The following is a 112,569-nucleotide window of genomic DNA, read 5'->3' on the forward strand; positions in this document are numbered from 1 at the left end:
TCAAGCAACTGTTCGGGCTTATCGAAGAACGGTAGCGGTCATACGCCGAATGCTCATTAACGGGCTTTCAGGCCCATGATGGTTATCAGGCTGCATGACCGCCGTCCGTGAGCAGAAAGATACAAGATGGTCACCCCCACCCTACACGCGGGTTACGCTGTAGGGTGTTTTCTTTTCTGGAGAGGCCATCATGCAGGATGTGACGCTGGTTGGAATCGATCTGGGCAAGCACTCCTTTCACCTTCACGGCCAGGACCGGCACGGCCAGGCCGTGTTTCGCAAGAAGGTGGGGCGCAAGCAGCTGATTGAGTTTTTCGCCGCGTTTCACGCCTGCACGGTGGTCATGGAGGCGTGCGCTGGCGCCCATCACCTGGCCCGCAAGCTAGCGGGCTTCGGGCATCAGGTCAAACTGATCTCGCCGCAGTTCGTGCGGCCGTTCGTCAAGGGTAACAAGAATGACTTCGTGGACGCCGAAGCGATCTGCGAGGCCGCGTCGCGCCCGGCCATGCGGTTCGTTACTCCGAAGACTGAATCGCAGCAAATGCTCTCGGCACTGCACCGTGTGCGCGATTCGTTGATTCGTGACCGCACGAAGGCCGTTAACCAAATCCACGGCTTTCTACTTGAGTTCGGCATCAGCCTGCCGGTCGGGCAATCCGTCATCAAGCGACTGCCGGCCGTGCTGGCCGAGCACACGCTGCCGCCGCGCCTGATCGAGATCCTCGAGCGCCTGCATGCGCACTTCAAGTACCTCAGTGAGGAGATCGCCGAGATCGACAAGGAGATGGCGCGCCAGCTCGCCGACGACGATCTCGGCCAGCGCTTGCTGACGATCCCCGGCGTGGGTCCGATCACGGCGAGCGTGCTCTCCGCCGAAATGGGGGACGGCAAGCAATACGGCTGCAGCCGCGACTTTGCCGCGTCGATCGGACTGGTGCCGCGCCAATACAGCACGGGCGGCAGGGCGAACCTGCTGGGCATCAGCAAGAGGGGTGACAAGAACATCCGGCGCCTGTTGGTGCAGTGCGCCCGCGTCTACATGCAGCAGCTCCATCGGCAGAGTGGCCGGCTCGCCGAGTGGGTGCGCGCCATGCTCACGCGCCGACACTCGAACGTCGTGGCCTGCGCGCTGGCGAACAAGCTGGCGCGCACCGCCTGGGCACTGGCGACTCGCCACGGCACGTTCGATGCGCGACCGGGCCTCAACGCGCCGGCCTGAGCGCCCGATCCCCAACCACGCTTTACCGCAGTCCCCCACCTGGTTTTGCGACCGCTGAACTTTGATGACGTGAACGGCATACCGGCCTGACGGACAACCTGTTAAAAAAATCGGCTCTCGAAGCCGCGGCGGTTTTAAGGACCATCAGGCGCGACTCTCATCGTGGCGCGGGGAGTGATCCCCACAACGACGCCGGATAGATTTAGGCAAGCCAACCACAACGTCAACGATCAAGGTTGCAAAAACGGGGGTGACCATAGATTTTTTTTGTCCTTATTTTTCGATGGCGCTCTGGGAGGCGGCAGCGAACGCGGGCGGCGTGGGGAAGTACACGCCCGCGCGCTGTGCCGCATTGGCGATGTGCGCCTCGATCGCCTCGCCGGCCGCCGCCGAGTCGCGCGCCTTCAGCGCCGCCACGATCAGGCCGTGTTCGCGATGCGTGGAGAGCACGCGCTCGCGCCGGTAGAACGGCATGCGCTGGCTCTCTTTCATGATGTCGGCGCTGCTGCGCAGGATCGATTCGATCGCCGCATTGCCCGCGAGATTGACGATACGCATGTGGAACTCGAAGTCGAGCTGCGCGGCTTCGTCGAGTTCGTCGCAGGCGAGGGCGCTGTGCAGCGCCTCGGTGTTCGCTTCGAGCCACGCCACGTCGGCGTCGCCGATGGCGAGCGCCGCCATGCGCGCGGCGAAGCCTTCGAGCGCGTAGCGCATCTGGTAGGTGTCGGGCAGCGACGACTGATCGGCGAAACGCCACGGGTGAGCGTTGGTGGCCTGCGCGCTCGTCACATACACACCCTTGCCCGCGCGGATCGACAGCATGCCGAGCGCTTCGAGCGTCGAGAGCGCTTCGCGCAACGACGCGCGGCTGATCGCCAGTTCCTCGGAAAGCTGCCGCTGCGCGGGCAGCAGGCTGCCGACCGGATACAGGCCGCCCTCGATCCGTTCGCGGATCGTGGCGATGGCGGCGTCGGTGACGGTGTGCGGAACGTTCTTCATCGGATGGCGCGGGCAGCTTTCGCGTGGTCTGACCGGTATTGTAGTCCCGTCCGGAGCGCCCGCATGGTGCATCGCGTCAACGCCCGTGCGCCGTGGGACAAGGCGTGGCGCTCCGGCCCGCAAACTGGTCAGACCGCGCAAGGGTAAACACCGCGCTTGCCAACCTTGACTCCGGTATATCGGCTTCCTACTATCCGCCATAACAGTGCTGGTCAGACCAGTCAGAACAGTTGCTTGCTCCACCCCTGCTCAGTAGGAGACAGTCGTGACGAAGTTCTTCAATTCGCTGTTTGGCCGCGTAGTGATCGCCCTCGTACTAGGCATCGTCGTAGGCGCGGTGTTTCCGCATTTCGCTCAATCGCTGCGCCCGTTCGGCGACGGCTTTCTCAAGCTCATCAAGATGGTGATCGGGCCGATCGTGTTCTGTGTGGTCGTAAGCGGCATGGCGCACGCGGGCGACCTGAAGAAGGTGGGCCGCGTCGGCCTGAAGTCGGTGGTGTACTTCGAGGCGATGACCACCGTCGCACTCGTGATCGGCGCCGTGCTCGCGTATGTCACGCGTCCGGGCGCGGGCATGAACGTCGATCTGCACTCGCTCGATGCGGCCTCGCTAGCGACCTACACGGAGCACGCCAGGAGCCTGAAGGACACCGCGGGCTTCCTGCTGAAGATCATTCCCGACACCGCCTTCGACGCCTTCGCGAAGGGCGACATCCTGCAAATCCTCGTTTTCTCGGTGTTGTTCGGCAGCGCGCTCTCGCTGCTCGGCCCGAAGGCGCAGCGTGTGAACAGCCTCATCGACGAACTCTCGCAGGTTTTCTTCCGCGTGATGGGCTTCATCATCAAGCTCGCGCCGCTCGGCGTGCTCGGCGCGATCGCGTTCACGACCGGCACCTACGGCGTCGCTTCGCTCAAGCAACTCGGGCTGCTCGTGATCGTGTTCTACGCGAGTTGCGTCGTGTTCGTTGCGGTCGTGCTCGGCATTGTCATGCGGCTGGCGGGCTTCAACGTGTTCAAGCTGATCCGCTACCTGCGCGAAGAACTCTCGATCGTGCTCGGCACCGCTTCGTCCGACGCCGTGCTGCCGCAGATCATGCGCAAGCTCGAATGGATGGGCGTGAAGGATTCCACGGTGGGTCTCGTTATCCCGACGGGCTACTCGTTCAATCTCGACGGCTTTTCGATCTACCTCACGCTCGCCGTGATCTTCATCGCGCAGGCAACCAACACGCCGCTCTCGATGCACGACCTCATCGTGGTCGTGCTGGTGTCGCTCATTACCTCGAAGGGCGCGCACGGCATTCCCGGCTCGGCGATCGTGATTCTCGCCGCCACGCTCTCCGCCATTCCCGCGATTCCCGTGCTCGGCCTCGTGCTGATCCTGCCGGTGGACTGGTTCGTCGGCATCGCTCGCGCGCTCACCAACCTGATCGGCAACTGCGTCGCGACGGTGGTGGTCGCAGTGTGGGAGCACGACATCGACAAGGCGCGCGCCTGGCGTGTGCTGAACCTCGACGAAGGCTTTCTCTACGTGCCGGCAGGCGACAGCGACGCAGATACGGCGCTTGGCGAAAACGGTGCGCTCGGCGGCAAGCACGCGCACGCCTGACCATCACTCGGCATTCGTTTTCCTTCGATCAACTGAACAACCCAAGCGAACGACACCATCATGGCCATTCCGACTCTCGACCCCAATGCCCCCGCCTTCACGCGCCGCTACATGAACCTCGCCGATCCGCGTCTGGGCGCCCGCGCGCTCCACGCGAGCGACGAGTTCTTCGCGCCGAAGGAGCGCATGCTCGATCCGCAGCCCGCGGTCTTCATCCCCGGCAAGTACGACGACCACGGCAAGTGGATGGACGGCTGGGAAACGCGCCGCAAGCGCACGACGGGCCACGACTTCTGCATCGTGCGCCTCGCGCGCCCGGGCGTGATTTACGGCCTCGATCTCGACACGAGCCACTTCACGGGCAACTTCCCGCCGGCGGCTTCGATCGAGGCGTGCTACGCGCAGTTGGGCGACGACGAAACCCCCAGTGACAACGCCGACTGGCAGACCATCGTCCCGGCGACGAGCTTGCAGGGCAACCAGCACCACTACGTCGAAGTGAGCGATACGCGCGCGTTCACGCATTTGCGCGTGAATCTCTATCCCGACGGCGGCCTCGCGCGTCTGCGCGTGTACGGTCAGCCCCGGCGCGACTGGAACACGGTGGAGCGCGGCAGCCTCATCGATCTCGCGGCGATCGAAAACGGCGCTTATCTGGTCGCGGCCAACAACCAGCACTTCGGGCTCGCTTCCACGATCCTGATGCCCGGCCGCGGCGTGAACATGGGCGACGGCTGGGAAACGCGCCGCCGCCGGGAGCCGGGCAACGACTGGGCGATCGTGGCGCTCGCGCGGCCCGGCATCATCCGCAAGGTCGAAGTGGACACGGCGCACTTCAAGGGCAACTACCCGGACCGCTGCTCGCTGCAGGCGGCGACCGTGACGGGCGGTACCGACGACTCGCTCGTCACCCAGGCGATGTTCTGGCCGGAACTGCTCGCCGAGCAGAAGCTCGAAATGGACAAGCAGCACGTGTTCGAGAGCAGGATCGCGGCGCTCGGCCCGGTCACGCACGTGCGTTTCAACATCTTCCCGGACGGCGGCGTCTCGCGCCTGCGCTTGTGGGGCGAACCGGCTTAAGCGAGGAGCCGCGATGCAGATCCTGCACATGGAACCCTTGACGCGACAGGCGTTCGCGCCGTTCGGCGACGTCATCGAACTCGAAGGCGCGCGCCATTTTCCGATCAACGGCGGCACGACCGAGCGCTTTCACGATCTCGCCGCCATCGACGTGAACGAGGCGGGCGGCCGGCCCATCGTCAGCGTGTTTCGCGCCCAGCCGCGTACGTGGCCCGTCGAGATTGCGATGATGGAGCGACATCCGCTAGGCAGTCAGGCGTTCGTGCCGCTCGGCGAAGCGGGCTACGCGGTGGTGGTCGCGCCCGCGGGCGAGTTCGATCCGGCCGGCTTGCGGGCGTTCTGGGCCGGGCGCGGGCAGGGCGTCAACTACGCCAAAGGCGTCTGGCATCACCCGTTGCTCGCGTTCGGGCGCGTGAGTGACTTCGTCGTGATCGATCGCGGCGGCACGCAGCCGAACTGCGACGAGATCGCGCTCGCGCGGCCTTGGCGGCTCGCGCAAGCCGACACGGCACTCGTGCCCGCCTGAGGTCCGACCCGTTTTTCGCAAATACCGGCTCCCCAAACGAAAACGCCACGGCAGATCTGCCGTGGCGTTTCCTTTTCTGCAGCCCGCAAGCCGCAAGCGGCGGTCAGTGCTTGCGGTGCGGGCAGTTTTCCTTCGTGCATGCGCCGTAGAGCGCGAGGGCGTGCTCCTGGAGCTTGAAGCCGCGCTCCGTGGCGATCATTTGCTGGCGCTTTTCGATTTCGGGGTCGAAGAATTCTTCAACGATGCCGCAGTCGAGGCACACGAGGTGGTCGTGGTGACTACCCTCGTTCAGCTCGAACACCGCCTTGCCCGATTCGAAGTTGCTGCGCGTGAGCAACCCGGCCTGCTCGAACTGGGTGAGGACCCGGTAGACCGTGGCGAGGCCGATGTCGAGCTCCTCGTTCAACAGGTTCCGGTAGACGTCTTCGGCGGTCAGATGGCGCACGGGGCTGTGCTGAAAAATCTCCAGGATCTTGAGGCGAGGCAGCGTCGCCTTGAGGCCGATGTTCTTGAGATCGGTTGGATTGGTCATGACGATAAGTCCCTGGAGTACAATGCTAGGTTGTTATGTTAATGCGTTTTTGCCGTTCCGGGCATTTTCGCCAGAACTTCGAACGATCTTCTACAGAATACGCGCGGCTTCGCGAAAAGCCCGCACGGTGAGGGAAATGATTCCAGAATTCACAACGATCGGCCGGCGCATGCACGGCGGCCGCCTGGCGTGCACCCTGCTGGCTGCGGCCGCGTTCGCGGCGCTCGCCGGCTGTAAAACATACGACAGCGTGACGCAGCGCGTCGCCCAGAGCATTACGCCTTACCGCATTACCATCGTGCAAGGCAATTTTGTCTCGGCGGAAGCCGCGGCGCAGATGAAGGTGGGCATGTCGCGCGCCGAGGTCAAGCAGCTGCTCGGCACGCCGCTCCTCACCGACATGTTCCATGCGAATCGCTGGGACTACATCTTCTATTTCAAGCGCGGCTCGACCGCCGTGGTCCAGCAGCGTGACTTCGTCGTGCTGTTCGAAGGCGACCGCGTAGCGAGCTGGTCGGGTGGCGAAGACCTGCCCTCGAACCTCGAACTGCTCGCCGAAATCGACGGCGACCGCACCGGCAAGAAGGCCGTCGCGGCCGCGCCGGCCTCGGGCGCTTCGGCGCCGGTGGCGGCTGCAGCAGGCGCCACCGGGCAGGCTTCGAGCGCGACCGGCCCGACGGTTGGCGACACGGCGCGCACGCCGTCGTCCGAACTCGGCACCGCGACCAACGCACTGCCGCAGGACGCCAACGCACAGGCGGCCGCCGCCGCGAACCGCGCCACGGAAGCCGTGCAAACCCCGTCGGGCTTCACGCCGTCGGTGCGCGCGGGCAATCCGCAGTCGTCGGCGCTGCCGCAGAACGTCGGCACGATGCCCTCGCAGGTTCAGCTGCATCGTCAGCCGCAGCCGCAAATCCAGGGCGTGCCGCCGAGCAACCCGGTTGGCCCGACCGCCGGCGCGCAAGGCACAGGCGATACCAATGCGGCGCCGTCAGGCCCCGCACGGGATTCGTCGCTCGCCGCGCCACCCACGGTGCCGGCCTCGGGGGCTGCTGCGGCTCCGAGCAACTGACCCGGCTGACCCAGCCGGTAACACAAGCAGGGCGTGGTGCGCGAGGCGCGCCACGCCTCGATCCGGCGGCCGGGGTGTCACCACCACCGGCCGCCGCGTTTTTTGGCGGCGGCGCTGCGTGGCGCCTGGTAGCACCCGGCACCGCGGCCCGCGACACAATGGCAGGAAGACTCATGAAAATCGCAATCGCCGGGGCATCGGGCCGCATGGGCCGCATGCTCATCGAAACCGTCCTGAATTCGCCCGACGTCACGCTCTCGGGCGCGCTCGTGCGCAAGGGCTCGGCCGCCGTCGGCCAGGACGCCGGCGCGTTCCTCGGCAAGGACACCGGCGTGCGCATCACCGACGACATCGAGCAGGTCTTCGCGCAAAGCGACTGCCTGATCGACTTCACGCGCCCCGAAGGCACCCTCGTGCACCTCGAGGCGGCGCAGCGCCACGGCGTGAAGATGGTGATCGGCACGACCGGCTTCGACGCCCAGCAAAAGGCGCAGCTCGGCGCGGCCGCGCAGAAGATCGGCGTCGTGTTCGCGGCCAACATGAGCGTGGGCGTGAACGTCACGCTCAAGCTGCTCGAATATGCGGCGCGCTTTTTCGAGACCGGCTACGACATCGAGATCATCGAGGCGCACCATCGCCACAAGGTCGATGCGCCCTCGGGCACCGCGCTTGCGATGGGCGAGGCCGTGGCGCACGCACTCGGCCGCAATCTCGACGAATGCGCCGTCTATGGCCGCGAAGGCGTGACGGGCGAGCGCGACCCCTCGACGATCGGGTTTTCGGCGATTCGCGGCGGCGATATCGTCGGCGATCATACGGTACTGTTCGCGGGCATTGGCGAGCGCATCGAGATTACGCACAAGTCCTCGAGCCGCCTGTCCTATGCGCAGGGCAGCGTGCGCGCCGCGCGCTTTCTGCAGGACAAGGCCCATGGCCTGTACGATATGCAGGACGTGCTCGGCCTGCGCTGAGCGTTTCCCCTACGGTCCGGCGCCTGCGCCGGACCGACAGTGAGCGAGGTCCGATGGCAGCGAGTTCCGGAGTCATTCACTATCTGCAGACGGGCGACGCGGTCACCCACGCGGTTGCGTGGGTATTGCTCGCCATGTCGGTCGCGAGCTGGTGTTTCCTCATCATCAAGAGCTGGATCCTGCTGCGCGCGAAGCGCCAGGGGCCACGCGCCATTGCGCGCTTCTGGCAGGCGCGCACGCTCGCGGACGGCGTTGCCGCCATGCGTCCGGTCGACCGCGAGCGCGTGTTTCTGCCGCTGGCTCAGGCGGCGCTCGCCGCCGAGGAAGCCGACGCGCCCGGCGTGATGCTCGCGCGCGTGGATCGCGGCGAGCGCGTCCTGCGGGCGCTGCGCGGCGCGCTGCAGGCGTCGCAGCGGCGCCTCGAATTCGGCCAGGTCCTGCTCGCCTCGGTGGGCAGCACGGCGCCGTTCGTCGGTCTGCTCGGCACCGTCTGGGGCATCTACCACGCGCTCGGCAGCATTGCCGCGAGCGGCCAGGCGATGATCGAGAACGTGGCCGGCCCGGTGGGCGAGGCGCTCATCATGACGGCCTTCGGTCTCGTCGTCGCGATTCCTGCGGTGCTCGCCTACAACGTGCTGGGTCGCCTCGTGCGCCAGCTCTGCGACGATCTCGACGGCTTCGCCCACGATCTGCACGCCTATGCCTGTGCGCCCGAAGGCGCGCCGCTGCGCCGCGAAGGTGCGCACGGCGCGATGCGCGAAGGCGCGCGCGCCGAGTCGTAGGAGGCAACGCGTATGGCATTCGGCGGACTCGAAAAGAAGCGCGATACGGCACCGATGTCGGAAATCAACATGACGCCGCTCATCGACGTCATGCTCGTGCTGCTCGTCATCTTCATCATCACGGCGCCGCTCTTCTCACACGCGATCCGGCTCGATTTGCCGAAGGTCGCCGCCGAGCCCGCGCAGCAAACGGCGCAGACCGTCACGCTTTCCATCGACGCCGCCGGCAAGCTCTACTGGAACGCCCAGCCCATCACGCTGGACGAACTGCGCGCGCGCTTCACGGTAGCGGGCAAAGAGCCCGAGTCGCAGCAGCCCGAGCTGCAACTGCGCGCCGCGCGCGAGACGCGCTACGACGTGATCGCGCAGGTGATGGGTGCCGCGCAGCAGGCCGGTCTCACGCGCTTAGGCTTCGTGACCGAGCCGCCCGCCGGCGCTCACTGAAGACGCCACTGCGCACGCCGCTGAGCGCGCGCCAGTCAACGGTATAATCAACGTTTCCTTTAAAAACGGGCCCAGCGAAACCGCCGCAATCTGCCGGTATCGTGAACGGCCGGCCCGGTGCATCCGGCACCGAAACGGCCCGTTTCCAGCGTTCACCATCCACACCATGCTCGAAAAATACGTTCCCTCCGACGTCGAATCCGCCGCGCAAGGCGAATGGCGCGCCACCGACGCTTACCGGACGGCCGAGAAGACCGACAAGCCCAAGTTCTACTGCGTCTCGATGCTGCCGTATCCGTCGGGCAAGCTGCACATGGGCCACGTGCGGAACTACACGATCAACGACGTGATGTACCGTTACCTGCGCATGAACGGCTACAACACGTTGATGCCGATGGGCTGGGACGCGTTCGGCATGCCCGCCGAAAACGCCGCGATGGCCAACAGCGTGCCGCCGGCCAGGTGGACGTACGACAACATCGAATACATGAAGGGCCAGATGCAGTCGATGGGTCTCGCCATCGACTGGTCGCGTGAAATCGCCACCTGCAAGCCCGACTACTACAAGTGGAACCAGTGGTTCTTCCTGAAGATGCTCGAGAAGGGCATCGCCTACAAGAAGACCGGCACGGTGAACTGGGACCCGGTCGATCAGACCGTGCTCGCCAACGAGCAGGTGATCGACGGGCGTGGCTGGCGCTCGGGCGCGCTGGTGGAAAAGCGCGAAATCCCGATGTACTACCTGCGCATCACGCAGTACGCCGACGAACTGCTGAACGACCTCGACGGCCTCGGCTGGCCCGAGCGCGTGAAGATCATGCAGCAGAACTGGATCGGCAAGAGCTTCGGTGTGAACTTCGGCTTCCCGTACGAGCTGGATGGCGAGAAGAAGCTGCTGCGTGTGTTCACCACGCGCGCCGACACGATCATGGGCGTGACCTTTGCGGCGATCGCGGCCGAGCATCCGCTCGCCACGCGTCTCGCGCAAGGCAAGCCGGAGTTGCAGGCGTTCATCGACGAATGCAAGCGCGGCGGCGTGGCGGAAGCCGACGTCGCGACGATGGAAAAGAAGGGCGTGCCCACGGGCTTTACCGTGACGCACCCGCTCACGCACGAGCAGGTGCCGGTGTGGATCGGCAACTACGTGCTGATGAGCTATGGCGAAGGCGCCGTGATGGGCGTGCCGGGCCACGACGAGCGCGATTTCGCGTTCGCGCAGAAGTACAACCTGCCGATCAAGCAGGTCATCGCCGCAGAAGGCGAGACCTACTCGCTCGACGGCTGGCAGGAATGGTACGGCGACAAGGAACGCGCCGTTTGCGTGAACAGCGGCAAATACGATGGCCTCGCCTACACGGCGGCCGTGGACGCCGTCGCGGCCGACCTCAAGGCGCTCGACCTCGGCGACAAGCAGGTCACGTGGCGCCTGCGCGACTGGGGCATTTCGCGCCAGCGCTACTGGGGCACGCCGATCCCGATCATCCACTGCCCGAGCTGCGGCGACGTGCCGGTGCCCGAAAAGGACCTGCCGGTCGTGCTGCCGGAAGACCTCGTGCCGGACGGCACGGGCAACCCGCTCGCGAAGTCGGAAGCCTTCCTGAACTGCAAGTGTCCGACCTGCGGCGCCGACGCGAAGCGCGAAACCGACACGATGGACACCTTCGTCGACTCGTCGTGGTACTTCTACCGCTACGCTGCGCCGGATGCCGTGAACATGGTCGACGAGCGCACCGACTACTGGATGCCGATGGACCAGTACATCGGCGGCATCGAGCACGCGATTCTTCACCTCTTGTACTCGCGCTTCTGGGCGAAGGTCTCGCGCGACCTCGGCCTCGTGAAGTTCGGCGAGCCGGCGAAGAACCTGCTCACGCAGGGCATGGTGCTCAACGAAACGTTCTATCGCGAAGACGCTGCGGGCAAGAAGACCTGGTACAACCCGGCCGACGTGACCGTCACGCACGACGACAAGGGCCGCCCGATCGGCGCGACGCTCAACAGCGACGGCCAGGCCGTGGTGCTGGGCGGCGTGGAGAAGATGTCGAAGTCGAAGAACAACGGCGTCGACCCGCAGGTGCTGATCGACCAGTACGGCGCAGACACGGCGCGTCTGTTCACGATGTTCGCGGCGCCCCCCGAGCAGCAGCTCGAATGGTCGGGCGCGGGCGTGGAAGGCGCGAGCCGCTTCCTGCGCCGCGTGTGGGCCTTTGGCCACGCGAACGCCGAAGCGATCCAGTCGCGTGCCTCGTTCGACGCGGCGGCGCTCACGGACGTCGAAAAGGCGCTGCGCCGCGAAGTCTATAGCGTGCTCAAGCAGGCCGACTTCGACTATCAGCGCCTGCAGTACAACACCGTCGTATCGGCGGCGATGAAGATGCTCAACGCCATCGACGGCGCCAAGGGTGCGGGTGCGGGCGTGCAGCGCGAAACGTTCGGCGTGCTGCTGCGCGTGCTGTACCCGGTCGTGCCGCACATCGCCTTCGAACTCTGGAAGGCGCTCGGCTACGGCGATGAATACGGCACGCTGCTCGATGCACCGTGGCCGAAGGTCGACGAAAAGGCGCTGGAGCAGGCCGAAATCGAACTCGTGCTGCAGGTGAACGGCAAGGTGCGCGGCGCCGTGACGGTGGCCAAGGACGCACCGAAGGACGCGATCGAGGCGGCTGCACTTGCGCACGAGATGTTCGTCAAGTTCGCGGAAGGCCGTGCACCGAAGAAGATCATCGTCGTGCCGGGCCGCCTCGTGAACGTCGTGGTCTAACGAGGCAAACCAAGGCCATGTGAGCGGCGTCGCACGTGAAGCACCGCGCGGCGCCGCTCAGCCGACACTGGCGACTCTGTCGCGAACCCAGGGAGTCCATGTGATTCGCAGATCGTTTCTCAGGTTGTTCCCGCTCGTGGCGGGCAGCGCGCTGGCCCTCTCAGCGTGCGGCTTCCAGCTGCGCGGCGAGGAGAACTTCGCCTTCAAGCGCCTCGCGGTCGTCGGCGCGCCGCCGCCGCTCGTCGGGCGCCTCTCGCGTATGGTCGAAGGCGGCAGCGACTCGGTGGTGGTCGACTCGGTGGCCAACGCCGACGCCGTGCTGCACATATCCGAAGGGCGCAGCTTCAGCACGCTCACGCTCAATTCACTCGGCGCAGTCGTGGAATATCAGGTCAACTATTCGCTGAACTATACGCTGACGAGACCGGATGGCAGCGTGCTGATCCAGCCGAGCGCCATTTCGCTGAATCGCGCGATGACGTACAGCGATCAGTTCTCGACCGCCAAGACGCAGGAAGCCGATCTGCTATTCACCGACATGCAGAACGACGCCGTCGACCAGCTCATGCGGCGCCTCGCCGTACTGAAATCGATCAACCCGACGCCCGATCAGGTCGTGCCGGGTGTCGCGCCGCGCGCACCGCTGCCGCCGCCGCCGCTGTAATGCGCGCGGTTTCCATCTACTGAGCGACCTTCGACCGAGCGCCATGCAACTGCGACCCGACGCACTCGAACCGCACCTCGCGCGAGGGCTGGCCGGCCTGTACGTCGTCTATGGCGACGAACACCTGCTCGCCCAGGAGGCGTGCGACCGCATCCGCGCGGCTGCGCGCGCGGCGGGCTTCACCGACCGCTCGGTGTTCACCGTCGAGCGCGGCTTCGACTGGAGCTCGCTGCTCGGCGCGAGCCAGTCGATGTCGCTATTTGGCGACCGCCAGCTGGTGGAGTTGCGTATTCCGTCGGGCAAGCCCGGCAAGGAAGGCGCGGACGCGCTCAAGACGCTCGCCGCTGCCTCGAATCCCGACGTGCTGATGCTCGTCACGCTGCCGCGCCTAGACGCCGCCACGCAGAAGTCTGCATGGTTCACGGCGCTGGCTGATAGCGGCGTCGCGCTGAAGATCGATCCCGTCGAGCGCACGGCACTGCCGAACTGGATCGGCCAGCGTCTGGCGCTGCAAGGCCAGCGCGTGGCGCCAGGCGAGGACGGCCGGCGCGCGCTGCAATTCGTGGCAGAGCGTGTGGAGGGCAACCTGCTGGCGGCGCATCAGGAAATTCAGAAGCTTGGGCTGCTTTATCCGCAAGGCGTGCTGAGCTTCGAGCAGATTCACGACGCCGTGCTCAACGTCGCGCGCTACGACGTATTCAAGCTCAACGAAGCGATGCTCACAGGCGACGTTGGCCGGCTCGCGCGCATGCTCGACGGGCTGCAGGGCGAAGGCGAGGCGTCGGTGCTGGTGCTGTGGGCCGTGGTCGAGGAAATCCGCACGCTGTTGCGCATCAAGCGCGGCGTGGCGGCGGGCAAGCCGCTCGCCATGCTGCTGCGCGAGAACCGCGTGTGGGGGCCGCGCGAGCGGCTCATCGGGCCGGCGCTGTCGCGGTTGAGCGAAGCGACGCTGGAGCGCGGACTCGCGCTCGCGGCGCGCCTCGACCGCCAGGTCAAGGGGCTTTCGGGTCAATCGCGCGCGGACTGGCGCAATGCGCTGCCGCCCGATGCCTGGGACGGCCTTTTCGAACTCGCCATGACCGTGGCCGCGCCACGCGAAGGCGCACCGCAGGCGCGCGCCGCTGCCGGTGCGCGCGCCGCTGGAGCGCCACCACGCGCGCAGCCGGGTGCTCAGCCAGCTGGCCCAGCCGCGGCAGCGGCCGCGGCCCGACCGCGCGCCGCAGGGCCGTCGCGCCGTCCGGGATAAAGCGTTCCGCGCTTGCCTGAACCGGCGCGTCGGCGCCTGCCTCATGCCGCGCCGCGCGGCCGGTGCACTTGCCGGGCCGCCCGGCCACGTCCAGCAAACCTTGGCGGCTGGCCTTAAAATCGGCCTGAACCGCTTTGAATCGAACCGCGCCTGGGCAGCTCATCTGACTGCGCCTCACGCGCCGCATGACGAAAGACACTATGGATATCGACCAGTACATGACCGACCTCGGCCGCCGCGCCCGCAACGCTTCGCGCGCGATGGCACGAGCCACGACGGCCGCGAAGAACGCGGCGCTCGAAGCGGTGGCGCAAGCCATCGAGCGCGACGCGCAGCAGTTGAAGGATGCGAACGCACGCGACCTCGCACGTGCGAAGGAAAAGCGCCACGACGCGGCGTTCATCGACCGTCTCACGCTGTCGGACAAGGCGCTCAAGACGATGGTGGAAGGCCTGCGCCAGGTGATGGCGCTGCCCGACCCGATCGGCGAAATCAGCAACCTCAAGTTCCGCCCGAGCGGCATTCAGGTGGGGCAGATGCGCGTGCCGCTGGGCGTGATCGGCATCATCTACGAATCGCGGCCGAACGTGACGATCGACGCTGCCGCGTTGTGCCTGAAGTCGGGCAACGCGACGATTCTGCGCGGCGGCTCCGAGGCGCTCGAATGCAATACGGCGCTTGCGAAGCTGATCGGCGAAGGGCTGGCTGCGGCGGGATTGCCACAGGATGCGGTGCAAGTGGTCGAGACTGCCGACCGCGCGGCCGTGGGCAAGCTCATCACGATGACGGAATTCGTGGACGTGATCGTTCCGCGCGGCGGCAAGAGCCTGATCGAGCGCCTGATGGCAGAGGCGCGCGTGCCGATGATCAAGCACCTGGACGGCATCTGCCATGTGTACGTGGACGACCGCGCCGATCTCGCGAAGGCGCTGACCGTGTGCGACAACGCCAAGACGCACCGCTACGGCACCTGCAACACGATGGAGACGCTGCTCGTGGCGCGCGGCATTGCGCACGACGTGCTGCCGCCGCTTGGCCGCCTGTATCGCGAGAAGGAAGTCGAACTGCGCGTGGATGCTGCGGCGCGCGCGATTCTCGCCGACGCGGGCGTAGGTCCGCTCGTGGACGCGATCGAAGAGGACTGGCGTACCGAGTATCTTGCGCCGGTGCTGGCGGTGAAGGTGGTCGACACGCTCGACGACGCGATCGAGCACATCAACGCCTACGGCTCGCACCACACCGACGCGATCGTTACCGAAGACCACGACCGCGCCATGCGCTTTCTGCGCGAAGTCGACTCGGCGAGCGTGATGGTGAACGCCTCGACGCGCTTCGCCGACGGCTTCGAGTTCGGCCTCGGTGCGGAGATCGGCATTTCGAACGACAAGCTGCATGCGCGCGGCCCGGTCGGCCTGGAAGGGCTGACCTCGTTGAAGTACGTCGTGCTCGGCCACGGCGAAGGCCGTCAATAGTCACGCATCGCACGGGGCGGCGCACGGCGTAGCGCCCCGCCTCGTTGCAAATTCGCTCACAAAGAAGAAAAAATAATGTCGATGCTTTGGGTCAAGACGTTTCACATCGTGCTGATCGCCTCGTGGTTCGCGGGCCTGTTCTACCTGCCGCGCATCTTCGTGAATCTCGCGATGGAAACCGAGCCTGCGGCCGTCAAGCGCCTGCTCATCATGGCGCGCAAGCTCTACCGCTTCATGACGATGATCGCCGTGCCCGCGCTGCTATGCGGACTGTGGCTGTGGCTCGTGGTGGGCATTGGCCGCGGCCAGGGCTGGATCCACGCGAAAGTGGGCGTGGTGTTGCTGCTCATCGTCTATCACGCGTACTGCGGACGTTTGCTCAAGACCTTCGAGCGCGGCGAAAACCGCCGCTCCGACAAGTGGTATCGCATGTTCAACGAGCTTCCCGTGCTCGGCATGCTGGCTGCGGTGGCGCTGGCTGTCATCAAGCCGTTCTGAATCACTGACGCACTTACGCCGCCACCGCGGCGCGTAATTCAGCTTTTTCCCGCGCGCGGGCGCCGTCAGATAGCGCCCGCTGTCTCGCGGCGCATGCGGGCCGCTACGACACGCCAGCTGTACGCCTGCTTCACGAGCACGTCAGTGAAGCGATACTCGATCGCCTCCAGGCCTGCCGCAGGTGTGTAACCGTTGATGCCGCTCGCCACGGCGATATTGTCGAGCATCTGCAAACCCGCGTCGCTCAGTACGTGCGCCCCCGGTATCCGATAAATCTCGGCGGATAGCCTGAAGTTTAATATTTATTGAAAAGTACCTGACAATTGCGGATGCAATTGGGATTGATTTGTAGGATTTCTTAAAAGCCGTAGGAGATTTTTTTCGTATAAAGACAAGGGCTGTTTTTCTGTAATTCGATTCCGTGTAATTGGCGAAAATAAATGGAAATTTCCTGCTGCCTCTGCTGTTCTTATCTCGACCTTTGAGAACATTGCTGACCCCTGCGAACTGTCGCTATTGCCTTTTCTGATTGTGTGCCTCGGCCCTTTTTCATCGACCTTTTCGCTTTAAGAGTTCTCTTATTCTCCCTGTGACTTCGAATTCGTAAAGTTGCTCCTGTAATCGCATATTGGTCCGATAAATCTGTAGGGAATCCCTCAGTTGTCGGAATTATCGAGCCATGGCGTGTTCGACGCAGATGGTTGGCTTTAATGGGCCAGATGATTTTCTTTATAGAAGGAAATTGCCGACAGATTGCCGCGCGCATCGGGTTGTGACGCCTGCGGATATCACTCGGTCGGTACTCCCTCGATTCACCAGGGCCAGGAATGAACAGGACATACAAATCAGTCTGGAACGAGATCACAAGAACTTGGGTTGCAGCGGCGGAAAACGCAAAAGGCAAGCGCAAGGGCAAGGGCAACGTGAAGGCGATGGTGATTGCCGTCGCGGTGCTGGGCGTGGCCAGTCAGGCGCACGCCTAAGTCGCCGGCGGGAGTGGCAACACTGCCCCGAACGACAGTGGCATTGACTCGAACCTTGCGATTGGCTCGAACGCCTATGCGGCTGACACATCAAGTACGTATCGGCACAGCCAACTTCCAGGGCTATCAAGCAGTGGCGCTCAGCGCATCGGCGCGCATCACACAGAACCTCAAGGTGAAAGTGGGCGGCGGTTATGCATCGGCAGGCGGTGCCACGGTCGGCGGCGGTATGTCGTACCAGTGGTAAGCGTCTGAGGCTCAATCGGTTGCGGTGTGGGCCGAAATGCAAAGCGGACTCCCGAGGGAGTCCGCTTTTTTGTTGGGCGCCTTCTGGTCCGCCGTTAGCCAATCGGGTCCAGCCTTCTTCGCGCGATGATTTCCTTCGCATCTGCGAGTTTCTCAGCCAGCTCCGGACCGCGCTGCAGCGCCACCCCCACCGCGAGTATGTCGCCGATCGCGAGATGCGAAGTCCGCGACGTCATCGGGGAGAAGACGTCGGTGTCTTCGTCGACATTCGCGTGCAGGCCGACGCTCGCCAGGCGCGCGAGCGGCGACGTGCCATGCGTGATGGCGATTACCTTTGCGCCGCGATCGAGCGCCGTGCGCGCGGCATCCACGATGTCGCGCGTGCGCCCCGTGTTCGAGATCGCCACCACGACATCGCCGGGGCCGAGCAGCGCCGCCGACATCAGAAACGTTTGTGGGTCCGAATACGCGACGCTAGGCATGCCAAGGCGAAAGAATTTGTGCTGCATGTCCTGTGCAGCGATGCCCGAGCCACCCGCACCATAGAACTCGATACGCGCCGCGTGCGCGAGCAGGCCAATCGCCGCGGCGAGCGAGTCCGTCGAGAGATTGTTGCGCACCTGCAGGAGCGCGCCAATGGTGCGGTCGAGCACCTTGGCCGCGACGCCCGGTACCGGCTCGTCCGGGCTCACATCGCGGTAGACGGCCGGATGTTCTGAGGGCAGATCCGCGGCAACGGCCTGCGCGAGGCGAATCTTGAACTCCCGGAATCCGGAAAATCCCAACGCATGGCAAAACCGCGCGATGGTCGGCTGGCTCACGCCTGCGCGCTCGGCAACCTCGGTCATCGACAGATCGAGCACCTCGCGAGGCGCCTGAATCACGTAATCGGCGAGCTTGCGCTCCGAAGGGCGCAATTGCTCGCGCATGGCTTTCACCTGGGACAGCAGCATCAGGAAACTCGCACTATGCTGAAAGATCCGTGGACTATAACGGATCGGACGTTATGTACAAAAACTACAGGATCGACGTTTGCTCCTTTTCAGTTCCTGCGCGCATCAACGCGCAAGGCCTGTAAATAATGAGACTAGGCGGTCGTTTACCGTCGCGCTCCCAGGGTCTTACCGGGATTGTCGTCGTGTAGTTTTTCTACTAACATCGCGCCATCGCTGTCTGGTGCGCCCACGGGCGCGCCTGATCTGGCCCCGAGCGTCCCCGCCGTGACAAGAAGGAAGGAGATTCGATGGTTTCCCTGCATTCTCAATTGATGAAGGTCACGCAGCGCGTGATCGAGCGCAGCAAGCCCACGCGCGAGGCCTATCTGGCGCGCATCGCGGCGGCTCAGGACCGGTTCCCGGCGCGCGGCGCGCTCTCATGCGCGAATCTTGCCCACGGTTTCGCCGGCCTCGAGGGGCGCGACAAGATCTCGATCAAGTCGATTCGCGAGCCCAATATCGGCATCGTCTCGGCATACAACGAGATGCTCTCGGCTCACGCGCCTTACAAGGATTTCCCCGACATCATCAAGAAGGCGGCCCGCGAAGGCGGCGGCGTCGCGCAGTTCGCGGGCGGCGTGCCGGCGATGTGCGATGGCGTCACGCAAGGCAACGCCGGCATGGAGCTGTCGCTCTTTTCGCGTGAAGTGATCGCGATGAGCACGGCCGTCGCGCTCACGCACAACATGTTCGATGCGGCGCTGTGCCTGGGCGTGTGCGACAAGATCGTCCCGGGCCTCCTGATCGGCGCGCTGCAATTCGGCCACCTGCCGACCATTTTCGTGCCCGCCGGCCCGATGACGAGCGGCATCACGAACGACGACAAGGCCAAGGTGCGCCAGCAGTTCGCCACGGGCCAGTGCGACCGCGCGGCGCTGCTCGAATCGGAGGCCGCCGCGTATCACGGCCACGGCACCTGCACGTTCTACGGCACGGCCAACAGCAACCAGATGCTCATGGAGATCATGGGCCTGCATCTGCCGGGTTCGGCCTTCATCCATCCGCATACGCCGTTGCGCGACGAACTCACCGCTGCGGCGGCGCGCCGCGTGCTCGAGCTCACCGTCGAGCGCGGCCACTACACGCCGATCGGCCACGTGGTCGACGAGAAGGCCGTGATCAACGGCATCGTCGCGCTGATGGCGACGGGCGGCTCGACCAACCACACGCTGCACCTCGTGGCGATGGCGCGGGCGGCGGGCATCATCATCGACTGGAACGACTTCGACGTGCTGTCGGACGCCGTGCCGCTGCTCGCGCGTGTCTATCCGAACGGCAAGGCCGACGTGAACCATTTCCACGCGGCGGGCGGCATCGCCTTCCTCGTGCGCGAACTGCTCGACGGCGGGTTGCTGCACGAAGACGTGAATACCGTCGCGGGTCGTGGGCTGCGTCACTACACCGAGGAGCCGAAGCTCATCGACGGCAAGCTCACCTGGGTGCCGGCGGTCGAGAAGAGCGCCGACGAGACCGTGCTGCGTCCGCTGCCGACGCCGTTCCAGCCGGACGGTGGCCTGCGCCTGATGCAGGGGCGTCTGGGCCGCGGCGTCATCAAGGTTTCCGCGGTCGCGCCGGAGCGCCGCAAGGTGCGTGCGCCCGCCATCGTGTTCGATTCGCAGGAAGCCGTGCAGGAAGCGTTCGACCGCGGTGAACTCGAGCGCGATTTCGTGGCCGTCGTGCGCTTCCAGGGCGCGCGCGCGAATGGCATGCCGGAGCTGCACCGCCTCACGCCGTTGCTCGGCGTGCTGCAGGACAAGGGCTTTCACGTGGCGCTCGTGACTGACGGACGCATGTCGGGCGCGTCGGGCAAGGTGCCCGCAGTCATCCACGTTTCGCCGGAAACGCTGCTGCACGGCCCGATCGGCAAGGTGCGCGATGGCGATACGATCGTGATCGACGCGGTGGAGGGCGTGCTCGACATCGAAGTCGATGCTGCCGAGTGGGACGCCCGTCCGGTCGCGCAGCCCGCGCATCAGGAACTCAATGAAGTGGGCTTTGGCCGCGAGCTGTTCGGCGTGTTCCGCGCCACCGCCGCGCCGGCGGAGCTGGGCGCCACGGTGTTCGGTCCGCTCGTGGGCGAGCAGGCCGCGCCCGCACCGGCTGTTGCAACCGTGCATGCGCCGGCCCACGCCGCGAACTCAATTCATCATCAAGGAGCCTGAACATGGCAAATCGCACAGTCGCCGACATCGTTCGCCTCGGTCCCGTCATCCCGGTGCTCGCGTTCGATACGCCGGAGCAGGGCGAGCACGTTTCCCGCGCGCTCCATGCGGGCGGCGTGAAGGTGCTCGAAATCACGCTGCGCACGAAGGCCGGCCTCGAAGCGATCGAGCGCGCCGCGAAGATCGCGCCGGACATCGTCGTGGGCGTGGGTACGATCACGAAGCCTGAGCACTGCGCGCTCGCGAAGCAGGCCGGCGCACAGTTTGGCGTTTCGCCGGGCCTCACGCGCGAGATCCATCAGGCTTCGCTCGACGCGGGCCTGCCGCTGCTGCCGGGCGTGATGACGCCGACCGATATCATCGTCGCGATGGAACTGGGCTACGAGATCGTCAAGTTCTTCCCGGCGGTTCCGGCCGGTGGCCTGAACATGCTGCAGGCCTTCCACGGCCCGTTCCCGACGCTGAAGTTCTGCCCGACGGGCGGTATCAGCGCCGAATCCGCGCCGACCTTCCTCGCGTTGCCCAACGTGGTCTGCGTGGGCGGTTCGTGGCTCACGCCGAAGGCCGCCATCGCCGCGCAGAACTGGGACGAAGTCACGCGCCTTGCGCACGCCGCGAGCGAGCTGTCGCGTCCGGTGCGCTAAAAGAACGCGTCTCTTTGATGCGCTGACGCGCGCCGCATGCTGCGGCGCAACGAAGACCGGAATGCCGCGCCCCTTGGGTACGAGAGGCGTGCAACGAGCCGCGCAAACGGCGCCTTTCAGGCGCGCGCTTTGCGCGGCTCGCGTGTCTTTCAAGCACGCTGCACCAAAAGTCGTTATAAGCTCTACAATCCCCGGCCCGGCGACGGCCGGCTTTTGTCCCGCGCGCGCCGCTGCGGCGCTCATCCGTCGCCGCACAGGGCAAAAGGACTTCGAACAACTACCTGGAGAGGAGCCTCATGGGAGTGGCCCACGGCAGCATGCTGCTGATTTACGCGCTCGTCGCGATCGCCGCGCTGATCCTGCTGATCACGCGCTTCAAGGTTTATCCGTTTCTCGTCCTGATCATCGTTTCGCTGCTGCTCGGCCTCGCCGTCGGCATGCCGATGGATCAGATCGTCAAGTCGTTCGAAACCGGCAACGGCAACACGCTCGGCCACATCGCCATCGTGGTGGGCCTTGGCACGATGCTCGGCAAGATGATGGCGGAGTCGGGCGGCGCCGAGCGCGTTGCCACGACGCTCATTCGCTGGTTCGGCGAGAAGAACATTCACTGGGCCATGATGGTCGTTGCGATCATCGTCGGCCTGCCGGTGTTCTTCGAAGTCGGCTTCGTGCTGCTCATTCCGATTGCGTTCAACGTCGCCAAGCGCACGGGCAAGTCGCTGCTGCTGATCGGCCTGCCGATGGTGGCGGGCCTTTCGGTCGTGCACGGGCTGATTCCACCGCACCCGGCCGCACTTCTCGCCGTGCAGGCGTATCACGCCGACATCGGCAAGACCATCGCTTACGGCCTGATGGTGGGCGTGCCCACGGCGATCATCGCCGGGCCGCTTTTCGCGCTCTTCATTCACCGCTACATCAAGCTGCCCGAGAGCAATCCGCTTTCCGAGCAGTTCGTGAGCAAGGCCGACCCCAAGCCCGATAGCGAGCTGCCGGGCTTCGGCGTCACGCTCTTCACGATCCTGCTGCCCGTGATCCTCATGCTGATCGGCAGCTGGGCCGATCTCGTGTTCGAGCCGAAAACGTTGCCGAACAACTTGTTGCACTTTATCGGCACCTCGGACGTCGCGCTGCTGATCGCCGTGCTGGTAAGCTTCTGGACCTTCGGCGCGCAACGCGGCTTCACGCGCGAGCAGATCCAGAAGTTCTGCGGCGACTGTCTCGCGCCGATCGCGGGCATCACGCTGATCGTGGGCGCGGGCGGCGGCTTTGGCCGCGTGCTGATGGACAGCGGCGTGTCGAAGCAGATCGTCGAGCTGGCGCAGAACGAACATCTGTCGCCGCTGCTGCTCGGCTGGCTCGTCGCCGCGCTGATCCGTCTCGCCACGGGCTCGGCCACGGTCGCCATGACCACGGCCTGCGGCATCGTCGCGCCGATCGCGTCGGCCAGCGCCATGACCGTGAAGCCGGAGCTGCTCGTGCTCGCCACGGGCTCGGGCTCGCTGATCTTCTCGCACGTCAACGACGGCGGATTCTGGCTGATCAAGGAGTATTTCGGCATGAGCGTCGTGCAGACGTTCAAGACATGGTCACTACTGGAGACCATTATTTCGCTGCTGGGCCTCGGGCTTACCTTCGCCCTCGCAGCGGTGGTGTAACGCGCAACTATGTTGCATGGGACCGGAGTCAGCGCTAAAGCGCTCACTCCGTTCGACAGGAGCAGTAAATGATTTTGATAGCGATGGGCGTGTCGGGCGCAGGCAAGACACGCATCGGCGAATTGCTCGCCGAGCGCCTCAAGTGCACCTTCACCGACGGCGACGCCTTCCACAGCGAAGCCAACAAGAAGAAGATGCACGACGGCATTCCCCTCACCGACGACGACCGCTGGCCGTGGCTGCGTACGATTCGCGCGGCGATCGAGGAGAAGCAGCGCGCCCACGAAACGGCCGTGTTCACCTGCTCGTCGCTCAAGCGCTCGTATCGCGACGTCCTGCGCGGCAACGACCATGACGTGTGCTTCGTCTACCTGAAGGGCTCGTTCGAAGTGCTGCACGAGCGCCTCGCTTCGCGTACCGGACACTTCTTCGACCCGTCGCTGCTGCAAAGCCAGCTCGACACGCTCGAAGAGCCGGGCGCGGACGAGGCGATCGAGGTCAGCATCGAGCTCACGCCCGAGCAGATCGTCGACGAGGTGATGAAGCAGATGCAAACGCGCGGCAATCAGGCATCCTGATCTCGCGGCTATGTACGATCACGCGATCGTGCGGCGGTAAACGAAAAAGCGCTCGATTCGATCGAGCGCTTTTTTTATGGCCTTGCGATGTCGCGATTACGAAATGCGCTTCGCCAGTTCCGCCGCCTTGCCGACGTACGACGCAGGCGTCATCTCCAGCAGACGCTTCTTCGCGTCCTCAGGAATCGCCAGACCGTTCACGAACGTCTGCAGCGCTTCGCGCGTAATGCCCTTGCCGCGCGTGAGTTCCTTCAACTGCTCGTATGGGTTCTCGATGCCGTAGCGGCGCATGACCGTCTGCACCGGCTCGGCCAGCACTTCCCACGTGGCGTCGAGGTCGTCGTTCAGGCGCTGCGGGTTCACTTCGAGCTTGTCCAGACCGCGGATCAGCGCGTCGTACGCGAGCAGCGAATAGCCGAGTGCGACGCCGATGTTGCGCAGCACCGTCGAGTCGGTGAGGTCGCGCTGCCAGCGCGAGACGGGCAGCTTGTCGGCGAGGTGGCGCAGCGTGGCGTTCGCGAGGCCGAGGTTGCCTTCCGAGTTTTCGAAGTCGATCGGGTTGACCTTGTGCGGCATGGTCGACGAGCCGATTTCGCCGGCCTTCGTCTTCTGCTTGAAGTAGCCGAGCGAGATATAGCCCCAGACGTCGCGGTCGAGGTCGAGCAGGATCGTGTTCGCGCGCGCGACGGCGTCGAACAGTTCCGCCATGTAGTCGTGCGGCTCGATCTGGATCGTGTACGGGTTGAACGTGAGCTTCAGGCGCTGCTCGACGACTTCCTTCGAGAAGGCTTCCCAGTCGAATTCCGGATACGCCGAGAGATGCGCGTTGAAGTTGCCGACCGCGCCATTCATCTTGCCGAGCAGTTCGACCTTCTCGATGCGCTGGATCGCACGCGCGAGACGCGCCGCGACGTTGGCGATTTCCTTGCCGAGCGTCGTGGGACTGGCCGGCTGGCCGTGCGTGCGCGAGAGCATCGGCTGCTCGGCGTGCGTGTGCGCGAGCGCGACGAGACGCTGATGCACAGAGCGCAGCGCCGGCAGGATCACGTGCTCGCGTGCGCCCGCGAGCATCAGGCCGTGCGACGTGTTGTTGATGTCTTCCGAGGTGCAGGCGAAGTGGATGAATTCGCTTGCGCGCTCCAGTTCCGGCTGACCCTTCACCGACTCCTTGAGCCAGTACTCAACGGCCTTCACGTCGTGGTTCGTCACGCGCTCGATGTCCTTGATGCGCGCGGCGTCGTGCGCCGTGAAGTTTTCGGCGAGCTTGAGCAGGAATTGCTCCGAGGCTGCCGAAAAGCGCGGCACTTCCGCGAAACCGGCCTGCGAGAGCGCGATCAGCCAGTGGATTTCCACGGTCACGCGGTTGCGCATGAACGCGGCTTCCGAGAGCCAGTCGCGCAGCGCTTCGGTTTTCGAGGCGTAGCGGCCGTCGAGCGGGGAGAGCGCGTTGAGCGCGAAGAGGGTATCGGGACGAGTGTCGGACATGATGGGGACGTAACGTGGCGCGTTACGCTCAGTTGGCAGTCGGTTGCAGTCGGATTCGAGACCGCGGGAACCCGAGATTTTATCACCTTGCCGACAGTGGCCGAGGCCGACGCTGTCAGCAACGGCAAAGCGCCGGCCTGGGACGCACCCCGAGGGATTCAGTCGTATCGGCCTGTTAACGAGATGGCACGTTTTGAGACGGATATAGAGTGCCCTCACGTCAAAAGTTTGCGCTTAATCAAATACCTGCCGCCATGACTCCCGATGCTCCCATTCTCGCTACCGGCCAGGCCGCTGACCTGGTCGAAGCCGGTCTGGCTTGCCACCGCGTGGGCCGGATCGACGACGCCCACCTTACTATCAGTCCGCGCTCGCGGCGCACCCCGAAGATCCCGGCGCACTGCGCTATCTGGGCGTGATCGCGCTAGGCCACGACCAACTGCAGGAAGCCGCCGCGCTGATGGATCGCGCGCTCGCGCGGAAGCCTGACAGCGCCGAATATCTGGCCAACCGTGGCGTGGTCGCGCACCTCGCCGGCGCACTCGGCAAGCCCGTTTGGGTGCTGCTCGCCGCGCAGCCCGACTGGCGCTGGGGCAAGGATCGCGCCGATTCGGTCTGGTATCCGTCGGCGCGCGTGTTTCGCCAGTCCACGCTCGGCGACTGGCGCGGCGTGGTCGCCGAACTGGAAGCCGCGCTTTCCGGGGCTTCCCGCTAAGGCGCCCGGCCGGCGCGCCGCGCGAAATTCGCCTGCGGGCGCCCAGGCGTGAGCTCGCGGGCCTAGAATGCGGACTTCTCATCCGCTCGCTGGCCCCGCATGGAACTCAAATGGCTCGAAGACTTCGTTTCGCTCGCGGAGACGCATAGTTTCAGTCGCTCGGCCGAACTGCGCCACGTGACGCAGCCGGCTTTCTCGCGCCGCATCCAGGCGCTCGAAGCGTGGCTTGGCACCGAGTTGATCGATCGTTCGGTTTATCCAACGCGCCTCACGGCTGCGGGCCAGGTCTTCTACGAGCAGGCGCTCGCGATGCTTTCGCAGTTTCACGAGGCGCGCACCCTGTTGCGCGGCCACACGGCCACGCCCGCGGCGACGATCGAGTTCGCGGTGCCGCACACGCTTTCGCTCACGTACTTTCCGCGCTGGCTGCAGCGCATCGAGGCGAAGCTCGGCCGCATCCACACGCGCCTGCGCGCGCTGAACGTGCACGACGCCGTGCTGTCACTCGTGGAAGGCGGCTGCGACCTCGTGATGGGCTATCACCACCCGAGCCACCCCGTCACGCTCGACCCCGCGCGCTACGACACGCTGACGCTCGGCATCGAGTCGATCAGCCCGTACTCGGCGCCGCAGCGCGCGGGGCGTGCGCGTTACACGCTGCCCGGCACGCCCGATGCGCCCGCACCGTATCTCTCCTATACGCCGAACGCGTATCTCGGCCGCATGACCGAGGTGATCGTTGCCAACGCACCGGCGCGGCTCTATCTGGACCGCGTGTACGAAACGGACATGGCGGAAGGTCTCAAGGCGATGACGCTGGCGGGTCACGGCATCGCCTTCTTGCCGCACAGCGCGGTGGAAGACGCCGTGGCCCAGGGCGAACTGATCCGCCTCGACCGCGGCACGCGCGGCGTGCCGGAGGGCCAGTTCACGCTCGACATGGAGATCCGCCTCTATCGCGACAAGCTCGCGACGCAGGGCGACGATGCGCGCCAGGCGCTCGTGCGCGAACTGTGGGAGGCGGTCAGCGAGGAACTTGCGCAGGGCAGGCGCTGACGAAGCGCAAGCTGCACACACAACAGCCAGGCAAACAGTCAGGCTATTTCAGTCTGTAAGGCCTCAACACTAGCCGCGCGACACGTTTTTTCGACTTCGGGGATGTTATGCACGAAAAGCATAACGGGATGATCAAACGGCATTGGATTTCACGTGGGCGTTTTCTGACAATGGCACCACTTGTTCGATCGGAGCGTTCATGTCATCCCAACTGCAGTCGGTTCCTTCCTATCTCCACGCCGACGATCTCGGCCCCTGGGGCAACTATCTTCGTCAGGTCGACCGCGTGGCGCCGTATCTCGGCTCGCTCTCGCGCTGGCTCGAAACGCTCAAGCGTCCGAAGCGTATCCTGATCGTCGACTGCCCCATCGAACTCGATAACGGCACCGTCGCGCACTTCGAAGGCTATCGTGTCCAGCACAACGTTTCGCGTGGTCCCGGCAAGGGCGGCGTGCGTTATCACCAGGACGTTACGCTCTCCGAAGTAATGGCGCTGTCCGCGTGGATGTCGGTGAAGAACGCTGCAGTGAACGTGCCGTACGGCGGCGCGAAGGGCGGTATCCGCGTCGATCCGCGCACGCTGTCGCGTGGCGAGCTCGAGCGCGTGACGCGTCGCTACACCAGCGAAATCGGCATCATCATCGGACCGAACACCGACATTCCTGCGCCGGACGTCAACACGAACGAGCAGATCATGGCGTGGATGATGGACACCTACTCGATGAACCAGGGCCAGACGGCCACGGGCGTCGTGACGGGCAAGCCCATCTCGCTCGGCGGCTCGCTCGGCCGCCGCGAAGCCACCGGCCGCGGCGTGTTCGTGGTCGGCTGCGAGGCCGCACGCCGCACGGGTCTTTCGATCGACGGCGCACGCATTGCCGTGCAGGGCTTCGGCAACGTGGGCGGCATTGCCGCGCGCCTGTTCCAGGAAGCCGGCTCGAAGATCGTCGCAGTGCAGGACCATACCGGCTCGCTCTACAACTCGAGCGGCATGAGCGCGGAAGCGCTGCTCGAGCACGTCGCCAAGACGGGCGGCGTGGCAGGCTTCTCAGGCGCTGAAGTCATGGCGAACGACGAATTCTGGACCGTCGAAACCGACATTCTCATTCCGGCCGCGCTGGAAAACCAGATCACCGAGAAGAACGCGGGCAAGATCCGCACGAAGATCATCGTGGAAGGTGCGAACGGCCCGACCACGACGGCAGCCGACGACATCCTGCACGACAAGGGCGTGCTCGTGATCCCCGACGTGGTGGCGAACGCAGGCGGCGTGACCGTTTCGTACTTCGAGTGGGTGCAGGACTTCTCGAGCTTCTTCTGGACCGAGCACGAAATTAACGAACGTCTCGAACGCGTGATGCGCGAAGCCTTCACGGCCGTGTGGCAAGTGTCGAGCGAGCAGAAGGTCTCGATGCGTACCGCGGCGTTCATCGTGGCATGTAAGCGCATCCTGATGGCGCGCGAAATGCGCGGTTTGTATCCCTGATCGCACCCGGTCGGCAGGCGTCGCGACGCTGCACGCGGCGCCAGGCAAGGCGCGCAGCGAAGTGACGAATCCGTGACTGCACCGTGACAGGTTTTTGCGCTGCACATCAAGGCGCATAGAAGGCGGACGTCCTCCACAAGGGGGCGTCCGCTTTCGCACATTCAGGCGTTGCGCCAGGGTCACTCTTGATGCTTTCAAAAAAATTACTTTGATAAACTGGCGGCGGTTCTTGTACCGGAGAAAACAATGCAAATGAAAAAGACCGCCGCACTGCTCGCACTCCTTGGTTGCGTCGCCACCAGCGCTTTCGCGCAGGACGCGGGCACGCTCAAGAAGATCAAGGACACGGGCGTCATCTCGCTGGGGCACCGCGAGTCGTCCATTCCTTTTTCGTACTACGACGACAAGCAGAATGTGATCGGCTACTCGCAAGACTACGCGATGAAGATCGTCGAGGCCGTCAAGCAGAAGCTGAACATGCCTAACCTGAAGGTCAAGATGGTGCCCATCACGTCGCAGAACCGTATTCCGCTCGTGCAGAACGGCACGGTGGACATCGAATGCGGCTCGACCACGAACAATGCCGAACGTCAGCAGCAGGCCGCGTTCTCGAACACGATCTTCGTGATCGGCACGCGCCTCATGACAAAGAAGGATTCGGGCGTCAAGGACTTCGCCGACCTCAAGGGCAAGACCGTCGTGACGACGGCGGGCACGACGTCCGAGCGCCTGCTGCGCAAGATGAACCAGGACAAGAGCATGGGTATGAACATCATCAGCGCGAAGGACCACGGCGAGTCGTTCATGACGCTCTCCACGGGCCGCGCAGTGGCGTTCATGATGGACGACGCGCTGCTCGCGGGCGAGCGCGCCAAGTCGAACAATCCGGGCGACTTCGTGATCGTCGGCCAGCCGCAGTCGCGTGAAGCGTACGGCTGCATGATGCGCAAGAACGACCCCGAGTTCAAGAAGGTCGCCGACGACGCCATCGCCAAGGTCCAGACCTCGGGTGAAGGCGAAACGATCTACAAGAAGTGGTTCGAGTCGCCGATCCCGCCGAAGGGTCTCAACCTGAACTTCCCGATGAGCGAGGACATGAAAGCGCTGTTCAAGAACCCGAACGACAAGGCGATCGATTAACACGGCCCCGGCCGTTCGACCCGCATTTAGCGTTTAGCACGGAACGGAAGAAGCGCCGCTTCTTCCGTTCTTTTTCTTGGAGTCTCTTGATGTCCTATCACTGGAACTGGGGCATTCTGCTCAGCCCGGTCTCGACGGGCGAACCCACCACGTACCTCGGCTGGATCCTCTCCGGCCTCTGGGTGACGGTCTCGGTGTCGCTGTGCGCGTGGGTGATCGCGCTCATCGTCGGGTCGTTCTTCGGCGTGCTGCGCACGGTGCCGAACAGGTTTCTCGCGGGCGTCGGCACAGTTTATGTGGCGATCTTCCGCAATATTCCGCTTATCGCGCAGTTCTTCATCTGGTACTTCGTGCTGCCGGAAATCGTGCCGCAATCGATAGGCAATGCGTTCAAGCAATCGCCGCCGGGCGTGCAGTTCTTCTCGGCGTCGGTCGTGTGTCTCGGGCTCTTTACCGCGGCGCGTGTATGCGAACAGGTGCGCTCGGGCATCAACGCGCTGCCGCGCGGCCAGCGCGCAGCCGGCCTCGCCATGGGCTTCACGCAGTGGCAGACGTACCGCTATGTGCTGCTGCCGGTGGCGTACCGCATCATCGTGCCGCCGCTCACCTCGGAGTTCCTCAACATCTTCAAGAACTCGGCGGTCGCCTCGACGATCGGCCTGCTCGATTTGTCGGCCCAGGCGCGTCAGCTCGTCGACTACACGGCGCAGACCTATGAGTCGTTCATCGCCGTCACGCTCGCTTATGTGCTCATCAACCTCGTCGTCATGACGCTCATGCGCTGGGTCGAGGCGAAGTCGCGTCTGCCCGGCTACATCGGAGGCAAGTGATGCATCATTTCGACTGGAGCGGCATTCCGGGCGCGCTGCCCACGCTGTGGACAGGCGCGATCATCACGTTCAAGATCACGCTGTGCGCGATCGTGGTCGGCATTCTCTGGGGCACGCTGCTCGCGCTCATGCGGCTTTCCAGCGTGAAGCCGCTCGAATGGTTCGCCAAGGGCTACGTCACGGTCTTCCGCTCGATCCCGCTCGTGATGGTCCTGCTGTGGTTCTTCCTGATCGTGCCGCAGGTGCTGCAAAACGTGCTGGGCCTGTCGCCCGACATCGACATTCGCCTCGCGTCCGCGATGATCGCGTTCTCGCTGTTCGAGGCCGCGTATTATTCGGAGATCATTCGTGCGGGCATTCAGGCGGTGCCGCGCGGGCAGGTGAACGCTGCATTCGCGCTCGGCATGCGCTACGGCCGGGCCATGCAATACGTAGTGCTGCCGCAGGCGTTCCGCGCGATGGTGCCGCTGTTGCTTACGCAGGCCATCGTGCTGTTTCAGGACACCTCGCTCGTGTACGTGATCAGCCTCGCCGACTTCTTCCGCACATCCACCAATATCGGCGACCGTGACGGGACGATGGTCGAGATGGTACTGTTCGCGGGCGCGTGTTATTTCGTGATTTGCGTGATCGCGTCGAGCCTCGTGAAAGGTCTTCAGAAAAAGGTCGCAAGATGATTTCAATTAAGAACGTTTCGAAGTGGTACGGCCAGTTCCAGGTGCTGACCGACTGCACGACGGAAGTGAAGAAGGGCGAGGTGGTGGTGGTGTGCGGGCCCTCGGGCTCGGGCAAGTCCACGCTCATCAAGACCGTCAACGGGCTCGAACCGTTCCAGCAGGGCGAGATTCTCGTGAACGGCGAGTCGGTGGGCGACAAACGCACCAACCTCTCGAAGCTGCGCTCGAAGGTGGGCATGGTGTTTCAGCACTTCGAGCTGTTCCCGCATCTGTCGATTACCGAGAATCTCACGCTCGCGCAGATCAAGGTGCTCGGCCGCGGCAAGGACGAGGCCACGCAAAAGGGCCTGAAACTGCTCGACCGCGTGGGCCTGCGTGCGCATGCCGACAAGTTCCCGGGTCAGCTCTCGGGCGGCCAGCAGCAGCGCGTGGCGATTGCACGCGCGTTGTCGATGGACCCCATCGCCATGCTGTTCGACGAGCCAACTTCGGCGCTCGACCCCGAGATGATCAACGAGGTGCTCGACGTGATGGTGGAGCTGGCCCAGGAAGGCATGACCATGATGTGCGTGACGCACGAAATGGGCTTTGCGAAGAAGGTCGCGCACCGCGTGATCTTCATGGACAAGGGCGCCATCGTCGAGGACGACCAGAAGGAAGCCTTCTTTGCGAGCCCGAAATCGGATCGTGCGAAGGACTTTCTGGCGAAGATCCTGCACTGAGGCTTCGTACGCTTCGAAAAAAAGCCGCGCTCGATGAGGCGCGGCTTTTTTGTTTTCGGCGTCGCCCGGCTTACTCGCCCCAGGTCTGCAGTGCGTCCACCGCTTCCGGGTCGATCTCGCGCGGCTGCCCGGCGCACGGTGCGCTGGCCGACGCGTCGAGCGACGGGTTGGCGAGCTTGTCGAGGACCGTTTGCGGCACCGGCACGCTTGTCCTGGCGATCACGTCGCCGTGCTGGAACATCAGCAGGTCGCCGGGAGCGAAGCGCGTCCAGACCTCGTTGTCGGTGAGCGGCGCGGTGGCGATCACGGCCACGCGGTCCTCGGGCGTCGTGTACTTGGCGAAGTCGATGGAGACATCGGCATCGACGAGATGGGCCGTCGAAAACGGCCAGCGTCGCACGAGATAGTAGAGATGCGTCGAGCAATGCGCGAACAGCGCCTGGCCGTTCGACATCAGGAAGTTGAAGACGCCGAACTGCGTGACCTCGCGCGTGAGCGACTCCAGCGCGGCGAACAGCTCGGCGAGCGGCGGCTGCGCACCGGGGAACGCCTTGCGCAAGCCTTGTAGCAGCAGGCAGAACGCGCGCTCGCTATCGGTCGTGCCAACCGGCTGGTAGACGCCCGACATCACCGGATTGAAGTCCTGAAGGTCGCCGTTGTGCGCGAAGATCCAGTGCCGGCCCCACAGCTCGCGCTGGAACGGATGACTGTTTTCGAGCGCGCAGTTGCCCTGCGTGGCCTTGCGGATGTGGGCGATGGTGTTGCGCGACTTGATGGGGTAGTGCTTGACCATCTCGGCGATCGGCGAACGTGCCGAGGCCTCGTTGTCGATGAAGAGGCGGCAGGCCTTGTCCTCGAAGAACGCGATACCCCAGCCGTCGGCGTGGTGATCGGTGGCGCCGCCGCGCGCCGCGAATCCTGTGAAGGAGAACGTGACGTCCGTCGGCGCGGCGCAATTCATTCCGAGAAGTTGGCACATGGTGCTGATGGTGCGTAATGCGACTGGGACGGCTGAGGCGGCGGCTGCAGTGGTAGGCGGGACCCGCCGTCGACCCGTTACAATGATGATTTTCCAAGCATATCACCGGCCTGCGGGTCGCCAATACGAAATTTGTCGGATGCATTGCAGGCCTGCATAGAAGGGCGCGTGCCGGGGGCGATGCAGCGCGGATTGTCGTGTGTACGCGACGGTGCGGGCAATGCACAGGTTGGATCGGCATCGATCGTCGCCGCGTTTTTCCCCGTGATATGCCCGGAATTTCCGGCAGCCTGAGCGCGTTTCAAGCGAACTTGCCGCCGTTCATTCATACCGCTGTCGGTTCACTACCGCGCCTGACTCTTGCCATGAACGCCTCTTCCCCCTCGACTCTCACGCTCGCCCGCCCCGACGACTGGCACCTGCACGTGCGCGACGGCGCAATGCTCGCGGCCGTGCTGCCGCATACGGCGCGCCAGTTCGGCCGCGCGATCATCATGCCGAACCTCAAGCCGCCGGTCACGACGACCGAGCAGGCCACCGCCTACCGCGAGCGCATTCTCGCGGCGCTGCCGGCGGGCTCGACGTTCGAGCCGCTGATGACGCTCTATCTCACCGACAACACGCCGCCCGAGGAAATCCGCCGCGCGAAGGCGAGCGGCTTCGTGCACGGCGTGAAGCTGTACCCGGCGGGCGCGACGACGAATTCGGACGCCGGCGTGACCGACATCCGCAAGTGTGCGAAGACGCTCGAGGCCATGCAGGAAGTGGGCATGCCGCTGCTCGTGCACGGTGAAGTGACGAGCGCCGACATCGACCTGTTCGACCGCGAGAAGGTCTTCATCGACCGCGTGATGATTCCGACGCGCCGCGATTTTCCGGGTCTCAAGGTGGTGTTCGAGCACATCACGACGAAGGACGCCGTCGACTACATCCGCGCCGATCATGCCGCGCCCGGTCTACTCGGCGCGACGATCACCGCGCATCATCTGCTCTACAACCGCAACGCGATCTTCCAGGGCGGCATTCGTCCGCATTACTATTGCCTGCCCGTGCTCAAGCGCGAGACGCATCGCGTGGCGCTCGTGGACGCGGCGACCTCGGGCGATCATCGCTTCTTCCTCGGCACCGACAGCGCGCCGCACCCGAAGGGCCTGAAAGAGCACGCGTGCGGCTGCGCGGGCTGCTACACGGCGCTGCACGCGCTCGAGCTGTACGCCGAAGCGTTCGACAATGCGGGCGCGCTCGACAAGCTCGAGGGCTTCGCGAGCTTTTACGGCGCGGACTTCTACGGCCTGCCGCGCGCGACCGAAACGGTCACGCTGCGTCGCGAGAGCTGGACGCTGCCCGCCGAAGTCGAGGCGGGCGGCACGCCCGTCGTGCCGCTGCGCGGCGGCGAGACGATCGGCTGGAAACTCGCTTGAACGAGGCGGGGCCAGGTGTGGCTGCGGGCGCAACGATTGGCCCGGCCGGCGCAGTCGATGCGCCCGCACCGATGCCCGCGCGCGCGCCTCGCCGGGCCATGCCGCTGGGCAGTTTCACCGACATCGACTGGGCCCGCCCGTGGTTCGCGCAACACGAAACGCGCGGCCGGCGCTGGCAGCAGGCCGCGCTGGCGGGATACGCGGCGTACCTGGATGCGCTGAACGCCGATGCGCTGGCCGCCGTCCAAATCACGGGCCGCGGCCGGCCGCTGCGCTTCATCGCCCAGGACGACCTGCCCGAAGGCTCGGCCTATGAGGCGCATATCGCGGCGACGGGCTGCGTGCCGACGCGTCACAACCTCCACGACTTCTTCAACGCGCTCGCCTGGTTCGCGTTCCCGCGCATCAAGGCGACGCTGAACGCGCGCCAGGCCGCGGCGATCGACGTGCTGGGCGTGGGCCCCACGCGCGGCGGCGTGCGCGACGCGCTCACGCTGTTCGACGAGAACGCGGTGCTCTTTGCCTCATCGGATGCGCCGCTGGTCGCGGCGTTGCGCGGCTTCGACTGGCGCACGCTGTTCGTGGCGCAGCGCGCTGGCTGGGAAGCGGCTTTCGGGGAGACGATCGGCGCGGCGCGCTGCGAAGTCCGCGTATTCGGCCATGCGCTGCTCGAAAAGATGATCTCGCCTTATGCGGCGTGCACGGCGCACGCCTGGGTGGTCGAGGTGCCGCAAGCGTATTTCACGTGGCCGCGCGCGCAACGCGACGCGTATCTGGACGAGACAGTGAGCGTCTCGCTCGCCGCCGATGCCACGCATGAGGCGCTCAATGGGCGCAGCTTTGCGCCGCTGCCGGTGCTCGGCATTCCGGGCTGGTGGGCGCAAAACGAGCACCCGTCGTTCTACGACGACACCACAGTCTTTCGCGCCGGCCGCCGGACTCGCTAAATGCCAGGCAGGCGGCAATCGATCCGGCCCCCGGCGCGGCGCGCCAGCCCGTGCTAATATCGCGCCTCGCAAAGCAGGCCAGGCAGTCGCGGCTCCGAGGCTTCGGCCAAAGAGGCGAGGAAAGTCCGGACTCCACAGGGCAGGGTGATGGCTAACGGCCATCCGTGGCGACACGCGGAACAGGGCAACAGAGAACAGACCGCCGATGGCCCGATTTCGGTCGGGATCAGGTAAGGGTGAAACGGTGCGGTAAGAGCGCACCGCGTCTGCGGTGACGTAGACGGCACGGTAACCTCCACCCGGAGCAATTCCAAGTAGGCAGGCGCGCATCTTCGGGATGCAGGATGGGGCCCCCATTCCGTCTGCGGGTAGGAAGCTTGAGCGCGTCAGCAATGGCGCGCCTAGAGGAATGGCTGCCACGCGCGGCGCGTCTTCGGACGCGGCGTGTGCACAGAATCCGGCTTATCGGCCTGCTTTGCAGCCTCATTCATGCAAAAAGCCGGCGCGGTTCTTCGCAGAACCGCGCCGGCTTTTTCTTTTGCCGCCGATTTTTGCCGCCGATATCAAGCCGCGACGATCTCGAACGTATGCGTGATCTCGGCAGTCTTGCCGATCATGATCGACGCCGAGCAGTACTTGTCGTGCGAGAGGTTGATCGCGCGCTCCACGGTGGCCGGGTTCAGGTTCTTGCCGGTCACGGTGAAGTGGAAGTGGATTTTCGTGAAGACCTTGGGGTCTTCGCTCGCGCGCTCGGCCTTGAGCGTCACGCTGCAGCCGCTCACTTCCTGGCGGCTCTTCTTGAGGATCAGCACCACGTCGTAGGCCGTGCAGCCGCCCGTGCCGAGCAGGACCATTTCCATCGGCCGCGGCGCGAGGTTGTGGCCGCCGCCTTCCGGTGCGCCGTCCATGTTGACGAGATGGCCGCTGCCCGTTTCGGCTGCGAACGCCATGCCGTCCTGACCCATCCAGCTAACTTTGCATTCCATATGCGTATGCCCCTGCGCGGTTTCTTGATTCAGACGGCATTGTAGCCCGCCCCTTACTGGTATGTCCGGGGGGCACGGCGGCGCGCGCCTTATGCCACCTGCTTGAATGTTGCGTCGCGACATCCTATCGACAAGGCGGATTTCCCTGACGCAATTAGGGGTTTCGCTCTAGCTGCCCTGCATGCTTTTCGCGGGCTGGATTTTCAACCCACTGATTTTTAAGAAATTCTCTTCCGGTACGTCGTTTCGATTGTATTTCACATTGTGGTGTTAGATTTCGCAATGCAAATGTCCTTGCGCCGCACAAGGGCCGTCCGTATAATTCGTCTCATTGGTTGTCGTGCTTCACGACACCTCAGCATGTCTCCTCCACCCTCCTCAAAAGAGTGGATTAAGCCCGAACAAACGCGTTCGGGCTTTTTTTCGTCTGCCGCCTCGGCTTGTCCCGTCAGTAACGCGCCGCAAGCAATTTTTTGACTCGCGACTGAATTTCCCTTTATAATCGTAGGTTCTCCGCATCCATGTCCGCGCGGAGACGGGGAAACTCGAACCAGGGAGAGCCTGCGCCGACGTCAACGAGCGTCACCATATAAGCAGGACCAAAACAGGGCACAGCATTTTTTTTGGATCGATCATGAAGACTTTTTCCGCCAAGGCACATGAAGTGCAGCGCGAATGGTACGTGATTGACGCGACGGATAAGGTTCTCGGCCGTGTCGCCAGCGAAGTGGCACGCCGTCTTCGCGGCAAGCACAAGCCTGAGTTCACCCCGCACGTCGACACTGGTGATTTCATCATCATCATCAACGCCGGCAAGCTGAAGGTCACGGGCAACAAGACCACCGACAAGAAGTACTACCGTCACTCGGGTTACCCGGGCGGTATCTACGAAACGACGTTCGGCAAGATGCAGGAACGCTTCCCGGGCCGCGCGCTCGAGAAGGCCGTCAAGGGCATGCTGCCGAAGGGCCCGCTCGGCTACGCGATGATCAAGAAGCTGAAGGTCTACGCTGACGCAACGCACCCGCATTCGGCGCAACAGCCGAAGGCGCTCGAGATCTAAGGGGAGCCCACATGATCGGTAACTGGAATTACGGTACGGGCCGCCGCAAGAGCGCCGTCGCTCGTGTCTTCATCAAGTCGGGCAAGGGCGAAATCGTCGTCAACGGCAAGCCCATCGCTGACTACTTCTCGCGCGAAACGTCGCTGATGATCGTGCGTCAACCGCTGGAACTCACGAACCACGGCACGACGTTCGACATCAAGGTGAACGTGACGGGCGGCGGCGAAACCGGCCAGGCCGGCGCAGTTCGCCACGGCATCACGCGCGCGCTGATGGACTACGACGCAACGCTCAAGCCGGCACTGTCGCAAGCTGGCTTCGTGACCCGTGACGCACGTGAAGTGGAACGTAAGAAGGTCGGTTTCCACAAGGCACGTCGCCGCAAGCAGTTCTCGAAGCGTTAATTTCGTATTGGCGCTTTGCGCCTGCGCCCCTCGCGGGGTGCAGCGCAGCTGCAAAAGCCGTCCGCGCTTCGTGCGCCGGGCGGCTTTTTCGTTTGTTTTTCGTTTTCGTCGGCGCGCCGAACGTGTGGCGCGCAAGCTGCGACAAGCTGGAGAAACCCCTTGATTTCGTGGGCTTAAGCACGATATCGGGAAGAGCCCTACAATAGCGGCTAGAAGCTTTTTTGGAGAGTTCGAATGAGCGCTGTCACTGAAACTACCGCGACCGAAATGCCCGGTCCCTTCGTTTTCACCGAAGCAGCGGCTGACAAGGTCAAGCAACTGATCGACGAGGAAGGCAACCCGGAGCTGAAGCTGCGCGTATTCGTGCAGGGCGGCGGCTGCTCGGGCTTCCAGTACGGATTCACGTTTGACGAAACGGTCAACGAAGACGACACCGTGATGAACCGCAACGGCGTCCAGCTTCTGATCGACTCGATGAGCTATCAGTACCTCGTCGGCGCCGAGATCGACTACAAGGACGATCTGAACGGCGCGCAGTTCGTCATCAAGAACCCGAACGCGACCACCACGTGCGGTTGCGGCTCGTCGTTCTCGGTCTGATCGATTTGCTGTAATAAGAAACGGGGCTTCGGCCCCGTTTCTTATTGGTGCGCGCCTGCTTAGCGCGGATAAATCGCACCCAGCACGCGCTCGCCGGCAGCCCCGGTTACGGCCGCGAGATTGCCAGGTTCGCGTGCCACGCAGCGCATGGCGAGCCACGCGAAGGCGAGCGGCTCCACCTGATGCGGCGGGACGCCGAGCGCTTCGGTGGTCGTGACCGGTACGCCCGCCACACCGCCCGTTTCAAGCGCCTTTTGCAGCGCGGCCATCAATGCGGCATTGCGCGCGCCGCCGCCGCAGACATACACGGCACGGCAATCGCTTGCGTGACGCTCGATCTCGCGTGCCACGCTCACGGCGGTCAGGGCGACTAGCGTGGCCTGCACGTCGGCGGGTGTGAGCGATTCGAAGCCCTTGAGCTTGTCGTCGAGCCACTGGGCGTTGAAAAGATCGCGACCGGTGCTCTTGGGCGGCTGCTGTTCGAAGAACGGTTCGTCCAGCAGGGCATTCAGAAGCGGCTGATGCAGATTGCCGCTCGCGGCGAACTTGCCGTTCTCGTCATAGGGCTTGCCAAGGTGCCGTTCGGCCCAGAGGTCGAGCAGAGCGTTGGCCGGGCCGCAGTCGAAGCCACGCACGGCGCCCGTCGACGAGAGCACCGTGATGTTGCTGATGCCGCCGAGGTTGCAGACCACGCGCGTTTCCTCCTGCGAACCGAACAGCGTCGCGTGGAACGCGGGCACGAGCGGTGCACCCTGGCCGCCCGAGGCGACGTCGCGGCTGCGGAAGTCGGCGATCACGTCGATATGCGTGAGTTCCGCAAGCAGCGCCGGGTTCTGGATCTGCACGGTGTAGCCTTTCTCCGGCCGATGCCGCACGGTCTGGCCGTGCGCGCCGATCGCGCGCACCGCGGCGGGAGGCACGGTACTTCCGCGCAGCAACTCGTGGCAGCACACCGCATAGCGGGCAGCCAGCGCGTTGCCGGCGAGCGCTTCGCGTTCGATCTCGTTCTCGCCGGGCTGCTGCAACGAAAAGAGCGCCTCGCGCAGCCCCTGTGCGAAGCCGACGAACGCCCCGGCCAGTACCACTGGCCGCTGGCCCGCCTCGAAGCGCACGGCAATGCCGTCCACGCCATCCATGCTCGTGCCCGACATCAGGCCGAAATACACGCCGTCGGCGGCGTGTGCGCTCTCGTTTCGTGCGTCGCGTGGCGCCACGTTGTCCTCCTTTATCAATGCAATTCAGTGCCCTGCGAGGCAATTATCGGCGTAATGCCTCTCGAGCGTAAGCCGAACGGCTGACTGCGCACCGGCGAGGGCGAGTCTGGCACCCAATTCCCGTTCCGAGGGCGGTGCAGCCTGGCTTCGCGCGCACAAACCGCAAACCTCGGCCCGGCGAGTCGAATCACGTAAAATTGCGGCCTAGACCCAGACTTAACGACAGAACCGATCGAAGCATGAGCAACGAGTCCACCTCCAGCAACGGCGCCAGCACCGGCGCAAAAGACGCCTTTCCGGTCACCGACGAAGTCCGTCACGCGCTCGCCGTCACGAAGCGCGGCGTGGACGAACTGCTGATCGAAGAAGAATTCGAGCAGAAGCTCGCCCGCAGCGCGGCCACCGGCAAGCCGCTGCGCATCAAGCTCGGCCTCGACCCGACCGCGCCCGACATCCACATCGGCCATACGGTCGTGCTCAACAAGATGCGCCAGCTGCAGGATCTCGGCCACAACGTGATCTTTCTGATCGGCGACTTCACTTCCCTCATCGGCGACCCGTCGGGCCGCAACGCCACGCGCCCGCCGCTCACACGCGAGCAGATCGAATCGAACGCGAAGACGTATTTCGAGCAGGCCGCGCTCGTGCTCGACCGCGAAAAGACCGAAATTCGCTACAACAGCGAATGGTCGATGCCGCTCGGCGCCGACGGCATGATCAAGCTGGCATCGCGCTACACGGTGGCGCGTATTCTCGAGCGCGAGGACTTCACCAGGCGCTTCCAGAGCGGCGTGCCCATTTCGATCCACGAATTCCTGTATCCGCTCATGCAGGGCTACGACTCGGTCGCGCTCAATGCAGACCTCGAGCTCGGCGGCACGGACCAGAAGTTCAACCTGCTCGTTGGCCGCGAACTGCAGAAGCAGTACGGCCAGGAGCAGCAGTGCATTCTCACGATGCCGCTGCTCGAAGGCCTCGACGGCGTCGAGAAGATGTCGAAGTCGAAGAACAACTACATTGGCATCAGCGAGAAGCCCAACGACATGTTCGGCAAGCTCATGAGCATTTCCGACGTGCTGATGTGGCGTTACTTCACGCTGCTCTCGTTCCGTCCGATGGACGAAATCGAAGGGTTCAAGCGCGAAATCGAAGCGGGCCGCAACCCGCGCGACTTCAAGGTGCTGCTCGCGCAGGAAATCGTCGCGCGCTTTCACTCGCAGGCCGACGCCGAGCGCGCGCTCGAAGACTTCAACCATCGCGCCAAGGGCGGCGTGCCGGACGACATTCCGTCGATCACGCTCGCGGGCGCGCCCCTCGCCATCGGCCAGTTGCTCAAGCAGGCGGGGCTCGTGCCGTCCACGAGCGAAGCGCTGCGCAACATCGAGCAGGGTGGCGTGAAGATCGACGGCGCCACCGTCTCCGACAAGGGCCTCAAGGTCGAAGCGGGCGAGTTCGTCGTGCAGGTGGGCAAGCGCCGCTTTGCGCGCGTGACGCTTACGGCATGATTGCGCTGATCCAGCGCGTGCGCCGCGCCGAAGTGCGCGTGGCGGACGGCGGCAGCGAGCGCGTGACCGGCGCGATCGGCCAGGGGCTGCTCGCGCTGGTTTGCGCCGAGCGCGGCGACACCGATTCCAACGCCGACAAGCTGCTCGCGAAGCTGCTCGGCTACCGCGTGTTCAGCGACGCGGCGGGCAAGATGAACCTGAGCGTGCAGAATATCGACGGCAACGGCACCGCAGGCGGCCTGCTGCTCGTCTCGCAGTTCACGCTGGCGGCCGACACAAACAGCGGTCTGCGCCCGAGCTTCACGCCGGCGGCGCCGCCTGAAGAGGGGCGGCGCCTGTTCGATTATTTCGTTGCCGCCGCGCGCGAGAAGCATACGAGCGTCGAGACGGGCGAGTTCGGCGCCGACATGCAGGTGTCGCTCGTCAACGACGGCCCCGTCACGTTCTGGCTGCAAGTGCGCAACTGAACCATGCGCTTTTGACTATGAACACGGAAATCCTCTTTATCCGCCACGGCGAAACGGACTGGAACCGCATCAAGCGCATCCAGGGCCATATTGACATTCCGCTCGCGGAAAGCGGCCTCACGCAGGCGCAACAACTCGGCGTCCGGCTCGCGAACGAAGTGCAATCGGGTGCTCGGCTCGACGCAATCTGGTCGAGCGATTTGTTGCGTGCGCAACAGACGGCGCAGCCCATTGCCGAAGCCCTGGGTCTGCCGATTCAACTCACCGAAGGGCTGCGCGAGCGCAACTATGGCGCGTTTCAGGGCCACGACAGCGACGAAATCGCCGAGCGCTTTCCGGACGAGTACGCGCACTGGCAAACGCGTGACCCAGGCTTTGCGCCGCCAGAAGGCGAGTCGCAGCGCGAGTTCTACCACCGTGTGCTGCACGCGCTCGAGCCGATCCTGGCCAGGCACCCGGGCGGCCGTATTGCGTGTGTCGCGCACGGCGGCGTGCTCGACTGCGTGTACCGCTTCGCGAACGGCCTCGCACTGGACGCGCCGCGCGCGTGGCCGCTCCTCAACACGAGCGTCAACGTCGTCGATTTCGAACGCGGCGAGTACGTGACGCAGGCGCGCGTCGTCGCTTGGGGCGACGTGGTGCATCTGGGCGGCGTCAGTGCCGACGACGGCTTCAAGCGCACGCCCGAGGCGGGGCGCTAACCTGTCTTTTCAGGCAGCGCGGTGCCTGGCCGCGCTGTCCTGTTCTTCCTGCCATTCCCCTCCCTGCGCTGCTCCCGTGCCTCGCCAACGCTGCGGCCACATCGAATTCCTTTCCGCTTGCTTGCGGCTTCTTTCCAAAGCCCAACCACAAAGTTAAGCGTCCTGCTAACATTTGCCCTACCTTTGGGCGCGCTGGCCACCGGGCTCCAGGCCCGGCCCTGCGTTGAAGAGGGACGCGCGCGCATGACAAGCGTGAGGCCGCGTGCCGAAGGTACGGGTATTCCAAGAAAACACGCAGGAGAAAGTTCAATGACGTTCAAGCTTCACAAGCTGCTGCCGGTGAGCGCAGCGGTCATGGCGCTCGCAGCGCTGTCGGCCAGCAACACGGCGTCGGCCGACCAGGTCGTCAAGATCGGCCACGTCGGTCCGCTCACGGGCGGTTCGGCCCACCTCGGCAAGGACAACGAGAACGGCGCGCGCCTCGCCATCGAGGAAATCAATGCCAAGGGCCTGACGATCGACGGCCAGAAGATCACGCTCGCGCTCGACGCCCAGGACGACGCCGCCGACCCGCGCCAGGCCACCCAGGTCGCGCAGAAGCTGGTAGACGACAAGGTCGTGGCGGTGATCGGCCATTTGAACTCGGGCGCGTCGATCCCGGCATCGAAGATCTACAGCGACGCCGGAATCGTGCAGATCTCGCCGTCGTCGACCAATCCTTCGTACACGCAGCAGGGCTTCAAGACCACGTACCGCGTGGTCGCGACCGACGCCCAGCAAGGCCCTGCGCTCGCCGATTATGCGGCCAAGAGCCTGAACGTGAAGACCGTGGCTGTGGTCGACGACTCGACCGCCTATGGCCAGGGCCTCGCGAACGAGTTCGAGAAGACGGCGAAGTCGCTCGGCATGAAGGTGCTCTCGCACGACGCGACCAACGATAAGGCCGTCGATTTCCGCGCGATCCTCACGAAGATCAAGGGCGAGAACCCCGACGCCATCATGTACGGCGGCATGGACGCCACGGGCGGCCCGTTCGCAAAGCAGGCCCGCCAGCTCGGTCTGCGCGCGAAAGTGCTGTCGGGCGACGGCGTGTGCACGGAAAGCCTCGCGGACCTCGCGGGCGCGGCGACGGACAATATCGTCTGCTCGCAGGCCGGCATGGCGGTCGAGCGTATGAACGGCGGCGCGGCGTTCGCGGCGAAGTACCAAAAGCGCTTCGGTCACCCGATCGAATTCGATGCGCCGTTCACGTATGACGCGGTGTACATCGTCGTCGACGCGATGAAGCGCGCGAACTCCATCGACCACGCGAAGATCCTCGCGCAGATCCCGGGCACCGACTACAAGGGTGTGATTGGCGAGACGACCTTCGATTCGAAGGGCGACCTCAAGCACGGCGTGATCTCGCTCTACAACTACAAGGGCGGCAAGAAAACGCTGCTCGACGTGGTGAAGATGTAAGCACGCGGTCGCGCGCAGCCGCTTCGGCGCGCCGCACATGAAACGGCCAATCTGCGCAGGGTTGGCCGTTTTTTATTCCGTAGCGCTTATTTCGCGGCTTGCGCCGCGGCCCGCCGCCGCGCGCGTTTCGAGACGCCGTTGACGAGTGCCCAGCGCAAGACCGGCGCGACGGCGAGCATGCCGGGCTGGACCATGGCGCGGCGCGCGAAGGCGAACGAGTCGAAGCCGAGCATCTGCTGCGCAAAGGGCGGCAACAGGTCGATGCCTGCGTTCCTGATCAGCGCGCTAGCGGGGCGCATCCCCGGGCGCGGCGCGGGCGCTTGCATGAGCACGCGCACCACTTCGAACGTGCGGTCGCTCGCGACGAGTTCGGGCTGCATCGATTGCAGATACGCAGCGATTTCGGCGCGCGAGCGCGGCACCTTCGCGGCGCCGAGCAGTTCGGCAATGCGCGCGACTTCGGCGTAGTACTGATCCTGCATCTCACCGGGCAGCGCGGGATTCACGAAGCGCAAATACGCGCCGAGAAAACTCGAAACTTCGGCCACGTGCACCCAGGTTAGCAGAGCAGGATCGCTCGCGCGATAGGGACGGCCATCGGGTGCGGTGCCCGTCACGGCGAGGTGGATCCGTTTGACGCGTTCGATCAGCGCCAGCGCGTCGGCGCGGCTGCCGTAAGTCGTGCCGGCGATGAAGGTCGCGGTGCGCCGCAGGCGCCCGAGGATGTCGATGCGAAAGGTCGAATGGTCCCACACACCGGCGAGCGCAAGCGGATGCAGCGCCTGCAGCAGCAGCGCGCTGACGCCGCCCGCCATCATCGCGGCGAAATCGGCGTGGACCTTCCAGCAAACGGCGTCGGGGCCGAAGAGGCCCGGGTCGCCCGGCGGATTCGAGTAATCGAGTTTCGGGCCGCTGCCCGTGGTGAGATGCGTGATGTTTTCGGCGAGCGTCATGCGCAGGCGGCGCACGAGCTGACCGGCAAGGCCGGTCGGTTCAGGCGCGTTGGGAGGGAGGCCGGCGTGATCGGACATCGTGCTCTCGCTCGCGCTGCGTTGGGGCTTGCGCGCCCTACGACGCGTCCGGTTCCCAGTCGCCGCCCGCCGACGCGTCGTCCGGCACCGTGAGGCCGAAGTGGCGGTAGCTCAGTTGCGTGGCTACGCGCCCGCGCGGCGTGCGCTGCAGATAGCCTTGCTGGATCAGGTACGGTTCGAGCACGTCCTCGATCGTGTCGCGTTCCTCGCCGATGGCGGCGGCAAGGTTGTCCACGCCTACCGGACCGCCGTCGAACTTGTGCAGGATGGCTTCGAGCAGCTTGCGGTCCATCAGGTCGAAGCCCACGGGATCGACGTCGAGCATGCGCAGCGCGGCGTCGGCGACCTTCGCGGTGATCGCGCCGTCGGCCTTCACCTCCGCGTAATCGCGCACGCGGCGCAGCAGGCGGTTGGCGATACGCGGCGTGCCGCGCGAGCGGCGTGCGATTTCGAGCGCGCCGTCCGGGTGGATCTGCGCGCCGAGCAGCGAAGCCGAGCGCTGCACGATGCGCGAAAGCTCGCTGGCGTTGTAGAACTCGAGGCGCGAGACGATGCCGAAGCGGTCGCGCAGCGGGTTCGTGAGCATCCCCGCGCGCGTGGTCGCGCCCACCAGCGTGAACGGCTGGAGGTCGAGCTTCACGCTGCGCGCGGCCGGTCCTTCGCCGATCATGATGTCGATCTGGTAGTCCTCGAGCGCCGGATACAGGATTTCCTCGACGACCGGCGAGAGCCGGTGAATTTCGTCGATGAAGAGCACGTCGTTGGCTTCGAGGTTGGTGAGCAGGGCCGCGAGATCGCCCGCGCGCTCCAGCACGGGGCCCGACGTCTGCCGCAGATTGACCCCCATTTCGCGCGCGATGATATGCGCGAGCGTGGTCTTGCCGAGGCCCGGCGGGCCGAACAACAGCACGTGGTCGAGCGGTTCGGACCGGCGCTTCGCAGCCTCGATGAAGATCTCGAGCTGGCCGCGCACCTTTTCCTGGCCGACATATTCGTCGAGCTGGCGCGGGCGCAACGCGCGTTCGAACGCTTCCTCGTGAGTCGAGGCGGGCGTGGCGGCGATCACGCGGTCGGCGCCGGCGTGGTTGGCGGCGAGTTTGTCGGTTTCGATCATGCAGCGATTGTACCGCGCAGACTCTGCGGCGGCGGGGCCGCCCCGGGCATCACGATGGCACCGCAACTAACAGCCAGCCTCGAGCGTGCGCGAGGGCGATCAGGCCTTGGAGAGCGCCTTGAGCGCGAGCTTGATGCCTTCCGAAACGCCGGTGCCGGCGGGCACGTTCTTGATCGCGGCCAGCCCTTCCTTCTCCGAATAGCCGAGCGCAAGCAGCGCGTTGAGGATGTCGTTCGCGTGGTCGGAAGGCGAAGCGGCGGCGGCCATCGCGCCGAGGTCCGCGCCGAGCTTGCCCTTGAGTTCGAGCAGCAGGCGCTCGGCCGTTTTCTTGCCGATGCCGGGCACGCGCGTGAGACGCGCCGCGTCCTGCTGCGTGACCGCTTGCGCGAGGTCATTCACGCTCATGCCGGAAAGCACGGCGAGCGCCATGCGTGCGCCGATGCCGCTGATCTTGAGCAGCTCGCGAAACGTCGAGCGCTCCTCATGCGAGCCGAAGCCGAAGAGCAGATGCGCGTCTTCGCGCACGATCATCTGCGTGAGCAACACGATTTTCTCGCCGGTGCCGGGCAGGTTGTAGAACGTGCTCATCGGCACGTCGACTTCGTAGCCGACGCCGTTGCAGTCGATGAGCAGGTGCGGCGGGTTCTTTTCCAGCAATACGCCGGCAATGCGACCGATCATGGCGGGTTCTGTGATGAGGGAAAGCTCAAGAGTGTAGCGGAGGGCAGGGCAGTCCGGAGCGCGCGGCCCGAACGTTCGCCGCCCGGCCAGGCGCATCGGCCACGTATTCAGCCGATCAACCGTCCGCGGCGTACCCGCATGCCCTTCTTCGCGAGCGCAGGCGCGAGCCCGCCGAGCGTGGCGAGGGCGTCGCCGCCGTGCGCGTGGCAGATCGCCATGCCGAGCGCGTCGGCGGCGTCGGTGCCGGGCGTGCCGGTGAGGGCGAGCAGGCGCACGACCATCTGCTGCATCTGTTCCTTGGTCGCGCGTCCGTAGCCCACCACGGCCTGCTTGAGCTGCAGCGCGGTGTACTCGGCCACCGGTACGCCGCCCGACACCAGCCCGCAGATGGCCGCGCCGCGCGCTTGCCCAAGCAGCAGGGTCGACTGCGGATTGACGTTGACGAAGACCTTTTCGATTGCGGCCTGGTCGGGCGCGTGCTGGCGGATCAGCGTGGAAACGCCCTCGAAGATGGTGCCGAGGCGCGTGGGCAGATCGGCATCGGCGGTGCGGATGACGCCGCTTGCGACGTACGTGAGCTGATGGCCGTGACGTTCGATCACGCCGAAGCCGGTGACGCGCAAGCCGGGGTCGATGCCGAGAATTCTCATGAAATGCGGGAAAGACGGATGTGCCTGCGATGGTACAACGAACGGCACAGATGCCGCGAGCCTTGAAGGCGCGGGCGAACGAGGCGCGCCGCGCAAAGAAAAAGCCCGCGAGACGCAAGTCCGGCGGGCTTTGCACAAGCGACGCGAGCTCACGCGTCGCACGCAACCAGTGCGGCGAAGATCAGTGACGGAAGTGGCGGATGCCCGTCATCACCATCGCGATGTTGTGCTCGTCGGCGGCGGCGATCACTTCGTCGTCGCGCATCGAGCCGCCCGGCTGGATCACGCAGGTCGCGCCCGCGTTCACCACCACGTCGAGGCCGTCGCGGAACGGGAAGAACGCGTCCGAGGCGACTGCCGTGCCCGCGAGCTTGAGGCCCGCGTTTTCGGCCTTGATGCTGGCGATGCGCGCCGAGTCCACGCGGCTCATCTGGCCCGCGCCGACGCCCATCGTCATGCCGTTCGCGCAGAACACGATGGCGTTCGACTTCACGAACTTCGCGACGCGCCATGCGAACAGCAGGTCGTCCATTTCCTTCGGCGTCGGGTGGCGCTTCGTCACCACGCGCAGTTCGTGCGGCTGCACGTTCTTCGCGTCGAGCGATTGCACGAGCAGGCCGCCGCCCACGCGCTTCAGATCGAATGCGTTATGGCCGTCGCCCAACGCGATCTCGAGCAGACGCACGTTCTGCTTCGCGGCGAACACGGCCTTCGCGGCTTCCGAGAACGACGGCGCGATCAGCACTTCGACGAACTGCTTGGCGACAGCCTGCGCCGCAGCTTCGTCCACTTCGCGGTTGAACGCGATGATGCCGCCGAACGCCGAGGTCGGGTCGGTCTGGAACGCCTTCGAGTAGGCTTCGAGCGCGTTCGCGCCGATCGCCACGCCGCACGGATTCGCGTGCTTGATGATCACGCACGCCGGGGCGTCGAACGTCTTCACGCATTCCCATGCCGCGTCCGAGTCGGCGATGTTGTTGTACGACAGTTCCTTGCCCTGCAGTTGCGTGTAGTTCGCGAGCGCGCCGGCGGGCGTCGTGAGGTCGCGGTAGAACGCGGCGCTCTGGTGCGGGTTTTCGCCGTAGCGCAGGTCCTGGACCTTGTCGAACGCGAGGTTCAGCACGGCCGGGTAGGTGTTGCGCGACTTGTGCTCGAGCGCTTCGGTGAGGCTCGTGAGGTAATTCGTGATCGCGCCGTCGTATTGCGCCGTGTGCGAGAACACCTTGGTCGCGAGGCGGAAGTTCGTGGCATAGCTCACGCTGTTGCCGTTCGCGCGCATTTCTTCCAGCACTTTCGCGTAGTCGGCCGGGTCGACCACCACGGTCACGTCGCGATGGTTCTTCGCCGCCGAGCGCAGCATGGTCGGGCCGCCGATATCGATGTTCTCGATTGCGTCTTCGAGCGAGCACTCTTCCTTCGAGATCGTCTGGACGAACGGGTAGAGGTTCACGACGAGCAGGTCGATCGTCGGGATGTCGTGCTTTTCGAGCGCGGCCATGTGCTCGGGCAGGTCGCGGCGCGCGAGGATGCCGCCGTGCACCTTCGGGTGCAGCGTTTTCACGCGCCCATCGAGCATTTCCGGGAAGCCGGTGTAGTCGGCCACTTCGGTGACGGAAAGGCCCGCGTCCGCGAGCAGTTTCGCGGTGCCGCCGGTCGAGAGGATCTTGACGCCGAGGTCCGACAGCGACTTCGCGAAGTCGACGATGCCGGCCTTATCGGAAACGGAGATGAGCGCTTGCCTGATCATGATGGGTAACGAGGTAGATTGCCGAGAGATCGAGGGGGCTGCGCCGAAGGTCCAGAAAAACGCAGCGGCGTTACAGCAGGCCGTGCTGCTGGAGCTTCTTGCGCAGCGTGTTGCGGTTGATGCCGAGATACTCGGCGGCGAGCGACTGATTGCCGCCTGCCTGCTCGAGCACCACCTCGAGCATCGGTTTTTCGACGCACGCCATCACCATTTCGTAGACGTCGTGCGGATTGCTGCCGTCGAGGTCCTGGAAGTAGATGCCAAGGCTCTCGCGGACGGATTGTTCGATGTTGTGCTTGCTCATGCTGCCAGTCGATCGGTTGATTCGTCGCTGCCGTCGCTGTCGTTGTTCTCGTCGTCGACGTAGACGAGGCGCTCAGAGCGCGCCTTCTGTTCGTCGAAGAACTGATTGACGGCGACGAGCTGCTCGCGCGTGGTGTCCAGCGTATTCATGCGGTGCCGGAACGTATTGGCGCCGCAAAGGCCGCGAGTGTACCAGCCGATATGCTTGCGCGCAGTACGCACGCCCGTAAATTCACCGTAAAAAGCGTAGTGGTCCTCCAGATGCTCGTTCATGATCGACTGGATTTCGTCTACGCGCGGGGCCGGCAGCTGCTCGCCCGTCGCCAGGAAATGCTCGATTTCGCGGAACAGCCACGGGCGCCCCTGCGCCGCGCGGCCGATCATGATGGCGTCGGCGCCCGTGAGTGCGAGGACCTCGCGCGCCTTTTGCGGCGACGTAATGTCGCCGTTCGCGACCACCGGAATGCGCGCGGCGGCCTTCACCGCGGCAATCGTTTCGTACTCCGCTTCACCGTGATAGAGATCGGCGCGCGTGCGGCCGTGCACGGTGAGCATGGCAATGCCGCTTTCTTCGGCAATGCGCGCGATGGTAAGTGCGTTGCGGTTGTCGCGGTCCCAGCCCGTGCGGATCTTGAGCGTGACGGGCACGGCGTCGGGGCCCACGCCCACGGCGTCGACCACGGCCTTGACGATGCGCGCGACGAGCGGCTCGTTCTGCAAGAGCGCCGAGCCGGCCGCGACGTTGCAGACCTTCTTGGCCGGGCAGCCCATGTTGATGTCGATGATCTGCGCGCCGTTCGCGACGTTGTAGCGCGCGGCTTCGGCCATCATTTCCGGATCGGCCCCGGCGATCTGCACCGAGATCGGTTCCACTTCGCCCGCGTGATTGGCGCGGCGCATGGTCTTTTCGCTCTTCCAGAGCTGCGCGTTGGACGCGACCATTTCGGAGACCGCATAGCCCGCGCCGAGGCGCTTGCACAGCTGGCGGAACGGCCTGTCCGTGACACCCGCCATGGGGGCGACGAACAGGTTGTTACGCAAGGTGTGACGGCCGATAGTGAACATGACGCGCGGGCGAGGCCGGTACCGCGACCCGGATGGCAATCCGGCCGGCGCGGCGATCGGCGTGAACTTGAAAAAGGGGAAACGCACATTTTAGCGTAAGCGGGATGCGAGGTCGCGCTGCGCGGACCCTGGTCTTGTCCCGGAGCGGCGTTGCCGCGCTCAAAGAAAAGCGATGCGACCCTTAGTTCGCCTCAACTCCGCTGCCCGAACATCATCTGCCGCGCGAGCGCCGTCTTCACGGGCGGTGCGAATTCGAGCGCCGTGAGCGCGAGCCCGCGCAGCGTGGCGAGTGGGCCGAAATCGACGGTGAACAAGCGGGCGAGCGTATCCGTCGCGCCGATCGTCATGCGGCGGTCGAACGCGCGACGGCCGGCGAACTCGGCGAGTGCGCGCGGCGTGGCACCGTGCTGCGCGAGCGAATCGGCGAGCGCGTGGGCGTCGCGCAGACCGAGATTGAGACCCTGGCCCGCCACGGGATGCAGTGTTTGGGCCGCATTGCCGACCGCCGCGATGCGGCCGTGGCCGCAAACGAGGGCGTCGAGCGCGTTCAGGCCGAGCGCAAAGGCCGCGCGGCCGTGAACATGCGTGAAGCGGCCCATGCGCGCCCCGAACGCCACGCCGAGTTCGGCGAGGAAATCGGCGTCCGAAAGCTGCGCGCGGCGCTCGGCCTGCGCCGGGGAGCAGCACCACACCAGCGCGTAATCCGCGCCGCGCACGCCGCCCATCGGCAGGAGCGCGATCGGGCCTTCGCTCGTGAAGCGCTCCCACGCGACGTGCGGTTGCGGGGCAGCTAGCGTCACCACGCCGACCAGCGCCGTTTGCCCGTAGTCGCGCGTGCGTTTGGTTTCGGCGGCCGGCAGTGCGGCCTTGGCATCGGCTTCGTCGGCCTCTTCTGCATCGTCTTGCGCGTGGCGTGGCGGCGGCGTGCGATACAGGCCGCCCTCGGCGTTCACGAGGATGCGCGTGCGCAGATGGCGCTCGACGCCCGCGCTCACGACCGGCAGCGTCACGCCGTCGTTCTCCACGACGGGATCGTGCGCCTGCGTGTGATGCAGCCAGTGCACCCGCGTGCCGCGCACGGCCTGCGCAAGCGCCTGAACGATCGCGCCGTAGCGCGCCACGTAGCCGAGCGCGGGCAAGTCGTAATCGTGGCGGTCGATCAGCGTGCGCCCGAAATGGCCGCGCTGCGAAACATGGATGCGCTCGATGGGCGTCGCGTCGTGCGGCCACGCGAGCGCTTCGAGCAGCGTGCGGCTGCCCTGCGAAACGGCGATGGCGCGCGGATCGCCGGCGCTGTCCTCGGGTTCGCGCGCGTCGATCAGCGCAATCGAGAGCCCTTGCGTGGCGCTGCGCCGCGCGAGCCAACCTGCGAGCGCGAGACCTACCGGCCCCGCGCCGACGATCGTCACATCGTGGTCGAATTGAGCGGGCGCGTTCGCGCCGGTGGGAGTGTCGTTCGCGCTGCCGGAAACTGCGTTCATGTCGTTTGCTTCGCTTCGTGTGGAATCTTCGCGTCTGCGTTTCCGTCTGCGTCAGGCGCCGCGTTGCGCGCCCTGCATGAGCGCTTCGATTTCATCGGCGGCAACGGGCACGCCGCGCGTGATCAGCTCGCAGCCCGTTTCGGTGACGATGGCGTCGTCCTCGATGCGGATGCCGATATCCCAGTAGCGCTCGGGCACGTCCTCGGCCGCGCGGATGTAGAGACCCGGCTCGATCGTGAGCGTCATGCCGGCGCGCAGCGTGCGCCACGGCGGCGGGGCGTCGGGCTTTTCGGTGCTTGCCGCAACGCCGCGTTCACCGCGTTCCCTGTAGTCGCCCGCGTCGTGCACATCCATGCCGAGCCAGTGCCCGGTGCGATGCATATAGAAGCGCGCGTAGGCGCGCTCGGTAATCACGTCGTCGACGCTCGCAAAACGCTGCCGGTCGATGATGCCGGTATCGAGCAACCCCTGCGCGAGTACGCGCACCGCGGCATCATGCGGCGCCTCGAAATTCACGCCGGCGCGCGTGGCGTCGATCGCGGCCTGCTGCGCGGCGAGGACGATGTCGTACAGCTCGCGTTGCGCGCTCGTGAAGCGGCCGCTCGCGGGGAAGGTGCGGGTGATGTCCGAGGCATAGCCGTTCAACTCGCACGCGGCGTCGATCAGCACGAGGTCGCCTTCGCGCGCCACCGCGTTGCCCGCTGGGTAGTGCAGCACGCACGCGTTCGCGCCTGCCGCGACGATCGAGCCGTAGGCGGGCGCCTGCGCGCCGTGCTTGCGGAACGTGTAGAGCAACTCCGCCTCGATCTCGTACTCGCGCATGCCGGGCCGGCATGTCTGCATCGCGCGAACGTGCGCGAGCGCCGAAATTTTTGCGGCGCGGCGCATCGTGTCGAGTTCGTGCGCATCCTTGATCACGCGCATGTCGTCGAGCAGCGGCAGCAGGTCGTACGCGGCGGCCGGCGCCGTGACGCCGCTGCGCCCCTGCGCGCGCACCGCGTCGATCCAGCGCTTCACCTGCGCGTCGAAGCGATCGGAGGCCGCGAGCGCGTAGTGCAGCGCCGGACGGTTGGCGATGAACTGCGGGATGCGCGCATCGAGTTCGTCGGCAGGGAACGCAGCGTCGAAGCCAAACGCTTCGCGCGCGGCGTCCGGACCGAAGCGAAAGCCTTCCCACGTTTCGCGCTCAACGTTCTTCGCGCGGCAGAACAGAATGGCGGCGGGCTGGTTCTCGCCCGCGTTCGCGTCGAGCACGAGCAGCGCCTCGGGCTCGGTGAAGCCGGTGAGGTAGTAGAAGTAGCTGTCGTGCCGATACGGATAGTCCGCGTCGCGGTTGCGCAGCGCTTCGGGCGCGGTCGGCACGAGCGCGACACCGCCGCCCTGCGCACGCAGCGCTGCAAGCACACGTTCGCGGCGCGCGCGATAGAGCGCCGCGCCGCCGTCGGGGCCGCGCTGCATGTCGGCTGCGTCGGCCACGCTGGCCGCAGGTTGGGCTTCGCTCGAGGCGGCCGGGGCGCTTTGCTTGAGGGTCGAGTCCATCGTGAGATTGTAGCGCTGGCTACAAAGGCGCGCGCTGGCTCGCGGTGACCCCACCCGCGCGCCGCTATGGCCGGGTGTTGTCTCTTGCTGACATCATTTGTAGGAAAAATCCTGCACTGCAACAGACGGCGCGTCAGAAAATTACCAATCCAACGTATACTTCGGCCGGATTCCAGAAAAGGCAGGTGGTATGAAACTTATCGGTTCGCTCGGCAGCCCGTATGTCCGCAAGGCGCGGATCACGCTCGCCGAAAAGAAAATCGACTACAAGCTGGTGCTCGAAAACGTGTGGGGCGAGGAAACGGCGATTCACGATTTCAACCCGCTCGGCAAGGTTCCGTGTCTCGTGATGGATGACGGCGAGGCCGTGTTCGACTCGCGCGTGATCTGCGAGTACGTCGACATGCTCTCGCCCGTGGCCAAGCTCATCCCGCCCGCAGGACGTGAGCGCATTGAAGTGCGTTGCTGGGAGGCGCTCGCCGATGGCATGCTCGACGCCACCGTGCTGATCCGCCTCGAAGGCACGCAACGCACGCCGGAACAGCGCAACGAGGCGTGGGTGAAGCGCCAGGAGCGCAAGATCCACGAGAGCCTCGCCGCGATGGCCAAGGGGCTCGACGGCAACCCGTGGTGCGCGGGCAACCGCTACACGATCGCGGATATTGCCGTGGGCTGCGCACTCGGCTATCTCGACTTCCGCATGCCGGAGCTGAACTGGCGCGAGGCGCATCCGAATCTCGCGCGCCACTTCGAGAAGCTTTCGCAGCGTCAATCGTTCGTCGACACGGTGCCGCAAGGCTGACGTCCAGCTGATCTGCTGGGTGACTTAAACAAAACGCCCGACGGCATGGTGTGCCGTCGGGCGTTTTCGTTCAAGCCGCGGATCGCCTTCCTCAGACGATCTTTTCCTCGGCCGGCGCGAACGAATCGCTGCGTGCAACCGGCCACCACTTCTCGTACAGCTGATAGCGATAGCGGCCTTCGAGCAGATCGCCGGGCTTCAGGTACTTGAGCAGTTCCGACATCAGCTTTACTTCATACGACGACACGCGCCGCACGATGTGATGCGCGCGCAGATCCGATGGGCTCGCGAGACCCGCGGCCTGAATCAGCTCCTGCAGCGCGTGCAGCGTGTTGTGGTGGAAGTTGAAGACGCGCTCGCCCTTGTCCGGCACGTCCAGCGCGCGCTGGCGCACGGGGTCTTGCGTGGCGACGCCGGTGGGGCAGCGGTCCGAGTGGCACTTCTGCGCCTGGATGCAGCCGACGGCGAACATGAAGCCGCGCGCCGAGTTCACCCAGTCCGCGCCGATTGCGAGCGTGCGCGCGATATCGAACGCCGTGATGATCTTGCCGCTCGCACCGATCCTGATCTTGTCGCGCAGGCCGATGCCCACGAGCGTGTTGTGCACGAGAAGCAGCCCTTCCTGCAGGGGCGTGCCGATGTGATCGGTGAACTCGAGCGGCGCTGCGCCCGTGCCGCCTTCCGCGCCGTCCACGACGATGAAGTCGGGCAGGATGCCGGTTTCCAGCATCGCCTTGGCGATGCCGAAAAACTCCCACGGATGGCCGATGCACAGCTTGAAGCCCGTGGGTTTGCCGCCCGAGAGCTTGCGCAGGCGCTCGATGAATTCGAGCAGGCCGCGCGGCGTGGAGAACTCCGAGTGGCGCGCAGGCGAGACGCAATCCTTGCCGATGGGAATGCCGCGCGTTTCGGCGATCTCGGGCGTGACCTTGGCCGCGAGCAGCATGCCGCCGTGGCCAGGCTTCGCGCCTTGCGAGAGCTTCACCTCGATCATTTTCACCTGCGGCTCGTTCGCGAGGCGCTGGAATTTATCGGCGCTGAAGGTGCCGTCGTCGTTGCGGCAGCCGAAGTAGCCCGAGGCGATCTCCCAGATGATGTCGCCGCCATTTTCGCGGTGATATTTCGACATCGAGCCTTCGCCGGTGTCGTGCGCGAAGCCGCCTTTCTTCGCGCCCATATTGAGCGCGCGGATGGCATTCGCGGACAGCGCGCCGAAGCTCATCGCCGAGATGTTGAAGATCGACATCGAGTACGGTTGCGCGCGGTTGGTGCCCACGAGCACGCGGAAGTCGCTGCCTGCGAGCTTCGTCGGCGCGAGCGAATGGCTGATCCACTCGTGGCCCACGGCCTTCACGTCGAGTTCGGTGCCGTACGGGCGGCTGTCCACAGCGTTCTTCGCGCGTTGGTAGACGAGGCTGCGCTGGGCGAGCGAGAACGGCTTTTCGTCGGTGTCGTCCTCGACGAAGTACTGGCGGATCTCGGGCCGCACGAACTCGAACAGGAAGCGCAGATGACCCCAGATCGGGTAGTTGCGCAGGATCGCGTGGCGCTCCTGGAACATGTCGTAGAGGCCGAGCGCGACGAGCAGCGCGGGCACGATCATGCAGTACCACGACAGGCGATGGAGCGCGGCAGCGGCGGCACAGGCCGCGAGCAGCAGCACCGCGCCCCACATGGCGAGATAACGTCGGGAAAACATTGGGGGGAACTCCTCGAACTTGATGTAATGCGCGCGCCCGCTCTCCTCTTGTGAAGGGGCGGCGCGCGTGAGCCGCGCGATTGCTGGGCGCGGCTTGCGGGAATGATGCCGCAAGTTCGTGAAACTGGCAGGCAAGCGGGCAGTGTCGTTCGAGCGGCCTGTGGGAGGCTTCAAAAGTCGGATAAAAAACGCGGCGCCCAGGGCGCCGCGCGGTGTTCTCTTACGTTTTGCCTGACGCAGCTTGCGTCACGCGGCCGTCGCCGCAGCAGGCTTCTTGCGCGGGACGCGCTTCCTTTTCTTCGGCGCTTCGGGCGGCAGCACGGCGGGCACGTGCGGCGCGAGCGTCGTTACCGCCTCGATGATGCCGCCACCCAGGCAAACGTCGCCGTCGTAGAGCACCGCCGACTGGCCGGGCGTCACGGCCCATTGCGCGTCGGGAAAACGCAGCGTGAACTGGCCCGCGCCGAATTCGTCTGCGGTATGGAACGAGCAGGGCGCATCGGCCTGGCGATAGCGCGTTTTCGCGCCGCATGCATGGTCCTGCGCCGGCGGCTCGCCCGCCACCCAGCTCACGTTGCCTGCGCGCAGCTCGTGCGCGAGCAGCCACGGATGATCGTGGCCCTGCACGACGTAGAGCGTGTTCGAGGCCATGTCCTTGCCCGCCACGAACCACGGATCGCCGCTGCCGTCCTTGCTGCCGCCAAGGCCAATGCCCTTGCGTTGCCCGAACGTGTAGAACGCGAGGCCGATATGCTCGCCTACCACCTTGCCGTCGGGCGTCGTCATCGGGCCGGGTTGGGTCGGCAGATAGCGGTTGAGGAAGTCGCGGAACGGCCGCTCGCCGATGAAGCAGATTCCTGTGGAATCCTTCTTTTTCGCGTTCGGCAGGCCGATCTTTTCGGCGATCTCGCGCACCTTCGTCTTGGGGATCTCGCCGAGCGGGAACATCGTCTTCGAAAGCTGCGCCTGGTTCAGTCGATGCAGGAAGTACGACTGATCTTTCGTGTGGTCGAGCGCCTTCAGCAGTTCGAAGCGTCCGTTGCTCTCGTTCTGGCGCACGCGGGCGTAGTGGCCCGTGGCGATCGTTTCCGCGCCGAGCGACATGGCGTGGTCGAGAAAGGCCTTGAACTTGATCTCGGCGTTGCACAGCACGTCCGGGTTCGGCGTGCGCCCCGCGGAATACTCGCGCAGGAACTCCGCGAACACGCGGTCCTTGTATTCGGCGGCGAAGTTCACGGCCTCGACGTCGATGCCGATCAGGTCCGCGACCGACACCACGTCGATCCAGTCCTGACGCGTCGAGCAGTACTCGCCGTCGTCGTCGTCTTCCCAGTTCTTCATGAAGAGACCGACGACGTCGAATCCCTGCTCCTTGAGCAGCCATGCGGTAACCGACGAATCGACGCCGCCCGACATGCCTACTACGACCTTACGTTTGCTCATTTCGTTGCTGCCTTAGTTCATCCTGGGTGCTGCCTTCGGTGCCGTCGCGTGCGTCTGGATGAAATCCAGCGGCACGCGCTTGCCGGCGAGGTAATCGTCGACACAGCGCATCACGAGCGGCGTGCGATGGCGCTCGCTCGCGGCGCGCATCTCGTCCACGCTCATCCACACCGTGCGGACGATATCCGGATCGAGCGCGCGGTCTTCCGCCTCGGCTGCGACTCTGCCGCAGTACGTGAAGCGCACGTACGTCGCGCCGCTCTCGCCGGGTTTGCCGAAGTGCGTCATGTACACGCCGACCAGCGCTTCGGGCGTGAACGCATGTGCGGTTTCCTCGAGCGTTTCGCGCACTACGGCCTCGTGCAGCGTTTCGCCCGCTTCCAGATGGCCGGCGGGCTGGTTCAGGCGCAGTCCAGATGGCGTGTGCTCTTCGACGAGTAGAAAGCGCCCGTCGCGCTCGACGATCGCGGCCACGGTGACGTGGGGTGCCCAGGTTTCCTCATTCATGGGCCCGTATTTTACCGGGACGGCGCGAACGCTGCCCGGGGCCGGATCGGGCCCCAGAGGGCGCTTGCCCGGCTCGGCTGGCACTGCCGACCGTCCGGTCGGACGACACGGCGTGTTGTGTGCATCGCACAAAAACGGGCAATTCCCGCTACAAAGGCGTCGCTGCTTTCGGTTAAAGTGGTGCCGTCGTTTGCCGTTGCAATGGATGCCGGCGCTTGAACGCCGTTTGTCGGCCTCCCTTCGCTCGATTCGAGCCAGAACAGCTAGAACAAGAAGGTCGAGGAGGAAACAACGATGCATATCGGAGTGCCCGCAGAGACGCGGGCGAACGAAACCCGCGTGGCCGCGACGCCGGAGACAGTCAAGAAATACGTCGCCCAGGGCCACACGGTTACGATCCAGGCCGGCGCCGGCACTGGCGCGAGCTATCCCGACGAGGCCTACACGGCCGTGGGCGCGCAGGTTGCCGATGCGGCAACGGCCTTTGGCGCGGATCTCGTGCTCAAGGTCCAGTCGCCCACCGTCAGCGAATTGCCGTTCATGAAGCGCGGCGCGGTGCTGGTCGGCATGCTCGATCCCTTTAATGCGGAGAACGCCGCGAAACTCGCCGAGGCTGGCGTGACGGCCTTCGCGCTCGAAGCCGCGCCGCGCACCACGCGCGCGCAAAGCCTCGACGTGCTGTCGTCGCAGGCCAACATCGCCGGGTACAAGGCGGTGCTCGTGGCCTCGAACCTCTATCCGCGCTTCATGCCGATGCTGATGACCGCCGCCGGCACCGTGAAAGCCGCGCGCGTACTGATTCTCGGCGCGGGCGTGGCGGGCCTGCAGGCCATCGCCACGGCGCGGCGCCTGGGCGCGGTGATCGAGGCTTCGGACGTGCGCCCGGCCGTCAAGGAGCAGATCGAGTCGCTCGGCGGCAAATTCCTCGACGTGCCCTACGAAACCGATGAGGAGCGCGAAGCGGCCGTCGGCGTGGGCGGCTATGCCCGGCCGATGCCACCGTCGTGGCTCACGCGCCAGTCGGCGCTGGTGCACGAGCGCGCGAAGCAGGCGGACATCATCATCTCGACCGCGCTGATTCCGGGCCGCGACGCGCCGACGCTGCTGCCTTCGGAAACCGTGCAGGCGATGAAGCCGGGGTCGGTGGTGATCGACCTCGCGGCAGGACGCGGTCCCGTTGCGGACGAGGCAAGCGGCCGACGCGGCGGCAACTGCCCGCTCACGGAGGCCGACAAGGTGGTGACGCACCACGGCGTGCAGATCTGCGGCTACACGAACCTCGCCTCGATGGTCGCCGCCGACGCCTCCGCGCTCTACGCACGCAACCTGCTCGACTTCCTGAAGCTCATCGTCACGAAGGAAGCCACGCTCAACATCGATCTCGCGGACGACATCGTCGCGGCCACGCTGCTGGCCCGCGACGGCCAGGTCACGCGCAAGGCATGACGAGGAGGAGAACAAGAATGGAAGTCATCAACCATACCGTCATCAATCTGATCATCTTCGTGCTGGCCGTGTACGTGGGCTATCACGTGGTCTGGAACGTCACGCCCGCGCTGCATACGCCGCTCATGGCCGTGACCAACGCGATTTCCGCAATCGTGATCGTCGGCGCGATGCTCGCCACGGGCCTGACCGTGGGCGGACCGGGCAAGTTCTTTGGCACCTTCGCCGTGCTGCTCGCGGCCGTGAACGTGTTCGGCGGGTTCCTCGTCACACGGCGAATGCTGGAAATGTTCCGCAAGAAGGAGCCGAAAAAGCTCTCCGCCCCTGGCAGCAAGGAGGGCGCATGATGGGGCTGAACTTCGTGAGCATGAACGTCGTTACGCTGCTTTATCTGGTGGCGTCGGTCTGCTTCATCCAGGCGCTCAAGGGGCTGTCGAATCCGAAGAGCGCGCGCGCCGGCAACGTATTCGGCATGGTCGGTATGGCCATCGCCATTCTCACGACCCTTGCGCTGATCGTGAAGGAGTCCGCACAGTTCGGCTCGAACCTCGGCCTGGGGCTTGCGCTGTTGTTCGCGGCGCTCGTGGTGGGCGGCGGCCTCGGAGCGTATGTCGCCGCGCGCGTCGAGATGACGAAGATGCCCGAACTCGTCGCGGCCATGCACTCGCTGATCGGTCTGGCGGCGGTGTGCATCGCGTATGCGGTGGTCTCCGAACCGGCCGCGTTCGGACTGGTGGCAGAAGACGCGCCGTATCCGGGCTTCCTGCCGTACGGCAACCGTATCGAACTCTTTATCGGTACGTTCGTCGGTGCAATCACCTTCTCAGGTTCCGTGATCGCCTTCGGCAAGCTCTCGGGCAAGTACAAGTTCCGCCTGTTCCAGGGCGCGCCGGTGGTCTATCCGGGCCAGCATCTGATCAACCTGATGCTCGCGCTCGGCATGATCGGCTTCGGCGTCCTGTTCTTCCTCACGCAGTCGTGGCTGCCGTTCATCATCATGACGCTGATCGCGTTCGCGCTGGGCGTGCTCATCATCATCCCGATCGGCGGCGCGGACATGCCCGTGGTCGTGTCGATGCTGAACTCGTACTCGGGCTGGGCGGCGGCGGGCATCGGCTTTTCGCTGAACAACGCCATGCTGATCATCGCGGGGTCGCTGGTGGGTTCTTCCGGCGCGATCCTCTCGTACATCATGTGCCACGCGATGAACCGCTCGTTCTTCAACGTGCTGCTGGGCGGCTTCGGCGGCGAGGCGGGTGCGGCGGCGGCAGGCGGCGCGCAGGAGCAGCGTCCGGTGAAGTCGGGTTCGGCTGACGACGCCGCGTTCATGCTCGGCAACGCAGAGAGCGTGGTGATCGTCCCCGGTTATGGCCTTGCGGTGGCACGCGCGCAGCATGCGCTGAAAGAACTCACGGACAAGCTCGTGGAGAAGGGCGTGGACGTGCGTTACGCGATTCACCCGGTGGCGGGCCGCATGCCGGGCCACATGAACGTGCTGCTCGCGGAAGCCGAGGTGCCGTACGACATGGTGTTCGAAATGGAGGACATCAACAACGAGTTCGGCCAGACCGATGTCGTGCTGGTGCTCGGGGCGAACGACGTGGTGAACCCGGCGGCGAAGAACGATCCGAAGTCGCCGATCGCGGGCATGCCGATCATCGAGGCGTACAAGGCGCGCACGATCATCGTGAACAAGCGCTCGATGGCGGCCGGCTACGCGGGCCTCGACAACGAACTCTTTTACATGGATAAAACCATGATGGTGTTCGGCGACGCGAAGAAGGTGATCGAGGAGATGGTGAAGGCGGTGGAGTAAGCGCGGCTCGCATCAGACCCACGCGAAAGGCGCGCAGCGATGTGCGCCTTTTTCATTTGCGGCTGTGCTGAGCGCTCAGAGCGAAGGCGCATTCACGCGGCGCAGATAGTCGGCGAGGCGCCGCCCGCTCACATCGGGAAACTGCTCGAGCACTTCCACGTTCTCCATGCGCGCGATGTTGAAATTGCGGAAGTCCTCTCGCATTTCGCACCAGGCGCCCACGGTCCATTGCGCGCCCCAGTACACGAGCCCGAGCGGCCAGATGCGCCGCTGCGTATGCGCGCCGATGCGGTCGCAGTACGCGAAGCGCACGACGAGCCGCGTGTCGACGGCGCGATGCAGCGCGTCGAGCTTGTCCGAAAACGCGTGATCCATGTGATACGCGGGCGCGAACACGGCAAGCCGTTCCAGCACGGCGCGCTTTTCCGCGGGCATCGCGGCGGCGATCTTCGCCAGCGCACCGCGTGCGCCGCTCGCGAGCGCCGCGCCGCCCCACGATTCGGCCATGCGAGCGCCTACCGCGAGCGCGGTGAGTTCGTCGGCGGTGAAGGTGAGCGGCGGCAGGCTCGCGGTGCGCGCGAGCCGGTAGCCAATGCCCGCCTCGCCCTCGATCGGCACGCCCGAGAGCTGCAGGTCGCGCACGTCGCGATAAACCGTGCGCGGCGAAACTTCGAGCCATTCTGCGAGCTGCTGCGCCGTGGTGAGACGCCGGCCGCGCAGCAGTTCGGCGATGCGAAAAAGGCGGTCGGCACGGCGGGTCATGGCAGGGCAGTCGCGAAGGCGGGCGCGGTGACTGGGATAAGCACAGATGATAGCGCCGGGCGCGCGTGGCGCCCGGCCGCGGCTTAGCCGAGCTTCGGCGCGTGCAGACCGACGCGGTTGCCTTCGGTATCGATGAAGAAGCCGATATAGCCGTAATTGTTCGGCAACTCCACCGCTGGCCCTTGCTGCTTGCCGCCGGCTTTTTGCACGCGGTCGAGCACGGCGGTGACCGATGGCTGCGCGTTCAGATACACGAGCACGCCCTTCGGGTCGGGCTTGGCGTCATGCGGATTGAACACGATGCAGCCGCCGGTTTCCGTATCGGTGTGAGCGAACAGCGCCATCGGCACGCCGCCGACCACCTCGCGCTGCAGCGCGGTGTCGAAGGCGGTTTCGTAAAAACGGGCGGCACGCTCCAGGTCGTGCGCGGGAATTTCGAACCACGAGATCACACGGGACAGATCGGTAGACACGGTGCAGCTCCTCGAAGACAACGGCGGACGTTGAATGGCGGCAGCCGGGCGGCGGCAGCCTCGCCGGATGGCGTAGAAGCAGTGTGCCAGGGGGCTGCTGACAGCGTGTTGTCAGTAGGTTTGACGTGCCGTGACGGGCGAGTCGAGGCGGCGGGTGGGAAGGCCACCCGCCGTGCGCGTTTGCCAATGTCAGCTGGCGTCGTCGCTGCTGGCGGCGGGGTTCGCTGGACGCTGGCGCACGCTGCCCGCGATCAGGTCGAAGCGGAACAGGCGGCATTCGAGCGCGCCGTTGTAGAGCGGCGTCTTGGCAGCTTCGCGCAGGCGCAGCTGGCCTGGCAGCTTGCGGTCCGACGTGAGGACGAACGCGCGCCAGCCCGTGAAGCGCTGCTTGAGCGCGTCGCCGAGCGCCTGGAAGAATTCGGCGTCGGGCGCCTCGTCCTTGGCGCGGCGAAAGCCTTCGTCATCGTCGCCGCGCAGCTCGCGCGCCGTCGGGCGCGCCTCGCCGCGCGCGTTGCGCCCGCGCACCTCGATACGCTCGCCGTACGGCGGATTCGCCACGAGAATGCCGGGCGCAGCCGAGGGAGGCGTCATGTTGCGCGCGTCGAGCTGCTTGAGCGTCACGCTGCCAAAGCCCGCGCGCTTGAAGTTCGCACGCGCCTTTTCCAGCATGACATCGGAGATGTCGCTGCCGTAGATCAGCAGATCGCTGGTCTTGCCTTGGGCGAGATTGCGCGCCGTGTTCGCCTCGCTCTTGAGGTGACGCCACGCGGCCATGTCGGCCTGCTTGAGCGACTCGAAGCCGAAGCGGCGATCGAGTCCCGGCGCGATGTCGAGCGCGACTTGCGCGGCTTCCGCGAGGAAGGTGCCGCTGCCGCACATCGGGTCATAGAGCGGCGTGCCGGGCGTCCAGCCCGTGAGGCGCAGGATGCCCGCGGCGAGGTTCTCGCGCAGCGGGGCGGCGCCCTTGTCCAGACGCCAGCCGCGCTTGAAGAGCGGCTCGCCCGAGGTGTCGAGATAGAGCGTGCATTCGTTCGCCGTGAGGAAGGCGAAGACGCGCACATCGGGATAGGCGGTATCGACGCTCGGACGCGCACCGGCCTTGTCGCGCATGCGGTCGCAGATCGCGTCCTTCACGCGCAGCGTGGCGAATTCGAGGCTGCGCAGCGGCGACTTGATCGCGGTGATGTCGATGCGGATCGTCTCGTTCGCCGAGAACCACTTCTCCCACTGCTGCTCGCGCGCGAGCGCATAGATGTCCTGTTCGCTGCGGTACGGGCGCTGGGCGATCTTCAGGAGCACGCGGCTCGCAATGCGCGAATGGAGGTTGGCGGCGATGCCGCCGGCCCAGTTGCCGCGGAAATGCACGCCGCCGGGCACCTCGGCGCCGACCTGAAGTGCGCCGGGCGGCAGGCGCCGTTGCGCGGTTTCGGCCAGTTCGGCGGCGAGCGTGGCTTCGAGGCCGCGCGGGCAGGGGGCAAAGAAATCGAAAGACATGAAGGAGGATGGGACGCTGCGGGGAAGGCGCTATTGTACGCGGGTTGCGGGAGCGGCCAGGTACGGTTGCCTTTTGGCGCGCCGGGTCGGCAGCGCGGGCGTTGCGCGAGTCAGGCGGACGCCTTCGAGCCGTGCAGTTCGAGCCCGAGCGCTTTCACGACTTTCAGGATGGTCGCGAAGCTTGGGTTGCCTTCGCGGGAGAGCGCTTTGTAGAGCCCCTCGCGGCTGATTCCCGTATCGCGCGCCACCTGCGCCATGCCGCGGGCACGAGCGATCACTCCCAGCGCATGGGCGATGAACGCCGGATCGTCACCCCCTTCGCGCAGGCAGGCTTCGAAGTATTCGGCGATGTCGTCTTCGGTCTGGAGATGTTCGGCAGAATCCCAGGGCCGGGTCTTGATCGTCTTCGCAGACATGGGTGCTTACTCCGTATCGAGTTCCGCGAGCATGCTGTGCGCAGCCCTGATGTCGGCTTCCTGGGTGGACTTCAGGTTGACGAACCATGTGTCGAATACCTCGGTCGTCCGGATCGTGAGACAGGGAGAAGTGTAATCCATAGTTGACTGACTGTGAACTGTGGTTCACGCGCGATGTGCCGCCGAAGCAGTTTCACCTTGCCGGTGCCGATAGGTCGACCCTACCGTCGTCGCTTCGATCGCGCATTATCGTCAGTCAAATTCCGCTACTTCATGCGTTCGCCGCCTCAGCAAAAAACGCCCCCTCAGCCGCCGGCGGCCGCCATCTGCGGACACGCGATGCTCGCCGCCGTCTTCGCACGCACACCAGCCTTCGTGCCATTCGAGGCCACACTCACGCGCGGCGCGGCCGCGAGCGCGCGCACGCCGCTCGCGATCGACTGCGAGAGCGCCTCGACCGCCTGCCGGTGGCCGATGACGAGCGCGTCGTAGCCGTCGCCCACCTTCTCGTTGAGCACGCTGCGGCAGGTCAGGACCGTTTGCGAGTCGAGCGCGCGCACGCTCCACACGGCGTCGATGAGCGCGTGCGAGCCCGGCCACGATTCGAAGCGCTGCACGTTCACGCTCACGCGATAGACGGGCACGCCCTCGGGGTGCGGCGAGCCGTACACGTCGATGGTGCCGAGCTGCTGCGTGAGGTCGCCGGAGAGCGCCCGGCGGATCTCGTCGCCGGGCATCGAGGACCAGCGCTCCTGCTCGAGTACGCGCACCTGGTTGGCGTCGGTTTGCACGACGAACTGTGCCTTTGCGACCTGCGGCGGCACGTCGACAGGCGCCAGTTCGATCAGCCATTGGGCGTTGCCCGCGCTCGGCGCGGCCGCGGCGGTGCGACCCGTGTCGTCGCTCGGGCTGAGCGTGTAGAACCGGCTGGCGGGCGAACTGCAGCCCGCCAGCGCGGCGGCTACGACCAGCGCGCCGAGCGCGGCAAGGGCGGGGACGCGTCGGAACGTCATGGCTTGTCTCCAGATTTGCCGCGCAGCAGCGATTCGGGATGGCGCTCCAGGTAATCGGAGAGCGCGTTGAGCGATTGCAGCGTACGCGTGAGTTCCTGCATCGCCTGGTGCACGTCGGACTGCAGCGGCGAATCCTGCTGCAGCGTGGACTGCGCGGCGTTGAAGGTCTTCTGCGCCTGGTCGAGCGTGCCTTGCAGCTGCGGCAGGATCTGGTCGTTCACCTTGCCGAACAGCTGGTTGGCGTTCTTGAGCGAGTCGTTCAGGTTGTTGCCGATCTTGTCGAACGGAATCTGATCGAGCTTCTTCGCAATGTCCGCGACCTGCAGCTGCAGTTCTTCGAGCGAGTTCGGCACCGTGGGCAGCTCGAGCGGGTCGTGGTTGAAGTCGACCGTCGCGGGGCCCGCCTTCGGGAAGATGTCGAGCGCGATGTAAAGCTGACCCGTGATCAGGTTGCCGGTGCGCAACTGGCCGCGCAGGCCGCGCGCGACGAGCCGCTTGATCAGCTCCTCGCTTTGCGGCGTATGCGGCGCGGGCGCTTCGCCGCGGATGCGGCGCGACAGGCGCAGCGGATAGAGGTCGATCGTCACTGGCATCGTGAAGTTGTGCTGTTTCGGGTCGTATTCGATCCCGATGTCGGTGACCTGGCCGAGCGCGATGCCGCGGAAATCGACCGCCGCACCCACCGAAAGGCCGCGCAACGACTGGTTGAAGTACATGACCACGCGTTGTGGCGCACCGTCCGGCTCGCGCATTGCCTCAGCCTCGTCGGAGGCCAGCGCGAAGGTGGCGCTGTCGGGCGCCTGGGGGCCCATGGACTGCCCGGGCGGAGCCTGGAACGCGAGGCCGCCCACCACGATCGTGGCGAGGGATTGCGTGTTGACCTTGATGCCGTTCGAATCGAGCTGCACGTTCACGCCGCTCGCGTGCCACCAGCGCGTGTTGGTGCCCACGTACTGGTCGAAGGGCGCGCTCACGAACACCTGCACCGTCACGCCGGTGCCGTCCTTGTCGAGCGAATAGCCCGTCACCTGGCCGACCTGGATGCGCCGGTAGAAGATCGGCGTGCCGATGTCGAGCGAGCCGAGCGTCGCACTGTGCAGGGTATAGCGATGGCCCTTCTCGTCGATGGTCACGGCAGGCGGCGCCTCCAGCCCGACGAAGTCGCTTTGCGACTCCTGCGAGCGGCCCGCGTCCGCGCCGATATACGAGCCCGACAGCAGCGTGGTGAGGCCCGAAACGCCACTAGCGCCCACGCGCGGGCGCACGACCCAGAAGCGGCTGTCCTTCACGGCGAAGCGTTCTGCGTCCTTGGTGAGCTCGACCGTAACGATCACATGTGAAAGGTTGGGCGAGAGCTTGATGGCGCGCACCGAGCCGATGTCCACGTCCTTGTACTTGACCTTGGTCTTGCCGGGCTCGAGTCCTTCGGCGCTCACGAAGCTGATCGTGATGGTCGGGCCGCGCGTGGCGACCGACTTCACGACGAGCGCCACGCCGATCAGCGCCGCGACGATCGGCACGATCCAGACGAGCGAGGGCAGCCAGCGCCGCGGCTTGACGATCTCCGGCTCCGGCAGATTGGGCGGGGTCGGTCCTTTCGGACTATTCATGGGGTTGATCCTGTGTGTGTTGCGCAGGTTTGTGTTTGTCTTCGTCCACCGGATCCCAGATCAAGCGCGGATCGAACTGCATCGAGGCGATCATCGTCAGGATCACGACCGAGCCGAACGCGATCGCGCCGGGGCCCGCCGTGATGACCGCAAGGGACTGGAAGCGTACCAGCGCCACGGTTAGCGTGACAACGAACACGTCGAGCATCGACCAGCGCCCGATGAATTCCACGAGCCGGTAGAGCTTCGTGCGTTCCACGGGCCGCCAGGTCGAGCCGCGCTGCGAGGTGAACGCGAGCAGCGCGAGCACCGATAGCTTGAGCATCGGCACGAGAATACTGGCGATAAAGACGATCACGGCAAGCGGCCAGTCGCCCGAGGTCCAGAAGTAGACCACGCCGCTCATGATGGTGTCGTCCTCTTCGCCGACGAGCGAGGTCGTATGCATCACGGGCAGCAGGTTCGCGGGGATGTAGAGCAGCGCCGCGGCAATCAGGAGCGCCCACGTACGCATGATGCTGTCCGGGTTGCGCTCGTGCATGGGCGAGCCGCAGCGTGCGCAGCGCACGTGGCCACGCGCGCGCACATGCGCCTGCACGTGCCCGCAGGCGTGGCAGGAGATGTAGCCGGCGTCGCTGGCGGTCTGGTATTTCATCGGGGCCCCTTGGGGAGCGGGCGGCCGCGCGGCGCCGCCGGGTCTTGCGCGCCTGTACCGGGCTCGCGGATCTCGGGCTCGGAGAGCGGGTGCGCCGATGCCGGTGACGGCGAGGCGGGCGAATGCGGCGTGTGCGGACCGCCCGAGCCGGCGTCGCCGGCGAGGCCGCCCGGACCCGCACTGCCCCCGCGGGCCGCGCGGGCGGCGTCGCGCAGGCCGTCGGCAATGTCCCAGAGCGTGCGCGCATCGAATGTGACGACCACGGTGAACATCAGCGTGAGCGCGCCGAAGGCGAAGAGCGCAGTTTCGGGAATCACCCGCGCGAGGCTCACCATTTTCACGATGGTGATGAGCACGCCCAGCATGAAGACCTCGAGCATGCCCCAGGGCCGCACGAACTGGATGCAGCGCAGCACGTAGTCGAAGCCCGGTGGAATGAAGCCGCGCCGCACAGGCAGCAGGACGTAAAGCAGCGCTACCATCTCCGTGAGCGGAAAGAGGATGGTTGCGCAGAACACGATCACCGCGATGACCTCCATGTCCTCGTGCCACAGCACCACGAGGGCGCCGAACAGGCTCGACTCCGTAGTGATACCGTTCGCATCGAGCTCGATGATCGGGAACGACTGGGCGATGATGAAGGTGACGAGCGCCGCGAGCGTGATGGCGCAGATGCGGTCGAGCTGGGACGCGGCGCTGCTGTAGAGCGTGGCGCCGCAGCGCGAGCAACGCGCTGACTGGCGGCCGAGCAGCCGCGGTTTGCGGTAGAGCGCGTCGCAATCGTGACACGCGATCAGTTTGTCCTGGGCCATGCGGGCAGGTGTTGCAAAACGACGTGAACGAAGGACGCGCTGCGGCGGCACACAGGCCGAAAGGTGCCGACAGCGCTTCGCGCCATGTTACCAAACGCGCCCGGCGGCGTGCCGGAACGAGCCGCGGGCCCCGCACGGGGCGGCTGCCGGAGCTGCGAACGGGCTGCGAAGTGTGCCACGTTTGCGCCGTGAGCGTGTGCGAGCCCGGCGGGGACCCGGCCCTTATCTCCAGATGTTTGCAGTCACCTAATTTGGACTATCTTTCGGGCATGGAGCATGCATGGCTGCGCAAGGTGGCCGCTGCCCATCCACGAAGTCAATGACTACGCAATCAAAGCGAGACGATCATGGAAGCCTTGTCGAGGTGGATTCGTTCTTACCGGTGGCGCCCGGCGGTCGGGGCCGCGGCAGTGTGGGCCGGCGCCGCTGCGGCGCTGCTCGCGGGCGCAGCCGCGCATGCGCAGCTCGACGCGGCGAAGAGTACGATCGTCGCTGTCTCGCGCCAGATGAACGTGCCGGTCCAGGGCAGCTTCACGAAGTTCGACGCGCAGATCGCCTTCGATCCGGCCAAACCCGCGGGCGGCAGCGCGAAGATCACGGTCGACACGGCGAGCTATGATCTGGGCGACCCGACCTACAACGATTCGGTGCACGGACCCGAATGGTTCGACGCGAAGACGTTCCCGCAGGCAACGTTCGTCTCGACCGCCATCGCACCGACCGCTACGAACCAGTACAGCGTGAGCGGCAAACTGACGATCAAGGGGCACACGCAGAACGTGGCCGTGCCCGTCGTGCTCACGCAGCAGGGCGGGACGCAGACTTTCGACGGCACGTTGCCGATCCACCGGCTCGCCTTCGACATCGGCACCGGCGAGTGGAAGGACACCTCAATTGTGGCCGACGAAGTGCTCATCAAATTTCACATCGTCGTCGCGCACAAGTAGAGCGACGACCCCGAGGAGGCGCTTTTGAACAAGCTCGTACTGATGGCCGCAGGCTGCGCCGTGTCGCTCGCCGCTCTGATGACGCAAGCCTCGCACGCCGCCGATACTTACCAGCTCGATCCGAATCACACGTTTCCGAGCTTCGAAGCCGACCACTTCGGCGGTCTGTCCACGTGGCGCGGGAAGTTCACGAAGACCACGGGCATGGTCACGCTGGACCGCGCGGCGAAGACGGGCGCCGTAGACGTGACGATCGATCCGGCGTCGATCCAGACCGGCAATCCGCAGCTCGACCAGCATCTGGTGGGCGACGACTTTCTCGATGTCGCGAAGTACCCCACGGCCACCTACAAGGGCACGCGCATCGTCTTCAATGGCGATACGCCCAAGGAGGTGATCGGCGACTTCACCCTGCACGGCGTGACGCGGCCGCTCAAGCTCGAGATCGCGTCGTTCAAATGCATGCAGCACCCCGTGCTCACGCGCGAGGTATGCGGCGTGGAGGCCGAAGCCGCATTCAACCGCGACGACTTCGGCATGGACTCGGGCAAGAAGTACGGCTTCCAGATGAAGACCACGCTGCACATCCAGGCCGAAGGGATCAAGCAGTAGGCAAGCGCGGCGGCGCGGCGAAGACCGTTGCGTTGCGCAGGCACGAAAAAAAAGCCGGTTCGCGAGAACCGGCTTTTTTGCTGGTGCGCCGCTTACACCTGCGCGCCCGCGTTCGGATCGTTCGGATCGAACTTTTCCTTCTTGTCCTTGATGAGGTCTTCGCGTTTCACGCCGAGCCACATGGCGAGCGCCGCGGCAACGAACACCGACGAATAGATGCCGAAGAGAATACCCACCGTCAGCGCCAGGGCGAAGTAGTGCAGCGTCGGGCCGCCGAAGAAGAACATCGAGAGCACCATCATCTGCGTACAGCCGTGGGTGATGATGGTTCGCGACATCGTACTGGTGATCGCGTGGTTGATGACTTCGGTCACGCTCATCTTGCGCTCACGCCGGAAGGTCTCGCGAATCCGGTCGAAGATAACGACCGATTCGTTGACCGAGTAGCCGAGCACGGCGAGCACGGCCGCGAGCACCGAGAGCGAGAACTCCCACTGGAAGAACGCGAAGAAGCCCAAAATGATCACGACGTCGTGCAGGTTCGCGATCACGCCGGCCACGGCGTACTTCCATTCGAAGCGGAACGACAGGTAGATGACGATGCCCGCCACCACGCAGGCGAGCGCGAGCAGGCCGTCGGTGGCGAGTTCCTTGCCGACCTGCGGGCCGACGAACTCCACGCGCTGCAGCTGCACCTGCGGCTCAGCCGCCTTGAGCGTGGACATCACCTGGTCGCTCTGCTGCGCGGAGCTCAGGCCCTGCTTGAGCGGCAGGCGCATCAGCACGTCGCGCGAAGTGCCGAAGTTCTGCACCTGGGCGTCGCCGTAGCCGATTTTCGTGAGCGAGTCGCGCAGCGGCTCGAGCGGCACCGCCTGCGGATACTGCACTTCAATGACCGTGCCGCCCGTGAATTCGATCGACAGGTGCAGGCCGCGGTGGAAGAGGAAGAACACCGCCGCGATGAAGGTAAGAAGCGAGATCGCGTTGAAGATCAACGCGTGCTTCATGAACGGGATGTCCTTGCGGATGCGGAAAAATTCCATGTTCGTGACTCCGTATCAGCGGGACGAGCCGGTGTTGTTGCCGGAGCCGCCAGTGCCGCCCTGGGCATCGCGGCGGCGTACGACCGGTTTGGCGCGTGCGGCGCCCTTCGCGCCGGCCTTGGCCGGTTCGCGCCGGGCGGCGCCGGTGGTGGCCGCAACGGCGCGGCCCGTGTCCGTGCCGGCATCGGCGCCGGCGAGCGCGGGCGTGCCTTCATCCGGCTCCGGACGCCACACCTGACCCACCGCGAGCGACTTGAGCTTCTTCTTGCCGCCGTACCAGAGGTTCACGAGACCGCGCGAGAAGAACACGGCCGAGAACATCGACGTGAGAATGCCGATACAGTGCACGATCGCGAAGCCCCGCACCGGGCCCGAACCGAACGCGAGCAGCGCGAGACCGGCGATGAGCGTGGTCACGTTCGAGTCGAGAATCGTCGCCCAGGCGTGTGCGTAGCCGTTCTGGATGGCGAGCTGCGGCGGCGCGCCGTTGCGCAGTTCTTCGCGCACGCGCTCGTTGATCAGCACGTTCGCGTCGATCGCCATACCGAGCGCCAGCGCAATAGCCGCGATACCCGGCAGCGTGAGCGTGGCCTGCAGCATGGACAGCACGGCGACGAGCAGCAGCAGGTTCACCGACAGGCCGATCATCGAGATCGCGCCGAACAGCATGTAGTACGCGATCATGAACACGGCGATGGCGGCGAAGCCGTAGATCACCGAGTCGAAGCCCTTGCGGATGTTGTCCGCGCCAAGGCTCGGGCCAACCGTGCGTTCCTCGATGATGTCCATCGGCGCGGCAAGCGAACCTGCGCGCAGCAGCAGTGCGAGGTCGGCGGCGGCCTGCGGCGTGGGCTGGCCCGTGATCTGGAAGCGGTCGCCCAGTTCCGACTGGATGGTCGCCACCGTCAGCACTTCGCCCTTGCCCTTTTCGAACAGCACCATCGCCATCGGCTTGCCGATGTTGTCGCGCGAGACGGCGCGCACCGCGCGGCCGCCCGCCGAATCGAGGCGGATGTTGACCGAAGGGCGCTGATGCTCGTCGAAGCCCGCCGAGGCGTCGATGATGCGGTCGCCGGTGAAGATCACCTGCTTGCGCAGCAGCACCGGCGCGGCATTGCCTTGCGTGAAGAGCTCGTCGCCCGGCGGCACCGGCGCGTTCACGTCCGGATGCAGGCCCATCGGGTCGGCGAGGCGCGCTTCGAGCGTCGCCGTGCGTCCGATGATGTCCTTCGCCTTGGCGGTGTCCTGCACGCCCGGCAGCTCGACCACGATACGGTCGTCGCCTTGCTGCTGGATCACGGGCTCGGCCACGCCGAGTTCGTTCACGCGGTTGTGCAGCGTCTGGATGTTCTGCTTGAGCGCGGCTTGCTGAACCGCCGTCTTCACGGCCGGCGTGAACGTGCCGACGAGCTGTACGCCGCCTTCGGGGTTGTTCTGCGAGGACCACTGCAGTTCGGTGATGCCGCCCGAGCCCGCGAGAACCTTGCGCGCCTGCTCGGCCGTATCGGCGTCGGCGAAATTGACGACCACCGACTGGTTGACGCGGTTCACGCCGCCGTCGCGGATGTTCTTGTCGCGCAGGAGCGTGCGCACGTCCGAAGCGTCGGAGTCGAGCTTCTTGTTGAGCGCGCCGTTCATGTCGACCTGGAGCAGGAAGTGCACACCGCCGCGCAGGTCGAGGCCGAGGTACATCGGCAGCGCGCGCAGCGACGTGAGCCAGCGCGGCGAGGCGCTCTGCAGGTTCAGGGCGACGATGTACTGCGGGTCGTTCAGGTCGGCGTTCAGCGCCTTGTTCAGCGCGTCTTTCAGGCGCAGCTGCGTGTCCGTGTCGGCGACGCGCACGCGGATGTTCGCGTTCATCGACGAGTTGTCGAACGTCACGTCGGTCGCGCGGATGTTGTTCGCGGCGACCGCGGCTTCGACCTGGGCGAGCGTGCCCGAGTCGAGCTTGACGGTGGCTTTACCGCTCGACACCTGGACCGCGGGCGCTTCGCCGAAGAAATTGGGCAATGTGTACACGAAGCCGATGACGAGCGCCACCAGCATCACGACATATTTCCAGAGGGGATAACGGTTCATTGGTTGACCCAACGGGGGAGGGGAATGGCCTTAAGCGCTGCGTGCGCGTCCGGCGTTGCCTTCGGGGCGTACCTGCATTGACGTTTGCCGGTCAGTGGCTGCGAGGGCGGGTCGGATGCGCGAGGCCGTTCTTTCGGAGGCAACGGCCTCGGGGAAACCGTGAAGCTTTACAGCGACTTGATCGTGCCCTTCGGCAGGATGGTCGAGACCGACGACTTCTGCACGGTGATTTCCGTGCCATCGGCGATTTCGACGCCGACGTAGGCTTCGCTGACCTTGGTCACCTTGCCGACGATGCCGCCGCTCGTGATCACTTCGTCGCCCTTGGCCATGGCCGCGAGCATGTTGCGATGTTCCTTCTGACGCTTCATCTGCGGACGGATCATGATGAAGTACAGCACGGCGAACATCAGAATGAGCGGCAGGAAGCTCATGAGGCTCGATTCGGCACCACCTGCTGCACTGCCTTGCGCGAAGGCATTGGAAATGAACGACACGTTGGTCTCTCCGTTTTTTACGATCAAAAAGCGAGCCGGTTATTCTACCACCGGCATTCATCGCGACGATGACGCAAAATTGGCTTTGCGATCAAGTGCTTATCGCGGATCCCGCCCCGACGCGACATGCATGCGCGTGAAAACCGGGGCGGCGCGAGCGGACCGCACGCCTTGTCCGCGCCATTGTCGCGAAAGGTTATTGTAATATTTTGCGGCCGGCAGGTAACACCGTCTCAGTCCACGCCGCGTGCGCGCTGCTCGGCGAAGCGCTGGCGGAACGCCGCGAACGTCTTCGTCTCGATCGCCGCGCGCATCTCGCTCATCAGCTCCAGGTAGTAGTGCAGATTGTGGATCGTGTTGAGCTGCGCGCCGAGGATCTCGCCCACGCGGTGCAGGTGGTGCAGGTAGCCGCGCGTGAAGTTGCGGCAGGTGTAGCAGCCGCATTGTTCGTCGAGCGGGCGCAGCGAGTTGCGGTGCACGGCGTTGCGGATCTTGATGTCGCCAAAGCGCGTGAAGATCCAGCCGTTGCGCGCGTTGCGCGTGGGCATCACGCAGTCGAACATGTCGACGCCCGAGGCCACGCCCGCCACCAGGTCTTCCGGGGTGCCGACGCCCATCAGGTAGTGCGGCTTGTCGGCAGGCAGATTCGGCGCGATGTGTTCGAGCACGCGCATCATGTCTTCCTTCGGTTCGCCCACCGAAAGACCGCCGATCGCGTAGCCGTGGAACGGCATCTGCGAGAGGCCGGCGAGCGATTCGTCGCGCAAGTCCTCGAACATGCCGCCCTGCACGATGCCGAAGAGTGCATTCGGATTGCCGAGACGGTTGAACTCGTCGATCGAGCGCTGCGCCCAGCGCATCGACATGCGCATCGAATCCGCGGCTTCCTTGTGCGTGGTGGGCACGCCGTTGGTCGCGTAGGGCGTGCACTCGTCGAACTGCATGACGATATCGGAGTTCAGCACCTTCTGGATCTGCATCGACACTTCGGGCGAGAGGAACAGCTTGTCGCCGTTCACGGGCGAGGCGAAGCGCACGCCGTCTTCCGAGATCTTGCGCAGGTCGCCGAGTGAGAACACCTGGAAGCCGCCCGAATCCGTGAGGATCGGCCGGTTCCAGCCCATGAAGCGATGCAGGCCGCCGTGCGCCTCGATCGTTTCGAGGCCCGGACGCAGCCAGAGGTGGAAGGTGTTGCCGAGGATGATCTGCGCCTTCATCTCTTCGAGCTCGCGCGGCTGCGTGGCCTTCACGGTGCCGTAGGTGCCCACTGGCATGAAGATCGGCGTTTCGACCACGCCGTGATTGAGCGTGACGCGGCCACGGCGGGCGAGGCCGTCAGTGCCGAGCAATTCGAATTTGAGGCCGTTCTGCGGGCGTTCGCCCAGATACGTGCCGTGTTCGGCGCGTGCGTTGCTTTGATGACCGTCGGTCATGCGGTTGACTCCTGTGCCACCGGAAAACAGTCCGGCGCAGATAGTGAAAGGCCGCCGCGCGTTGGTTGTGTCGCGCGGAGGCTTGGGAAGCGTAAGTGTTACTTGTCGAGCGCGTCGTCGGTTCGGGTCAGCAGCATGGCGTCGCCGTAACTGAAGAAGCGATAGCGCTCCGCAATCGCGTGACGATACGCAGCGCGTATCGTTTCGATCCCCGCGAACGCGGAAACGAGCATCAGGAGCGTGGACTTCGGCAGGTGGAAGTTCGTCACGAGCCGGTCGACCACGCGGAATTTGTAGCCAGGCGTGATGAAGATATCGGTTTCCGCCTGCGTTGCCGCGAGTGCGCGGTTCTCGTTCGCGGCGGCGCGCGCGGCGGCTTCGAGCGCGCGCATCGAGGTCGTGCCCACCGCAATCACGCGGCCGCCGCGCGCACGCGTGGCCGCGATCTTGTCGACGAGCGATTGCGGCAGTTCGTACCACTCGCTATGCATCTTGTGCTCGGCGATGTTCTCCACGCGCACCGGCTGGAACGTGCCCGCGCCCACGTGCAACGTGAGCGTGGCGCGCTCCACGCCTTGCGCGTCGAGTTGCGCGAGCAGGGCGTCGTCGAAGTGCAGGCCCGCCGTGGGCGCGGCCACCGCGCCCGGATTCTGCGCGAACACCGTTTGATAGCGCGTTTCGTCGCTCGCGTCGGCGTCGTGCGTGATGTAGGGCGGCAGCGGCAGACGCCCGTGCTGCTCGATCAGCGTGAGGCAGTCGTCCGGAAAGTGCAGCGTGTAGAACTGATCGACGCGCTCGCCCACCGTCACGTCGAACGCATCGGCGAGGCGCAGCACCGTGCCGGGGCCGGGGCTCTTGCTCGCGCGGATCTGCGCGAGCGCCGTGCGTGCGCCGGTCAGGCGCTCCACGAGCACCTCGATCTTGCCGCCGCTCGCCTTCTGGCCGAAGAAACGCGCCTTCAGCACCTTGGTATCGTTGAAGACGAGCAAGTCGCCCCGCGCGATGCACGAGGGCAGGTCGGAAAAGCGGCGGTCGGTCAGACGCGCAGGTTGGCCTGGCAACTGCGTCGTGTTATCGACCTCGAGCAGACGGCTCGCGCTGCGCTCGGGCAGGGCGCTCTGCGCGATCAGTTCCTCGGGGAGGTCGAAATTGAAATCGGAAAGCTTGAACATGCGGCCTGAAGTAACGGAAATGCGCCGGAGGCCCGGCGTGCGGCGGCTTCATGGAGCCGAACCGTCAAGCGGTTGTGCCCCAAAAAGCGGCTGCAATGGCCGATCGTGCGTGACGAAAGGCTATGATTGCGGGACGTGCGCGATAGCGATGCGCGCGGCGTGCCCGATGGCAGAGGCCGTCGCGCTGCACGCGCCGCGCCATACCGGAAAGCCGATATTGTACTTGCGAAGCTGCCCATGCCCCCATCCGTTATCCGATTGATGTCCGAAGCCGATTCCGCGAGCGAGGCGCCCGACGACGCGCGCACGCCCGAGGACGGCGAGCGCAAGCGGCAAGCGGACGCGACGCAAGGGGCCGCAGCGCCCGCGCGCAAACGCGCCGCGAAGAAGTCCGCGGACAAGGCCGTGGAAGAAGCCGTAGAAAAAGCCGCGGCCAAAGACAAGCCCAAGCTCACCAAAACCGCCGACCGGCTCGCCAAACTCGGTCTGCGCAGCGACATCGATCTCGTGTTGCATCTGCCGATGCGCTACGAAGACGAAACCACGCTCACGCCCATCGGCGAACTGCTGCCGGGCGGCATCGCGCAAACCGAAGGCGTGGTGTTCGACAACGAGATCGCCTACCGGCCGCGCCGCCAGCTCGTCGTGAAGCTGGAGGATCACAACGGCGACCAGCTTCATTTGCGCTTCCTGAACTTCTACGGCTCGCAGGTCACGCAGATGGCGATCGGCAAGCGCCTGCGCGTGCGCGGCGACGTGCGCGGCGGCTTCTTCGGCATGGAGATGGTGCATCCGGCGGTGAAGGTCGTAGAGGGCGACGCGCCGCTGCCGCAGGCGCTTACGCCGGTATATCCCTCCACGGCGGGCGTGAGCCAGGCGTATCTGCGCAAGGCGATCGACAACGCGCTGTCGCGTGCGCATCTGCCAGAACTGCTACCGGATGCGGTGGCGCAAGAATTCATGGAGCCGCTGAATCTGCCGCCCTTGATGGACGCCGTGAAGACGTTGCACCACCCGCCCGTGAACGCCGACGAGCACGAGCTGATCGACGGCACGCATCCCGCGTGGACGCGCATCAAGTTCGAGGAACTGCTCGCGCAGCAACTGTCGCTCAAGCGTGCGCACGAAGAGCGCCGCACACGCGCCGCGCCCGCGATGGCTCGCCACATCGCAGGCCGCAAGAGCGATGAGACGCTGCTCGCGCGGCTGCGCGGCGCGTTGCCGTTCACGCTCACCGGCGCGCAGGAGCGCGTGGTGGCGGAAATCGCGCACGATCTCGAACAGCCGCACCCCATGCAGCGTCTGCTGCAAGGCGACGTGGGCAGCGGCAAGACCGTGGTCGCGGCGCTCGCGGCGGCGCAGGCCATCGACGCCGGCTACCAGGCCGCGCTCATGGCGCCCACCGAAATCCTCGCGGAACAGCACGCGCGCAAGCTGCGCGGCTGGCTCGAGCCGCTCGGCGTGCAGGTGGCGTGGCTCGCGGGCAGCCTCAAGGCGAAGGAAAAGCGCGCGGCGCTCGAAGCCGCGGCGCTCGGCACGGCGCAGCTCGTGATCGGCACACACGCGATCATTCAGGAGGCTGTGGAATTCGCGCGGCTCGGCCTCGTGATCGTCGACGAACAGCATCGCTTCGGCGTCGAGCAGCGGCTCGCGCTGCGTGCCAAGGCGCAGAACGCGAAAGCGCCTGGCGAGACGCATCGTGAGTTCCAGCCGCATCAGCTGATGATGTCGGCCACGCCGATCCCGCGCACGCTAGCCATGACCTACTACGCGGATCTCGACGTCTCCACCATCGACGAGCTGCCGCCCGGCCGCACGCCGATCCTCACGAAGCTCATTTCCGACGCGCGCCGCGAGGAAGTGATCGCGCGCGTGCGCGCAGCGGCGCTCACGGGTCGTCAGGTGTACTGGGTATGTCCACTGATCGAGGAAAGCGAGACGCTGCAGCTGCAAACGGCCGTCGAGACTTACGAAACGCTGGTAGCCGCGCTGCCGGAGCTCACCGTCGGGCTCGTGCACGGCCGCCTCGCTTCCACGGACAAGGCCGCCGTCATGGATGCGTTCTCACGCAACGAGGTGCAGCTGCTCGTGGCGACGACGGTCATCGAAGTGGGCGTGGACGTGCCCAATGCGTCGCTGATGGTGATCGAGCACGCCGAGCGTTTCGGCCTCGCGCAATTGCATCAGTTGCGCGGGCGCGTGGGGCGGGGCAGCGCCGCTTCGGTGTGCGTGCTGCTCTATACCGGGCCGTTGTCGCTCACGGGCCGCGCGCGCCTGCAAACCATGCGCGAGACCACCGACGGCTTCGAGATCGCGCGCAAGGACCTCGAAATCCGCGGCCCCGGCGAATTTCTCGGCGCGCGTCAATCTGGCGCGGCAATGCTGCGCTTCGCGAACCTCGAGACCGACGCATGGCTCATCGAGCCTGCGCGCGGCGCGGCCGATCGGCTGCTGCACGAGTTTCCGCTCGTCGTCACGCAGCATCTGAATCGCTGGCTCGGCGCCCGCGAGCAGTATCTGAAAGCGTGAAAAGTCCAACTGCGAGCCCAACTGCGAGTCCATTGCGCGGAACCTGCGCGCGCCTACGCCGTCTGACCCTTTTGTCATGATCACGCCCCGCATAGGGGTGTTGATTATTGGCGAATCACCGCCATAGGTGTATAACTACAAACTATTGATTCACCTTTTTTGATTGGTCCCCGAATGACGCTCACTGAATTGAAATACATTGTCGCGGTAGCTCGAGAGCGCCACTTCGGACGGGCCGCGGAAGCCTGCTTCGTGAGCCAGCCGACCCTTTCGGTCGCCATCAAGAAACTCGAAGACGAACTGAACGTGCAGATCTTCGAGCGCGGCACGAGCGAGGTGAGCGTCACGCCCATCGGTGAGCAGATCGTCACGCAAGCCCAGCGCGTGCTCGAACAGACGCTCGCGATCAAGGAAATCGCCAAGCAGGGCAAGGACCCGCTCGTGGGGCCGCTGCGCCTTGGCGTGATCTATACGATCGGGCCCTACCTGCTGCCCACGCTCGTCAAGCAGATGATCAAGCGCGTGCCGCAAATGCCGCTGATGCTGCAGGAGAACTACACGCTCAAGCTCATCGAGCTGCTCAAGCAGGGCGAAATCGACGTGGCGATCATGGCGCTGCCGTTCCCCGAAACCGGCCTCACGCTGCGCCCGCTCTACGACGAACCGTTCGTCGTGGCGCTGCCGTCGGGCCACGCGTGGGAACAGCGCCCGAAGATCGACCCGGACGACCTCAAGCAGGAAACCATGCTGCTGCTCGGTAGCGGTCATTGCTTCCGCGACCACGTGCTGGGCGTGTGCCCCGAACTGATGCGCTTCTCGCAGAACGCCGACGGCATCCAGAAGACGTTCGAAGGCTCGTCTCTGGAGACCATTCGTCATATGGTTGCGAGCGGCGTGGGCATTACCGTGCTGCCGCGCATGTCGGTGACCGAGGTGAAGCCGCACGCGGGCGGCGTGGATTCCGGGCTGCTGTCCTACGTGCCGTTCGACGAACCCGTGCCGGACCGCCGCGTGGTGCTCGCGTGGCGCAAGAGCTTCACGCGCATGCCGGCGATCGAGGCGATCGTCGACGCCATTCACGCCTGCGAGCTGCCCGGCGTGAAGAAGATCGAGGCGCCTGCCGAGGCTGCCTGACGTATATCGCGCCGTGCGCTTTCGGGCTGCGCGGCGCGTTTTCCTTCCGAGCGCGGCATCCGCCCGCGCGACCATCCCCAGCCTTACGTTCCTTGCGACCCTAATAATCAACGCCTATTTGATAGATTGAATAAATCAAATTACAGATATCGATAGTCGTTGATAGAGTTTCCTCTAACCGATCTCAACCGGAAACCCCTGGAGGAAGCGATGCAAACCGCCACCCCGAACACCCCCAGCACCTCGGCACGCGCCCATTCTGGCCTTCGCACCGTGTGGTTCTCGCTGCTCGTCGACCGCGCGCTGTCCGCCTGACGGCCTCGCGCCATCCCGAAGCACATTTCACCGAATTCCAGAACACACACGCAAGCAAGGAAGGAATCCAGCATGACCGACCGTACTCTCACCTCGGCAGCCGGCGCACCCGTCGTCGACAACCAGAACTCGCTCACCGCCGGTCCGCGCGGCCCGGTGATGCTCCAGGACGTGTGGCTTCTCGAAAAGCTCGCGCACTTCGACCGCGAAGTGATTCCCGAGCGCCGCGTGCACGCGAAGGGCTCGGGCGCGTTCGGCACGCTCAAGGTCACGCACGATATTTCGCGCTACACGAAGGCGAAAGTGTTCGGCGAAGTCGGCAAGGAAACGCCGCTCTTCATGCGCTTTTCGACCGTGGCGGGCGAGCGCGGCGCGGCCGACGCCGAGCGCGATGTGCGCGGCTTCTCGATCAAGTTCTACACGGAAGAGGGCAACTGGGACATCGTCGGCAACAACACGCCGGTGTTCTTCATTCGCGATCCGCTCAAGTTCCCGGACTTCATCCACACGCAAAAGCGCGATCCGCGCACCAACATGCGCAACAACGTGGCCGCGTGGGACTTCTGGTCGCGTCATCCGGAGTCGCTGCATCAGGTGACGATCCTCATGAGCGATCGCGGCATTCCGAAGAACTATCGCCAGCAGCACGGTTTCGGCTCGCACACGTTCTCGTTCATCAACGCGAACAACGAGCGCTTCTATGTGAAGTTCCACTTCAAGTCGGCGCAGGGCGTGGAGAACTACAGCGATGCCGAAGCCGCGCAGGTGATTGCTCAGGACCGCGAATCGGCGCAGCGCGATCTTTTCAACGAGATCGAAAAGGGCAATTTCCCGAAGTGGCATTTCCGCATTCAGGTGATGCCCGAGGCCGATGCCGCGAAGGTGCCGTACAACCCGTTCGACATCACGAAGATCTGGCCGCACAAGGACTATCCGCTGATCGACGTGGGCACGATCGAGCTGAACCGTAATCCGGAGAACTATTTCTCCGATGTCGAGCAGGCCGCTTTCACGCCGGCGAACGTGGTGCCGGGCATCGGCTTCTCGCCGGATCGCTTGCTGCAGGGGCGTTTGTTCTCGTATGGCGACACGCAGCGCTATCGCCTCGGTGTGAACCATCACCAGATTCCGGTGAATGCGCCGCGCTGCCCGTTCCACTCGTTCCATCGCGACGGCGCGATGCGCACCGACGGCAACCTGGGCGGCAACGTGAACTATGAACCGAGTCGTTTCGGCGACTTCGCGCAGCGTCCGCAGGCGGGCGAGCCGCCGCTCGCGGCCGGTGCGGTCGATCACTACGATCACCGCGAAGACGATGACTACTACAGCCAGCCGGGCGCGTTGTTCCGGCTGTTCGATGCGGGCCAGCGCGAGCGGCTTTTCGCGAACATCGCCCGGCATATCAACGGTGTGCCGGCTCAGATCGTGGAGCGTCAGATCGAACACTTCCGCCGCGCCGATCCTGCGTATGCGCAAGGCGTGATCGACGCGATCGCGAAGCTGGCGAAGTAAGGACGCAGGCGCGGATTGTTGTCACGACGTCAAGACAGCGAGCCGCGCCTGAAGCAGGAATTCGAGGAACGACCAAAGGAGCATGATCATGACCCGAACGATGACGATGACCCTCAAGACGATGGGACCGGGAAATGCGGCCGCGATGGCGCGCACGCGTGCGCAAGGCACGCAGATCGTGCGCCGGATGGTGGGCTTTGCGATCGTGGCGAGCGGCTTCGTGGCGATCGCCACGCAAGCCTTCGCGCACCTGGCAGGGCACTGAACGAGCCGGGCGCGTTGCTGCACAGTAGGGCCGGATGAGCCGGGTTTCTGATATTTCCAGGCTACACTGACGACCGATCGAGCGCTCGCGCGCCAGCTTTTTTTAAGGCGCAGGCGGGCACAACAGGATCGTCAAGCACGCGTAGTCTCACTGCTACACAAGGAGTCGTCATGGCCAAAAAAGCAACCGTACAGCACGTGAATATCGGTATCAGCGACAAGGATCGCAAGAAGATCGCGGAGGGTCTCTCGCGTCTGCTCGCGGACACCTACACGCTATATCTGAAGACGCACAACTTCCACTGGAACGTCACGGGGCCGATGTTCAACACGCTCCACCTGATGTTCGAAGGGCAGTACAACGAACTCGCACTGGCTGTCGACGCCATCGCCGAGCGTATTCGTGCGCTGGGCGTGCATGCGCCGGGCAGCTACAAGGAATTCGCGAAGCTCTCGTCGATTCCCGAAGCGGACGGCGTGCCGGCCGCGGAAGACATGATCCGCCAGCTGGTGGAGGGCCAGGAAGCCGTGGTGCGCACCGCGCGCGCGATCTTCCCGTCGACGGAAGCGGCCAACGACGAACCGACCGCCGACCTGCTTACGCAACGCATGCAGACGCACGAAAAGACCGCGTGGATGCTGCGCTCGCTGCTGGCCTGATGCCGATGCGGCGCCCGGGCGCTGCGCCTGAAGCGCGATCAGCACGATGAAAGGCCCGCCGGATGTCCGGCGGGCCTTTGTTTTTGCGCGGGCGCGGCTCGCGGCGACGGCGCGCCGCCCTGGCCTACAATAGCGGCATCGCTTTTCCCGCCCCGATCATGTTCGCCCGACTCCCGCTCTATTTGCGGCTCGTCCGCATGGACAAGCCGATCGGCAGCCTGCTGCTGCTGTGGCCGACGCTCAACGCGCTGTGGATCGCCTCGGACGGCCATCCGCCCCTCTCGCTGCTGATCATCTTCACGGTCGGCACCGTGCTGATGCGCTCGGCGGGCTGCGCGATCAACGACTACGCCGACCGCGATTTCGACCGCCACGTCAAACGGACGGCCGAACGCCCCATCACGTCGGGCCGCATTCGCGCCTGGGAAGCGGTGGCGATTGCCGCGGGCCTCGCGCTCGTGTCGTTCCTGTTGATCCTGCCGCTCAATGCGCTGACGAAGCAGCTTTCGGTCGTGGCGCTGTTCGTAGCGGCGTCGTATCCGTTCACCAAGCGCTTTTTCGCGATTCCGCAGGCGTATCTGGGCATCGCGTTCGGCTTCGGCATTCCCATGGCATTTGCCGCCGTGCAGGACCACGTGCCGGCGCTCGCGTGGATCATGCTGGCCGCGAACGTGTTCTGGTCCGTGGCCTACGACACCGAATACGCGATGGTCGATCGCGACGACGACATCAAGATCGGCATTCGCACCTCGGCGCTCACTTTCGGCCGCTTCGACGTGCTCGCGATCATGCTCTGCTATGCGGCCACGCTCGGCATTTACGTGTGGGTGGGCGTGACGCTGGGCTTCGGCTGGCTCTACTGGCTCGGCTGGGCGGCCGCCGTGGGCTGCGCCATTTATCACTACACCCTCATCAAGAACCGCGAACGCATGCCATGCTTCGCCGCGTTTCGCCACAACAACTGGCTGGGCGGCGCGCTGTTCGTCGGGATTGCGGCCCACTACGCCGTCGCGGGACTCTGAGGCCAGATCGACGAAAAAAAGCGCCGGGTGCATGACGCACCCGGCGCTTTTTCTATCTGGACTGCGGTGCGCTTACTGCTTGCCGAATTCCTCGCCCATTTCCTTCGCGCGCGCATCGGCCGCGAGCGCGCCCTTGACGATGGCGGCCTTCACGCCCGAAGCGTCGAACGACGCCAGCGCAGCGGCGGTCGTGCCGCCCTTGGAAGTCACGCGCTCGCGCAGCACGGCGGGCGGCTCGTCCGATTGCAGCGCGAGTTGCGCCGCGCCCGTGAACGTGGCGATGGCGAGCGCGCGGCCTTGCTGTTCGTCCATGCCGAGTTGGCGCGCCGCTTCTTCGAGCGCTTCGATGAAGTAGAACACATAGGCCGGCCCGCTGCCCGAAATGCCCGTGACCGCGTCGATCTTCGCTTCGTCGTCGAACCAGACCGTTTGGCCGACTGCGCCGAGCACATCCGAAGCGAGCTGGCGGCCCGCTGCGTCCACGCCGCTGCTCGCGACGAGACCGGTTGCGCCCATGCCGATCAGCGCGGGCGTGTTCGGCATCGTGCGCACGACGCGCGCGTGGCCGTTCAGCCAGCGGGAGAGATCGTCGATGCGAATGCCGGCCATGATGCTGATGACGACCTGATGCGCACCAAGGTACGGTGCGATGCCTTCGGCCACGGCCTTGGCGATTTGCGGCTTCACGGCGATCAGAACGGCGTCGTACGACGCGAGCGCGGCGTCCGCGGCGGCGCCAGTGCGCACGCCGAACTGCTCGGCGCTGCGCTTGCGGGCGTCCTCGTTCGGATCGATCGCGTAGAGGTTGTCGGCGGGAACGCCCTTGCGGATCAGACCGCCGATGAGTGCGGCGGCCATGTTGCCGCCCCCGATGAAGGCAATTTTCATGGTGATGGAATCGTTCAGTGAATCAGTGAGAGTAGTCGCGCGCGCCGAAAATCGCGGTGCCGACGCGCACGATCGTCGCGCCTTCGAGCACCGCGGCTTCGAGGTCGGCCGACATGCCCATGGAGAGCGTGTCGAGCGCGAGGCCATCTGCGCGTAGCGCTTCGAACAGCTCGCGTAGCTGGCGGTGCGGCGCGCGTTGCCCCTCGAGTGAGGTTTCCGGCTCGGGAATCGACATGAGCCCGCGCAGGCGCAGGTTGGGCAGGGCGGCGATCTGGCGCGCGACCTGCCGCGCTTCTTGCGGAGTGACGCCGCTCTTGCTGGCTTCGCCGCTCACGTTGACCTGCAGGCAGACGTTGAGCGGCGCCATGCCGGCGGGACGTTGCGCCGACAGGCGTTCGGCAATCTTCAGACGATCGACCGAATGGACCCAGTCGAATCGCTCGGCTACAGGGCGTGTCTTGTTCGATTGGAGCGGCCCGATGAAATGCCATTCCATGCTCGCGCGCAAGTCGGCGAGCGCCTCGATCTTGTCCACGGATTCCTGCACGTAGTTTTCGCCGAACGCGCGCTGGCCGACAGCGTGAGCGGCGCGCACGTCCTGCGCAGGAAACGTTTTCGAAACCGCGAGCAGCTCCACGCTTTGCGGGTCACGGCCGGCGTTGCGGGCGGCGGCGGCGATGCGCTCGCGGACAGCTTCGAGATTGTGGGAGAGATCGGTCATCGGGCTGAAGGCCAGCGCGTGAAATGGCGCGCGCCGCTGTTTGGATCCAAAACGAACAGAACGAGGGCCATTATACGGACTGCGCACGGCGCGAAACACTGGCCGGAAAGGCTATACCGAATGGCCGACTGTTGGCGCGCCGCGCGTCTCGTTACGCTGGTTCTGTTCCCGATGGACTCAATTCGTCACCAGCATATGTTCGACCAGCTCAATCCAGTGCGTGACCGGAATTGCCGTGCCGCTTTGCAGGTGCGTAATGCAGCCTATGTTGGCGGAGACGATCAATTGCGGCTCCAGCGCCTGCAGCCGGTCCACTTTCTGGTTGCGCAGCGTGTAGGAAAGGCGCGGCTGCATGATTGAATAGGTGCCCGCGGAGCCGCAGCAAAGATGGCTGTCGGCAGGCAACCGCACATCGAGCCCGAGCGCGGTGAGCAGCCGTTCCACGCCGCCGCGCAACTGCTGGCCATGCTGCAGCGTGCAGGGAGGATGCCACGCTACCGTCTTGATGCTACGGCGCCTCGTGTTGGCCACGAGCTGTTCCTCGAATGCGGGCAGCAATTCCGAGAGATCGCGGGTGAGTTCGACCACGCGGCGCGCCTTCTCCACATAGGCCAGATCGTCGCGCAGCAGGTGCGCGTATTCCTTCACCGTCGCACCGCAGCCCGAGGCGTTCATCACGATCGCTTCCGCGCCTTGCTCGATGTAGGGCCACCAGGCGTCGATGTTCGCGCGCACGTCGTCGAGCGCGTCATCGGCGTAGCCCATATGCAGGCGGATCGCGCCGCAGCAGCCCGATTGCGGCGCGACGATGGTTTCGATGCCGAGCGCGTCCAGCACGCGCGCGGTCGCGATGTTGATGTTGGGCATCATCGAGGGCTGCACGCAGCCTTGCAGCATCAGCATCTTGCGTGCGTGCTTCGCCGTGGGCCAGGCGAGCGAGCGCTGGCGCACGGGCACCTTGTCGCGCAGGCGCTTGGGCAGAAGCGGCCGCACCTGCTGGCCGAGGCGCATCGCCGGCGTGAAGAGGGCGCGGCGCGGCAGCACGCCCGCGAGCAGGCGGCGCATGATGCGCTGGCGCAGCGGCCGCTTCACCATCTGTTCGGCATGCTTGCGGCCCACTTCCACGAGGCGTCCGTACTGCACGCCGGAAGGGCAGGTGGTCTCGCAACTGCGGCATGTGAGGCAGCGGTCGAGGTGCGTGAGCGTGCTCTTCGTGACCGGCGCGCCTTCCACCATCTGCTTCATGAGATAGATGCGCCCGCGCGGGCCGTCCAGTTCGTCGCCGAGCAACTGATAGGTCGGGCAGGTCGCGGTGCAGAAGCCGCAATGCACGCACTTGCGCAGGATCGCGTCGGCTTCGTCGCCGTCGGGGGTGTTGCGTATGAAGTCCGCGAGGTTCGTCTGCATCGCCGCGTGTGGGTGTCGTCAGAAGTCGGAATACAGCCGGCCGCGATTGAACATGCGGGCCGGGTCGAAGGCGGCCTTCAGGCCGCGATGGATCCTCATGAGCGGCGCGGGCAAAGGCGTGAAGACGCCCGCGCTGCGATCGTAGTCGCGTCCCGTGCGGAACATCGTGGCGTGACCGCCGGCTTGCTTCGCGCTGATACGCACGGTTTGTGCGTCGGTTTCCGTGATCCACCAGCGCTGCGCGCCGCCCCATTCCATGAGTTGCGCGCCGGGCAATTGCAGGGGCTCCGCGATCGAGGGCAGCGCGAGGCGCCAGAGCGCCGCGTTGGGCGCAATCGACGCAAAGAACGGATCGGTCTGCTCGCGCAGGCCCGCCCAGAAGCGTTCGGCTTCCACGGCGTCCACCACTTCGCCGCCCAGGCTCGCGCGGGCCGTCTTCACCGCGGCTTCCGCGCCCGCGAGGCGTACCGCGAGCGTGCCGTTGCGCCAGGCGCTCGCCGTCATCGGCAGCGGGCGGCCGCCCCATTCGTTGAGCTTGCGCACGGCGTCCGTGCCGTTCATGTCGAACTTGAGCGTGGTTTCCGCTTGCGGCGTCGGCAGCACCTTCACCGAAAGCTCCAGCAGCAGCCCGAGCGTGCCGAGCGAGCCCGCCATGAGCCGCGAAACGTCGTAGCCCGCCACGTTCTTCACGACCTGGCCGCCGAAATGCAGCACCTCGCCGTGGCCGTTCATGAGCACCGCGCCCAGTACGAAGTCGCGCGGTGCGCCCGCGCTCGCCCGCCGCGGCCCGGCAATGCCTGCGGCAATGCAGCCGCCCAGGGTTGCCTGCGCGCCAAAGTGCGGCGGCTCGAACGCGAGCATCTGGCTGTGGGCCGCAAGCGCCGTTTCAATGTCCGCAAGCGGTGTGCCGGCGCGCGCCGTGATCACCAGTTCTGCCGGGTCGTACGCGATGATGCCGCGGTGTGCGCGCGTGTCGAGAATCTCGCCTTCGAGCGACTGGCCGTACCAGTCCTTCGTGCCCCCGCCGCGAATGCGCAGCGCCCGGCCATCGGCGCTCGCCGCCCGGATGCGTTCGGACCAGTCCGAGACGATGTCGTCCTCTTCCATGTCGTGATGGTCGCGCTCGTTCGTTATATGGTTCGTTCGATTGTACTGAGCGAACCCCGCCTGACAACCCGGAGCGGACCCTCATTCGGGTCACGCGATATGCATAGACTGCGCGGTGCCGGGTGCGTGTTTGCGCGTCTGTCAGAAGCGCGGCAACTCGGGGTGTGGCAGCAGATTCCCGCGCACATGCATGCGTCCGTACTCGGCGCAGCGCGCCCGGGTGGGGATCCCCTTGTCGGGGTTGAGCAGCCTGGCCGGGTCGAACGCGTGTTTCACCGCATGAAACGCGTCGCGCTCCTGCGGCGAGAATTGCACGCACATCGAATTGATCTTCTCGATGCCCACGCCGTGCTCGCCCGTCACGGTGCCACCCAGTTCGACGCAGGTCTCGAGAATGTCCGAGCCGAAAGCCTCTGCGCGGTGCCATTCGTCGAGGTCGTTGCCGTTGAAGAGAATGAGGGGGTGCATGTTGCCGTCGCCGGCATGGAACACGTTGATGCAGCGCAGTCCATACTGCTTTTCCATCTCGTGGATGCGCGCAAGCAGCGGCCCGATCGCGCGGCGCGGCACGGTGCCGTCCATGCAGTAGTAGTCGGGCGAGATGCGGCCCGCGGCCGGAAACGCATTCTTGCGGCCCGACCAGAAGCGCAGGCGTTCTTCCTCGGTGCGCGAGATCTGGATGCGCGTGGCGCCATGCTCGCGCAGCACCGTGGTCGTGCGCGCGATCTCGTCGGCGACTTCCTCGGGCGTGCCGTCGGCTTCGCACAGCAGGATGGCGGCGGCGTCGAGGTCGTAGCCCGCGTTCACGAACTCCTCCACCGCGCGCGTGGCCGGCTTGTCCATCATTTCCAGGCCCGCCGGAATGATGCCGGAGGCGATGATGCCCGCGACGGCGTCGCCGCCTTTCACGACGTCGTCGAAGCTCGCCATGATGACCTGCGCGGTTTGCGGGCGCGGAATCAGTTTGACGGTCACCTCGGTCACGATCGCGAACATGCCTTCGCTGCCGATCATCACCGCGAGCAGGTCGAGGCCCGGCGCATCGGGCGCGAGCGAGCCGAATTCGACGATCTCGCCGTCCATCGTGACGGCGCGCACCCGCAGCACGTTGTGCACCGTGAGGCCGTACTTCAGGCAATGGACGCCGCCGGAATTCTCCGAAACGTTGCCGCCTATCGTGCAAGCGATCTGCGACGAAGGGTCTGGCGCGTAGTAAAGGCCGAAGGGCGCCGCCGCCTCGGAAACGGCCAGATTGCGCACGCCGGGCTGCACGGTGGCCGTGCGCGCATAGGGATCGACTTCGAGGATGCGCTTGAAGCGCGCGAGCGAAAGCACGATGCCATGCCGGATCGGCATGGCGCCGCCCGAGAGGCCGGTGCCCGCGCCGCGCGGCACGACCGGCACGTCGAGACGCCGGCAGATCTGCACGATGCGTTGCACCTGCGACTCGGTCTCCGGCAGCGCCACGGCGAGCGGCAGCCGCCGGTAGGCGGCGAGGCCGTCGCACTCGTAGGCGACGGTGTCCTCCTCGCGATGCAGCAGGCAATGCGCCGGCAGCACGGCCATCAACGCCTGGACTACCTCGCGCTGGCGTTGCGCGAGCGCTTCCGGGCTCAGCTCGGGCAAGTTCGCCTCGGGTGCGTTCATGTCTCCTCCCGTCCGTTGCGCATGTGTGCGCTTCTCAGCGCTTGTCGGTTACACCGCCCAGCTGAAGATCTTGCCCGGATTCATCAGGTTGTGCGGATCGAGTGCGTGCTTGATCGCGCGCATCGTGTCGATGGTGTCCGCGCCGTGCTCTTCCACGAGGAAATCCATCTTGTGCAGGCCCACGCCGTGTTCGCCCGTGCAGGTGCCGTCCATCGCGATCGCACGCTGCACGATGCGGTGATTCAGGCGTTCGGCCTCCTCGATTTCCTCGGGCTTGTTCGGGGCGATCAGGATCGCCACGTGGAAGTTGCCGTCGCCCACATGGCCGACGATCGGGCAGGGCAGCGGCGAGGCCTTGAGGTCGGTTTCCGTCTCGATCACGCATTCGGCGAGGCGCGAGATCGGCACGCATACGTCGGTCGTCACGGCGCGGCAGCCGGGCTTGAGCTGCAGCATCGCGAAGTAGGCGTTGTGGCGCGCGTTCCACAGGCGGCTGCGGTCCTCGGGGCGCGTGGCCCATTCGAAGCCTTCGCCACCGTGCTGCGCGGCAAGCTCTTGCACGAGCTGCGCCTGTTCCGCGACGCCCGCCTCGGTGCCGTGAAATTCGAAGAAGAGCGTGTGCTTCTCGCGCAGCGTGAGGTTCGAATGCTTGTTGATCGCGCGCACCGCGAGCGAGTCGATGAATTCCACGCGCGCGATCGGCACGCCGATCTGGATCGTCTCGATCACCGTGCGCACGGCCTCCGCCATCGAAGGGAACGCGCACACCGCCGCCGAGACTGCCTCGGGCTGCGGGTAGAGTCGCACCGTGATTTCGGTGATCACGCCGAGCGTGCCTTCCGAGCCGACGAAAAGGCGTGTGAGGTCGTAGCCCGCCGACGACTTGCGTGCGCGCGTGCCGGTTTTGACCACGCGGCCGTCGGCGAGCACGGCGGTCAGGCCGAGCACGTTCTCGCGCATCGTGCCGTAGCGCACGGCGTTGGTGCCCGAGGCGCGCGTGGCCGTCATGCCGCCGATGCTCGCATCGGCGCCCGGATCGATCGGGAAGAACAGACCCGTGTCGCGCAGCGCTTCGTTGAGTTGCTTGCGCGAGATGCCGGGCTCGACGGTCACGGTGAGATCTTCGGCGTTGATCGAGAGCACGCGGTTCATCTGCGAGAGGTCGATCGACACGCCGCCCTGCACGGCCAGCAAGTGACCCTCGAGCGACGAGCCGTTGCCATAGGGAATGATCGGCACGCCGTAACGGGCGCACAGCTTGACGATGGTCTGGATATCTTCGGTGCTCTGCGCGAACACCACGGCGTCGGGCAGTTGCGGATCGAAGGGCGATTCGTCGCGGCCGTGATGGGCGCGTACGGCTTCGGAGGTGGAGACGCGTTCGCCGAACGCGCTGCGCAGCTGATCGAGGAGTTCGGCGGGGAACGGGCGGCGTGCGAGGGCCGGCGGCGCGGGGTGATTCACGCGGGTGTCTCCTTCGTATGGGTATGACTTCTGGCTCGGACCATTTTACGCTGAACGTCCGCGCCGCAAAGCCGCGCTCCTTATGCTGCAGTGCACGAAACCTATAATAGGGCCGGCAGGCGTGGACGCCGTACACGGCGCCGGGTGCGCGTGATGCGCGACCTGCGCGAATTTACAGCTTTGGAGAGCACGACATGGGCAATCGCCTGAGCAAGATTGCAACGCGCACCGGCGACGACGGTTCGACCGGCCTCGGCGACGGCAGCCGCGTACGCAAGGACGACGCGCGCATCGTCGCGATCGGCGACGTCGATGAGCTGAACTCGCAGATCGGCGTGTTGCTGTGCGAAACGCTCCCCGATGATGTGCGCGGGGCGCTCGTCGCAATCCAGCACGACCTGTTCGATCTCGGCGGGGAGCTGTGCATGCCGGGCCACACGCTCGTGACCGACGAACACCTCGCGCGGCTCGATGGCTGGCTCGAGCACTACAACGCCACGCTGTCGCCGCTCAAGGAATTCATTCTCCCCGGCGGCTCGCGGGCGGCGGCGCTCGCGCACGTGTGCCGCACCGTGTGCCGGCGCGCCGAGCGCGCGGTGGTCGCAATGGGCGCGTCGGCGAACTCGGGTCCGCCGCTCGCCGATACGCCTCGCCGCTACGTCAACCGGCTCTCCGACCTGCTCTTCGTGCTCGCGCGCGTGCTCAACCGCGCCGCGGGCGGCAGCGACGTGCTCTGGCGGCACGACCGGGGCGCGGGCACGGGCGAGTAAGGCATAAAAGGGCGCGAGCGCGCGGCGCCGGCCGACGTGAGCTCCGAGGTGCCGTCTAGCGTCCAACCGCACCGCCATCGTCCGAAAAAGACTGTTTCCCGCACCGCAAAAACCCCGCCGAAGCGGGCTCCACGGCCATGCGCCGCGCGTCCCGGGCGACCGCAGTCGGGAAATTGCTGGGTGCGACAAAATGCCTGAGTCGGGCTGTCGCATTAAAGATGTATCGTATGTGCATCTTTACCACGGAGAAGCCGTAAATGACTGCGCTCACCGCCGACCAGATGGCCCGCGTGAAGGCCACTGCGCCTGTTTTCGCCGAGCACGGCGCCACGATCACCAAGCATTTCTACAAGCGGATGTTCGCCGCGCACCCCGAGCTCAAGAACATCTTCAACCAGACGCATCAGCAAAGCGGCAGCCAGCCCGAAACGCTCGCCCGCGCGGTGTACGCGTACGCGGCGAACATTGACAATCTGGGCGCGCTCGGCGGCGCGGTCACGCACATCGCGCACAAGCATGCGAGCCTGAACATCCGTCCGGAGCACTATCCGATCGTCGGCCGCCATCTGCTCGGCGCAGTCGTGGACGTGCTCGGCGACGCCGTGGACCAGCCCACACTCGACGCCTGGGCCGTGGCCTACGAGCAGCTCGCGAACATCATGATCGGCACCGAGGCGAAGCTGTACGAAGGGGCTTCGTGGAGCGGCTTCCGTCCGTTCAAGGTGATGCGCAAGCAAGTCGAAAGCGACGAGATCACCTCGTTCTATCTCGCGCCGGCCGACGGTGCATCGGCAGGCGGCTTCGAGCCGGGCCAGTATGTGAGCGTCACGCGCTTCGTCGACAAGCTCGGCGTGGACCAGCCGCGTCAGTACAGCCTCTCGGACGCGCCGCACGGCAAATGGCTGCGCATCTCGGTGAAGCGGGAGGCTGGCCGCGGCGAAGCGCAGCCGGGCCACGTATCGAACCTCATGCATGACGGCGTGGAAGAAGGCGCGGTGGTGCACGTCAGCGCGCCGATGGGCGAGTTCACGCTCGATCGCAAGAAGACGTCGCCGGTCGTGCTGATGAGCGGCGGTGTGGGCATTACGCCGATGAAGTCGATGCTCTCCACGCTGATCGCCGAGCGTAGCGAGCGCAAGGTGACCTTCGTGCACGCATGCCGTAACGCGAAGGTGCACGCATTCCGCGACTTTCTGCGTCACGCGGTCTGCGAGTACCCGAACGTCAAGCGTGCCGTGTTCTACGAAGAAGTCGGTACAAACGACCGCCAGGGCGTTGACTACGACTTCGAAGGGCGCATCGATATCGGCCGCATCGAAGCGGATGCGTTGTTGCCCGACGCCGATTACTACCTGTGCGGCCCCGTGGCATTCATGCGCGAACAGCGCGAGGCGCTGATTGCCCGCGGCGTCGATGCTTCGCGTATCCACACGGAGATCTTCGGCTCCGGCATGCTGTAACGTTGCACACGAGGCGTGCCGAAATTACACGCTGAGTACGCCGAATGAAAAAGACGCCGCGCGTAAGCGCGGCGTTTTGCGTATGCAGCGGTAAAACATGTATCGAATTGCGACCGGGATCACTCACCCGAAGCCCGCCGGTTCACGGCGCGATACCCCGATGGCGAAATCGAGAGCCTGCGTCGGAAGATCCGCGCAAGACGCTCGCCGCGCGGCACGCCGCAGCGTTGCGCGATCTCGTCGATGGGAAGATTGGTTTGCGCGAGCAGGAGGCAACTGGCATCGAGCCGGGTACGCAGCAAATATTCGGACGGCGTGAGTCCCGTTTGCGTCTTGAAGTGGCGCAGGAAGTTTCGCATGCTCATCTGCGCGACGCGCGCCGCATCGGCCACCGAAATCGGCTGATGGTAGTTCTCGCGCAGCCAGTGCGCAGCCGAACTGATCTTGCCGTTCGCGCTGTCCGCTTCGCCATCGTCGAGCATGGGGCCGAGCCGCTCCCACGAGCCCGGCATCGAGTCCTCGGATACGCGCTGCGCGAGCGCCACGCCGTGATTGCGCTTGACCACCTTGAGCGCGGCGACGAGCGCCTCGGAAGGCGTCACGACAGAAGCGCCGGCGTTGCGCGCTTCCAGCGCCCGGCGTAGCCGCTGCGCCGAGCTTGCCGTATTGCCGCCCGTGCGCAGGAAAGGCACATCGGCGGCGGCGAGTACGGCGCGTCCCTCGCCGAGTGCGCGGATGATTCGCACTTTCGGTGCGAGCATCTGCAGCCGCGTGATGAGCCGCGCGTTGTCGCGCGCTTGCATCGCACCAGGGCCGCCGGCGATAAACAGTGTGTCGAAGCCGCTGCGCAGCGGGCCATGCAGGCTCTCGGACCATATCCGCAGGCCGCAGCCGCTGGCCACGTTGCCGCCAGGCTCGGAAAGCATGACGATCGAATAAGCAGGAAGCGTGTCGGCGCAGGCATCGTTCGCGAGACGAAACACATCGGCGAGCAAGGTCACATCCCCGAGCGGGAAGCCCTCGAAAACCAGGATGCCGATGCGTTTGGCCACGTGTCCGAACTTCAAGTGAGCGCCGCGCGGCTGGAAAGCGGCTTGCCGGCAGACCACCCTGTCGATGTACATGGCCGGTTCCTCGCGCAGAAAGGATTCGCAGGAGTACGTTGCGCTTTTGCGCCGCGTGCCCTCATCCGGCTGAGTGGGGCTGTTACATGCGGTCACATCACGCTCTCGGGATTCATGATAGGCCCGTGGGGTGCTGACGCACGCCGCAGTCTGAAAATGCCGAGAACTTGGCAGAATGGCTCGGTATGGTGGGCAAGGCGGAGCGGTCCTGGCGCGGCGTTGCACCCGGGTCTTATGAGCGCGCACGTGCGCCCCGCGCGAGCTTCACGAACGCCTTGCGGGGAAATCCACGACGCGTGTGTGTCTGTTACTGGGGCATTTTCAGCGGAAATATTGTTTCGAATTCTTGTGCACGTCTTCGCGCATGAGCAGCTCCTCTGGCCACAGCCACGCGTACTGGCTGTGCTGATCGAAGCGCCCAACAGGCACGGTGCTATCCAGCATGAACGCATACGCAAGTACAACGTAATGTGTGCCGATGCCGTTTTCTGCCGCGAAGTTGTCCGGATAGTGATGCTCGAAGACGCCAACGAAGCGCGCAGCCGAGCGCTGCATGCCCGCAATGCCGAGCTCCGTTTCGACGATGCGCGTGAACGCGCCGTCGAGCCATTCGTCCTTGTGGATGCGTCCGCCGGGCACGAACCATTTGCCGCGCGCCGGACGATTGCGTCGTTCACCCACAAGCACGCGGCCGTCGGCGTCGGCGACGATGAGGTCGATCCCGACAAGCGGTGCGAGCCGCACAACCTCGAGGAATTCGGTAGGCGACAGCATGGACGAGCGGATCCGTGGGGTGGCGGTCGTGTCGATATGATTGTCTCGAGCGCAGCCGTTGCGCGCGCGGCGCATGACAATCAGGCGTCGCGTTCATCAGCAGTCTAGGCGGCTCAAAAACGCGTTGCACTGTCCAGAGCCGCCTAAGTCTCGCTATCGTGGGCCAAGATGCGAGCCCTGGCCCTCGCCCTCAAGGCTTCGGCGCGACGTAGCCCGCAGGCGTGACGGCATTCGATCTGGCGATCTCGGCGTTGTCCGACACTACGTATACAGGCGATTCGGTCAGGCGCAGCGGGAGCATGCCGTCGTTGTAAGTCATGGTGGTCGGGTTCCCCATCATGTCGAACACGCTTACCTTGCCCGAGCGCCCGCGCGCGTCCACCTGAAGCGTGTAGTTCGTCGCGCGCGTCGCGTCGTACCCGGCCTTCGCGCTCCAGCGCGCGTTGTCGTGGCTCCACAGCGCCGTGATTACCTTGCCGCCGCCCGGACGCGCGAACGCGTAGGCGTAAACGCCTGCGGGCGTGCCCCGCAACGGCCCGAGGGTATACGTACCGTCGATCAGCCGCGTCATGGTCGCGACCGCGAGCGCGGCCGGCTTCGGGCTGATGTTCGAGGCGCCGTACATGCCCTTCGGATGCTCGAGTTCAAAAAACACGCCGTAGCCGGGTGTCGTCTCTGGCATGTCCGCGCCATAGAAGATGAACGTCGTGTCCGCGCCTTCGCCCAGCAGGATCAGATGCGAGCGCGCGACGACTGCGCCCTGCGCGTAGAGCGTTTGGGCGTCGGGATAGTTCGCTGCGTAATTCGTACCGATGTCGTAACTAATACCCGTTTCGGTCACGACGAGCGGGGCGCCCGGCTTGAGCAGGTCGCGCATCGTCGTGCGCAGTTCGCGCATGGCTTCGGGTAGCGAAAGCGTGCCTTTTTCGGGGGCGCCATACAGACGCTCCGGCGGATGCGAAGGGCTAGTGCCGAAATCGTAGTAGCCGTGGATCGTCACGCCATCGAGATATTTAGCAATCCCAAGCGGTGCGAACTTCTTGAGCCACTCGGTGTTGCCCTGCACGCCTGCATAGGTCGGGCCCATCACGATCGCCGACGGGTCGGTGGCGTGTATGCCCTCGTAGACGGTCTTGTAGAGATCGACGAAATGCGCGTCCGTATCTTTCCATGGCAGCCCGCCGTCCTTGTCGGGCTCCCACGTGACCTGATAGTAGTCGTGCGTCTGGCGCGGGAAGACGCGTGCCCGGATGCGCGCGGACTCCGCGCCTACGCGCGACATGTATTCGCGCAACTGGGGTAAGGACGAAGGCACGTAGCTGTGGGTCTCTTCGCCGTTCGGACTCGCCCAGCCGGGAAAGCCGTCGAGCGTGATCAACCGCATGATGTCGCCGGGCTTGAACTGTAGATCGAGCTGGGGGGAGGCCGCGTCGAACGTATTCGGACCCTTGGGCTCCATGACGTACCAGCCCCGCTTGTCGTTGGCCCACGCCAATCCCAGGTCGGTGTAGAGCGGACGCAGGCCATCACCGCCGCAGCAGTGCTGTCCGGGCGCGATATATGCTGAGCCTTGGCCACCGAAGCGGTGCAGGTCCTGGCGCGCGAAGGTGGGTGCGGGAAGTGCTGCACTCACGTCGGGCAGCAGGCCGAACGTGGAGATTCCGGCCGGCCGGGTGCCGCGCTGGGGCAAACCCGTAGAGGGCTGCGAAGCCAGCGACGCCGAAAACGCGAAGTAGCCCGCCTGCGGCAGCGTGCAGGTGAGCGACGTGACGCGTGGGCCGGCTGCCACCGTGAAATTGCCGCTTGCTTGCGGGCGGCTCCAGGTATCCGTGATCTGCCATTGCACCTTGTCGTCGCCCGTCGCGCGTGTGGTCACATCGATACGCACGCTCTTGCCGCGGGGAAAGAAGCGTGTGCCGTCGCTGCCGGGTGTATCGGCGGAGATAGGATCGTCGCCCGTGTCTGTTGCCATGCGGCTGGCCGCGCTCCTGCAAACGGGCGCGTCGGCGGCGCGACAATTCAGCACCGGGAGCAGCACGCCGAAGACGCTGAGCACGAGCGTGGCGGCCGGCACCCATGAAAAAGCGCGCGATCCGCGCGCCGGAGGAGGGTTCACAAGTGCAGATGCAAGGGCTGGTCGCAATGTCATTGGCAGGTTCCTCACAGCATGAAAGGGTAAGACTAGTTGTTCGAGCCAGTCATTTGACGCCAGCCTCCAGGCATTGTGCGCAATTTCTCCGGGAAGCGCCGCGACAGAGTTGTGCAGTGCTCACGGAGCCCGATCATATAAAGCGGCTTTTTGTGAATTTTTTTATTGTGCGGCGCAAACAGGATTTAACGGGTTTAAAATGCGCCTGGCATGCTCGAAATCGGAGTTCAAAGCTTCTTAAACATCATTTAATCAGACGAATAGACGCGCGGTCTTTAATTGCCCGTTTCGCTTCCATCCCGTGCGTACGCATCGATCGGAAGGCGTCAAACGATTTTGTAGTAACAAAGGCGAATATACCTGCCTGTAACGGTTATCAGGCACTTTTGGCCAATTCGATGTAATCGAACCAATTGCCTTTCACGCAGTTTGCTTTTTGTCATTTGATTTGGCGCCCAACCATCTAATCGGTCCTCGACCGGACTAAATGCGCCAATGTCTCGCCAGTTTCGGTCAGTCATCGTTGCGGGAATTTTTCTCTGCCTATGATGCACTGCACATGGAATGCTATCGAAATGCTATTACCGGGACTTTTCGCTTGGTACGGGGGATTGTTTAGGGGAAAAGCATGGCGTACGCAAGTGTGGATTTGCCGTCGTTCAGTCGCCCGCATCTAGTCACCGCGGGCATCAGTCGAGAGGTGCGTCATATCGCAATTCTGCTGTTCGATGGTTGTTCGCTCCTCGGCGCCGGTATCGTGGCTGAAGTGTTTCATGTAGCGAACGAGCTCTCGACAGACACCGCTCGTAGTTCGCCTTACGATGTAAGCATCCTTTCGGCCGATGGCGGCAACGTGACGTGCTCGTCGTCGGTACGGGTCTGGACAGATGGACTCGATGCGCGCCACTACGTCGGTTTCGACGCGCTGTTCGTGGCGGGTGGAAAGGGTGCCTTCGCGGCCGCCAACGACGAACGTCTCGTCGCATGGTTGCGTCGCGTGCATGCGAATACCGGCACTATTCGTCCGATTGGTGAAGGCCGTTCACTGCTCGAAGCAGCGAGTCTGTGCGGCCAGCGCACGCAGCACGAGTTCGGCTCGTATGCGATGCAAACGGGACGCGAGGAAGCGGGCGGTGACGCCGGCGACCGGCTCGAGTCGATGAAGAGCGCGCTCACGCTGGTCAAGCGAGACCTGGGCGTGGATGTTGCGCGCGCGGTGACTGAGCGGCTCATGCCCGATTCGGGCGGCAACCTGTTGCCATTCCTCGGCGATGCGCTGGGTAGTGCGCCAGCTGACAAAGTGCGTGCAGCGGCGCGCTGGCTCCAAGAAAACTGTCAGCGGGCCATTTCGATAGCGGACGCTGCGCAGGTCGCCGCGATGAGCGAGCGTAACTTTCTGCGCCGCTTCAAGCTCGAGATGGGCATCACGCCATCTGATTACTTACTGCATGCGCGGCTTGCGATTACCTGCAGCCTGCTCACCGATTCGGAATTGCCGGTCGACAAGATCGCGCGCCGCACCGGCATGGGCAATGGCGATCGCCTCGCCAAGATCTTTCGCAAACGCATGATGATTTCGCCCACCGAATACCGCGAGCAAAGCCGCCGCGAGGCCGGCGTCGCTGTATCGTAACGCCGCGGTAACAACGGTCGCGCTTCGTTACAAACGGGGTCGCTGTTCGCGAGCCGAGGTGATCCTGCCCGATATGAAGGAGTCCGAAGATGAATGAAAGGTCATCGATTCACGAAGGACAAAGTCAGGCCCGTGCGCAAAGCGAGCCGCGTCCAGCGCGCGAAGACGCCACGCCTTGCACGCGCATCGTGCCCGTGGTACTGGCGGGCGGTTCCGGTACCCGCTTGTGGCCGATGTCGCGCGAACAATTCCCTAAGCAGCTAATTGGTGTGGTGGGCAGCGATACACTGCTGCAGGCAACTGTGCATCGCCTCGACGGCTTTTCGTCAGAGTGGGAGGTCTCGAGTTCGCCAATCGTCGTATGTGGTGAAGAACACCGTTTCGTGATCGTCGATCAGTTGCGTGCATGTGGCATGGACGCGCGGCTCGTGGTCGAGCCGGCGCGGCGCGACACGGCGCCGGCGCTCACGCTCGCTGCGGCGCTTGCGTGCGCAAACGGCGACGACGCGATTCTCATCGTCATGCCGTCGGACCATGCGATCGCCGACGTGGACGCCCTGCAGCGCGCGCTCGAATGCGCAGCGCGCCACGCGCAGCGCGGCGCGATCGTCACGCTCGGCGTGCCGCCGCGTTCGCCTGAAACGGGGTTTGGTTACATCCGCGTCGGCGAGGCGCTTGCCGACGGCGCGCATCGTATCGACGGTTTCGTCGAAAAGCCCGCGCCGGAACTCGCTACGCAGTACATCGCGCAGGGCGGCTACTGGTGGAACAGCGGCATCTTCGTGATGCGTGCGAGCGTGTGGCTCGATTCGCTGCGCGCGCTGCAGCCCGATATGCATGCGGCGTGCCTTGCCGCGTTCGTCGATGGCCAGCAGGACGGCCCTGCGTTCCGACCGGCCGCCGATGCCTTCAAGCGTGCCCCGTCCGACTCGATCGACTACGCGGTCATGGAGCGGCTGTCGGCCAGCAACGGCTGGACGCCCGAGGGCGTGGTGGTCGCGCTCGACGCGGGCTGGTCCGACCTCGGCTCGTGGGACGCCGTATGGGCGGCAATGGAAAAGGACGAAGACGGCAACGTCGGACGCGGGCGCGTGGTATTCGAAGGAGCGGTCGCGACTTACGCGCACTCCGACGGCAGGCTCGTGGCTTGCGTGGGCACGTCCAACCTCGTGGTGGTCGAAACGGCAGATGCGGTGCTCGTCGCCGACCGCTCGAAGGTGCAGGACGTGAAGGGGCTCGTTGCACGAATCAAGGCGGAACACGCGCCCGAGGCGGCGTCGCATCGCAAGGTGCAACGTCCGTGGGGCTTTTACGATTCGATCCATTCGGGGGAGCGCTTCCAAGTCAAGCGCATCGTCGTCACGCCGGGCGCACGGCTCTCGCTGCAACTGCATCACCATCGCGCCGAGCACTGGACGGTCGTGCGTGGCACCGCGCTCGTCACTCGTGGTGAGGAATCCTTTCTTATGACGGAAAACGAGTCCACTTACATTCCGCTCGGTGTGCGTCACCGGCTGGAAAACCCGGGCAAGGTGCCGCTCGAAATCATCGAGGTGCAGTCGGGAGCGTATCTGGGAGAGGACGACATCGTTCGTCTCGACGATACGTACGGCCGCTGCGGTTGAGGCTGGCGGCACGGCTTGCAGGGAGAGAAAAAAGGGAGAAAGCATGCGCGAGCTACAAAACTTGATGGCGAGAGTGCTCGACGTATCTGCCGTAATGATCGGCGCGAGCGTGGCTTCGGAGATCCGCTTCGAAGATATCGTGCCGCGTGGCGTGAACGAAGCTTTCGTGCTGCTCTCGGCAGCCTTCGCGCTCGTGATCTTTCCGGCGTTCGAGCTTTACCAGTCGTGGCGCGGCCGCTCCAAAGCGTTGCTCGCGGGTCAGGTGTCGCTTGCCTGGCTCGTGGTGCAGGGTTGCGCACTGATCTCGATGTACTCGACGATGCACCATGTCGATGTCGTTTCGCGTCTGTGGTTCGCTTACTGGACTGCGCTTGCAGGCGGCTTGCTCATTACGTGGCGAGTTTTCGCGCACGGTGTGCTTGCGCACATGCGGCGCGCGGGCATGAACCTTCATCAGGTCGCCATTGCAGGTTCCGCGTCGCAGTGCGACGAGATTGTGCGGCGCATCGATGCGGAGCCGGGCTCCGGTTTTCGCGCGAGCGCGCTCTACAACACGATGCCGCAATCGGCGCGACCCGCGAGCGAGAAATACGCGCAGGTGTGCGAGACGATCGAGGCGTTCGCGCAGCACATCCGCGAGCATGACGTGCACGAATTGTGGCTCGCCCTTTCGCTTGCGGAGGAGCGCACGGTGGTGCGGCTCGTCAGCGAGTTTCGCAACGACCTCGTGAACATCCGCTTCATTCCGGATGTGCGCTCGCTGGCGCTGTTCGATACCAGTACGGTGATCGAGTTGCTCGGCGTGCCGGCGATCAACCTCGTTGCCTCGCCGCTGCCCGCGAGCGCGCAGTTCAAGAAGGCGTTGTTCGACCGCGTGTTCGCAGCGCTTGCGCTCGTGAGCCTCATGCCGCTTCTCATCGGCATTGCCATTGCGGTGAAGTGTTCCTCGCCGGGGCCGGTGCTGTTCAGGCAGCGACGCAAGGGCGCCGATGGCCGCGTGTTCACGATCTACAAGTTCCGTACGATGCGCGAGCACAAGGAGGCGCCCGGGACGGTGAGTCAGGCGACGCGCCATGACCCGCGCGTGACACGTCTCGGAGCGCTCCTGCGCCGCACGAGCCTAGATGAATTGCCGCAGTTCTACAACGTGTTGCGCGGCGACATGTCGGTGGTCGGACCCCGCCCGCATGCGCTCGAGCACGACGATCTCTATCAGAGCGTGGTGAAGGGTTACATCCACCGCTATCGCATCAAGCCCGGCATTACCGGCTGGGCGCAGGTCAATGGATTTCGCGGCGAGACCGATCGCCTCGAAAAGATGGAAATGCGCGTAGCGCACGATCTTTATTACCTTGGGCATTGGTCGTTCTGGCTCGACATGCGCATCATCGCGGCCACGATCATTCACGGTCTGGTTGGCCGCAACGCGTATTGAGCGCAGCGGCGCATTCGAGCAAGCATCACCAGCAAGCAACACCAGGTTTCGGGAGAAGCAAGATGGCGATGAATTATGACGGCGCTTACTATGGCGCAGCAGGCGCCGACGAGCGATACCTAGGCGATTACCTGCAAACGATGGTGGCGAACTGGCGCGCCATCGCGATCGTGACGCTTGCCGTCACGCTGCTCGGCGCAGCCTATGCGTTTCTCGCCACGCCGACCTATCGGGCCGACGTGCTGTTCCACCTCGTCGACAAGGGCGACGCCAGCAAGAAGGAAAGCAGCCTGCCGCCGCTCACGGGCATGTTCGACGAGAAGTCGACCGCGAACGGCGTGATCGAAATGCTGAAGTCGCGCAACGTGACCGAGGAAACGGTGCGCAAACTGCACCTCGATATTTCGGCGCGGCCGCGCGAAATGCCCGTGATCGGCGGCATGCTCTCGGGCATCATGAGTGCGCCCTGGGCGCAGCACCTGCCCGGGTTCCTTCGGCCATCCGGCTACGCCTGGGGCGGCGGCGACATCAAGGTGTCACGCTTCGATACGCCCGAGGCGATGTATGAGCGCGACTTCACGATCGTCGCCGGCGAAGAGCCCGGCACCTTCACGCTGCGCGACCCCGACGGCATTCCGCTCCTGCAGGGCCGCGTGGGCGAGGACGTGAGCGCCAACACGTCGGTCGGGCCGATCGCGCTGCACGTCGACAGTTTGAGCGGGCCGCCCGGAACGCCTTTCCTGCTCACGCGCGCCTCGACGCTCACCACTGTCGACCGGCTGGAGAATTCGCTGCAGATCCAGGAGGTCGGGCTGCAGTCCGGTGTGATCCGCGCGAGTCTCGAAGGCCACAACAGCAAGACGACGGCTGCGATCCTCAACAACGTGGCGCACGAGTTCATCAAGCAGGACATCGCGAGCCGTTCAGCGGAAGCGGAACACATGCTCGCGTTCCTCGACGATCAGCTGCCGCAATTGCGCTCGCAGGTCGATGCCGCCGAGCAGAAGTACAACAAGTTCCGTAACGAGCACGGCACCGTCGATCTCGGCGAAGAAAGCCGGCTGCTGCTCCAGCAGGTGAGCGACAACAAGATCCGTCTCGAAGACCTGCGGCAGCAACGCGCGGAACTCGCGCAGCGTTTCACCGAGCATCACCCGGCCGTTCAGGCGCTCGATGCGCAGATCGGCACGCTGCAAGCCGCACAGTCGCAACTCACGCGTAATGTGGCGCAACTGCCGGATACGGAACAGTCCGCCGTGCGGCTCTTGCGCGACGTGCATGTGAGTACGGAGCTTTACACGAGCCTCCTGAACAGCGCCCAGCAACTGCGTGTGGCACGCGCGGGCCAGGTGGGCGACGTGCGCGTGGTCGATTTCGCCGAACCACCGGATGATCCCGTGCGTCCGAAGAAGCTGCTCGTGATCGCGATCGCGATCGGTGCGGGGCTCGTGCTGGGCGTGCTCGTCGCGTTCGTGCGCAAGTCGCTGTACGGCGGTGTGGAGCGTCCGGACGAGCTCGAAGCCGCGCTTGGCGTGCCGGTCTTCGCCGTGGTGCCGCGCAGTCCGCAGCAGCTGCGGTTGCAGCATCACGTGTCGTCGCGCCGGCGCGGACTGCACGTGCTCGCGCAGCAGAATCCGCAAGACGTCGCGGTGGAAGGCGTGCGCAGCCTGCGGACTTCGCTGCAGCTCACGCTCAACGACGCGCGCAACAACATCGTGATGCTTACGGGCTCACGGCCCGACATCGGCAAATCATTCCTCTCGGTCAATCTCTCCGCGCTGGTCGCCTCAGTGAACAAGCGCGTGCTGATCGTCGACGGCGACATGCGGCGTGGCGACGTGCACTCGCACTTCGGCATCGTGCACCAGCCGGGTCTCTCCGACGTGTTGCTCGGCGCCGATCTGGACCAGGCGATCCAGCACGAGGTGCTGCCCGGGCTCGACGTGCTCGCCAAGGGCTCGCTGCATTCGCATCCGTCCGAACTGTTGATGAGCCCACGCTTCGAGTCGCTGCTCGAAGAACTGGGGGCGCGGTATGACCTCGTGATCGTCGACACGCCGCCGGTGCTCGCGGTGACCGACTCGACGGTCATCGGGCGCTACGCGGGTACGACACTTCTCGCGATCCGCCATGGCCGCCACCCGATTTCGGAGCTCGAGGAAACGGTCAAGCGCCTGCGCATCGGCGGCGTGAATCTGCGTGGCGTGCTGCTCACCGACGTGCCGAAGACGGGCGCGTTCATCGGCGGCGGGTATCGCGGCGGTTACTACGGTTACGAAAGCATTGCAGGGTAGCAGCAGGTTGACGGTCGGTTTTCGGGCCGCCCGTCGATGATGAAAACCACCGAATCCCATTTCGCGCACGCGAGGAGAGAACGATGGCAATGGCTCGTAAAGTTGCTTTGATTACCGGCATCACCGGTCAGGACGGTTCGTATCTGGCAGAACTGCTTTTGAACAAAGGCTATGAGGTGCACGGCATCAAGCGCCGCTCATCGCTCTTCAACACGGACCGCATCGATCACCTGTATCGCGATGCACACGACTCGGAGCCCGGCATCCACCTGCATCACGGCGAAATGACAGACACTACGGCGCTGTTGCGCGTGGTCCAGGAGATATCGCCCGACGAAGTCTACAACCTCGCCGCGCAGAGCCACGTGGCCGTGTCGTTCGACGAGCCCGAATACACCGCGAACGCGGACGGTCTCGGCACGCTGCGCATTCTGGAAGCGATCCGCATTCTCGGCCTCGCGAAGAAAACGCGCTTCTACCAGGCTTCGACCTCGGAACTTTACGGGCTCGTGCAGGAAGTTCCGCAGCGCGAAACCACGCCGTTCTACCCGCGCAGCCCGTATGCGGTCGCGAAGCTGTTCGCGTACTGGACCACGGTGAACTACCGCGAGGCGTATGGCATCTACGCGTGCAACGGCATTCTCTTCAACCACGAGTCGCCGCAGCGTGGCGAGACCTTCGTCACGCGCAAGATCACGCGTGCGATTGCGCGCATCGCCGTCGGGTTGCAGAAGGAACTGTATCTCGGCAACCTCTCGGCCATGCGCGACTGGGGCCATGCGCGCGATTACGTCGACATGCAGTGGCGCATGCTCCAGCAGGAGCAGCCCGAGGACTTCGTGATCGCAACGGGTGTGCAGTACAGCGTGCGCGACTTCGTGCGCGCGGCGGCGGCGGAACTGGGCATCACTGTGCGTTTCGAGGGAAGCGGTGTCGATGAGGTCGGCATTGTCGACCACGTCGACTCGCGTGAGATGCGGCTCGAAGCGGGGCAGGTGATCCTGCGGGTCGACCCGCGCTACTTCCGCCCGGCCGAGGTCGAGACGCTGCTTGGCGACGCCTCCAAGGCGCAGGAGAAGCTGGGCTGGAAGCCAGCCACTTCGTTCCAGGCGCTCGTCAAGGAAATGGTGCGAGCCGACTATCAGGCCGCCCGGCGCGACGCGCTCGTCACGCTGGCCGGCTTCAAGGCTCTCGAACATCACGAGTGAGATGCCATGGACAAGAACTCCCGAATCTTCGTTGCCGGCCACCGCGGTATGGTGGGCTCAGCACTCGTGCGCGCGTTGCAGGCGCACGGCTACCATAACCTCGTCACGCGTCCCCACGCGGAGCTCGACCTCACCGATCAGGCCGCGGTTGACGCCTTCTTCGAAGGCGAGCACATCGACGCGGTGCTGCTCGCGGCCGCGCGCGTGGGCGGTATCCTCGCGAATTCGACGCAGCCCGCACAGTTCGCCTGGGACAATCTGGCGATCGAGACCAACGTGATCCGGGCCTCGTACAACGCGGGCGTGCAGCGCCTCGTGTTCTTCGGCTCGTCGTGCATTTATCCGCGCGAATGCCCGCAGCCGATCCGCGAAGACTATCTGCTCACTTCGCCGCTCGAGCCGACCAACGAGGCCTACGCGATCGCGAAGATCGCGGGCCTGAAGCTCTGCGAAGCGTACAACCGCCAGTACGGCACGCATTTCGTCTCGCTCATGCCGACCAACCTGTACGGCCCCAATGACAACTACGACCTCGGCAGCAGCCATGTGCTGCCCGCGCTGATCCGCAAGGCGCACGAGGCGCGCGGCAACGGCCAGCGCACGCTGACCGTCTGGGGTTCGGGCAGGCCGCGCCGCGAGTTCCTGCACGTCGACGATCTCGCCGATGCGACGATCTTCGTGCTCGAGCACGAGACCGGCGACGGGGTGTACAACGTCGGCGTCGGCGAGGACCTGTCGATCCGCGACCTCGCGCAGCGCGTGTGCGACGTGGTGGGCTTCGAAGGCGAACTGGTATTCGATTCGACCAAGCCCGACGGCACGCCGCGCAAGCTGCTCGACGTGTCGCGCCTGGGCGACCTGGGCTGGCACGCGCACATTGGCCTCCAGGAGGGGCTCGCTCGCACCTACGACGATTTTCTGCAAACCCATGCCGCGCCGGCGTACGAGGCGGGCATGCGGGCTTGACGTGGCCTGACGGGACCGAATGGCTTTTAAACAATCGGCTCAACAGGACGAAAGGGAATAGGCGTCTGGTTGGTGGTGGGCGTCGTGCGCGGACCGGATGCACGACGCCCGCTTTTTTTCGCTCGGCGCGCGAGACGATTAAAAGCGGCACACAGCAGTTCAGGGACGGAAGCAACGCAATGAGAATCCTGATCTACGGACTTAATTACGCGCCCGAAGTCACAGGCGTCGGCAAATACACAGCCGAAATGGCGGCGCTGCTCGCGGCGCACGGCCACGAGGTGCGCGTGATCTGCGCGCCGCCTTATTACCCGCAATGGCGCGTGCATGAAGGCTATCGCGCGGGGCGTTATCAACGCGAAACGTTGCGCGGCGTGGGCGTCTCGCGAGCGCCGCTGTGGGTGCCGACCCGGCAGGGCGGCTTCAAACGCATCGTGCATCTGGCGAGCTTCGCGCTCTCGTCGCTGCCGCTTCTCGCGCGCCTCGCGGCGTGGCGGCCTGAGGCGGTCATGCTGATCGTGCCGACGCTCTTCTGCGCGCCCGGCGCCCTCATGCTCGCACGTGCCGTCGGCGCGCGCAGCTGGCTGCATATTCAGGACTTCGAAGTCGATGCGGCATTCGACCTCGGGCTGCTGCGCGGCGGCCAGGGGTCGCGTCTCGGGCGCGCGGCCCTTGCCGGCGAACGCTGGCTGCTGCGGCGCTTCGACGTCGTCTCGTCGATTTCCGCGCGCATGGTCGAGCGCGCCATCGACAAGGGTGTGGACGCCGCGCGCGCCGTGTGCCTGCCGAACTGGGTCGACACCCAGACGATCTTCCCGCTGCCGTATCCGAGCGCGTTCCGGCGTCGCCTCGGTATCCCGCAGGACAACACCGTCGTCCTCTACTCGGGGAACATGGGGGCAAAGCAGGGCATCGAAATTCTCGCGGACGTCGCAACGGCGCTCGCCGCGCGGCCCGACATCAGCTTCGTGTTCTGCGGCGACGGCGCGGCCAAGCGCGAGCTGATGGCGCGTTGCGAGCCGCTCTCGAACTGTCATGTGCTGCCGCTGCAGCCGTCTTCGATGCTCAACGAGCTGCTGAACGTGGCCGATATCCACGTGCTGCCGCAGCGCGCCGACGCTGCCGACCTCGTGATGCCCTCGAAACTCACCGGCATGCTCGCGAGCGGCCGTGCGGTGGTCGCCATGGCGCGGCCCGGCACGAGTCTCTTCGACGTGGTCTCGGACCACGGGATTGTGGTGCCGCCCGAGGATAGCGGGGCGCTCGCTGCGGCGATCGTCGACCTGGCCGGCGACCCCGCGCGCCGCGCCGAGCTTGGCCATGCCGCGCGTCGCTACGCGAAGCGCATGCTGTCACCGCAAGCGATCTTCGACGTGCTCGAGGCGAGGCTTGCCGGTCTGGCAGGTGAAGTCGCCGAGCCGGCTGGCCAGACGCAGGTCGAGCCGCAGACCGCGGCAAGTGGCGCTGCATCGGCGCAGCAACCTGCGCGTCAGGCAGGCAAAGGCGGATCGACGTTGCCGGAGGTCGAGCAGTCCGATGTATGAGCGACTGCGCCCAAGGCCGCGATGATGGTGGCCTTGGGCTGTCCCGGACCGCTGGCGGAGGCTTACCAGGGCGACTTGTAGAGTTCGGAGTTGGACTGATCCGGCGACCCGTACGGGCTGCCATACGGATTGCCATAGACCTGCGCAGTTGGCGAGGTCTGGCTGGCGCCGTAGTCATAGCCAGCCGTCGAGCGGCCTTTCCCCGCAGGACCCCCCGCACCGGCCCCACCGGTGCTCCTCGCCACCGCATTGCCGGCGCGCGACATGCCGTTCGCGCCGATCCTGCCGTGGTTCGCGGCGCCCCTGCCGCCTGCGCTCGAAGTGCTGTTTCTGTCGCCCCTGCCACCGTTGGCGCTCACCGCGCTCGCCGCGTAATCGCCAGGCGTTACGACGTGCATGTGCTTTTCGTTCGTGAGCGCGTCTCGCGCGTCGTCTGGCGAAGCGCCGTTGCTGCTGTAGGGGGTGACGCTGTACGGGTTGTCAGAAGTGCCCGGACCGCCGAGCAGGCGCTGTTCGTCTTGTTGCTGGCGCTGCACGGCGCCCGTGCGGGTGTCGCCCTGGCTGCCCTGGTGACTCTGGTCACTCGCGGCAGCGGGGGAGCCCCCGGCGCCGTACGGGGCGTTCTGCGCAAATGCCGCGTACGGCCACGCGGCGCACGCAGCTTGCAGCGCGGCGGCGAGTACATAAGGCGCAAATCGATGATGAGAAAAACTGGACATGGCATTGATCCCGCGCGCCGCGAACGATGCGGCGTCAAGCCTTCATGTTGCCTACCGCGCGTCGCGCCGCTGCGCCAAAACCCCGGCCGTGTCGGCCACGCGTATGAGCCGATGCGGTGGCCGCCCGATAATGAAATCGTGGCCTGATGCGTCCCGTTATGCGGGCCGCCAGGCTCGCAATCCTCAGGAAGCCAACAGGAACCGACCCGGATGGGCAAGGAGCGTTCATGACGGAAGCGGTCGAAGGTCTAGGGGCCCGCAAAGGGAACGTCGGCGCGGCCGGCCGTAGGGATGGAGCGGGCGAAGCGCCGCCCGCAGGCGTCGTACCGCCTCAAGCCGCAAACGACGCGCGAGCCGCGGAAATCCGCGTGATCGATTTGAGTCGTGCGGGCAAGGGCAACTTCGTCGCGCGCCGGGGCAAGCTCGTGCAGGCCGCGTGGTATCTGGTCGAGGCCTGCGTGCTCGACAACCGTCTGCTGCCGCTCTCCGCGCTGCGCGTGGGCCTGCTGCGCCTGTTCGGCGCGAAGGTCGGGCAGGGCTGCCGCCTCGTCCATCCCATGCGCGTGAAGGCGCCGTGGAATCTGGAAATGGGCGACAACTGCTGGATCGGCGTGGACGTCTGGATCTACAACCAGGCGCCCATCCGCATCGGCTCGAACGTCTGCCTTTCGCAGGGCGCGTTTCTCAGCGCCGGCTCGCACGACATGCGCACGAACATGGACCTGCACGTCGCGCCGATCGTGATCGAGGACGGTGCGTGGGTCTCGTCGAAATGCGTGGTGCAGATGGGCGTGACGATCGGGCGCTCGGCGGTCGTGACGCCGCTCTCGGTCGTGCATCGTTCGCTGGAAGCCGGCGGCGTGTATGGCGGCAATCCGTGCCGCTTTATCCGCTGGCGTTTCGAGGAGGGCAAGCCGCCCAAGGCATAAGGGCGGCGCGAAGCTGGCTCGTTTCAAGCAGATTCATGCAACGCATGAGCAGGCCCGAAGGCCTGCTCATGCTCATGCTCATACTCATACTCATACGAACCCCGCCGGCTAGTATCCGCCGTAACCCACCGCCCGGCCCGCTGCGGCCGCCTGCGTACTCGGCAGGATCAGGTTGATGACGCGGCTCCACTTCACGAGCGCCGACGCGTCGACGAACACGACATCGTTCGGCTGCAACTCGAACTCGTCGGCCGTGGCCATGGCTTCCGGCGACGACGCGTCGAGGTGGAAGACCTGACGGTGTCCCTCCTTCTGCCCGCGCACGACGTACACCTGCGAGGCGTCGCCCGAACCCTGGCTGACGCCGCCTGCGTTGCCTAGCGCGTCGTTCAGCGAGAGGTGGCCGTTATCGAACGGCAAGGGCCCCGGGTGTCCGACTTCGCCGAGCACGAACACGCGGCTTTCGTTCGCCGAATACACGCGCACGAGGTCGCCGTTCTGCAGCAGGATCTTGTCCGGGTTCACGCCCTTCTTGATCATGTCGGGAATGTTCACCATGGTCGTCTTGTCGCCGCGCGTGACGCTAACCCGCGAGCGGTCGCCGTTCGCCGTGAAGCCGCCCGCGCGGTTGATCGCCTCGGGCAGCGACATCGTCATGTCGTTGAGCACCATGAGACCGGGCGTGCGCACTTCGCCGTCCACGTATACGCGCCGGCTGCGGTACGACTCGATGCGCAGCGTCACCTGGGGTTTGTTCAGGTAGTAGGCGAGCTTCTTCGACACGAGGTCGCGGGCTTGCATCTCGGTGAGCCCCGCCACGTGGATCGGACCCACGTACGCCACCTGGATCGCACCCGACGAGTCGACGGTATAGCCCGACTGCACCTGACTCGCGCTCTGGTCCTGCTGCCCGCTGCCACCGCCGCCGCCGCCGTTCGTCGGCAGATTCATCTCGGGGTGATCCCACACGACGATGCTCAGCACGTCGCCGGGCCCGAGCGTGTAGGGCTTGGGCGTGCCGAACAGCGTCTCGACGTTTGGCGGGACATTCGACGGTCTCGCTGCGGCTTCCTTCGCGACCAGTTCGTTGTTGATCTCGATGAGCGCGCCTGGCGGCGGTTGATCACCCTTTCCGCCTGAGCGCGCGGCGTCGGTCGCGGCCTTCGCCTGCGTGACGCTCGATGGCGCCTGCATGCCAGGCGAGAGCGCGCAGCCCGCCAGCAGGGCCGCAGCCGTCACCATGGTCGCCATCGCCGCCAGGGCCGCCCGTGCGCGGCCCGCCGATAATCTGCGCAAACTGCGCGCGGGCTGCTTCACAGGCTGCGCCGCGGTTACGTCGACGGTCTCGCCGCCCGAACAATCAGGTCTGCTGTTTAACATAGTGTTGCCCCCTTACTCACAGGATTCGCACATCGCCACGAAAGTGCAACGCGGGTTCATCGTTCGACTCGTTATGACGCTTCAGCTGCGTTGCTTCGTCACCCCTGCCAATCCCTACCATTTCCGCTATCTGAATTTGATGCCGCTTTTTTCAATTTATTCAGCCTGTTCCGCGGGCTCGCCCTGCGCCATGGCGCTCATCGGGCGCCCTGGGCGAAATCGCGCGCCAGCGTGTAAAGGATGTTCCTGCAACAAGCCCAGCAGCGAGCGCACCATGCCATCCATCGCGAAGCGTGCGTCGAACGTGCGCCGGGCCTGAGCGCGCATCGCGTCGCGCGCGCGCTCGTCGAGCGCCCGCCATGAGGCAAAGTTGCGCTGCGTGCCGGCGACCGTGTCGGGCGCGACGAACCCCGCGCCGTCCTCGTCGATCTCGCGCCAGACGCCGACCTTGTCCGAAACCAGTGCGGGCAGTCCGCACGCCAGCGCCTCCGCCACGGAAACGCCGAAGTTCTCCTGGTGCGACGGCAGCACGAACACGTCGCTAGCAAAAAACGCGCCCCACTTCAGGTTGCCCTGCAGCATGCCCGGCCAGCTGATGCGATGCGCGATGCCGTGCGACTGCGCGATCGCCTGCAGCGCGGGTTGCCAGTTACCCTTGTCGGGCCCCGCGATCAACAGATGCGCATCCGGCGTTTCGCGCGCATGTTCGGCGAACGCGTGAACGAGCACGTCGCAACCCTTCTTCGGGTGCAGACGCCCGAGAAACAGGACGATGCGCTTGTTGCGCAAATGCGGCGACTCCTGCAGGAAGGCTTCGCGCAACGTGTCCGGGTCCTCGTTGGGCGCATTGGTGCCGAACGGCACGACGCGCTCATTGGCGCGGTACAGCCAGAACGATTCGCGCGCAAGCAGGCGTTCTTCGTCGGTCGTGAAGATCACGGCGCAGGCGTCGCGCAGCACGCGGAAATCGGCCCATGGCCAGTACGCCCACTTCTTCAGATGCTTGACCGGATAGGTGGCCTTGAACCACGGATCGAGCATGCCGTGCGTGTACACGTAATACGGCACCTGCGCGTGGCGCAGCGCGCGCCACGCGCCGAAGCCGTGGTATTGCCAGAGCCCGTGCACGATCGCCGCGTCGAAGCGCGTCGCGTTCGCGCGCAGCCACGACACGTAGCCGGGGCAGTATCCGTAGTGCCCGCGGCCCGGCCCCAGCGCGTGCAGCGGGAGCGGAAATTCGCGCACATAGGGCGCGTCGATCGGATCGAGCGACGCCACTTCGATCTGGTGATCGAGCGCCGTCATCGCGAGACCGCTCTGGCGAACGCCCTCAATCGGGCCGCCCGAGCGGGGGTCGACCGTGGAAACGAGGTGCAGGATTTTCATCGGGGCTCCGGAGTCGCATACGTGTTGAGCGGCACCGGCGCCGCCGCGGGCGCCGTGGGTTGGAAGGCAGGTTCGCGCCCGTAGGACGGATGCAGGCGCTGGCGCTTGCGTTGAAGGTCAATGCGGTAATGAAGCTGCGAATACAGCGCGACGATGAGCCCGAGCGCGAGGCCGTACACGAGGCCCGAGAAACGCGTGCCGAGCGGATTGCCGCCGATCGACGCGCCCGGCAGCGCGGCGAGCACGAGCAGCGCCATGCTGAGCGGCATGAGCATCGGGTGACGCGGCGCGATGCGGCGCCAGCGTCTGAACGCGCGGCCCGCGACGATGAGCGCGACGATCACCGCAAGCGGCATGCAGCCTCCGAACACGATACCTTCGGCGTAGAGCTGGTAGACCCAGAAGTTGTGGCCCGCCACCCAGTCGCTGGTGTTGAAGTAATCGTCCTTGCTGAAGGTCTGGTTCACGTACTGGTAGTAAATCGGCGAGTAGCGGTAGAGGTGCCCATAACCCTTGCCGAACAGGACCGAATCCACCGACTCGGTGACCTGGTCGTACTGGTCGCGCATCTCCGCAATACGCGTGACCGTGGTCGGATCGCGGTCGGACTCCGCGTTCTGCGCGGCCGTCACGCGCTGCGTCCAGTGTTCGGTGATGGACGGGAAGAGCCACGCCGTTCCCACGCCCAGCGCGACAACGAACGAAAGCGCGATGCCCGTGCGGAAAAACGATTTGATCAGATGACTGAGCGACGGCGAGGCGAGCCACGCCGCAAACATGGCGAGCAGGATGGTCGCGATCAGCAAACTACGCGTGACGCTCAACAATTCGACGACGAGCGTGGCGAGGAACACGAGTACCATCGTCATGTTGAAGCGCCGGGCGACGATGAACTGGTGCAGCAGCATGGCCTGCAGCGCGAGCATGGTCGGCGAGACGATGCGAAACCGAATGTCGGCCAGCGGCCCGCCGACTGCCAGCAAGCCGAAGAAGAAGGTAAACACGAGGCCCATCACCATCGCGTAATAAAGCGCACGCTGCATCTGCATGACGCGCATGATGTGCCACGGGCGGCACATGGCCCAGTACCCGAGCGCGAACAGCAGGAACGGCAGCATCACGCGCAGGTACTGCCCGACAGGATTGTGCTGCAGCATTTGC

104 protein-coding genes, 1 other RNA gene and 1 pseudogene (1 of these 106 only partly in view) are annotated in these 112,569 nt (G+C 65.2%); 58 read left to right on the forward strand and 48 right to left on the reverse strand.

Annotated elements, in window-relative coordinates:
* The first annotated feature begins 190 nt into the window (after nt 1–190).
* Complete coding sequence (locus AB4Y43_RS05700) at nt 191–1,219, forward strand: IS110 family transposase (protein WP_342950349.1); 1,029 nt, start codon at nt 191–193, stop codon at nt 1,217–1,219.
* Nucleotides 1,220–1,492: 273 nt separating this feature from the next.
* Here the strand turns inward: AB4Y43_RS05700 and AB4Y43_RS05705 are convergent, their stop codons facing one another.
* Nucleotides 1,493–2,218, reverse strand: coding sequence for a FadR/GntR family transcriptional regulator (locus AB4Y43_RS05705; protein ID WP_368727199.1), 726 nt, complete (start codon nt 2,216–2,218; stop codon nt 1,493–1,495).
* Nucleotides 2,219–2,483: 265 nt separating this feature from the next.
* Between AB4Y43_RS05705 and AB4Y43_RS05710 the strand changes: the two genes are divergently transcribed.
* The 3 genes from AB4Y43_RS05710 to AB4Y43_RS05720 are packed head-to-tail and all read left to right on the forward strand — an operon-like array spanning nt 2,484 to nt 5,433.
* Entirely contained in the window at nt 2,484–3,827 is a 1,344-nt protein-coding gene (locus AB4Y43_RS05710) for a C4-dicarboxylate transporter DctA (protein ID WP_368727200.1), read from the forward strand.
* A gap of 60 nt (nt 3,828–3,887) precedes the next feature.
* Nucleotides 3,888–4,907: an allantoicase gene (gene alc, locus AB4Y43_RS05715; protein WP_368727201.1), complete on the forward strand. Its 1,020-nt coding sequence runs from the start codon at nt 3,888–3,890 to the stop codon at nt 4,905–4,907.
* A 13-nt stretch (nt 4,908–4,920) separates the two neighbouring features.
* Complete coding sequence (locus AB4Y43_RS05720; RefSeq protein ID WP_368727202.1) at nt 4,921–5,433, forward strand: ureidoglycolate lyase; 513 nt, start codon at nt 4,921–4,923, stop codon at nt 5,431–5,433.
* A 103-nt stretch (nt 5,434–5,536) separates the two neighbouring features.
* On the opposite strand, the gene fur is transcribed toward AB4Y43_RS05720, so the two are convergent.
* A complete protein-coding gene (gene fur / locus AB4Y43_RS05725; protein ID WP_069268417.1) occupies nt 5,537–5,965 on the reverse strand; it encodes a ferric iron uptake transcriptional regulator in 429 nt (142 codons plus the stop codon).
* Between the two features lie 136 nt (nt 5,966–6,101).
* Here fur and AB4Y43_RS05730 point away from each other — a divergent pair, with 136 nt between their 5' ends.
* The 9 genes from AB4Y43_RS05730 (at nt 6,102) to AB4Y43_RS05770 (ending at nt 15,875) form a co-directional block, all read left to right on the forward strand.
* The gene (locus AB4Y43_RS05730; RefSeq protein WP_368727203.1) at nt 6,102–7,037 is read left to right on the forward strand and encodes an outer membrane protein assembly factor BamE; all 936 of its coding nucleotides are present in this window, start codon (nt 6,102–6,104) and stop codon (nt 7,035–7,037) included.
* 173 nt (nt 7,038–7,210) lie between these two features.
* Nucleotides 7,211–8,008: a 4-hydroxy-tetrahydrodipicolinate reductase gene (dapB, locus tag AB4Y43_RS05735; RefSeq protein WP_368727204.1), complete on the forward strand. Its 798-nt coding sequence runs from the start codon at nt 7,211–7,213 to the stop codon at nt 8,006–8,008.
* 53 nt (nt 8,009–8,061) lie between these two features.
* Nucleotides 8,062–8,790: a MotA/TolQ/ExbB proton channel family protein gene (locus AB4Y43_RS05740; protein ID WP_069268420.1), complete on the forward strand. Its 729-nt coding sequence runs from the start codon at nt 8,062–8,064 to the stop codon at nt 8,788–8,790.
* Nucleotides 8,791–8,802: 12 nt separating this feature from the next.
* Nucleotides 8,803–9,234, forward strand: a complete 432-nt coding sequence (locus tag AB4Y43_RS05745; RefSeq protein ID WP_368727205.1) for an ExbD/TolR family protein — start codon at nt 8,803–8,805, stop codon at nt 9,232–9,234.
* A 166-nt stretch (nt 9,235–9,400) separates the two neighbouring features.
* Nucleotides 9,401–11,995, forward strand: coding sequence for a leucine--tRNA ligase (leuS, locus tag AB4Y43_RS05750; protein WP_069268422.1), 2,595 nt, complete (start codon nt 9,401–9,403; stop codon nt 11,993–11,995).
* A gap of 100 nt (nt 11,996–12,095) precedes the next feature.
* On the forward strand, nt 12,096–12,659 hold the full coding sequence (gene lptE / locus AB4Y43_RS05755) for an LPS assembly lipoprotein LptE (RefSeq protein ID WP_368727206.1): 564 nt from the start codon (nt 12,096–12,098) through the stop codon (nt 12,657–12,659).
* Between the two features lie 43 nt (nt 12,660–12,702).
* Nucleotides 12,703–13,905, forward strand: a complete 1,203-nt coding sequence (gene holA / locus AB4Y43_RS05760) for a DNA polymerase III subunit delta (protein ID WP_368727207.1) — start codon at nt 12,703–12,705, stop codon at nt 13,903–13,905.
* A gap of 200 nt (nt 13,906–14,105) precedes the next feature.
* Complete coding sequence (locus tag AB4Y43_RS05765) at nt 14,106–15,377, forward strand: glutamate-5-semialdehyde dehydrogenase (protein ID WP_368727287.1); 1,272 nt, start codon at nt 14,106–14,108, stop codon at nt 15,375–15,377.
* Between the two features lie 75 nt (nt 15,378–15,452).
* Nucleotides 15,453–15,875: a CopD family protein gene (locus AB4Y43_RS05770; RefSeq protein WP_342950338.1), complete on the forward strand. Its 423-nt coding sequence runs from the start codon at nt 15,453–15,455 to the stop codon at nt 15,873–15,875.
* Between the two features lie 65 nt (nt 15,876–15,940).
* On the opposite strand, the gene AB4Y43_RS05775 is transcribed toward AB4Y43_RS05770, so the two are convergent.
* Nucleotides 15,941–16,102, reverse strand: a complete 162-nt coding sequence (locus tag AB4Y43_RS05775) for a hypothetical protein (protein WP_368727208.1) — start codon at nt 16,100–16,102, stop codon at nt 15,941–15,943.
* A gap of 600 nt (nt 16,103–16,702) precedes the next feature.
* On the opposite strand from AB4Y43_RS05775, the gene AB4Y43_RS05780 reads away from it, so the two are divergent.
* Nucleotides 16,703–16,858, forward strand: coding sequence for an ESPR domain-containing protein (locus tag AB4Y43_RS05780; RefSeq protein ID WP_368727209.1), 156 nt, complete (start codon nt 16,703–16,705; stop codon nt 16,856–16,858).
* A 76-nt stretch (nt 16,859–16,934) separates the two neighbouring features.
* Entirely contained in the window at nt 16,935–17,105 is a 171-nt protein-coding gene (locus tag AB4Y43_RS05785; RefSeq protein ID WP_368727210.1) for a YadA C-terminal domain-containing protein, read from the forward strand.
* A gap of 94 nt (nt 17,106–17,199) precedes the next feature.
* Here AB4Y43_RS05785 and AB4Y43_RS05790 read toward each other — a convergent pair whose 3' ends face one another.
* Nucleotides 17,200–18,057, reverse strand: a complete 858-nt coding sequence (locus tag AB4Y43_RS05790; RefSeq protein WP_368616742.1) for a MurR/RpiR family transcriptional regulator — start codon at nt 18,055–18,057, stop codon at nt 17,200–17,202.
* A gap of 290 nt (nt 18,058–18,347) precedes the next feature.
* Here AB4Y43_RS05790 and edd point away from each other — a divergent pair, with 290 nt between their 5' ends.
* The 4 genes from edd to AB4Y43_RS05810 all read left to right on the forward strand — a co-directional run bounded on the left by edd (nt 18,348) and on the right by AB4Y43_RS05810 (nt 23,141).
* Nucleotides 18,348–20,261 (forward strand): phosphogluconate dehydratase, encoded by a 1,914-nt coding sequence (edd, locus tag AB4Y43_RS05795; RefSeq protein WP_368727211.1) that lies wholly within the window; start codon nt 18,348–18,350, stop codon nt 20,259–20,261.
* A 2-nt stretch (nt 20,262–20,263) separates the two neighbouring features.
* Nucleotides 20,264–20,905, forward strand: coding sequence for a bifunctional 4-hydroxy-2-oxoglutarate aldolase/2-dehydro-3-deoxy-phosphogluconate aldolase (gene eda / locus AB4Y43_RS05800; protein WP_069268430.1), 642 nt, complete (start codon nt 20,264–20,266; stop codon nt 20,903–20,905).
* Between the two features lie 296 nt (nt 20,906–21,201).
* Nucleotides 21,202–22,563, forward strand: coding sequence for a GntP family permease (locus AB4Y43_RS05805; protein ID WP_069268431.1), 1,362 nt, complete (start codon nt 21,202–21,204; stop codon nt 22,561–22,563).
* Between the two features lie 68 nt (nt 22,564–22,631).
* Nucleotides 22,632–23,141 carry a gluconokinase gene (locus tag AB4Y43_RS05810; protein ID WP_069268432.1) on the forward strand — a complete coding sequence of 170 codons (510 nt, stop codon included), beginning with the start codon at nt 22,632–22,634 and terminating at the stop codon, nt 23,139–23,141.
* Between the two features lie 96 nt (nt 23,142–23,237).
* Here AB4Y43_RS05810 and purB read toward each other — a convergent pair whose 3' ends face one another.
* The gene (purB, locus tag AB4Y43_RS05815) at nt 23,238–24,626 is read right to left on the reverse strand and encodes an adenylosuccinate lyase (protein WP_069268433.1); all 1,389 of its coding nucleotides are present in this window, start codon (nt 24,624–24,626) and stop codon (nt 23,238–23,240) included.
* A 319-nt stretch (nt 24,627–24,945) separates the two neighbouring features.
* Between purB and AB4Y43_RS05820 the strand changes: the two genes are divergently transcribed.
* The 7 genes from AB4Y43_RS05820 (at nt 24,946) to AB4Y43_RS05850 (ending at nt 31,252) form a co-directional block, all read left to right on the forward strand.
* Complete coding sequence (locus AB4Y43_RS05820) at nt 24,946–25,341, forward strand: tetratricopeptide repeat protein (RefSeq protein ID WP_368727212.1); 396 nt, start codon at nt 24,946–24,948, stop codon at nt 25,339–25,341.
* A gap of 99 nt (nt 25,342–25,440) precedes the next feature.
* The gene (locus tag AB4Y43_RS05825; RefSeq protein ID WP_069268435.1) at nt 25,441–26,397 is read left to right on the forward strand and encodes a LysR family transcriptional regulator; all 957 of its coding nucleotides are present in this window, start codon (nt 25,441–25,443) and stop codon (nt 26,395–26,397) included.
* Between the two features lie 199 nt (nt 26,398–26,596).
* A complete protein-coding gene (locus AB4Y43_RS05830; RefSeq protein WP_324140937.1) occupies nt 26,597–27,883 on the forward strand; it encodes a Glu/Leu/Phe/Val dehydrogenase in 1,287 nt (428 codons plus the stop codon).
* Nucleotides 27,884–28,129: 246 nt separating this feature from the next.
* A complete protein-coding gene (locus AB4Y43_RS05835; protein WP_069268436.1) occupies nt 28,130–29,023 on the forward strand; it encodes a glutamate/aspartate ABC transporter substrate-binding protein in 894 nt (297 codons plus the stop codon).
* 89 nt (nt 29,024–29,112) lie between these two features.
* A complete protein-coding gene (locus AB4Y43_RS05840) occupies nt 29,113–29,853 on the forward strand; it encodes an amino acid ABC transporter permease (RefSeq protein WP_069268437.1) in 741 nt (246 codons plus the stop codon).
* Nucleotides 29,853–30,530: a glutamate/aspartate ABC transporter permease GltK gene (gltK, locus tag AB4Y43_RS05845; RefSeq protein WP_069268438.1), complete on the forward strand. Its 678-nt coding sequence runs from the start codon at nt 29,853–29,855 to the stop codon at nt 30,528–30,530. The genes AB4Y43_RS05840 and gltK overlap by 1 nt, the downstream gene beginning before the upstream one ends.
* Nucleotides 30,527–31,252 carry an amino acid ABC transporter ATP-binding protein gene (locus AB4Y43_RS05850; RefSeq protein WP_028209421.1) on the forward strand — a complete coding sequence of 242 codons (726 nt, stop codon included), beginning with the start codon at nt 30,527–30,529 and terminating at the stop codon, nt 31,250–31,252. The genes gltK and AB4Y43_RS05850 overlap by 4 nt, the downstream gene beginning before the upstream one ends.
* A gap of 70 nt (nt 31,253–31,322) precedes the next feature.
* Here the strand turns inward: AB4Y43_RS05850 and AB4Y43_RS05855 are convergent, their stop codons facing one another.
* Nucleotides 31,323–32,231, reverse strand: coding sequence for a class II glutamine amidotransferase (locus AB4Y43_RS05855; RefSeq protein WP_368727213.1), 909 nt, complete (start codon nt 32,229–32,231; stop codon nt 31,323–31,325).
* A gap of 77 nt (nt 32,232–32,308) precedes the next feature.
* The gene (locus tag AB4Y43_RS05860; protein WP_141710879.1) at nt 32,309–32,560 is read right to left on the reverse strand and encodes a hypothetical protein; all 252 of its coding nucleotides are present in this window, start codon (nt 32,558–32,560) and stop codon (nt 32,309–32,311) included.
* Between the two features lie 36 nt (nt 32,561–32,596).
* On the opposite strand from AB4Y43_RS05860, the gene pyrC reads away from it, so the two are divergent.
* The 3 genes from pyrC (at nt 32,597) to rnpB (ending at nt 35,080) form a co-directional block, all read left to right on the forward strand.
* Nucleotides 32,597–33,652, forward strand: a complete 1,056-nt coding sequence (pyrC, locus tag AB4Y43_RS05865; RefSeq protein WP_368727214.1) for a dihydroorotase — start codon at nt 32,597–32,599, stop codon at nt 33,650–33,652.
* 71 nt (nt 33,653–33,723) lie between these two features.
* Entirely contained in the window at nt 33,724–34,599 is an 876-nt protein-coding gene (locus AB4Y43_RS05870) for a DUF3025 domain-containing protein (protein ID WP_141710881.1), read from the forward strand.
* A 70-nt stretch (nt 34,600–34,669) separates the two neighbouring features.
* Nucleotides 34,670–35,080, forward strand: an RNA gene (gene rnpB, locus AB4Y43_RS05875) — RNase P RNA component class A.
* An 82-nt stretch (nt 35,081–35,162) separates the two neighbouring features.
* On the opposite strand, the gene AB4Y43_RS05880 is transcribed toward rnpB, so the two are convergent.
* Entirely contained in the window at nt 35,163–35,585 is a 423-nt protein-coding gene (locus tag AB4Y43_RS05880; protein WP_027795839.1) for an OsmC family protein, read from the reverse strand.
* A 634-nt stretch (nt 35,586–36,219) separates the two neighbouring features.
* Here AB4Y43_RS05880 and rplM point away from each other — a divergent pair.
* The 3 genes from rplM to erpA all read left to right on the forward strand — a co-directional run bounded on the left by rplM (nt 36,220) and on the right by erpA (nt 37,652).
* A complete protein-coding gene (gene rplM / locus AB4Y43_RS05885; protein WP_027795838.1) occupies nt 36,220–36,648 on the forward strand; it encodes a 50S ribosomal protein L13 in 429 nt (142 codons plus the stop codon).
* Between the two features lie 11 nt (nt 36,649–36,659).
* A complete protein-coding gene (rpsI, locus tag AB4Y43_RS05890; protein ID WP_028209425.1) occupies nt 36,660–37,052 on the forward strand; it encodes a 30S ribosomal protein S9 in 393 nt (130 codons plus the stop codon).
* Between the two features lie 234 nt (nt 37,053–37,286).
* Complete coding sequence (gene erpA, locus AB4Y43_RS05895) at nt 37,287–37,652, forward strand: iron-sulfur cluster insertion protein ErpA (protein ID WP_042262553.1); 366 nt, start codon at nt 37,287–37,289, stop codon at nt 37,650–37,652.
* Between the two features lie 59 nt (nt 37,653–37,711).
* On the opposite strand, the gene AB4Y43_RS05900 is transcribed toward erpA, so the two are convergent.
* Nucleotides 37,712–38,866, reverse strand: a complete 1,155-nt coding sequence (locus AB4Y43_RS05900) for an anhydro-N-acetylmuramic acid kinase (protein WP_368727215.1) — start codon at nt 38,864–38,866, stop codon at nt 37,712–37,714.
* Nucleotides 38,867–39,105: 239 nt separating this feature from the next.
* Between AB4Y43_RS05900 and tyrS the strand changes: the two genes are divergently transcribed.
* The 4 genes from tyrS (at nt 39,106) to AB4Y43_RS05920 (ending at nt 43,000) form a co-directional block, all read left to right on the forward strand.
* The gene (tyrS, locus tag AB4Y43_RS05905; RefSeq protein WP_342947650.1) at nt 39,106–40,371 is read left to right on the forward strand and encodes a tyrosine--tRNA ligase; all 1,266 of its coding nucleotides are present in this window, start codon (nt 39,106–39,108) and stop codon (nt 40,369–40,371) included.
* Nucleotides 40,368–40,838: a D-aminoacyl-tRNA deacylase gene (dtd, locus tag AB4Y43_RS05910; RefSeq protein WP_368727216.1), complete on the forward strand. Its 471-nt coding sequence runs from the start codon at nt 40,368–40,370 to the stop codon at nt 40,836–40,838. Before tyrS ends, dtd begins: the two co-directional genes overlap by 4 nt.
* Nucleotides 40,839–40,855: 17 nt before the next feature.
* A complete protein-coding gene (locus AB4Y43_RS05915) occupies nt 40,856–41,539 on the forward strand; it encodes a histidine phosphatase family protein (protein WP_368727217.1) in 684 nt (227 codons plus the stop codon).
* A gap of 309 nt (nt 41,540–41,848) precedes the next feature.
* Nucleotides 41,849–43,000 (forward strand): branched-chain amino acid ABC transporter substrate-binding protein, encoded by a 1,152-nt coding sequence (locus AB4Y43_RS05920; RefSeq protein ID WP_368727218.1) that lies wholly within the window; start codon nt 41,849–41,851, stop codon nt 42,998–43,000.
* A gap of 86 nt (nt 43,001–43,086) precedes the next feature.
* On the opposite strand, the gene AB4Y43_RS05925 is transcribed toward AB4Y43_RS05920, so the two are convergent.
* The 9 genes from AB4Y43_RS05925 to AB4Y43_RS05965 all read right to left on the reverse strand — a co-directional run bounded on the left by AB4Y43_RS05925 (nt 43,087) and on the right by AB4Y43_RS05965 (nt 52,530).
* Nucleotides 43,087–44,031 (reverse strand): oxygenase MpaB family protein, encoded by a 945-nt coding sequence (locus tag AB4Y43_RS05925; RefSeq protein ID WP_368727219.1) that lies wholly within the window; start codon nt 44,029–44,031, stop codon nt 43,087–43,089.
* A gap of 37 nt (nt 44,032–44,068) precedes the next feature.
* Complete coding sequence (gene ruvB / locus AB4Y43_RS05930; protein ID WP_069268446.1) at nt 44,069–45,145, reverse strand: Holliday junction branch migration DNA helicase RuvB; 1,077 nt, start codon at nt 45,143–45,145, stop codon at nt 44,069–44,071.
* Nucleotides 45,146–45,244: 99 nt separating this feature from the next.
* Nucleotides 45,245–45,826 carry a Holliday junction branch migration protein RuvA gene (ruvA, locus tag AB4Y43_RS05935; RefSeq protein ID WP_069268447.1) on the reverse strand — a complete coding sequence of 194 codons (582 nt, stop codon included), beginning with the start codon at nt 45,824–45,826 and terminating at the stop codon, nt 45,245–45,247.
* Nucleotides 45,827–45,933: 107 nt separating this feature from the next.
* On the reverse strand, nt 45,934–46,476 hold the full coding sequence (ruvC, locus tag AB4Y43_RS05940) for a crossover junction endodeoxyribonuclease RuvC (protein ID WP_028201962.1): 543 nt from the start codon (nt 46,474–46,476) through the stop codon (nt 45,934–45,936).
* A 181-nt stretch (nt 46,477–46,657) separates the two neighbouring features.
* Complete coding sequence (purH, locus tag AB4Y43_RS05945) at nt 46,658–48,223, reverse strand: bifunctional phosphoribosylaminoimidazolecarboxamide formyltransferase/IMP cyclohydrolase (protein ID WP_368727220.1); 1,566 nt, start codon at nt 48,221–48,223, stop codon at nt 46,658–46,660.
* 70 nt (nt 48,224–48,293) lie between these two features.
* Entirely contained in the window at nt 48,294–48,527 is a 234-nt protein-coding gene (locus AB4Y43_RS05950; RefSeq protein WP_028216158.1) for a Fis family transcriptional regulator, read from the reverse strand.
* The gene (gene dusB, locus AB4Y43_RS05955; RefSeq protein ID WP_342947656.1) at nt 48,524–49,591 is read right to left on the reverse strand and encodes a tRNA dihydrouridine synthase DusB; all 1,068 of its coding nucleotides are present in this window, start codon (nt 49,589–49,591) and stop codon (nt 48,524–48,526) included. Before dusB ends, AB4Y43_RS05950 begins: the two co-directional genes overlap by 4 nt.
* Nucleotides 49,592–49,782: 191 nt before the next feature.
* Nucleotides 49,783–51,072 (reverse strand): UbiH/UbiF/VisC/COQ6 family ubiquinone biosynthesis hydroxylase, encoded by a 1,290-nt coding sequence (locus AB4Y43_RS05960; protein ID WP_368727221.1) that lies wholly within the window; start codon nt 51,070–51,072, stop codon nt 49,783–49,785.
* 51 nt (nt 51,073–51,123) lie between these two features.
* Entirely contained in the window at nt 51,124–52,530 is a 1,407-nt protein-coding gene (locus tag AB4Y43_RS05965; protein ID WP_368727288.1) for an aminopeptidase P N-terminal domain-containing protein, read from the reverse strand.
* A gap of 271 nt (nt 52,531–52,801) precedes the next feature.
* Here AB4Y43_RS05965 and AB4Y43_RS05970 point away from each other — a divergent pair, with 271 nt between their 5' ends.
* The gene (locus AB4Y43_RS05970) at nt 52,802–53,413 is read left to right on the forward strand and encodes a glutathione S-transferase C-terminal domain-containing protein (RefSeq protein WP_069268450.1); all 612 of its coding nucleotides are present in this window, start codon (nt 52,802–52,804) and stop codon (nt 53,411–53,413) included.
* A gap of 91 nt (nt 53,414–53,504) precedes the next feature.
* Here the strand turns inward: AB4Y43_RS05970 and AB4Y43_RS05975 are convergent, their stop codons facing one another.
* The 3 genes from AB4Y43_RS05975 to AB4Y43_RS05985 all read right to left on the reverse strand — a co-directional run bounded on the left by AB4Y43_RS05975 (nt 53,505) and on the right by AB4Y43_RS05985 (nt 57,062).
* The gene (locus AB4Y43_RS05975) at nt 53,505–55,112 is read right to left on the reverse strand and encodes an FMN-binding glutamate synthase family protein (RefSeq protein ID WP_368727222.1); all 1,608 of its coding nucleotides are present in this window, start codon (nt 55,110–55,112) and stop codon (nt 53,505–53,507) included.
* A 246-nt stretch (nt 55,113–55,358) separates the two neighbouring features.
* Nucleotides 55,359–56,555, reverse strand: a complete 1,197-nt coding sequence (gene mnmA / locus AB4Y43_RS05980) for a tRNA 2-thiouridine(34) synthase MnmA (RefSeq protein ID WP_368727223.1) — start codon at nt 56,553–56,555, stop codon at nt 55,359–55,361.
* 12 nt (nt 56,556–56,567) lie between these two features.
* Complete coding sequence (locus AB4Y43_RS05985) at nt 56,568–57,062, reverse strand: NUDIX hydrolase (protein WP_368727224.1); 495 nt, start codon at nt 57,060–57,062, stop codon at nt 56,568–56,570.
* A gap of 294 nt (nt 57,063–57,356) precedes the next feature.
* On the opposite strand from AB4Y43_RS05985, the gene AB4Y43_RS05990 reads away from it, so the two are divergent.
* From AB4Y43_RS05990 to AB4Y43_RS06000, 3 genes are read left to right on the forward strand one after another with little or no spacing between them, the layout of a single operon-like run.
* Entirely contained in the window at nt 57,357–58,508 is a 1,152-nt protein-coding gene (locus AB4Y43_RS05990; RefSeq protein WP_368727225.1) for a Re/Si-specific NAD(P)(+) transhydrogenase subunit alpha, read from the forward strand.
* 17 nt (nt 58,509–58,525) lie between these two features.
* The gene (locus AB4Y43_RS05995) at nt 58,526–58,855 is read left to right on the forward strand and encodes an NAD(P) transhydrogenase subunit alpha (RefSeq protein WP_028201972.1); all 330 of its coding nucleotides are present in this window, start codon (nt 58,526–58,528) and stop codon (nt 58,853–58,855) included.
* A 14-nt stretch (nt 58,856–58,869) separates the two neighbouring features.
* Nucleotides 58,870–60,324 (forward strand): NAD(P)(+) transhydrogenase (Re/Si-specific) subunit beta, encoded by a 1,455-nt coding sequence (locus AB4Y43_RS06000; RefSeq protein WP_368605699.1) that lies wholly within the window; start codon nt 58,870–58,872, stop codon nt 60,322–60,324.
* 75 nt (nt 60,325–60,399) lie between these two features.
* On the opposite strand, the pseudogene AB4Y43_RS06005 reads toward AB4Y43_RS06000, so the two are convergent.
* The 9 genes and pseudogenes from AB4Y43_RS06005 to AB4Y43_RS06045 all read right to left on the reverse strand — a co-directional run.
* A pseudogene (locus AB4Y43_RS06005) lies at nt 60,400–61,092 on the reverse strand (helix-turn-helix transcriptional regulator); the annotation flags it as partial.
* A gap of 77 nt (nt 61,093–61,169) precedes the next feature.
* The gene (locus AB4Y43_RS06010) at nt 61,170–61,559 is read right to left on the reverse strand and encodes a VOC family protein (protein WP_028201975.1); all 390 of its coding nucleotides are present in this window, start codon (nt 61,557–61,559) and stop codon (nt 61,170–61,172) included.
* 189 nt (nt 61,560–61,748) lie between these two features.
* Entirely contained in the window at nt 61,749–63,053 is a 1,305-nt protein-coding gene (locus tag AB4Y43_RS06015) for a class I SAM-dependent RNA methyltransferase (protein ID WP_069268455.1), read from the reverse strand.
* Between the two features lie 110 nt (nt 63,054–63,163).
* Nucleotides 63,164–63,469, reverse strand: a complete 306-nt coding sequence (locus AB4Y43_RS06020) for an addiction module antidote protein (protein WP_342947663.1) — start codon at nt 63,467–63,469, stop codon at nt 63,164–63,166.
* A 6-nt stretch (nt 63,470–63,475) separates the two neighbouring features.
* A complete protein-coding gene (locus AB4Y43_RS06025) occupies nt 63,476–63,610 on the reverse strand; it encodes a hypothetical protein (RefSeq protein ID WP_256095015.1) in 135 nt (44 codons plus the stop codon).
* A gap of 164 nt (nt 63,611–63,774) precedes the next feature.
* Nucleotides 63,775–64,482: a membrane integrity-associated transporter subunit PqiC gene (locus AB4Y43_RS06030; protein ID WP_368727226.1), complete on the reverse strand. Its 708-nt coding sequence runs from the start codon at nt 64,480–64,482 to the stop codon at nt 63,775–63,777.
* Nucleotides 64,479–66,092 (reverse strand): intermembrane transport protein PqiB, encoded by a 1,614-nt coding sequence (locus AB4Y43_RS06035; RefSeq protein WP_069268458.1) that lies wholly within the window; start codon nt 66,090–66,092, stop codon nt 64,479–64,481. The genes AB4Y43_RS06030 and AB4Y43_RS06035 overlap by 4 nt, the downstream gene beginning before the upstream one ends.
* Nucleotides 66,085–66,747, reverse strand: coding sequence for a paraquat-inducible protein A (locus AB4Y43_RS06040; protein WP_069268459.1), 663 nt, complete (start codon nt 66,745–66,747; stop codon nt 66,085–66,087). Before AB4Y43_RS06040 ends, AB4Y43_RS06035 begins: the two co-directional genes overlap by 8 nt.
* Complete coding sequence (locus tag AB4Y43_RS06045; RefSeq protein WP_368727227.1) at nt 66,744–67,559, reverse strand: paraquat-inducible protein A; 816 nt, start codon at nt 67,557–67,559, stop codon at nt 66,744–66,746. The genes AB4Y43_RS06040 and AB4Y43_RS06045 overlap by 4 nt, the downstream gene beginning before the upstream one ends.
* A 347-nt stretch (nt 67,560–67,906) precedes the next feature.
* On the opposite strand from AB4Y43_RS06045, the gene AB4Y43_RS06050 reads away from it, so the two are divergent.
* Together AB4Y43_RS06050 and AB4Y43_RS06055 are read left to right on the forward strand one after the other, a co-directional pair.
* Nucleotides 67,907–68,506, forward strand: coding sequence for a YceI family protein (locus AB4Y43_RS06050; protein ID WP_342947666.1), 600 nt, complete (start codon nt 67,907–67,909; stop codon nt 68,504–68,506).
* Between the two features lie 42 nt (nt 68,507–68,548).
* Nucleotides 68,549–69,118, forward strand: coding sequence for a YceI family protein (locus tag AB4Y43_RS06055; RefSeq protein WP_368727289.1), 570 nt, complete (start codon nt 68,549–68,551; stop codon nt 69,116–69,118).
* Between the two features lie 92 nt (nt 69,119–69,210).
* On the opposite strand, the gene secF is transcribed toward AB4Y43_RS06055, so the two are convergent.
* The 5 genes from secF to queA form a co-directional block, all read right to left on the reverse strand.
* Nucleotides 69,211–70,161, reverse strand: a complete 951-nt coding sequence (gene secF, locus AB4Y43_RS06060) for a protein translocase subunit SecF (RefSeq protein WP_368727228.1) — start codon at nt 70,159–70,161, stop codon at nt 69,211–69,213.
* A gap of 15 nt (nt 70,162–70,176) precedes the next feature.
* Nucleotides 70,177–72,240, reverse strand: a complete 2,064-nt coding sequence (gene secD, locus AB4Y43_RS06065) for a protein translocase subunit SecD (protein ID WP_069268462.1) — start codon at nt 72,238–72,240, stop codon at nt 70,177–70,179.
* A gap of 167 nt (nt 72,241–72,407) precedes the next feature.
* Nucleotides 72,408–72,737, reverse strand: coding sequence for a preprotein translocase subunit YajC (gene yajC / locus AB4Y43_RS06070; RefSeq protein WP_042262488.1), 330 nt, complete (start codon nt 72,735–72,737; stop codon nt 72,408–72,410).
* Between the two features lie 233 nt (nt 72,738–72,970).
* Complete coding sequence (gene tgt / locus AB4Y43_RS06075; RefSeq protein ID WP_368727229.1) at nt 72,971–74,170, reverse strand: tRNA guanosine(34) transglycosylase Tgt; 1,200 nt, start codon at nt 74,168–74,170, stop codon at nt 72,971–72,973.
* Nucleotides 74,171–74,268: 98 nt separating this feature from the next.
* Complete coding sequence (gene queA / locus AB4Y43_RS06080; RefSeq protein WP_368727230.1) at nt 74,269–75,342, reverse strand: tRNA preQ1(34) S-adenosylmethionine ribosyltransferase-isomerase QueA; 1,074 nt, start codon at nt 75,340–75,342, stop codon at nt 74,269–74,271.
* Nucleotides 75,343–75,579: 237 nt separating this feature from the next.
* Between queA and recG the strand changes: the two genes are divergently transcribed.
* The 6 genes from recG (at nt 75,580) to ubiA (ending at nt 82,778) form a co-directional block, all read left to right on the forward strand.
* Entirely contained in the window at nt 75,580–77,871 is a 2,292-nt protein-coding gene (recG, locus tag AB4Y43_RS06085) for an ATP-dependent DNA helicase RecG (RefSeq protein WP_368727231.1), read from the forward strand.
* A 174-nt stretch (nt 77,872–78,045) separates the two neighbouring features.
* The gene (locus AB4Y43_RS06090; protein WP_069268466.1) at nt 78,046–79,005 is read left to right on the forward strand and encodes a hydrogen peroxide-inducible genes activator; all 960 of its coding nucleotides are present in this window, start codon (nt 78,046–78,048) and stop codon (nt 79,003–79,005) included.
* Nucleotides 79,006–79,392: 387 nt separating this feature from the next.
* On the forward strand, nt 79,393–80,832 hold the full coding sequence (locus AB4Y43_RS06095; RefSeq protein WP_368727232.1) for a catalase: 1,440 nt from the start codon (nt 79,393–79,395) through the stop codon (nt 80,830–80,832).
* An 88-nt stretch (nt 80,833–80,920) separates the two neighbouring features.
* Nucleotides 80,921–81,097, forward strand: coding sequence for a hypothetical protein (locus AB4Y43_RS06100; protein WP_368606757.1), 177 nt, complete (start codon nt 80,921–80,923; stop codon nt 81,095–81,097).
* Nucleotides 81,098–81,267: 170 nt separating this feature from the next.
* Nucleotides 81,268–81,756: a Dps family protein gene (locus tag AB4Y43_RS06105; RefSeq protein ID WP_042262475.1), complete on the forward strand. Its 489-nt coding sequence runs from the start codon at nt 81,268–81,270 to the stop codon at nt 81,754–81,756.
* A 158-nt stretch (nt 81,757–81,914) separates the two neighbouring features.
* Entirely contained in the window at nt 81,915–82,778 is an 864-nt protein-coding gene (gene ubiA, locus AB4Y43_RS06110; protein WP_324149246.1) for a 4-hydroxybenzoate octaprenyltransferase, read from the forward strand.
* A gap of 72 nt (nt 82,779–82,850) precedes the next feature.
* On the opposite strand, the gene proC is transcribed toward ubiA, so the two are convergent.
* The 6 genes from proC to AB4Y43_RS06140 all read right to left on the reverse strand — a co-directional run bounded on the left by proC (nt 82,851) and on the right by AB4Y43_RS06140 (nt 90,012).
* Nucleotides 82,851–83,666 (reverse strand): pyrroline-5-carboxylate reductase, encoded by an 816-nt coding sequence (gene proC, locus AB4Y43_RS06115; protein ID WP_368727233.1) that lies wholly within the window; start codon nt 83,664–83,666, stop codon nt 82,851–82,853.
* Nucleotides 83,667–83,688: 22 nt separating this feature from the next.
* A complete protein-coding gene (locus AB4Y43_RS06120) occupies nt 83,689–84,387 on the reverse strand; it encodes a YggS family pyridoxal phosphate-dependent enzyme (protein ID WP_368606755.1) in 699 nt (232 codons plus the stop codon).
* A gap of 177 nt (nt 84,388–84,564) precedes the next feature.
* Complete coding sequence (gene glcF / locus AB4Y43_RS06125) at nt 84,565–85,794, reverse strand: glycolate oxidase subunit GlcF (RefSeq protein ID WP_368727234.1); 1,230 nt, start codon at nt 85,792–85,794, stop codon at nt 84,565–84,567.
* 18 nt (nt 85,795–85,812) lie between these two features.
* Nucleotides 85,813–86,901: a glycolate oxidase subunit GlcE gene (gene glcE, locus AB4Y43_RS06130; RefSeq protein WP_368727235.1), complete on the reverse strand. Its 1,089-nt coding sequence runs from the start codon at nt 86,899–86,901 to the stop codon at nt 85,813–85,815.
* 141 nt (nt 86,902–87,042) lie between these two features.
* Nucleotides 87,043–88,548 carry an FAD-linked oxidase C-terminal domain-containing protein gene (locus tag AB4Y43_RS06135; RefSeq protein WP_028201996.1) on the reverse strand — a complete coding sequence of 502 codons (1,506 nt, stop codon included), beginning with the start codon at nt 88,546–88,548 and terminating at the stop codon, nt 87,043–87,045.
* 48 nt (nt 88,549–88,596) lie between these two features.
* Complete coding sequence (locus AB4Y43_RS06140; protein WP_368727236.1) at nt 88,597–90,012, reverse strand: FAD-binding oxidoreductase; 1,416 nt, start codon at nt 90,010–90,012, stop codon at nt 88,597–88,599.
* 194 nt (nt 90,013–90,206) lie between these two features.
* On the opposite strand from AB4Y43_RS06140, the gene AB4Y43_RS06145 reads away from it, so the two are divergent.
* Both AB4Y43_RS06145 and hmpA read left to right on the forward strand, forming a co-directional pair.
* Entirely contained in the window at nt 90,207–90,782 is a 576-nt protein-coding gene (locus AB4Y43_RS06145; RefSeq protein WP_342947675.1) for a cob(I)yrinic acid a,c-diamide adenosyltransferase, read from the forward strand.
* Between the two features lie 257 nt (nt 90,783–91,039).
* On the forward strand, nt 91,040–92,242 hold the full coding sequence (hmpA, locus tag AB4Y43_RS06150; RefSeq protein ID WP_069267812.1) for an NO-inducible flavohemoprotein: 1,203 nt from the start codon (nt 91,040–91,042) through the stop codon (nt 92,240–92,242).
* A gap of 119 nt (nt 92,243–92,361) precedes the next feature.
* Here hmpA and AB4Y43_RS06155 read toward each other — a convergent pair whose 3' ends face one another.
* The 3 genes from AB4Y43_RS06155 to AB4Y43_RS06165 form a co-directional block, all read right to left on the reverse strand.
* Nucleotides 92,362–93,366, reverse strand: coding sequence for a helix-turn-helix domain-containing protein (locus AB4Y43_RS06155; RefSeq protein ID WP_342947677.1), 1,005 nt, complete (start codon nt 93,364–93,366; stop codon nt 92,362–92,364).
* 321 nt (nt 93,367–93,687) lie between these two features.
* A complete protein-coding gene (locus AB4Y43_RS06160) occupies nt 93,688–94,140 on the reverse strand; it encodes a GDP-mannose mannosyl hydrolase (protein ID WP_069267835.1) in 453 nt (150 codons plus the stop codon).
* A gap of 190 nt (nt 94,141–94,330) precedes the next feature.
* The gene (locus tag AB4Y43_RS06165) at nt 94,331–96,112 is read right to left on the reverse strand and encodes a hypothetical protein (RefSeq protein WP_368727237.1); all 1,782 of its coding nucleotides are present in this window, start codon (nt 96,110–96,112) and stop codon (nt 94,331–94,333) included.
* 805 nt (nt 96,113–96,917) lie between these two features.
* Here AB4Y43_RS06165 and AB4Y43_RS06170 point away from each other — a divergent pair.
* The 7 genes from AB4Y43_RS06170 to AB4Y43_RS06200 all read left to right on the forward strand — a co-directional run bounded on the left by AB4Y43_RS06170 (nt 96,918) and on the right by AB4Y43_RS06200 (nt 106,994).
* Nucleotides 96,918–97,922 carry a GlxA family transcriptional regulator gene (locus AB4Y43_RS06170; RefSeq protein WP_069267809.1) on the forward strand — a complete coding sequence of 335 codons (1,005 nt, stop codon included), beginning with the start codon at nt 96,918–96,920 and terminating at the stop codon, nt 97,920–97,922.
* Between the two features lie 89 nt (nt 97,923–98,011).
* A complete protein-coding gene (locus tag AB4Y43_RS06175) occupies nt 98,012–99,547 on the forward strand; it encodes a mannose-1-phosphate guanylyltransferase/mannose-6-phosphate isomerase (protein WP_368727238.1) in 1,536 nt (511 codons plus the stop codon).
* A 43-nt stretch (nt 99,548–99,590) separates the two neighbouring features.
* Nucleotides 99,591–100,982: an undecaprenyl-phosphate glucose phosphotransferase gene (locus tag AB4Y43_RS06180; protein ID WP_069267807.1), complete on the forward strand. Its 1,392-nt coding sequence runs from the start codon at nt 99,591–99,593 to the stop codon at nt 100,980–100,982.
* Between the two features lie 62 nt (nt 100,983–101,044).
* Nucleotides 101,045–103,276, forward strand: coding sequence for a polysaccharide biosynthesis tyrosine autokinase (locus AB4Y43_RS06185; protein ID WP_069267806.1), 2,232 nt, complete (start codon nt 101,045–101,047; stop codon nt 103,274–103,276).
* Nucleotides 103,277–103,365: 89 nt separating this feature from the next.
* Nucleotides 103,366–104,484, forward strand: a complete 1,119-nt coding sequence (gene gmd, locus AB4Y43_RS06190) for a GDP-mannose 4,6-dehydratase (RefSeq protein ID WP_069267834.1) — start codon at nt 103,366–103,368, stop codon at nt 104,482–104,484.
* 6 nt (nt 104,485–104,490) lie between these two features.
* The gene (locus AB4Y43_RS06195) at nt 104,491–105,450 is read left to right on the forward strand and encodes a GDP-L-fucose synthase (RefSeq protein ID WP_069267805.1); all 960 of its coding nucleotides are present in this window, start codon (nt 104,491–104,493) and stop codon (nt 105,448–105,450) included.
* A 179-nt stretch (nt 105,451–105,629) separates the two neighbouring features.
* A complete protein-coding gene (locus AB4Y43_RS06200; RefSeq protein WP_368727239.1) occupies nt 105,630–106,994 on the forward strand; it encodes a glycosyltransferase WbuB in 1,365 nt (454 codons plus the stop codon).
* Between the two features lie 62 nt (nt 106,995–107,056).
* On the opposite strand, the gene AB4Y43_RS06205 is transcribed toward AB4Y43_RS06200, so the two are convergent.
* A complete protein-coding gene (locus AB4Y43_RS06205) occupies nt 107,057–107,713 on the reverse strand; it encodes a hypothetical protein (RefSeq protein ID WP_368727240.1) in 657 nt (218 codons plus the stop codon).
* 227 nt (nt 107,714–107,940) lie between these two features.
* Between AB4Y43_RS06205 and AB4Y43_RS06210 the strand changes: the two genes are divergently transcribed.
* Complete coding sequence (locus AB4Y43_RS06210; RefSeq protein ID WP_342947685.1) at nt 107,941–108,642, forward strand: putative colanic acid biosynthesis acetyltransferase; 702 nt, start codon at nt 107,941–107,943, stop codon at nt 108,640–108,642.
* A 108-nt stretch (nt 108,643–108,750) separates the two neighbouring features.
* Here the strand turns inward: AB4Y43_RS06210 and AB4Y43_RS06215 are convergent, their stop codons facing one another.
* The 3 genes from AB4Y43_RS06215 to AB4Y43_RS06225 all read right to left on the reverse strand — a co-directional run.
* The gene (locus tag AB4Y43_RS06215; protein ID WP_368617040.1) at nt 108,751–109,893 is read right to left on the reverse strand and encodes a polysaccharide biosynthesis/export family protein; all 1,143 of its coding nucleotides are present in this window, start codon (nt 109,891–109,893) and stop codon (nt 108,751–108,753) included.
* 285 nt (nt 109,894–110,178) lie between these two features.
* Nucleotides 110,179–111,408, reverse strand: a complete 1,230-nt coding sequence (locus AB4Y43_RS06220; RefSeq protein WP_368616775.1) for a glycosyltransferase — start codon at nt 111,406–111,408, stop codon at nt 110,179–110,181.
* Nucleotides 111,405–112,569 carry the 3' portion of a sulfite exporter TauE/SafE family protein gene (locus AB4Y43_RS06225; protein WP_069267801.1) on the reverse strand. 233 nt of this gene lie beyond the right edge of the window, so 1,165 of the gene's 1,398 nt are visible here — the last part of the coding sequence; the start codon falls outside the window, past its right edge — the gene reads right to left on this strand; its stop codon occupies nt 111,405–111,407. The genes AB4Y43_RS06220 and AB4Y43_RS06225 overlap by 4 nt, the downstream gene beginning before the upstream one ends.

Origin of the sequence: Paraburkholderia sp. BR10872, from assembly GCF_040965835.1 — a bacterium.
Taxonomy (GTDB): Bacteria; Pseudomonadota; Gammaproteobacteria; order Burkholderiales; family Burkholderiaceae; genus Paraburkholderia; species Paraburkholderia nodosa_A.

Coding starts and splice junctions, on each gene's coding strand:
- mnmA (WP_368727223.1), bottom strand. CDS start 56,555: ATGAGCAAACGTAAGGTCGTAGTAGGCATGTCGGGCGGCGTCGATTCG.
- AB4Y43_RS05850 (WP_028209421.1), top strand. CDS start 30,527: ATGATTTCAATTAAGAACGTTTCGAAGTGGTACGGCCAGTTCCAGGTG.
- hmpA (WP_069267812.1), top strand. CDS start 91,040: ATGACTGCGCTCACCGCCGACCAGATGGCCCGCGTGAAGGCCACTGCG.
- AB4Y43_RS06025 (WP_256095015.1), bottom strand. CDS start 63,610: ATGGATTACACTTCTCCCTGTCTCACGATCCGGACGACCGAGGTATTC.
- gmd (WP_069267834.1), top strand. CDS start 103,366: ATGGCTCGTAAAGTTGCTTTGATTACCGGCATCACCGGTCAGGACGGT.
- AB4Y43_RS05835 (WP_069268436.1), top strand. CDS start 28,130: ATGCAAATGAAAAAGACCGCCGCACTGCTCGCACTCCTTGGTTGCGTC.
- AB4Y43_RS05770 (WP_342950338.1), top strand. CDS start 15,453: ATGTCGATGCTTTGGGTCAAGACGTTTCACATCGTGCTGATCGCCTCG.
- rpsI (WP_028209425.1), top strand. CDS start 36,660: ATGATCGGTAACTGGAATTACGGTACGGGCCGCCGCAAGAGCGCCGTC.
- AB4Y43_RS05965 (WP_368727288.1), bottom strand. CDS start 52,530: ATGCAGCGCGGCCCCGACGGCGGCGCGGCGCTCTATCGCGCGCGCCGC.
- AB4Y43_RS06170 (WP_069267809.1), top strand. CDS start 96,918: ATGGCGTACGCAAGTGTGGATTTGCCGTCGTTCAGTCGCCCGCATCTA.
- AB4Y43_RS06200 (WP_368727239.1), top strand. CDS start 105,630: ATGAGAATCCTGATCTACGGACTTAATTACGCGCCCGAAGTCACAGGC.
- AB4Y43_RS06145 (WP_342947675.1), top strand. CDS start 90,207: ATGGGCAATCGCCTGAGCAAGATTGCAACGCGCACCGGCGACGACGGT.
- leuS (WP_069268422.1), top strand. CDS start 9,401: ATGCTCGAAAAATACGTTCCCTCCGACGTCGAATCCGCCGCGCAAGGC.
- AB4Y43_RS06195 (WP_069267805.1), top strand. CDS start 104,491: ATGGACAAGAACTCCCGAATCTTCGTTGCCGGCCACCGCGGTATGGTG.
- dtd (WP_368727216.1), top strand. CDS start 40,368: ATGATTGCGCTGATCCAGCGCGTGCGCCGCGCCGAAGTGCGCGTGGCG.
- ruvA (WP_069268447.1), bottom strand. CDS start 45,826: ATGATCGGTCGCATTGCCGGCGTATTGCTGGAAAAGAACCCGCCGCAC.
- AB4Y43_RS05990 (WP_368727225.1), top strand. CDS start 57,357: ATGCATATCGGAGTGCCCGCAGAGACGCGGGCGAACGAAACCCGCGTG.
- AB4Y43_RS05830 (WP_324140937.1), top strand. CDS start 26,597: ATGTCATCCCAACTGCAGTCGGTTCCTTCCTATCTCCACGCCGACGAT.
- AB4Y43_RS05785 (WP_368727210.1), top strand. CDS start 16,935: ATGCGGCTGACACATCAAGTACGTATCGGCACAGCCAACTTCCAGGGC.
- fur (WP_069268417.1), bottom strand. CDS start 5,965: ATGACCAATCCAACCGATCTCAAGAACATCGGCCTCAAGGCGACGCTG.
- AB4Y43_RS05825 (WP_069268435.1), top strand. CDS start 25,441: ATGGAACTCAAATGGCTCGAAGACTTCGTTTCGCTCGCGGAGACGCAT.
- AB4Y43_RS06050 (WP_342947666.1), top strand. CDS start 67,907: ATGGAAGCCTTGTCGAGGTGGATTCGTTCTTACCGGTGGCGCCCGGCG.
- AB4Y43_RS06055 (WP_368727289.1), top strand. CDS start 68,549: ATGGCCGCAGGCTGCGCCGTGTCGCTCGCCGCTCTGATGACGCAAGCC.
- AB4Y43_RS06015 (WP_069268455.1), bottom strand. CDS start 63,053: ATGTCTTTCGATTTCTTTGCCCCCTGCCCGCGCGGCCTCGAAGCCACG.
- AB4Y43_RS06045 (WP_368727227.1), bottom strand. CDS start 67,559: ATGGCCCAGGACAAACTGATCGCGTGTCACGATTGCGACGCGCTCTAC.
- secF (WP_368727228.1), bottom strand. CDS start 70,161: ATGGAATTTTTCCGCATCCGCAAGGACATCCCGTTCATGAAGCACGCG.
- AB4Y43_RS05970 (WP_069268450.1), top strand. CDS start 52,802: ATGAAACTTATCGGTTCGCTCGGCAGCCCGTATGTCCGCAAGGCGCGG.
- ubiA (WP_324149246.1), top strand. CDS start 81,915: ATGTTCGCCCGACTCCCGCTCTATTTGCGGCTCGTCCGCATGGACAAG.
- AB4Y43_RS05860 (WP_141710879.1), bottom strand. CDS start 32,560: ATGAATGAACGGCGGCAAGTTCGCTTGAAACGCGCTCAGGCTGCCGGA.
- AB4Y43_RS05880 (WP_027795839.1), bottom strand. CDS start 35,585: ATGGAATGCAAAGTTAGCTGGATGGGTCAGGACGGCATGGCGTTCGCA.
- AB4Y43_RS06090 (WP_069268466.1), top strand. CDS start 78,046: ATGACGCTCACTGAATTGAAATACATTGTCGCGGTAGCTCGAGAGCGC.
- AB4Y43_RS05775 (WP_368727208.1), bottom strand. CDS start 16,102: ATGCTCGACAATATCGCCGTGGCGAGCGGCATCAACGGTTACACACCT.
- AB4Y43_RS05855 (WP_368727213.1), bottom strand. CDS start 32,231: ATGTGCCAACTTCTCGGAATGAATTGCGCCGCGCCGACGGACGTCACG.
- AB4Y43_RS06030 (WP_368727226.1), bottom strand. CDS start 64,482: ATGACGTTCCGACGCGTCCCCGCCCTTGCCGCGCTCGGCGCGCTGGTC.
- AB4Y43_RS06020 (WP_342947663.1), bottom strand. CDS start 63,469: ATGTCTGCGAAGACGATCAAGACCCGGCCCTGGGATTCTGCCGAACAT.
- AB4Y43_RS06100 (WP_368606757.1), top strand. CDS start 80,921: ATGACCCGAACGATGACGATGACCCTCAAGACGATGGGACCGGGAAAT.
- AB4Y43_RS06155 (WP_342947677.1), bottom strand. CDS start 93,366: ATGTACATCGACAGGGTGGTCTGCCGGCAAGCCGCTTTCCAGCCGCGC.
- AB4Y43_RS05985 (WP_368727224.1), bottom strand. CDS start 57,062: ATGAATGAGGAAACCTGGGCACCCCACGTCACCGTGGCCGCGATCGTC.
- AB4Y43_RS05730 (WP_368727203.1), top strand. CDS start 6,102: ATGATTCCAGAATTCACAACGATCGGCCGGCGCATGCACGGCGGCCGC.
- AB4Y43_RS05960 (WP_368727221.1), bottom strand. CDS start 51,072: ATGAACGCAGTTTCCGGCAGCGCGAACGACACTCCCACCGGCGCGAAC.
- AB4Y43_RS06040 (WP_069268459.1), bottom strand. CDS start 66,747: ATGAAATACCAGACCGCCAGCGACGCCGGCTACATCTCCTGCCACGCC.
- AB4Y43_RS06205 (WP_368727240.1), bottom strand. CDS start 107,713: ATGTCCAGTTTTTCTCATCATCGATTTGCGCCTTATGTACTCGCCGCC.
- AB4Y43_RS06035 (WP_069268458.1), bottom strand. CDS start 66,092: ATGAATAGTCCGAAAGGACCGACCCCGCCCAATCTGCCGGAGCCGGAG.
- glcF (WP_368727234.1), bottom strand. CDS start 85,794: ATGCAGACGAACCTCGCGGACTTCATACGCAACACCCCCGACGGCGAC.
- AB4Y43_RS05740 (WP_069268420.1), top strand. CDS start 8,062: ATGGCAGCGAGTTCCGGAGTCATTCACTATCTGCAGACGGGCGACGCG.
- ruvB (WP_069268446.1), bottom strand. CDS start 45,145: ATGATCGAAACCGACAAACTCGCCGCCAACCACGCCGGCGCCGACCGC.
- proC (WP_368727233.1), bottom strand. CDS start 83,666: ATGAAAATTGCCTTCATCGGGGGCGGCAACATGGCCGCCGCACTCATC.
- AB4Y43_RS05780 (WP_368727209.1), top strand. CDS start 16,703: ATGAACAGGACATACAAATCAGTCTGGAACGAGATCACAAGAACTTGG.
- AB4Y43_RS05915 (WP_368727217.1), top strand. CDS start 40,856: ATGAACACGGAAATCCTCTTTATCCGCCACGGCGAAACGGACTGGAAC.
- AB4Y43_RS06175 (WP_368727238.1), top strand. CDS start 98,012: ATGAATGAAAGGTCATCGATTCACGAAGGACAAAGTCAGGCCCGTGCG.
- AB4Y43_RS05720 (WP_368727202.1), top strand. CDS start 4,921: ATGCAGATCCTGCACATGGAACCCTTGACGCGACAGGCGTTCGCGCCG.
- alc (WP_368727201.1), top strand. CDS start 3,888: ATGGCCATTCCGACTCTCGACCCCAATGCCCCCGCCTTCACGCGCCGC.
- AB4Y43_RS05975 (WP_368727222.1), bottom strand. CDS start 55,112: ATGTTTTCCCGACGTTATCTCGCCATGTGGGGCGCGGTGCTGCTGCTC.
- AB4Y43_RS06180 (WP_069267807.1), top strand. CDS start 99,591: ATGCGCGAGCTACAAAACTTGATGGCGAGAGTGCTCGACGTATCTGCC.
- AB4Y43_RS05765 (WP_368727287.1), top strand. CDS start 14,106: ATGGATATCGACCAGTACATGACCGACCTCGGCCGCCGCGCCCGCAAC.
- AB4Y43_RS05805 (WP_069268431.1), top strand. CDS start 21,202: ATGGGAGTGGCCCACGGCAGCATGCTGCTGATTTACGCGCTCGTCGCG.
- dusB (WP_342947656.1), bottom strand. CDS start 49,591: ATGTTCACTATCGGCCGTCACACCTTGCGTAACAACCTGTTCGTCGCC.
- purH (WP_368727220.1), bottom strand. CDS start 48,223: ATGATCAGGCAAGCGCTCATCTCCGTTTCCGATAAGGCCGGCATCGTC.
- ruvC (WP_028201962.1), bottom strand. CDS start 46,476: ATGAGAATTCTCGGCATCGACCCCGGCTTGCGCGTCACCGGCTTCGGC.
- AB4Y43_RS06120 (WP_368606755.1), bottom strand. CDS start 84,387: ATGACCGATCTCTCCCACAATCTCGAAGCTGTCCGCGAGCGCATCGCC.
- AB4Y43_RS06210 (WP_342947685.1), top strand. CDS start 107,941: ATGACGGAAGCGGTCGAAGGTCTAGGGGCCCGCAAAGGGAACGTCGGC.
- tyrS (WP_342947650.1), top strand. CDS start 39,106: ATGAGCAACGAGTCCACCTCCAGCAACGGCGCCAGCACCGGCGCAAAA.
- edd (WP_368727211.1), top strand. CDS start 18,348: ATGGTTTCCCTGCATTCTCAATTGATGAAGGTCACGCAGCGCGTGATC.
- AB4Y43_RS05920 (WP_368727218.1), top strand. CDS start 41,849: ATGACGTTCAAGCTTCACAAGCTGCTGCCGGTGAGCGCAGCGGTCATG.
- holA (WP_368727207.1), top strand. CDS start 12,703: ATGCAACTGCGACCCGACGCACTCGAACCGCACCTCGCGCGAGGGCTG.
- AB4Y43_RS06165 (WP_368727237.1), bottom strand. CDS start 96,112: ATGGCAACAGACACGGGCGACGATCCTATCTCCGCCGATACACCCGGC.
- gltK (WP_069268438.1), top strand. CDS start 29,853: ATGCATCATTTCGACTGGAGCGGCATTCCGGGCGCGCTGCCCACGCTG.
- eda (WP_069268430.1), top strand. CDS start 20,264: ATGGCAAATCGCACAGTCGCCGACATCGTTCGCCTCGGTCCCGTCATC.
- AB4Y43_RS05705 (WP_368727199.1), bottom strand. CDS start 2,218: ATGAAGAACGTTCCGCACACCGTCACCGACGCCGCCATCGCCACGATC.
- AB4Y43_RS06160 (WP_069267835.1), bottom strand. CDS start 94,140: ATGCTGTCGCCTACCGAATTCCTCGAGGTTGTGCGGCTCGCACCGCTT.
- queA (WP_368727230.1), bottom strand. CDS start 75,342: ATGTTCAAGCTTTCCGATTTCAATTTCGACCTCCCCGAGGAACTGATC.
- AB4Y43_RS05745 (WP_368727205.1), top strand. CDS start 8,803: ATGGCATTCGGCGGACTCGAAAAGAAGCGCGATACGGCACCGATGTCG.
- secD (WP_069268462.1), bottom strand. CDS start 72,240: ATGAACCGTTATCCCCTCTGGAAATATGTCGTGATGCTGGTGGCGCTC.
- rplM (WP_027795838.1), top strand. CDS start 36,220: ATGAAGACTTTTTCCGCCAAGGCACATGAAGTGCAGCGCGAATGGTAC.
- glcE (WP_368727235.1), bottom strand. CDS start 86,901: ATGGAAGAGGACGACATCGTCTCGGACTGGTCCGAACGCATCCGGGCG.
- AB4Y43_RS05810 (WP_069268432.1), top strand. CDS start 22,632: ATGATTTTGATAGCGATGGGCGTGTCGGGCGCAGGCAAGACACGCATC.
- AB4Y43_RS05790 (WP_368616742.1), bottom strand. CDS start 18,057: ATGCTGCTGTCCCAGGTGAAAGCCATGCGCGAGCAATTGCGCCCTTCG.
- pyrC (WP_368727214.1), top strand. CDS start 32,597: ATGAACGCCTCTTCCCCCTCGACTCTCACGCTCGCCCGCCCCGACGAC.
- purB (WP_069268433.1), bottom strand. CDS start 24,626: ATGTCCGACACTCGTCCCGATACCCTCTTCGCGCTCAACGCGCTCTCC.
- erpA (WP_042262553.1), top strand. CDS start 37,287: ATGAGCGCTGTCACTGAAACTACCGCGACCGAAATGCCCGGTCCCTTC.
- AB4Y43_RS06215 (WP_368617040.1), bottom strand. CDS start 109,893: ATGGCGACCATGGTGACGGCTGCGGCCCTGCTGGCGGGCTGCGCGCTC.
- AB4Y43_RS06185 (WP_069267806.1), top strand. CDS start 101,045: ATGGCGATGAATTATGACGGCGCTTACTATGGCGCAGCAGGCGCCGAC.
- AB4Y43_RS05840 (WP_069268437.1), top strand. CDS start 29,113: ATGTCCTATCACTGGAACTGGGGCATTCTGCTCAGCCCGGTCTCGACG.
- AB4Y43_RS06105 (WP_042262475.1), top strand. CDS start 81,268: ATGGCCAAAAAAGCAACCGTACAGCACGTGAATATCGGTATCAGCGAC.
- AB4Y43_RS06135 (WP_028201996.1), bottom strand. CDS start 88,548: ATGAACGCACCCGAGGCGAACTTGCCCGAGCTGAGCCCGGAAGCGCTC.
- AB4Y43_RS05995 (WP_028201972.1), top strand. CDS start 58,526: ATGGAAGTCATCAACCATACCGTCATCAATCTGATCATCTTCGTGCTG.
- recG (WP_368727231.1), top strand. CDS start 75,580: ATGCCCCCATCCGTTATCCGATTGATGTCCGAAGCCGATTCCGCGAGC.
- AB4Y43_RS05870 (WP_141710881.1), top strand. CDS start 33,724: ATGCCCGCGCGCGCGCCTCGCCGGGCCATGCCGCTGGGCAGTTTCACC.
- AB4Y43_RS06220 (WP_368616775.1), bottom strand. CDS start 111,408: ATGAAAATCCTGCACCTCGTTTCCACGGTCGACCCCCGCTCGGGCGGC.
- AB4Y43_RS06095 (WP_368727232.1), top strand. CDS start 79,393: ATGACCGACCGTACTCTCACCTCGGCAGCCGGCGCACCCGTCGTCGAC.
- AB4Y43_RS05950 (WP_028216158.1), bottom strand. CDS start 48,527: ATGAGCAAGCACAACATCGAACAATCCGTCCGCGAGAGCCTTGGCATC.
- AB4Y43_RS05700 (WP_342950349.1), top strand. CDS start 191: ATGCAGGATGTGACGCTGGTTGGAATCGATCTGGGCAAGCACTCCTTT.
- dapB (WP_368727204.1), top strand. CDS start 7,211: ATGAAAATCGCAATCGCCGGGGCATCGGGCCGCATGGGCCGCATGCTC.
- AB4Y43_RS05925 (WP_368727219.1), bottom strand. CDS start 44,031: ATGTCCGATCACGCCGGCCTCCCTCCCAACGCGCCTGAACCGACCGGC.
- tgt (WP_368727229.1), bottom strand. CDS start 74,170: ATGACCGACGGTCATCAAAGCAACGCACGCGCCGAACACGGCACGTAT.